Here is a 115,343-nt window from a genome sequence, read left to right as displayed (position 1 = left end):
GTGCAGAGCCTCGATGGGTGCGCCGGCCAGGGTGGGCAGCAGTTCCTGCAGGGCGCCGAACGGGGTGGAGACAAGGATCTGCGGGCGGGAAGCTGCTGCGCCGAGCACCTCGTAGCTGCGGGCAACAGCAGCCTGAATCTCGGCGAGCGGCACATCCTGATCGGCTACCAGCGCCGGCTCATCCAACTGAACCCAGCTGGCACCGGCGGCGCCGAGGCGGCTCAGCAGTTCAACATAGACCGGCAGCACGTCTTCCAGACGGGACAGCGGGTTGAAGTCTGCCGGAGCCTCATCGCTGGCCTTGCTCAACAGCAAGAACGTAACCGGGCCAACCAGGTACGGACGGGTTTCAAAACCGTTGGCCAGAGCGTACTCGAACTGTTCCACCACGCGGGTTGAGGTGAGCGAGAAGGTCGTCTCCGGGCCGATCTCCGGCACCAGGTAGTGGTAGTTGGTGTCGAACCACTTGGTCATTTCCAGTGGCTGCTGCTCAACCGTGCCACGGGCCAGGGTGAAGTAGGCGTTGATGTCCAGCTGACCATTGGCGTTGCGCAGTTCACCAAAGCGGGCCGGGACGGCGCCGATGTGGGTGATGGCGTCCAGGACCTGATCATAGTAAGAGAAGGTGCCGGGAATGGCGCCAGCTTCGCTCAGGCCCAGCTCGGCCAGGCGGCGGGCGGTGCCCAACTGAATTTCCTTGGCCGCCGTATCCAGCTCGGTGGCGTCAATCTTTCCCGCCCAGAAGCCCTCGATGGCCTTCTTGAGTTCGCGGCGGCGGCCAATGCGAGGGTAGCCCAGCAGGGAGGCGGCGGGGAATGCAGAGGTGTTTGACATGGGAGTTTCCTTAGATTTTTAAGACAAATATTTCAAAGAATAAAGAGCAATGGTGTGGTGGCCAGGCGAAGCGGCTAGGCCCGCACTAGGCGGGATGCGCCGGCTCGGGAGCCTACGTGGGGGCGTCCAGGCCGGGGCAGCTGGAGCTTGTCCAGAACTTCAAGAGCTGCTGCGTGCTCGTTGAACGTGTAGAGGTGAATGCCGGGTGCGCCAGCGTCCAGGGCTGCTCTGGCCAAATCCACTGTGGCCTTGACCCCAACCTTCCGGCTCTGCGCGGCGTCATCGGCGCGACCCAGATCATCCAGGAGCTGCGCACTTGGCTCAACCCCTGTCAGGTCTCCTAAACGCTTCACACGCCGCAGGCTGGTGAACGGCATGACCCCGGGAATGAGGGAATGCTGACTCCAGCGCGGCGGGCCCGGGTTACCAGGTTCTTGTATTGGTCCGCGTGGAAGAACACCTGGGTGATGGCGAAGTCAGCACCTGAGCGTTGCTTGGCCAGCAGCACTTCCACGTCGTGTTCAATGGACGGCGACTCCGGGTGTCGCGCCGGATAGGCTGCCACGCCGATGGCCACCTTCCCGGCACACAGCATCGCCGAGCGGCGCTGTTCCACGCGGCGGATCAGTTCAATCAGGTCCTGGGCGTAGTTCAGTGAACCGGCTTTACGTTCGGCCGGAGCATTCTGGGGCAAGTCCCCCCGTAGCGCCAAGATGCCACGGACGCCATGGTCCAACAGCTCCGTGACGATCTCCGCCAGTTCATCTGCCGTGTTCCCAACGCACGTCAAGTGCGCCAGTGGCAAAAGGGAGGTCTCCCTCAGGAGCCGGTGGAGCAGTTCAACTGCTGTGTCACGGTTACTACCATTGGCGCCGTAGGTGACGGAAACATAGTCCGGATTGGTGGTTTCCAATGCGCGAATGGTGTCCCATAACGTGGACTCGGCGATATCAGTCTTGGGCGGGAAAAGTTCATAAGAGAGGGCAATCGGCGCACTGTGCGATGCTTGCGCCGATGCCTGTATCAGGCTCGGTGGAGACATTTGCTGGGGTCCTTGAGGATGGGTTGGCCGTTGCCACCGCAGGCTTCTAGAACACCTACAGGGAGCAACAGTCACATTTTCGAAGAAAACATACGGAGGCAAGCGCTAGACTGCGCAAAATGGCGCATTCAGTGGCTTGATCCGCGAGCAAATGTCAGGCCCACATGGGGGCACCCACACCCTCGATTGATCCGAAGGTCGCTGACACACGTTGAGGAGCTAACGTGTGTCCACTATAGGCAGCCCCGTTCTCCCCATGCAAGCTGGCAATCGAATTACTACGAGACTTTACGGAATATTTCGCCAATCCCGTTCGGTCAACGGTAGCTTTGGGGCCAGCAAATCGAATTAGTGCACCATTGAACGCCGTTGATGGTTCCCTTAATTATGCCGTCACCACGGTTTTGCGTGCGGTTCGGGATCCTGTTCCAAAAACTCATCCACCTTCTCGCCCTTGTTACGTTCGGCCTGCGCCTTCTGGCCGGACTCCTTCAACTTCTCCATTTTGCTCGCGGGCGGCGGTGCCGGCTGCACGGACTTGCCATCGCCGTCTTTGCCTCCCTCTCCGCCGGGCTGAGCAGCAGACTGCTTATCCTGAAGCCGCTTCGCCGCATCACGGAGAGCATCACCTTCCCCGTCTTCATTGTTGGGACTGCTGGGAGCAAAGCAATCCCGCGGTGCCTGCGCCACTGTTTCGCTGCCTTGGGCAAAAAATTCCATGGCCGACGCCGTGTCCCCGGCTTTTTCCTTCGCCTCACCAAGCTTCTCCAGGGTGAGCACCAAGTTCACCCGCACCTTGCAGGACTCCTGCGCCGGTACCAGTTCCAAGGCTTTGGCAAATTCCTCTTTAGCCGCAGCAAAGTCTCCGCGCAGCACGTACCCATCCCCCACAGCAAAGTGGGATTTGTAGCGTTCCACCATATTCAGCACGCCCATGGACTGTCCGGCGCGGACCGTTCCGTCTGCATTGCCGGCCTCGTAGGCATGTGCTGCCTGCCCAGCGGCCAGAGGCAGGCTGAGCAGTTTCAGTGCCACCACTGCGGTGACCAGGACCGCTGGGGCGGCCATGAGTAACAGCTTGCGCCGTCTGTGCCGGGCAGCAGCTTGCAGGGAAGGGGCACCGGGCGTGGCAGTGGTGTCGGATCCGATGGGTGAGGTTTTTGCGGACGGACTCTTATCCAACGTTTGATCCAACGCTTGAGGGTTCATCATGAGCGCTCCTTACCCGGGTTTCGCATCTGCCGGTAGGCACGGTTGAGTGAAACAAGTTCCCAGGCTGCTACCCCAAAGGCGGCCAAAGCAAAGATCCAGTACAGCTCCGTGCGCCCAGCACCGGGGCGTGAGTCCATTCCCTCGGGTGCGGAGGCGGTTGCCTTCGGGCTCGCTTTCCCCAATGCCGCGGAAATGTTCCCTGGCTGGTCTCGGTGGACGTAGGGCACATGCAACTGCTCGGCTATGCCGGCCAGTGCCTTCTCGTCAATGCGTGAAATGGCGGGTTGGTAGTTTTTTGACTTGTCCAAGATGTAACCACCGGGGGAACCGCTGCTGAAGCTGAATTCGCGCATTTTTGCCCCCGCTTCGGTCCCGTAACCGAGCACGGCACCGCCGTCAATCAGCTCCACATTTTCTTTAAATGGCTCCGGGGCAGAATCCGCTGTCTGTTCGCCGTCGCCCAAATAAAACACCAAGCGCGGCCGTTCGGGGTGAGCCTTGGCTGCTGCGGCCAGCCTCTGGGCCAGGAGTTGGTTGGCCACGCTGATACTGCTCCCTTGGGAGATGTACACGGCCTTGGGCGTGAGGACTTGGGTCATCGTGTCCAGTGCCGTGGCATCGGTGGTCAGGGGCATGGTTACCTGCGCGGTGGAGTCGAAGGTGAGCAGTGAGAACCGGGCCCCGGCCAGTTCGGTGGCGAGAGCCCGGATATCTTCCTTCATGCCGTCCAACCGCGGTGATTTTCCGTTGTAATCCTCGGCGGCAACACTGGGTGTTACGTCAACCACAAAGTACACATTGAGTTCGGTGTTCGCCACGGGTGCGCTGGCGCCCACCAGCCCCGGACGTGCACCGGCAATCAGCACGAGCACCACCAAAGCACTATAACGCCAGCGTGCTGGCGTGGCACCCTTGGCCAGTAAGAAGGTGGCTCCGGCCACCAGCAGCACAGCCAGGATTATGAAGAGCCAGATCGGCAAGATCGGAAGGAGAGTCATCGCCGCAGCCTCCAGCCCGCGGTGAGCAAAACCAGCAAGGACACCAGGGCCACCCCCAGTGGCCAGCCAGGATTATCCAACAAGGTGCGCTGGGGAGCTCCCTTGAGGAGTGCCGCTTCTGTGGCCTGTACTTTTTGCACAATGGCAGGAACCGCTGACTCAGACTTCAGGGCATAGTAGGCACCGCCAGTCACCGAGGCAGTCTTTTTAAGACCATCCGCGGCTTTGCCAAACAGCGTGTCGGCCCCGTAGTCATTAGGGTTCAAGGCGTAGATCCGAATGTCCGCCTTCTGGGCCAAGGAAGTGGCTTCAGACAAGCTAAAGAGTGGCTTTCCGGCTAACAGGTTGTCGGTAGCCAGGACCACCGATCTGGACCGTTTCGAGTCGGCGACGGCGGGGAAGCCGTTGATACAACTGGCCAGTCCGTCACCAATAAGCGAGGACCCTGGTGCCTCGTAGGTGCCAGCAAAGTACTCAAAGGAGGCGGAATCCACACTCAGCGCCTTCTGGGCGATCTTGAGCTCTTCGGCCACAAAATCATAATCGTCCGTGAGCGGGAACACCGTGACAGCGGTTGAATCAAAAATGGTCAGGCCAATCCGTTCGCCCTTGAATTTTTCCACCAGCTTGGCAAACACACTCACAATCGCTTCGTCGGTGTCCAGCATTGAACCGGAGACGTCCAGGCACAAAATAATGTCCCGGTTGAGCTGTTCGGGAATGCTGGTGCGTTCGGTGACGGGGCGTGCCGCTGCCACTAGGAGCGACACCGCCAGTACGGCTACGGCGGCCACGGCTGTGGTGAGCCACTTCCTGCGCCGTTTCACGGCGCGCTGGTATGACGGAAGGGCTGTGAGCCGCTCGGCATGGGCCACCGGAAGATGGTTACTGGTGGCTGTACGACGACGCCACAAGACCACCACAACAGCGGCGAGAGCAGCAAGTCCCAGGGCCAGGAGCCACCAATATTTCAGCGCCATTCGGACACCACATTCTTAGCGGTCTGCGCCGAGTCCGCCACGGGCGAGTTTCCGCCGGCCCGGGAAAACTCGCCCGGGTAAAACAGTTCCACGGCGTCACCGGCCAATGGCAGCCGGTGTTCGCGCAGCTGGGCCAGGGTCATGCGTTGGGTCTTGAGCCCTGTCATCTCGTGCACAAAGGTGCGCACGGCCAGGCTCAGTTCAAGGTGGGCCGAACGCACATCCAAGGCTCCGGCGTCGTGCCGGTTTTGAATGTCCACAATCAGGGCCCCGTACTTTTCCTTGACGGCAGAAGGATTCCGGGGCGCTACAAAATCCGGTACCCCCGTGCTGCTGGCAGGCTTCGTGGCAACCCAGATCCAGGCCACAGCACCGGCGCACAGAATGAGCAGCAGCACCCCGAGCAGCGGCCACCACAGCGAGTAGCCAAGTGGCGCATAAAATTCTCCTTCAGCGTGCACGACGGTGCCTTTCCAGCAGCGCAAAGACCTGCTTCATAACGTCCTCCGTTGCGCCAATGCGGGCCTGCGCAATGCCATTGGACTTGAGCAGTTCGGCCAGGCCGTAGGCGCGTTCCGCCGTTGCTTGCGCATAGTGGCGGGCAAGTTCCGGTTCGCTGGCCAGAAGCAACAGCACCTGCTCCATCCCCTGCACATCTGTGCCCACGCCGTCCGCGTTATGGACCGCATCAGGGCCAGCCAGAACGGCGTCGGCAATTTCCACCCAGAGGATTTCATGCTGAGCTTTTAGACGCCGCAGGATCTTGGCTAGGCGCTCATCAGAGGCGATCTCATCAGCGATGACCACCATGAGGGTGCGGGTCTTGATGTGGGAGGCGGCGTATTCCAGCCGTGCGCACAGGTCGCTGGACCCGCGCTCCAGCGAGGCGGCATCCATGTTCCGCAACACGTTCTCCACATGACTTTCAGTACCTTTGGCCGGCAGGGATGAGGTGGTCGCGCCGTGGCCATGAACCAGCGCCACGGAGTCACCGTGCCTGGTAGCCAGCAGACCCATGACACCCATGACCATGACGGCAATGTTCTTTTTGATATCACCGCCGCGGGATGTAGCAGCCATATTTCGGCCGGTATCTGCCACGAAGAGAACCTGCTGCCTGCGGGTGGCCACGTAACGCTTGATCAGCGGCGTCCCCACACGGGCTGTGGCTTTCCAATCGATGTCACGAATCTCATCGCCGGGCACGTACTCGCGCAGGTCATCGAAATCCAGACTGCGGCCACGGAAAATGGAGGCGTATTCGCCGTCGAGCACGCCGCGGGCCCGGCGGTGGGCAAAGATATACATTTTGGCTTTGACGCCCGTTAACAGTGTTGTCACAGCAGCTTACGGCGTTTGAACGGAGTCAACGATGGCGGCAATCACCTTTTCGACGCCAACGTTTTCCGCCACTGCTTCAAAGCCCATGATGATCCGGTGCCGCAACACTCGATCTGCCAGAGCCTTGATGTCTTCCGGGATGACATGGTCGCGGCCCTGCAGCAACGCCAGAGCCCTGGCCGCCTGGGTGAACGCAATGCTGGCACGGGGGCTGGCCCCAAATTCAATGAGCTTGGCCAACGCCGGATCAATGTATTGTGCAGCGTGCCGGGTCACGTAGACCAGGCCAACAATGTAGTTAATCAGGGCCGGGTCCAGATAAACTTTTTTGACGCTCTCCTGCAGGGCCCGAATGTCCGCCAGGTCAGCGACCGGCGCTGGTGTTGCGCCCGCCAGGAACACGCCGGAATCAATGCGCCGGATCACTTCGGCTTCCTCAACGGGGCTGGGATAGTCCAGCACATCCTTGAGCATGAACCTGTCCATCTGGGCTTCCGGAAGCTGGTAGGTTCCTTCTTGCTCAATGGGATTCTGGGTGGCCATGACCATGAACGGCTGCGGCAAGTGGTGGACGTGGCCACCGATGGTCGTCTGACGCTCCTGCATGGCCTCAAGCATGGCCGACTGCGTTTTGGCACTGGATCTGTTAATTTCATCTAGGAGAACGATGTTGGCATGCACCGGGCCCAACTGCGTGACAAAGGTTCCCTGTGCGGCGTCGTAGATTTGAGTGCCCACAATGTCACTTGGCAGCAAATCGGGGGTGCACTGGATCCTATGAAACAGGGCGCTTACTGATTCCGCCAAGGTCTGCGCGGCAGTGGTCTTGGCCAGGCCCGGCACGGATTCAAGCAACACGTGCCCACCGGTCATGAGCGAGATCAGCAGGGTCTCGCGCAGGCGTTGCTGCCCCACTACCTTGTGCTCAAAGCTTCGAGAAATATTGCCGATGACCTGCTGCGCTTGCGCTAGCTCGGCCTGATCAAGGGACGAGCTCACGCTAGTTGAAATCACGATGGTGGAACCTTTCATCAGACACGGATCAAGGGCAGATCATACAGACCAGTTCATACCTTCTAGGGTCCAGCCGCAATGGGGAGAACTTCCCATACACCCCTGTCCACGCATGATTGCACGGACTACAGTAAGGTTCATGAGCCAGTTACCAGCTGTTTATGAGGCGTATCTGCAGGGCAAGGACGAGAACTTTATTGCCACCGTCCTACCGGTATTGCAGCAATCAGTTGCCGAGAAAGACCATGGGGTGCGGATCGTGCTGAATCCGCATGTGCTGCAAGCCCACACAGATCCTGCCATCCCCTTTGGCGAGATCGTCGAGGGCCCGGACTAATCTTGGCTGGGCCGCAGTAGGCTGCTCAGCTGCCCCAAAGCGTTTCCCGCCCGGAGGTTGGGCCGGTCGCTGCTTAGCCTTTGGAGTCCAACAACAGCTGGGCTGCCCTGGGGCTGAAGGTCTTTTCCATGACCAAGCAGGCCGCCCCAAAGGCTTCCTCCCCCGAGTTCACAATGGTGCCTGCAACGTCCACAGAATGAACGCTGTCCGTGACGCTGAGGTGAGTCAAGAGCGCTGGCATCTGGGCCAGATACGTGGGTGCCAGGGCCGGCCAGAAGGGCCCGCCGAAAACCACCCGTTCCACATCCAACAAGTTGGTCAAGACTGAAACGGCACCAGCCAAGCGGCGCGCGGACTGCGCCAACACGTCCTTGGCAGCAGAATTACCTTCGGCAGCGGCTGCCACCAGGGCGGCCACGTCATCGGGCAACGACGGCGTTTGCCCCTCGGCGATTCCCGGCAGGGCTCCGGCCGCACGGGCCTGAGCAACCAGCGTTTCGGGCATACACGTGACCTTGACACAGCCGCGGCGTCCGCAATCGCACGGCGGCCCGTCCGGATCGGTAATGATGTGCCCGATCTCGCCCACGTTGCCTGAGGCGCCGCGGACCACTTCGTCATTGAGCACCAAGCCTGCTCCGATGCCTGTTCCAATGTAGACAAAGATGAAGTCGGTAGCGCTGGCGTCGGCCCCGGCCCACAGCTCGGCGACGGCCGCGGCCGTGACGTCTTTGTCCATGACGACGGGAAGTTTGGTGGTCTCCTGCAGGATATCGCGCAGGGGTACCCGGTGCCACCCGGTCATATGGGGCGGGTCAACAACGGTTCCACTGCTGGCATCCACGGGGCCAGGCGTGGCAACGCCTACGCCGGCAATCCTTTGCTCGGGAATGCCCGAGTCTGCAATGATTTGGCGGATGCGCCGTCCCATGGCGGCTACGGCTTCCGCTGGCGGACTGCTGAGATCGGTGGATTCATCCACGGAAACCAGAACGGAGCCCACGGCGTCCAACAAGGCATAGCTGGTCAGTGCAGGGTCAATGTGGAGGCCAATCGCGTACATGCCTTTGGGATTCAGGCGCAAAATGGTGCGTGGCTTGCCGGGACCGGAGGTCTCCTTGCCAGCTTCCATGATCAGTTCTGAATCCAGCAGGCGGCGGCAAATGTTGGACACGGTCTGAGCGGCCAAACCGGCCGAGGCTGCCAATTCAACACGGCTCAGGCCTTCTTCGGACCGTCTGATGGAATCCAAGATCACTGCCTGGTTGAAATCGCCCATTTTGGGGAGGTTTGTACCGCGGCGGCGCTGCGGCACAACCAACTCAGGAACACCCAACTTGTTTCTCCTTGAAAAATCATGCGCTGGTGGCTACCAGCTGTTTGGGCAATGCCGTCCCCCACCATTCCCAGCTGCCAGATTACCCCGGCGCAAGCATGTACAGGTGCACGCCACGACGGGCTGTAGAACTTCTGTTTAGGCGCTTGCTGACTCAAGTCTTGATGGATACCGTGACAGTGAACTTGCTATTGCGTCCGGCCACGCGCGTTTCCCCCACTGTTTTTGCCAATGCACCCTTGTAGTCCAGGTGCCTGTTGTACACGCACCACAGCTCTCCCCCGGGCGCCAGGACGCGGGATGCCGCAGCGAATAGCTTGTGGGCAATGCCCGCATGAACGGTGGCACCAACGTGGAACGGCGGGTTGAGAACTATCAGATCGGCCGATCCTGCGGCGAATCCTGCCAGCGCGTCATCGCGCACGGCTTGAATCCGATCCGCCAAGCCGTTGGCCAGCGCGGTGGCTTTCGTGGAGGCAACAGCGGCGGCCGATTGGTCCGTGGCGATGACCGTCAATTCCGGCCGGGCCTGCGCCAGCGCCGCGGAGATGGTGCCGTTGCCTGATCCCAGGTCAATGGCCACGGCCGCGTCCTGACGCATCTCCGGCAGGAATTCGAGCAGGAAGCGGGTGCCAACATCAATCTTTGTGCCGCCAAACGTTGCCCCGTGGGAGCACAGCCAGAGCCGCGCATCGGCGTGGAATTCCCGTTTCGGGAAGCTCGACGCCGTGCCCTCCTGCACCGGACCGGTCACCGTGAGCGGGCGGGACTTTCGCCAGGCTCGGCCGGGGACCACCGAAGAGAAGTGTGCCGCCAATACGGTGTTCATGGCCAAGGTCATGTGTTTGATGCGACCGCCGGCAAAAACCTGCACGTCCGCAGCAGCATGGGCGCTAATGAGCTGCGCTATCTCAGAAAGTTCCTCGAGGCTGCGTGGCAGCTGCCACAGCACCACCTGGGCATTGGCGAACAGTTCCGGCCCCAGGGCCATGGATGTGTATTGCCCGGAAAGACCGGCCCGTTCTGCGTTGCCCGCCAAGGCACGCTCGCCAGAGAGCCCATCTTGATGGACACGCAAAGACGTGAGCCCGTGGATCGAAGCGGTGGCAAGGGTCAGCGCGCCGTACCGGTCCCCCACAATGGCGACGTGTCCGCCGTCGGATATTGCCAGGGCACTGGCCGCCTCCCTCAGGATCAACTCATCGGTGGGGTCGTGGGCAAAGAGGTTCGCCGCCTCAATGTCGGGAAACCTCCGCAACTGCCCAAAATCAAAGGCAAGGCTGTTACTACTGCCACTACCTGCCGTGACAGTACTGACTGGCTGGCCTGAGTCGACTCGGGTGCCTGGGTTAGCGCTATTTTCCTCCACCGGTCAACTCTACCGTGCCGTGTTTTGGCGATCTGGCGAAACGTTCCCCCACACCTCAGCGTGCCTGAAATCACAGCAGCGCAGAAGCGTTCGGGATGGCAGCGGAGTCAAACGTCTGGGCGGAGTGTGGGGAGAACTGCTCGCGGAATTCCTCGGCACGTTCGTCTTGATTTGTTTTGGTGACGGGGTAGTCGCTATGGCCGTCGTGGCATTTCCGGGCAGTAGCCGTGCTGCCACTGACACAACGATTTTCATGGCCGCCGGGGACTGGCTGCTGATCACGTGGGGGTTGGGCCTTGGCTGTGGTGCTGGGTGTCCATGTTGCTGGCGGTGTCAGCGGCGCTTACTTGAACCCGGCTGTGACCTTAGCGTTTGCGGTCCGGCGCAAGTTCGCGTGGAACATGATTGATGTGCGCAATATGGAGGTCAAGAATAATCTGGGCCCCTCATGATTGGCTGCGCCAGAACCTGGCCCAGCCGACGAGGGAGACTACTGAAGATCTAGTGCTTTGACGTACAGCCACTGTTTGCCGACTTTGGCGAAGCTGCTGGTTTCCGTGAAAGAATCACGCAGCTTCCGGTTGGCAGCCGAGCGGTAGTGCGCGCGGAAGGTGACCACGCCATCGCTATCAAAGGGGCCGCCGCGTTGCGTGCCGAGGATTTCCAGCAGGTACCACTGCTGATCGGGATCCAGCTCCAGCGACTCCGGGCGTTCATCCGAGTGCCAGGTGCGCAGGAGATAGTCCGCATCGTTCAGGGCGAAGGCACTAAAGCGCGAACGCATCAACGCTTCAGCCGTGGGCGGGTAGCCGGGCTGCCCGCCAACAGTAACCGTGAGGTATTTAGCGCAGCAGCTCTCGAACAGCTCACCGCTGTGACAGGGGCATCTCATGGCATCGGCTCAAAGTTGCAGGGGGCGGGAATGAGAGGAGATTCTGGCGTGGACACGCCATCATTGTGCCACTGCGGGCACGATCTTGGTGAATTTGTGCCCGCTGAGTGCGCAGCCCAGATCCCAATCCTGGCCGTCCGGTAGTGCGGCTGCCCGGCAGCGCGGCCATCCGGCCGTCCTTGGATTTCTTGGGCGTGCAAAAAGTCCGGCCACCTACGAAGTAGATGGCCGGACTTTGTTTTGGTGGAGCTGAGGGGACTCGAACCCCTGACCCCCTGCATGCCATGCAGGTGCGCTACCAGCTGCGCCACAGCCCCAAAACTTTTCGATATTCAGTTATAACGCACCGTTTAGTGTTTCCACTTCTCGGTGTGTTTGGTGGAGCTGAGGGGACTCGAACCCCTGACCCCCTGCATGCCATGCAGGTGCGCTACCAGCTGCGCCACAGCCCCAAACACTTTGTTGCCTTGTTGCTTTTTCCCTGACCTGTCGGTCTTGGCTGAAGCAACCTGTCTATCTTAGAGCACGTTTTGGCGTAGTGCCAAATCGGCGATTGTCTTGGACGTTAGTCCTCCACCGGTTCGGCTAGATCTTCGGGTGTTTGATAGGGCTGCGGAAGCGTTCCGACATTGTGTTCAAGCAATCGCCAGCGCCCCACCGCCGTCCCTGCATCAGCAGGATCAGCAGTTTCAACCACTGACCAATGGCAGTTGGAGAGACCGGACAGCGTGCGCCACAATGGCTCGGGCAGACCCAGGATCTTAGCCAGGGCCACCCGGGTAGCCCCGCCGTGTGTGGCCACGACCAAAGTGCCGCCGTCGGGCAATTCCGCCACACTGTCCAAAACGGCGTCCACCATCCGCTGTGCCACTTCAACGCGGGTCTCTCCCCCACCGGCCCGGACACCTGGCTCATCACGCTGCCAGAGCTTAATTTGTTCGGGATAGCTGGAGATGATCTCCTCGAAGGTCTTACCCTCCCACTCCCCGCCAAAGGTTTCCCGCAGGCGCGGATCCGCCACGACCGGTGCGCCGGTTAACGAAGCTAATTCCTGTGCAGTGGAGTAGGCGCGGGACAGATCCGAGGAAATGATCCGCACAGCGTGTTCTGCATTGCTGGCAGGACCCAATTTACCGGCGAGTAGGGCCGCTGCTCGGCTCGCCTGAGAGGCGCCAACGTCATCCAGGGGAATGTCGCTTTGTCCTTGGAAGCGTCCGGCAGCATTCCACGATGTACGGCCGTGGCGCCAAAAAATCACCCGCCGGCGTGGACCGGCGGGCTGCAGGACTGAACGCCCAGGTGAGTGGTTAACCATCAAGTGATAATGTCCCATCCAGAGCCCCACACGGGGCAATTCAGAGTGCTGATTCTGGTCTTCTCATTACTCTGCGGCAGGGGCAACCGACGGGTCGGCCGCATCAAGCTGCAGGTCGATGACGGGGCATTCCCCGTAGAGCCGCTCCAGGGCGTAGAAGACACGGTCCTCTTCGTGCTGCACGTGGATAACGATGTCGGCATAGTCGAGCAGGACCCAACGGCCACCTGACCGTCCTTCGCGGCGAACCGGACGCAGACCAAAGTTGTGCAATTCGTCTTCGATACCGTCAACGATGGCGTTAACCTGACGCTCGGTGGGAGCGGAGGCGATGAAGAAGATATCGGTGATGGCCAGACGCTCACTGACGTCGATGGCTGTCACATCCTGAGCCAGTTTGTCCGATGCTGCCCGCGCCGCAGCGCGTGCCAGGTCAATGGACTGTTGTGTTGCTGTCACTGGTGTTCCTTTGATTGTTGTAAAAAACTAGTTAAGAATGTTGGTCAAGACCATGATGGCTCCAGCCACGAAAGCCGCGCCGCCAAGAATGATGCTGCCCCACTGAATGAAGAGATTGCGCTGCGTGCGGCCCAACCCAGCAGTCATGGCATCCAGCGGTTCCAGCCCGTGGGCGTAATCCGCGGGCATGGGCGGCATTTGTGAGCGTTGCACCGGCGCCGTATCAGCGGCTGCCTTTATCGGCTGCGCACTGGGACGTGCCGCGGATACCGGTGACGGAACAGCCACAGAGGCACCGTGATCCACGGCTGCCATGGCCTCGGCACGCTTCAGCGTGCTGCTTCGGCCACCCGTCAAGGGACGGTTTCCCGGACCTGGTCTGTGCGCTGCACGTGCTGCCAAAGCTGCATCGAACCGTTCGGCACTGACGTTGGGAACACTCGTTCCAGATGCTCCACGATGTGGTGCACCCTGCCCAGAACCCGCCGGACGCTCCGGCGTTGCGGCAGGATTTCTCTTATCAGGAACCGGGCCCGTTGGCCGTGCCGGTACCTGGCGCGGGGTGCTGCGCGTCACGATCGGCACATGGGTAGTGGAGGGCGGACGCATTACTGGCCGGTCAATCCCCGGAACATCAATGAATTCCAGGGGCGTGACCATGGCCAGATTGTTGGTTGCCGTGGGATCCGCCGCGGGTCGACGGTTCTTGGCGTTCTCCTGTGCCAGCCGTTCACGGGCTTGGGCACGCTGGGCCAAAATGGCTGTCCGCTCAGCCTCTGCCTTTTCTGCAGCGAGAAGTTGCAGGTCTTGGGTGCTTGGGGCCACAGGAGGGCCAGCCGAGTTTGGGTAATAGTCGCCGCCAGGCACAAGACCGGGCAGGGGCGGGACATGAGCACTGGGCTCAGCTGCGTGCTGCCCCTCCGTGTTCGAGGTGTCCGCGCCTGGCGCCTGTGCGGCATCCGCGACTGCTTCCAGAGTGGGTGCTTCAGACACAGTCAACGCGGCAACTTCTGGAGCTACAGAAGACACCGATCCACTGCCCGGCTTCGTCGTCGGGGGGCTGGGCACGTTAACTGCTGCAGGGGTAACCGTCTGGGCCGCAGCATCATCATCACGATGATTCTCGCCTTGCCCGGTGGCGGAACGGACGGGAGCGACAAACTTGCCATTGGCAGCGGCCCGGCGGCCTCCCCTGGTTCGCGGCGCAGGCACGGGCGCCGGTACCGCAACGGTGACCGAAGCGCCATCAACTGCGGCATCGTCCGTAGGCCTGACAACTCCGGGGCGGGGCTGTGTGGGCGGCTTCGTTGGCGGGGAACTGGTGACCGTAGCTGCTGTTGCCCTGACGGACACCACGGGGTTCAGAGCGGTGATGGGGGCACGCTCGGCGTCGAGCTGAGCCTGACGCAGCGCCTTTCGTGACGGCAACGGATCCTGGGCCGGCGAATCAGCGAGCTCCTTGAAGGCCCGCAACGCGGCCCTGTCACGTGCTCTGATCTGGGATTCGCGTTCACGCGGCAGTGCTGCATCGGAGGCCGGAGGCGTCTTGACGGGCAACTCAGGTGCAGGCGCCTCGGATACGGGCACCCCAGGTGCAGGCGCCTCAGGTGCGGCAGGGGTAGGCGAAACAGGCGCAACGCCGGCAGGCGCCGCAGATTTCTCCGGGGCGCCAGTTGTCTTTGCCGACTTCTCGCGCATTTGCCTGCGGCTGAGAATCGGCTCTGTTTCCTTGCTCATCACTTACTCATTCGGTTCTCTTTGGTCACCGGCAGCATGCCTGCACTGGCATCTGCGCCGGGTTGCACGTACAGCCCATACTTGGCAATATATTGCACCACGCCGTCTGGAACTAGATACCAAACGGGGTTTTGCTCTGCCACGCGTTTGCGGCAGTCGGTGGAAGAGATCGCCATCGCGGGCACTTCCAGCAAACTTACATCGGTTCGGCCCCTGTCATCGAGCACATGCCCGGGACGGGTGACACCCACAAAATGGGCTAGATCCCACAGCTCATCATTGTCTTTCCATGACATGATCTGGGCCATGGCATCGGCACCTGTAATGAAGAAGAGGTCCGCGTCGGGACGTGCTTTGTGCAAATCCCGCAGCGTATCAATGGTGTAGGTGAGACCCGGACGGTCAATGTCCACCCTGCTGACGGTGAACCGCGGATTCGCTGCCGTGGCAATCACTGTCATCAAGTAACGGTGTTCAGCGGCACTGACCTGGTCCTTGGCTTTTTGCCAAGGCTGGCCGGTGGGCACAAAAACTACTTCATCAAGTTCAAAAACGCTTGCAACTTCACTTGCTGCAACAAGGTGTCCATGGTGGATCGGATCGAACGTGCCACCCATGACTCCAACCCGGAGACGGTCCCGGGTACCTTCAACCGAAGATACCCGGAGAGTTTCCTCAGTGATTGGAGGACGCCGAGTCGTGGCCGTGCAGGTGCTTGTTGGTGTGCTGGCGGTGCGGATCTTCCGTCTCCGGAACGGCCGCGTGACGGTTACCCAAGTTCATGAACGACACCGTCACAAACATCAGCAACAACAGGCCAGCAAGCATGACGCCGCCAACCACAAACGGCGGCGCAATCAACGGCGCGAGTTCGTGTTCTTCTGCGGCGGCCAGTACGACGCCGGCAAGCTGGGTCAGCATTATTTCTCCCCTTGGGTACGCGGCCGGGCGGTTTTTTCTCCGCACCTAGCCAATTGTTGCTTGTATTTCTTCTAATGGTACGTGCAATCGGCTCACCGTGGCGCACCATCAACGCCGTGTGCGCCACACTGAGCCACTTTTCTAGGGTCCAAGTGGTTGGACCCACATTTTTGGCTAGTTAGCCCCGAACTTGGCCTTCGCCTTGCACGATCCACTTGGTGGTAGTCAGTTCCGAGAGCCCCATGGGCCCGCGGGCATGAAGTTTCTGAGTGGAAATACCTACTTCAGCACCGAGTCCGAGTTCTCCGCCGTCGGTAAATCGGGTGCTGGCATTGACAATGACGGCTGCGGAATCAACCTCAGCAATAAACTTCTCAGCATTGGCGAGATCGTTGGTCAAAATGGCTTCGGTGTGTCCGGTGGTCCATGTACGGATGTGCTTGATGGCCTCATCCATGGAATCGACCATTTTTACGGCCAAGTCCAGGTCCATGTATTCGGTGGCCCAGTCCTCGTCGGTGGCAGCCTCCGCCGTGATTCCTGCGGGCAGCACCGCCTGTACACGCGGGTCAACGTGCAGCCGGACCCCGGCCTTCACCAGCGCCGAAAGTACCGGCGAAAGGACTTTGCTGTCCTTGTGCACCAGCAGCGTTTCAACAGCGTTGCAGACGCTGGGACGCTGAGTCTTGGCGTTGAGCAAAATGTCCACGCTCATCTCTTCCTTCGCACTGGCGTCGATGAAGATGTGCACATTACCCTCCCCCGTTTCAATGACGGGGACGGATGAATTGTTGACGACTGTTTGGATGAGATCGCGGCCGCCACGGGGAATGAGCACGTCCACGGCACCGCGAGCCTTCATGATCAAGTTGGCACCCTCGCGGCCGAACTGATCCACGGACTGAACGGCGTCCGAGGGCAGGCCGACAGAATCGAGGGCATCCCGCAGGATGCTCAGAAGCGCCTTGTTGGTGTTTGCCGCGGCAGTGCCTCCGCGCAGAATAACGGCGTTGCCGCTCTTGAGCGCAAGTCCGGCGATGTCTACCGTGACGTTGGGACGTGCCTCATAGATGGCGGCCACAACCCCCATAGGCACGTTGATCTGGCGCATGCGCAAACCGTTGGGAAGTGTCTGCCCCCGCACCACGTTGCCGACGGGATCGGGCAAGGTTGCCAGGTTTTCCAGCGCATCGGCCAGACCCTGCATCCGCGGTTTGGTCAAGGTCAGCCGATCGAGCATGGGGACCGAGGTGCCGTTTACCCGGCCTGCGGCCACGTCCTTGGCGTTAGCTGCCAAAATGATTTCCTGGTTCGCCACCAATGCCTTGGCAATGGCACGCAGCCCCTTGTCTTTCCAGGCACGGTTCGCTCCAGCCATGCGGCGGGCGGCCCTGCGGGCGCGGTCGGTGATCGCCTTAACTTCAGAGGCGACATTAACTTCAACAATCTGCTCGGTCATGACCCAAGTCTAAGGTACCGGCGCTCACCGCGCTGTGATGGGGGCCGCAGCCAGCCTAGGCGTTGAGCAAGACCAGATCGTCTACATGGACCACAACACGCTCAAACTCGCGACCCAATTCTTTGGCTAACGCCTTGGTTGAGCGTCCCAGCATTTGCGGCAGGTCCGAATGCCGGTAGTTCACCAGACCGTGGGCAAAAACATTGCCTTCGGAGTCGCTGATTTCTACCGCATCTCCGGCGTCGAAATCACCTGTAACGGCCGTGATGCCGGCTGGCAGGAGCGATTTGTTCCGCTCCCCCACAGCACGGACGGCGCCGTCGTCCAAGACCAAACGGCCACGAATGTCAGCCAAGTGAGCCAGCCAGAGCATGCGGACGGGGCGCTTGTTGCCGTTAATGCCGAACCACGTTCCCACGTCCTCCCCCGCCAAGGCTTGCGCTGCTTGGTCAGTGGAGGTGACAAGTGCCGGGATTCCGGTTTCGGCTGCGATCATGGCCGCCTGGACCTTGGTGGCCATGCCGCCGGTGCCGATCCCTGCCTTGCCGGCACTGCCTATGACAATGCCTTCGAGGTCTTCGGCGGAATCCACCTGACTGATGCGGGTGGCCCCTTCCGAAGGAGGTCCGTCATAAAGGGAGTCGACGTCGGAGAGCAGCACCAAGGCGTCGGCCTTGATCAGGTGGGCCACCAGGGCAGCCAGCCTGTCGTTATCGCCAAAACGGATCTCATGCGTGGCAACCGTGTCATTTTCATTAACAATCGGCACCACGCCCAAGTGCAGCAGACGCTCCAAGGCCCGGTGGGCGTTGACATACTGATGCCGCCGAGAAAGGTCTTCAGCCGTCAGGAGGACCTGTGAGGCTGTCACACCATGCGATGCGAAGGCCCGGTTGTAGTGCGCCATCAACAGGCCCTGCCCCACGCTGGCAGCAGCCTGTTGAGTGGCCAGGTCCTTGGGCCGCTTGGACAGTCCCAGAGGCAACAAACCTGCAGAAATGGCACCCGAGGAAACCAGAATGATCTCGGACCCGGCCAGCTGGCGCTGTGCAAGCACAGCCGCCAGCTTCGTCAGCGCCTCTTCGTCGATCCCGCCAGCAACAGATGTCAATGACGAGGAACCGACCTTGACAACAATGCGTGCCGCTGTCGCGATCGAACTGCGAGAAGTGAGTGAGCTCACCTGATCCTGCCCCGTGCTTCCCATTAGTTCTGTGCTGCACCTGTGTCGTCGGACTCACCCTCAGCTGCCAGTTCGGCTGCAATGCTGTGCGCCTCACTGGTGGTCCGGTTATCGCTAAGCTCGGTCCAGATGCCGGCCTTGCGCTCAGTTTCCAGCTCGGCGCGGGCCGCAGCCTTGGCGTCGCGACGCTCCTGCTGTTCCTGACGCTTTTGTGAACGTGTGGGGCGATCGCCCAAGTCGAGCAGACGGAGGTCGGTGCCTCGCGGAGCGGCCAAGTGCTCGGCTCCACCCATCATGGTGGGCTCCCAGTCGAAGACCATACCGTTGTCGCCACCGATGACCACGGTGTCCCCGGGTGTGGCACCGATCCTGAAGAGTTCCTTCTCGACGCCGGCCTTCGCCAGCCGGTCTGCCAGGTAGCCAATGGCTTCCTCGTTCTGGAAATCGGTCTGCTCAACCCAACGCTCAGGCTTTTCACCGCGAACGCGGAACAACGGAGACAGGTTGCGCTCTTCGCGGTGAATGGTGAAGGATGATTCGTTGACTGCACGGGGCCGCAGAACCACGGGGGTGACCTTAGCGGGGGCATCGGAAAGGGCCTTGCGTGCTGCCATGACAATTTCCGCCATCGCGAAGCCAAGTTGCTTCAGGCCCTCATGGCTTGCCGCGGAGACTTCGAAGACACGGTAGCCGCGGGCTTCCAAGTCCGCCTTGACGAATCCGGCCATGTCGCGGCCGTCCGGTGAATCTACCTTGTTCAGTGCGATCAGACGGGGTCGCGCGTTCAGGGGTACCACGTCACCGTCGGTTCCCGCGAAGCTCATGTCGACGTCGTACTGGTCGAGTTCGCGCTCAATGATGGCGAGGTCGGTGATGGGATCGCGGTCGGCCTCGAGTGCTGCGCAGTCAAGGACGTGCACAATTGCGGCGCAACGCTCCACGTGGCGCAGGAAGTTGTGGCCCAGGCCCTTGCCTTCGCTGGCACCCTCAATCAGGCCCGGAACGTCGGCCATGGTGAAGCGGACGTCGCCGGCCTGGACAACACCCAAGTTGGGGATCAGGGTGGTGAAGGGGTAGTCGGCAATCTTGGGCCGCGCAGCAGACATAGAAGCGATGAGGCTGGACTTGCCGGCAGACGGGAATCCAACCAAGGCAATGTCCGCAATGGACTTCAGCTCAAGGACAATGTCGGCCTCTGTGCCTGCAATACCCAACAGGGCGAAGCCCGGGGCTTTGCGCTTCAGTGAGGACAGGGCATTGTTACCGAGCCCGCCCTGACCACCGGCGGCAGCGATGTACTCTGTGCCGATGCCCACGAGGTCGGCAAGGACATTGCCGTCCCGGTCTTTGATGACCGTGCCGTCGGGAACTTCAAGGATCAGCGAATTTCCGTCCTTGCCGTCGCGCCAGTCACCCATGCCGGGCTGGCCGTTGCCGCCGCGACGGTGGGGTGCATGGTGGAAGTCAAGCAAAGTGGTGGTCTGGTCGCTGACACGGAAGGTGACACTACCGCCATCGCCGCCCTTGCCGCCGTCGGGCCCGCCCAACGGTTTGAATTTTTCGCTGTGAACTGAGACGCAGCCGTGGCCGCCAGTCCCGCCGGATACGTGCAAAACAACCCGGTCAACAAAGCTGGCCACTGAAATCTCCTTGAATAGAACTTGCTACTGCGGACTAATTCTAGTCCGCTACTTAGCGGGCGCACCATTTCCGGTCGGCGCCGCTGATCAATAAAAAATACTGGTGTTAAAAGCCAGTGGAGCGAGCCATGCGGCCCGCTCCACTGACAAAAGCTTTGGTATTAGACCGTAGCTGCAACGATGTTTACAACACGACGTCCACGACGTGTGCCGAACTCAACTGCGCCTGCGTCCAATGCGAACAGCGTGTCGTCCTTGCCACGGCCGACGCTAACGCCGGGGTGGAAGTGAGTGCCGCGCTGGCGAACGATGATTTCGCCAGCCTTGACAACCTGACCGCCGAAGCGCTTTACGCCCAGGTACTGAGCGTTGGAGTCACGACCGTTGCGAGTGGAACTCGCACCCTTTTTATGTGCCATTTGAAAATGCCTGCCTTTTTACTAAAAGTATCTAAGTGGATCGAACCGTCAGCGCTTATTAAGCGATTGAGGTGATCTTGACCTTGGACAGTTCCTGACGGTGACCCTGACGCTTCTTGTAGCCGGTCTTGTTCTTGAACTTCTGGATGACGATCTTCGGTCCACGAAGATCCTCCAACTTCTCAGCCGTAACCTTCACATTAGCCAGGTCCTTCGCGGCTGTGGTGAGCTTGTCACCATCAACCAAGAGCAAAGCGGGCAGCTCAAGCGTGCTGCCAACTCCACCGGGGACGCGGTTCATGGTCACGTGGTCTCCTACGGAAACCTTTTCTTGACGGCCGCCTGCGCGGACAATCGCGTACACCACTGGGGAACTCACTTCTCTCGACGTTTATTACAAAGTTTTTATGCCGGCTTGGATCATGATTGATCCTCACCAACCGCATGCGCCGCAGTTCAAGAATGAACAAGTACGGGGTGCATACTATGTGCCTCAACGCCGTGGACCTCAATGGAGTTCTACCATGGAGTGGTTGCCCTAGGTGTTGGCGTAAGCACCGAAGATCAAGAATACGCTAATTCTGGCTCCGGGGGCAAATGAGACTGATTCCTTGGTCCGTGCACACCTTGGGGCGAAACTTTCATTTCAACCCTTGGCTACTGCGTTCCGTGGAATCGTACTAAGTTACTTTAGCGCGACTCTGGCGGGAAACGTGCATTTGAGGTCAAAACTCGCCAGTTTTTTACAGAAGTGGCAGGTGGTGTTAATCACCAAGGGCTCCAATCGGCTCTGGCGCATGGGTATGCGGGGCTGCAAAGAAGTCCAACTCGTACTGTGCAGAATGGGCAAAGGCAGCTTTCATGCCGGCCCGATCCCGCGCAGAACCGCGCCGGGCCGCGCCGTCCATGATGCGCACAGCGGTTCGTGTGGCTTGCGCGAAATCGTCACCGGCATAGCTTTGCAGCCACGCGCCGTAGGGGTGCTCGTGAGAGTTCTCGCTGGAAAAGGCAACATAGTCGGCATGCAGCACGCGACCCACTTCCGCATAAAGCCAGTAGCAAGGCAGTACGGCGGCCACCACTTCTGCGTAGCTTCCAGAAAAAGCCACCCCCTGCAGGTGATCCACATAGTGTTTGGTGACGGGCCCTGGCGCCGAAGCGCTCTGGGCCGTCCCGGCAGTGGCTGCTTGTGCCGTCCCGGAAGTGGCTGCTTGTGCCGTCCCGGAGGGGGCCACGGAGTAGCTGCTGAGCCAGTCGCGGTGCAGCGAGGCCTCCACTTCAAGGCAGTTTTGCGCCCCGCCGGCCCAGAACTTTTGCTCCGCCTCGGTGGGAGCCAGGGCACTGGCTCTGGCCAGAACCCTTGAATAAGTAACCAGATACAGCGCATCCTGAGCCAGATAGTACGCAAAGTGGTGCCGGGACAGCGTGCCTGCAGCAAGTTCCTTGATGAAATCGAGTTCCATGATGGCCGCACGCTGCTCGGCGCAATCGGCCCAGAGCTCCGCACTGAAGCTGTCCATTCGCGGCGCGGCACTGGCCCACAGCTCATTCAAATGGTTAACGGGTCCCGGTCCGCCGCCAATGCTTAGTTCCTGTGACGTTTCCAAGGCCTGGACAAGCCAGTCTTTTGCATGCCGGACACTCATACCCCAATCGCCGCACCGAGCCTGCAACGCCGCCACCGCTGCGGAGAACGAACATCCCGTCCCGTGCGTGTTGGGCGTGTCAATCCGCCGAGCATGGAATTCTTCCACAGTGCCATCGAGCGTTATCAGGGCATCCGGACAGTCGGGGCCCGGCAGATGCCCGCCCTTGACGAGTACCCGAACGTGGTGCGCAGCCGCCAGCTCCTTGCCCTGCGCCAGGGCTTCCGCCCAGCTGGTGGCCACTGGTTTGCCCAGCAGCACGCCGAGCTCGGGAAGGTTTGGTGTGACCAGATGCACCCGCTTGAGCAGCCCCACCATGGCGGTGCGTGCCGCAGGATCCATGAGCTGATCCCCGCTGGTGGCCACCATCACAGGATCAAGCACGACGACGGGAGGCTGGGTTCGGCCCAGCCACTCCCCTACCGCTGTCATCACCGCAGCGGTGCCCAGCATGCCGATCTTCACGGCGTCAATGGTGATGTCCTCCGACAGTGCATCCAGCTGTGCACGAAGAAACTCCACCGGCGGCACGTGAATGTCTTGGACGCCGCGCGTATTTTGGGCCGTCAGTGCGGTGACGGCTGCCATGGCATAACCACCGTGGGCTGAGATGGCCTTGATGTCAGCTTGGATTCCGGCCCCTCCGGACGGGTCGGAGCCGGCAATGCTCAACACTCGCGGATGTTTGACCGGCAGCGGCTGCTGGTCCGTTGCCTCGCTGGGAGCTGGGTAATCAAGTGAAAGAGCAGGTAAAGCGGCTGGTGGCGGAGCAGGTGAAAAAATTGCAGTGGTGTTCATCAGGACATCCCTTCGCCGGTGCTAACCGGGCAGGTTCAACGGGTATTGTCTCAGCCGGCCCTAATGGCCTGGCACCCCGTGTCGCACTCCACACTAACCGGAAAGGTACTGCCCCAAGAAAACATGTCACGTCACCAGCGTAGGAAACCGGCTCATGAAGCCAGGAAACAAAACTGGCCCGCAGCTGTGATGCGAACAATACGCTTAGGAGCGTCTAGTTCGCATCACTGCTGCGGGCCAGTAGGGGCCTGAGTTCTTAGAGCTCGGAGGCCGGTACCCCTACACCCAAGATGATGGGCTCGGCGTTCTTCTTGACGGCGGCTGCCGGTGCTGCAGCTGCGCTCACGGTGCTGCTGTGCGTCACAGAACCCTGGCCGGCTGCCGGGGTTTCAATGGTCTCCACGCTCATGTCAGCTCCACCCTGTGCACTGCGGGCGCTGCGGTTGCGGCGGCCTCGGCGGGCGCGTGAACGGTTGCCTCCGGGCTCACTACCCTCGTGGTCCGGCTCGTGACCGGGCGCGGCCAGCTGATCCAGCGCCTGCGTCAGATCAGCCAATGCGGCTGCCTGATCGGCATTGTTCGGCTGGGCGAAACCACTGCTTTCGCTGCGGTGCCCTCGGGGCAGCTCAATGGCCTCCCCACCAAAGGTGAGGGTGGCGGCGTCGGAGGTTTCCTGCTGATCGACACGCTGCGAGGCACCCTCGCCAACAGCCTGCTCCTGCACCTTGACGTGTTCATGGTGCGTGGCGGCAGCAGCTGCGGCAATGTTGGCCAGGGCGGTGCGGGCTTCGTGGGCCTTTTGTGCCTTGGCAGCGTCGGAGAGCTCCTCGTGACCGGAAGCAGGAACAGCTAACGGAGCAACGACTGATTCCTGCGCCGTCTCACTCGATTCGCCCTGCTGGCCGCGGTTGCGGTTGCGCTTGCGTTCGCTGCGAGTTGACCGGTTGGCTGAACGCTCGGGTTCGCGCTGCTCCACCTTCGGTGCGTGAGTGTGAGCTGCAGCTGCTTCCACGGCTGGGGAATGCGTGCGGCGGTGCTCTACGGGAATCTCATGCGTGACCATGCCGCGGCCAGCACAGGACGGGCACAGCTCGCCAAAGACTTCCAACAGACCGGTACCCATGCGCTTACGCGTCATCTGGACCAGACCCAGGCTGGTCACCTCGGCCACCTGGTGCTTGGTCCGGTCACGGCCCAAGCACTCGACCAGGCGACGCAAGACGAGATCACGGTTGGATTCCAACACCATGTCGATGAAGTCAATGACGATGATGCCACCAATGTCGCGCAGGCGCAGCTGACGAACCACCTCTTCAGCAGCTTCCAGGTTGTTCTTGGTGACGGTCTCTTCCAGGTTGCCACCGGATCCGGTGAACTTGCCCGTGTTGACGTCAACCACTGTCATGGCTTCGGTACGGTCAATGACCAATGAGCCACCCGAGGGCAGGAAGACCTTGCGTTCCAAGGCCTTGTTGATCTGCTCATCAATGCGGTGAGCGGCAAAGATATCCTCGGACTTGCTCCACTTTTCCAAACGGTCCAGCAGATCCGGGGCCACGTAGGTCACGTAGGCCTCGATGGTGTCCCAAGCGTCCTCACCGGAGACGACCAGCTTGGAGAAGTCCTCGTTGAAGACGTCACGGACCACCTTGATGGTCAGATCAGGTTCGCCATAAAGCATTTCCGGGGCGAGGGTCTTGTGTGAGGTGGCGCGCTCGTTGATTCCGGCCCACTGTGCACGCAGACGGTTAATATCGTTCGTGAGCTCTTCCTCGCTGGCACCCTCGGCAGCCGTGCGCACAATGACGCCAGCATTTTCGGGCAGGTGGTCCTTCAACACGCGCTTGAGGCGGTTCCGCTCCACATCGGGAAGTTTGCGGGAGATCCCTGTCATGGAACCGCCGGGTACGAATACCAGGTAGCGTCCGGGCAGTGAGATCTGGCTTGTCAGGCGGGCACCCTTGTGACCAACTGGGTCTTTGGAGACCTGCACTAGAACCGAATCGCCCGACTTCAGCGCGTTCTCAATGCGGCGCGGCTGACCCTTGAGATCAGCGGCGTCCCAGTCCACTTCACCGGCGTACAAGACGGCGTTGCGGCCGCGGCCAATGTCAACGAACGCGGCTTCCATGCTGGGCAGCACGTTCTGAACCTTGCCCAGGTACACGTTGCCAATCAGCGAATCCTGCTGCGTCTTGGAGACGAAGTGCTCGGCCAGGATGCCATCTTCCAAGACACCAATCTGGATCCTGTCATCAGCCTGACGAACCACCATGACACGGTCCACGGATTCGCGGCGGGCCAAGAACTCGGCTTCGGTGATGACTGTACGACGGCGGCCGGAGTCACGCGAGTCGCGGCGACGCTGCTTCTTTGCTTCCAGTCTGGTGGAGCCGCGCAGGCTCGTCACACGGTTGGAAGCGCTGGCGCCGGTCTCGGCAGGAATGCGAGGTGCGCGGACGCGGGTGACGGTGTTGGGCGGATCCTCATCGCTGCCACCTGTCAGTTCCAGATCTGCATCACCACGGCGGCGACGACGGCGGCGACGCGAGGTCACGCCGTCGTCGGCACCATCGTTGTCATCGTCAGGGGCATCCGTTTCGTCAGAACTTTCGACGGCGTCAGCGTCATTGCTGCGAGGGCGGCGGTTACGGTTCCGGGAGCGGCCGCGCTGCTCAGAATCGGCACTCTGCTCAGCTTCGCCGTCAGCGCCATTTTGAGCGGAGCTGGCTGTAGCGGCCGGTACGGCCAGGCTCATGTCCGGAGCCAGGAACAGTGCCGAGATGCCGGTGTCAGGGGCCTTGAACAGGGACTCAGTCACGGGCGCATCCGCATTGCTCGAGGCGCTGGGAGCCTGCTGATCAGCGGATGCTACGTCAGCGACGGGAGTCTGCTCTGTTGTTTCTGCGGGTGCTACGGTTTCCGCTGCTGCTGTGGGTGCTGTGGATGCTTCGGGTTCCGACATGGCGGGGCCGGCCGCCTTGGATGCGGTGCGGCGGCGGCCACGCGTGTTCTTGGGAGCGGTGACTGCAAGCTCTACGGCAGGAACATCAGCGTCATCGCCGGCCTCAGCGGCTACCGTGGTGACCGTGGTGACCGGAATCTGAGTCTGGGCAGCAGCAGTGGAGGCAGTGGCAGGGGCGCCAGCCTTCGCGGCGGCGCGGCGTGCCGTCGTCCTGGTCCGGCCAGCACGAGGAGCCGTGGCTTCCTCGACCGGGGCGGGAACTGATTCGACTACGGTGGCTGTTGCCTCAGGTGCCGTTGCCTCAGGTGCAGTCGCCGGAGCAGCCGCTGCGGCCGGTGCAGCATCGGCGGGCGCAACCTTGGTGACGGGAGCCTTTGCGGCCCGGCTGCGCCTGGCCGGAGCCTTCTTGGCGGGGGCGGTTTCCACTGCAGCTACTGGAGCATCAAGAGCCTCAGTAATGGCTCCTTCGCCCGCCAGGCTCAGTTCGCCCTGTCCGGAAACCTCTGCCGAAACAGGTGCCGTGACGGGGGCGCTGGCGCGGCGGCGGGTGGTCTTTTTGACGGGTGCCGTTGTTGGCATTGATGCGGCGGCGTCTGTTGCGGCAGGACTGGCGATGCCATCGAGCAGTGACGGGCCGGCGTTGTTGGCTTCTGACGCCGGTGAGCCAGCTGAGGTTGCGGTGTCAGCTGAGTCAGCAACTGCCTGAGTCTTCTTGGCACGGCTACGTCGAACAGGAGCTTTCTTGGCCGGAGCCGGAGCAGCTTCGGCAACCGGAGCGGCTCCCGCAGTCGAGGTGGCAGCCGCAGGTGAGTAGGCAGCTGGCGCTGCAACGGGAGCGGGCTGCGCGGCTGCGGTGGCGCCGGGGCTGGTCACAGCAGAGGTGGCCCGGCGGGACCGTGTGGCCCTGGCCTTCGCCGGGGCTGCCTGCGCAACATCTGTGTTATCTAGAGTGGGCTGTTCATTTTCCATTGTGGGCATTACCTTCGCGCCGACTTGGCACCCCCACATAGAGTGCCAGGTTCGGCCGATGTGCCAACACCCTCGGGCGTCGACGGAAGTCGTCTAATTACTTTTCAGGCCGCACCAACTTCCGGGTGCGCAAGCTCTGACAAGCCAACGGTTTGCGAGAAACGTGGCTGGTGGATGGCTGCACACGAGGCAGCTTCTGCTCCAGCAGCCCGTGAGCGTGCCATTGGACCGAGGGGCGCATGTGGATCGCCAACCAGCCGAACCCATTGTCTCATACGCGCTAGTCCACGCGGCGATTTCACGCAGGGCGCGCCAAGAATCGCACGCTACAATCAGGACACGATCAGGACAAAATCATGCCTCTCGGCAGGAATAGGACGCCATGCCCAGCACGAATGTTTCCACCAGTGATCCCGCCGATTTGGATAAACCTGCCATGGTGCGGGCTAAACAGTTTGGCTGGTTGCTGGTCATCACGGGAGCCATTGCGTGGATTGCCTCTTCACCCTCGTGATGGAACGGCTGCGTCTCTATGCAGACGCGAACGCTGTGATGAGTTGTGACTTCAACTCGTGGATCTCCTGCGGAGATGTCATGAAGACCCCAGAGGCCGCCATACTGGGCTTCCCCAATCCGTTCATTGGCATCTGTGCCTTTGCCGTCGTCATCACCATTGGCGTGGTGCTGCTGGCCGGAGCACGCATGAACCGCTGGTTCTGGATCTGCGTGCAGGTAGGCATCACAGCCGGCATGGCCTTGGTGTGCTGGTTCTGGTTTACAGCCTTGTACACGCTGGCCGTATTGTGCCCCTACTGCATGATTGTGTGGGCCATGATGATCCCGCTCTTTGTCCTCATTACTGTGCGCAACGTCAACCATGGAGTCATCCCCGCCCCACCGGCGCTGACCAAGTTCCTCAACAGCTGGGTCTGGGTGATCGTAGGCTTGCTCTACATTGCGGTGCTGGCCTCCATCTTCTTCCGCTTCATGTACGCCATCTTGGGCTAAAGCGGACAACGCAGCAACACCATAAAGTGCGACGGCGGGTGGTCACCTTGAAGGTGACCACCCGCCGTCGCATTTTTAAAGGCTGAGCCCACGCTCGCCAGGTTCCCGGGAAATCGCGCCAGCGGATTTCCTTGGGAGGGCGTGGGGACTAGGCGAACCAGATGCCAATCTCACGCTCTGCGGACTCTACGGAATCGGAGCCGTGGACCAGGTTCTGCTGAACCTTCAGGCCCCAGTCGCGGCCGAAGTCGCCACGAATGGTGCCCGGAGCGGCCGTGGTGGGGTCGGTGGTTCCGGCCAGCGCGCGGAAGCCTTCGATGACGCGGTGGCCCTCGAAGATCGCGGCAACAACCGGGCCGGAGAGCATGAACTCAACCAGCGGCTCGTAAAACGGCTTGCCCACGTGCTCTTCGTAGTGCGCCTCGAGCTGCTCACGGGTTGCTGTGACCTTCTTCAGCTCGGCCAGGGTGTAGCCCTTGGCTTCGATGCGGGCCAGGACGGCACCGGAGAGGTTGCGTGCCACGCCGTCGGGCTTCACAAGGACAAGAGTGCGCTCAATGCTCACGTATAACTCCAATAATTAGGTAAAAAGGACTATCAACAACAGTTTACTTGGACGGCTCGTCGGGAGCAGATTCCACCGGATTCGCTGCATCCCATTCGGCCTGCAACTTGGCCCGAACAACGTTCTCCCGGTCAATTTTGGCGCCGGCAAACAGGGCATACCACCAGGCAACCGCAAAGAGCACGCCCACCACAAACATGGACGGCTCCCAGAAGCCCCCGGCAATGAGTATCAGCTGCAGGATCCAGCCAACAGCCACGCCCCATGGCTTACGCACCACCCCGCAGGCAAGAATGAGCAACACCGCCAACACGGCGCCCGCAATGAGGTAGACCGGGTTCTTATCTTTCAAGCCGAACAGCGCAAGTCCCAAGAAGAGGGCCACGAACGCCTCGAGCATCAGAACCACCGAGGCGAACATCATCTTGGTGGAACGCAGCTTCTTGGGCGTATTAGGCCGCCACTCTCGCTGAGCCTTAGTCAGTTTTGCCACGTCAGGCGCCTTCCTTTTCGCCGGGGCGGCCCAACAGAATCCGAGCCTCGCCCACCAGCGTTATGGAGCCGGTGATCAGGACTCCACCGGCCAGGTCATTGTTGGCTTCGGCGCGCTCCACAGCCCACTCGATGGCGTCGTCGAGCTTCTCGGCAATGTGAATATCTTCCTCATCCCAGCCAAGGTCGACGGCGATTTCAGCCAGTTCCGCTGCCGGGATGGCCCGCGGGGACGTGGACTGGGTCAGGCACAGTTCCGCAGCTTCATCCCCGTACGATTCCTTGAGGGAATTGAGGATTTCCTCGGCATCCTTTTCGACCAGGACACCCAGAACCACCACGAGCTTGCTGAAGGCAAAAGACTCCTGCAGGGCGGCGGCGCTGGCGGCAATGCCTGCCGGGTTGTGCGCGGCATCGACCACAATTGTGGGCGAGGTGCGCATGACTTCCAGACGGCCGGGTGAGGTGACGGCGGCGAAGCCTTCCTGGACCAGTTCCCTGTTCAGCTCCTTCTCTCCCCCACCCAAGAATGCTTCCAGCGCGGCAAGTGCGACGGCGGCATTCTGGGCTTGGTGTTCACCGTGCAGCGGGAGCAAGATGCCCGGGTAACGCCCGGCCAGACCCTGCAGGTCCAGCATCTGCCCACCCACGGCGACGGTGCGTGCTTCCACGCCGAACTCCACGCCTTCGAAGCGGAAGTCGGCGTGCTTTTCGCGGGCCGCCTCCAAGATGACCTGGGCAGCATCCTGTGGCTGGGCGGCGCTGATGACGAACGCGCCCTCCTTGATGATGCCTGACTTCTCCTGCGCAATGAGTCCTGTGGTGTCACCGAGCAATTCGGTGTGGTCCAAGGAGATGGGGGTGATGACAGCTACCTGGCCATCGCCAACGTTGGTGGCATCGGTGATGCCGCCCAATCCAACTTCCATGACGGCTACATCGACCGGCTGATCGGCAAAGATGGCGAAGGCAAGGATGGTCAGGCACTCGAAGTACGTCAAACGGTTTTCGCCCGCGGCTTCGAGTTCGGCGTCGACAATGTCCAGGTAGGGGCGAATTTCGTCCCAGATCCGCACAAACGTCTCGTCGCTGACAGGGGCCCCGTCGACACTGATGCGTTCGGTGACCTTCGTCAGGTGCGGGCTGGTGTAGCGGCCCGTGCGCAGATCGTGAGCCAGCAGGCCACACTCGATCATGCGTGCAGTGGAGGTTTTCCCGTTGGTTCCAGTGATGTGGATGATGGGGAACGACTTGTTGGGGTCCCCCAGAATGTCCATGGCACGGTACAAGGGAGCCAGACGAGGTTCCATTTTGTTCTCCGGGGCACGGCCCAGGAGCTCGGCGTAGACACTCTCCACCGAGAATTCGTCGTGGTGAGCGCTCATTAAGACACTGTCCGTTCAACTGTGATGGTGGTTTCAACGTCACCGGGGATGAGTTCAAGCTTGAGTGTTAGGGTCTCGCCCTTGACCAGTTCGGCGTTGGCATGCAGGGCATCGATGATGTCTTGCGGGGCGCTGATGATGGTGCGGATCCGGTCGCTGACCTGCAGACCGGTGTCCTTGCGTGCCTGCTGGATGGCGCGGATCATATCGCGCGCCGTGCCCTCAGCCTCAAGCTCGGGGGTCAACTCGGTGTTGAGTACCACGAAGCCGCCACCGGGCAACATCGCAACGGCACTCGTACCGCCGTCGTGCCCGTCAGCCACAACAGTCTCCAGCGTGTACTCGGACTCTTCCAGCGCCAGGCCACCGGCAGTGACAACGCCGTCGTTGACGGACCAGTCGCCGGACTTGGAGCCCTTGATGGCGAGCTGAACGTTTTTGCCCAGGCGCGGGCCGGCGGCACGGGCGTTGACCACGAGCTTCTGGGAGATGCCAAATTCCTCCGGGGAAGCGTCGGCAGAGTCAACGAAGCGCACGGAGCGGATGTTGAGTTCCTCCGCAACAATGGCGGCGCCGTCGTTCAGGGCTGCGGCGTTGGGGGCCACCACAGTGAGTTCGGCCAAGGGCAGGCGGACGCGCAGCTTGGCGGCCTTGCGCAGGCTGGAACCGGTGGAGCAGACCTGCTGGATCTGATCCATCTGATCAACCAGAGCAGCATTCGCCAGGAAGAGATCGGCGTTGGGCCAGTCGGTCAGGTGCACGGAGCGCCCGCCGGTGAGACCGCGCCACACTTCCTCGGTGACCAGCGGCAGCAGTGACGCGGCCACGCGGCACACGGTTTCCAAGGCGGTGTAGAGCGCGTCGAAGGCGTCCACGTTCTCGTCAAAGAAGCGGCCGCGGCTACGGCGGACATACCAGTTGGTGAGCATGTCAAAGTAGCTGCGCAGGGAATCGCACGCACCGGAGACGTCGTACTCGTTGAGTTTGGTTTCCATCTCGCGCACCAGATCGCCGGTGTTGGCCATGAGGTACTGATCCATGGGGTCGGAGTACTCGTCGTAGCGCAGCTTGGCGTCGTACCCCTTACCTCCATTGGCGGTGTTCGCGTAGAGGGTGAAGAAGCTGTAAACGTTCCACAGGGGCAAGATGACCTGGCGGACACCCTCACGGATGCCCTGTTCGGTCACCACCAGGTTGCCACCGCGCAGGATGGGGCTGGCCATGAGGAACCAACGCATGGCGTCGGCGCCGTCGCGGTCAAGCACCTCGGAAACATCCGGGTAGTTGCGCAGAGACTTGGACATCTTCTGCCCGTCGGAGCCCAGGACGATGCCGTGGCTGATGACGTTCTTGAAGGCCGGACGGTCAAAGAGTGCTGTGGAGAGCACGTGCAGCATGTAGAACCAGCCACGGGTCTGACCGATGTACTCCACGATGAAGTCGGCCGGGTTGTGCGTGTTGAACCAGTCCTCATTCTCGAACGGGTAATGGACCTGGCCGTACGGCATAGAGCCGGAGTCAAACCAGACATCGAGGACGTCTTCCACGCGGCGCATGGTGGACTGGCCCGTGGGATCATCCGGGTTGGGGCGCGTCAGCTCGTCGATGAAGGGGCGGTGCAAATCAACCTCGCCCTCCTTGTTGACAGGCAGGCGTCCAAAATCGGCCTGCATCTCGGCGAGGGAGCCGTACACATCGGTGCGCGGGTATTCGGGGTCATCCGACTGCCATACCGGGATGGGGGAACCCCAGTAGCGGTTGCGGCTGATGGACCAGTCTCGGGCGTTGGCCAGCCACTTGCCGAACTGGCCGTCCTTGACGTTGCCGGGGATCCAGTTGATGTCCTGGTTCAGTTCCACCAGGCGATCCTTGAACGCGGTGACCTGAACGTACCAGGAAGACACGGCACGGTAGATCAGGGGTGTGCGGCAGCGCCAGCAATGCGGGTAGCTGTGCACGTAGCTGGCCTGGCGCACCAAGCGTCCGGCGTCCTTCACCACGCGGGTGATGGTCTTGTTGGCGTCAAAGACCTGCACGCCGGCGATGTCGTTGAGCGGGCCGCCGGCAAAGAGCGGGAGGAACTTGGCGCCCTCATCGACCGAGAGGACTACCGGGATGCCGTACTGCTCGCAAACCTTCTGATCTTCTTCACCGTAGGCCGGAGCCTGGTGAACAACACCCGTTCCGTCGGTGGTGGTGACGTAATCGGCCACCAGGAACTGCCAGGACTTGGCGGTGCCGTACTTCTCATCGTCGGCGAAGTAGTCCCACAGGGGCTCATACTTCAGGCCTTCAAGTTCGGCACCCGCGTACGTGGCGGTGACAGCGGTTGTTGCGGCAGCTCCGTCGTCGTACCCCAAATCCTTGGCGTAGGCACCCACCAGGTCAGCGGCGAGGAGGAACTTCTCCCCCGTTGCGGAGGATCCATTCGGCCCAACGGGCACCACAGCGTAGCTGACCTTGGGTCCCACGGCGAGGGCCTGGTTGGTGGGCAGGGTCCAGGGCGTGGTGGTCCAGGCAATCGCGGCGACGCCGGCCAAATCCTGCGAGATGGCCGATTCACCGGCAAGAATCGGGAAGGTGACCGTGACGGTCTGGTCCTGGCGGTCCTTGTAGACGTCGTCGTCCATGCGCAGCTCGTGGTTGGAGAGGGGGGTCTCATCCTTCCAGCAGTACGGCAGCACGCGGTAACCGTTGTAGGTCAGGCCCTTGGAGTGGAGCTGCTTGAACGCCCAGAGCACGGACTCCATGTACTCCACGTTAAGCGTCTTGTAGTCGTTGTCGAAGTCAACCCAGCGGGCCTGGCGCGTGACATATTCCTGCCATTCGCCGGCGTACTTCATGACGGAGGAGCGGCAGGCGTCGTTGAACTTGTCGATGCCCATGGCCTCAATCTGCGCCTTGTCCGTCATGCCCAGCTGCTTCATGGCTTCAAGCTCAGCGGGCAGTCCGTGTGTGTCCCAGCCGAAGCGGCGCTCAACGCGGCGGCCCAACTGCGTCTGGTAGCGGGCCACGAGGTCCTTGACGTAACCGGTGAGCAGGTGGCCGTAGTGCGGCAGGCCGTTGGCGAAGGGCGGGCCGTCATAGAAGACGAACTCGTTTGACCCGTCCTGGCCGGCGTCGCGTGCGTCAATGCTGGCCTGGAAGGTGCCATCTTCGTCCCAGTATTTCAGGACAAGTTCTTCCACCTTCGGGAAATTCACGGAGGAGGGGACGTGCTTGGATTCGGCATGGAGGCCGGCGGCGGCTGAGGCCTTCGGGAAGTGGGTCATCACATCATCCTGGTTGTGGGTGTTCAGGTTCAGGATGCAAGGACGGCTTGCGCCGCGGTACCACCTCGCTTGTCACCGTCCGGTTTTACCCTTTGTGCGACCGCTTGTTGACTGCTGTGACGGGCTTACCCGTCCGGTTCTACTGACCCTTGTTTATCGGGGCGTTCTTCCGGAAGCTCACCGGTGATGGCCGGGTCGATGCTTTGTCCATTATTCTACCGGATACTTGCGCGGGGCTGGCACTGCCAAATTCAGCCCTTCCCTTTCTCTCATCGATCCGTGAGAAATGGCTGTTTTGGGCACAGCTAAAGCGCCTTATCTCACGGATCGATTGCACGAAGGCCCTGTTCTAGCGGCGAATCACCTTGTGCGCTGCTGCTTGGGCTACCGGACGCATGACGATCTGGTCCAGGTTAATGTGATGGGGAAGCCCGACGGCGTACGCCACCACCTCAGCCACGTCCTCCGCAGTCAGTGGTTTGTCCACGCCCTGGTACACCGCATCTGCGGCTTCCTGGTTCCCGCCGAGCCGGTTGACGGTGAATTCATCGGTGCGGACCATTCCGGGGGCCACCTCGATGACGCGGATATTGTGCTCGGCTTCTTCCAATCGCAAGGCACCGGTCAGTGCGTGCTGGCCGAACTTGGCTGCGTTGTAGCCGGCACCGCCTTCATACGCTGTATGCCCGGCGGTGGAGGTCAGGTTCAGCACCGTGCCGAAGCCGTGTACACGCAGATCCGGAAGGAAGGCCTTGAGGACCTTCAAAGTGCCCAGCACATTGACTTGATACATCCAGTCCCAGTCGTCGTCTTTGCCGTTGGCCACACTATCCACACCGCGAGCGCCACCGGCAATGTTGATCAGGGTATCCAGGCCACCTGATGTTTTGAATGTTTCGGTAGCGAAGGCACGGAGGCGTTCGATGTCCTCACTCACGGTGACGTCTGCGGTGAAAGGGGTGGCACCAGTTTCCTGTGCCAGCTGGGCCAAGCGGTCCTCGCGGCGAGCCACAGCAATCACGTTCCAGCCGTTGCGCCGCAGTTGACGGACAGTGGCGGCACCGATTCCGGAGCTGGCGCCAGTGACAATTGCATTTTTGGAAGTGTTTTCAGCCATGCGTTTAATCTAGCGCGGTTGCGCGGAGACGTTCAACGGGACTGTGGCTATGACGTGACATTGAGGAAGCTGAGCAGCACGGTGGCCTGGTTTTGTTCGTGATCCTTGGCGCCATAGAGCAGCACCACCTGCTCATGACCTTTGATGACCTCACGCAGCTCCGTCGCTGCCGGGTTAGCGTGCAGCTCCGCTGTGTAGTCACGCTCAAAGGTCTCAAAGTGTTCAGCCACGTGGCCAAACGCGTTACGTACCTCTGCACTGGGGGCTACTTCCTTGAGCCAAAGGTCAATTTTGTCCTTTTTGATCCCGCGCGGCCACAGCCTATCCACGAGAACGCGGAACTCCCCCGGTTCCGGCTCCTCATAAACCCGCAATATCCGTACTGTGCCCATGTCCGCATCATAGCCCCGCCGTTGCGGCAGCGTCAGGGCCCGTGCAGCTGAGGGACTTTGTTTATACGCAGCTGCGCCCGTTTCAGCTTGCGCTAGAACAAGAGCGCCGCAACGTGGCCGGGCGTGGCGTGCGTACAAATAAAGTGGAGTTTGTTTATACGCAAGCTGCCCGGGCGTGGCGTACGTATAAGGATTAGTTTCCACTGCGTCAGGCGGAAATCAGTGCCCGGACGCGTTCAGCCGAAGCATCCGGCGCCAGAAAGTACTCACACTGCCACGCCTGCGTTCGCCGGGCCTGGGCGCTGGTGGTTTCCACGTCGGGCGGGTAGACACGCATGGCCCGCTTGCCGCCCTTCCCGGATACGGACAACACCCCGTGGTGGGCCAACACGGCAAGGGGGAACATAAACATGCCCAGCCCCGCACCAACCCCGGCCTGAACAACAAACAGCTCAACGCCGTCGGACATGTCAAAGGGCCGGATAGGACCTGCCACGGAACGCTGCCACAGCGTCACAAACTGGCCAACCTTGGTAGGCGTAGTTTTAGCAACACGGAACACCGCCCGCCGGCCGGCAAGGTAAAGCGTGTGGGCCTGATACTCACCGCTCTCCGGCTCGGGCACCGCATCCACAACCGGCAGCCCCCATTGTTCCCACATCTGACGCGAGGCATCCACGCAAAAATCTCCTGAATCTAGGTTCCGGGGTAACTCATGAAAGACTTGACCCATGGCTGAAATCATTCCGGGCACAGACACGCCCGCACCCACCTCAAGCAACGTTCCCGACAAGCCCGTTTTGGAGGGCCTCGAAGAGTCCCTGACCAAGCGCTGGCTGGAAGAGGGTACTTACAAGTTTAACCGTGAGACCACCCGTGAGCAGGTGTACTCCATTGACACTCCCCCGCCCACGGCGTCCGGATCCCTGCACGTGGGGCACATGTTCTCCTACACGCAGACCGATGTGCTGGCTCGATTCCAGCGTATGAACGGCAAGAATGTCTTCTACCCCATGGGTTGGGATGACAATGGTTTGCCCACCGAACGCCGCGTGCAGAACTTCTACGGTGTGCGTTGCGATCCGACGTACTCCTACATCGAGGGCTACCGTCCCCCGGCCGCTCCGGCCAAGAACCAGCGCGACTGGGATGTTATTTCCCGCAAGAACTTCATTGAGCTGTGTGAAGTGCTGGCCGTTGAGGACGAGAAGGTCTTCGAGCACCTCTTCCAGACCTTGGGCCTGTCCGTTGACTGGGCGCTCACGTACCGCACCATCGATGACCATTCACGAGCAGTCTCGCAGCGCGGCTTCCTGGAAAACCTGAACGCTGGCGACGCCTACATGGCTGAAGCCCCCACCCTGTGGGATGTCACCTTCCGCACAGCTGTTGCGCAGGCAGAGTTGGAAGACCGTGAAATGCCGGGCGCGTACTACCGCTACCCGTTCTTCGCCGAAGACGGCACCAAGATTTACATTGAGACCACTCGCCCGGAACTGCTCGCAGCATGCTCGGCTCTGGTCGCTAACCCGGACGATGAGCGCTACAAGCCGCTGTTCGGCAAGAAGGTCACCTCGCCGCTGTTCGGTGTTGAGGTTGAGGTCCGTCCGCACGCGCTGGCCAAGGCCGACAAGGGCTCCGGCATTGCCATGGTCTGCACCTTCGGTGACCTGACCGACGTCATCTGGTGGCGTGAATTGCAGCTGCCCACCCGCGCCATTGTGGGCCGTGACGGCCGTATCCTGGGTGAAACCCCCGAGTGGATCACCACCGAGGAAGGGCGCGCCAACTACGCAGCCATTGCAGGCAAGACCGTCTTCAGCGCCAAGGAAAGCGTCATTGCGATGCTGAGTGAGGCCGAGCTGATGGACGGCGAAGCCAAGAAAATCATGCACCCCGTGAACTTCTTCGAAAAGGGCGACAAGCCCTTGGAGATCGTCTCCTCCCGCCAGTGGTACATCCGCAACGGTGGCCGCGACGAGGAACGCCGCGAACGCCTGATCAACCGCGGCAAGGAAATTGAATTCCACCCTGCGTTCATGCGCTCACGCTACGACAACTGGATCTCCGGCTTGAACGGCGACTGGCTGGTTTCTCGCCAGCGCTTCTTCGGCGTGCCGGTTCCCGTCTGGTACCCGCTGGATGCCGACGCTAACCCGGATTACGATCACCCGATCCTGCCCACCACGGAAATGCTCCCAGTTGACCCCGCGGCAGATTCCGCCCCGGGCTACACCGAGGACCAGCGCAATGTAGCCGGCGGTTTCGTGGGCGACGCGGACGTGCTGGACACCTGGGCCACTTCCTCGCTGACACCGCAGATTGTTGGCGGCTGGGGTCAGGATGAGGACCTCTTCTCCAAGGTCTACCCCTTTGACCTGCGCCCCCAGGGCCACGACATCATCCGCACCTGGCTCTTCTCCTCCGCCGTGCGCGCCGACGCCCTGCAGGGCAGCGCGCCGTGGAAGCACGCCGCCATCTCCGGCTGGATCCTTGACCCGGACCGCAAGAAGATGTCCAAGTCCAAGGGCAACGTGGTGGTTCCCACCGACGTGCTCAACGACTTTGGCTCCGACGCGGTCCGCTACTGGGCAGCCTCCGCCAAGCTCGGCGCCGACACGGCGTACGAGATTGCGCAGATGAAGATTGGCCGCCGCTTGGCCATCAAGCTGCTGAACGCGTCCAAGTTCGTGCTGAACTTGGGCGCCACCGAGGCCAACGTGCTCACGGCAGACACCGCGGTGCTGACGAACCCGTTGGACCGCGGCCTGCTGGCCCAGCTCTCCGAGGTTGTCGCTGCGTCAACGGCTGCGTTTGAAAAGTACGATTACGCCCGTGCTTTGCAGATCACCGAGAGCTTCTTCTGGCACTTCACCGACGACTACGTTGAGCTCATCAAGGACCGCGCCTACGGTGCCTCCGGGGAGGAAGGCCAGGCTTCGGTGCTGGCTGCCCTGGCCACCACCCTTGATTCGCTGCTGCGCTTGTTCGCACCCTTCCTGCCGTTCGCCACGGAAGAAGTGTGGGGCTGGTGGCGCACGGGTTCGGTGCACCGCGCCCCGTGGCCCACCGCTGTTGGGGTGGACGACGGCGACACCACCTTGCTCTCGACCGTGGGCGACGCGTTGAGCGGCATCCGCAAGGCCAAGTCCGAGGCCAAGGTCAAGCAGCGCACTCAGGTACTCTCGGCGACGGTGACCGCAGCTCAGGTTCAGGCCACGCAGTTGAGCGCCGGTTTGGGTGACCTCAAGGCTGCTGCCAACGCTTTGGAACTCACGGTTGCCGTGGGCGACGGCGAACTGGCCGTGTCCGACGTCGTGCTGGCGCCGGCTGAGGAGCCTGCCCAGGCTTAGCCGCTAGTTGCCTGCAAGGCTGTGGCCGCCACCCGATCCGGGAGGCGGCCACAGTTGTTTCCAAAACAGCCCCGGATGTGAAGAAGCGTTCTCCAAAACAGCCCAGGATGTGATGGAGCGTTTGTTGGTGGGGCTCAACCGGCGGCAGTGGTGGTCTGTCGGCGAGCCACCTTCTTCAGGCCCTTCTTCGGTGGGACTCGAAGGAGCTCAGGCCAGCGAGGAGTCAGCGCATCACCTAGGGTGGTGCGCCGGATCTTGCGTCCAATGAGCGGCACCACCCACTCGGCCACCCACAAATAGTGTCCATGTCCGCGCTGCTTCCACGTGGGTTTGGGTGGGTGACTTTTCTCCTTGAGCACGATCCCATGAGAGACCTGAAGCACCTCCAGCACGTGGGCGGCCAAGTATTTGTGCCCACGTTTTGACATGTGCAACCGGTCCGAGCACCACATGCGCGGGTTGGCGTAGGCGTGCAACGCCGCGTAATCCACCACGATGGCCCCATATTTTGCCGCGATCGTCTTGATGCCGCAGTTGTACGCGTGGTTCTTGCGGCGCAGCGGTGCCAGCAGGGGCGAGACCTCCACGTCATATCCCGTGAACAGCAAAATAGTAGCCCCTGATTCAGCCAACCGCGACACCAGGAACTCATACTGATCAAGGATTGTGGTGATGGAGGTGCCCACATCCATGACATCGTTCCCGCCGGCATAGAGGGTGATCAGCGTTGGCTCCATGGCGAGGGCTGGTTCGATCTGTTCGGCGATAATGTGGCGTAGCCGTTTACTGCGGATGGCCAGATTGGCGTACTCCCAGCCGGGCGTGTCGCGGGCCAGCGCCTCGGCCACTCGATCCGCCCAGCCTCTGACACCGTTGGGCAAATGCCTGCTGGTATCGCCAACCCCTTCAGTAAAGGAGTCCCCCAGCGCTACATACCGGCCCGGAATTCTCCGTGTCACCGGCCGCTAAAACGCAGCCTGTGGACGGGGCGCATGTGCCGCAGCGGCCCGACCAACTCCGTGATACTCCCACCCGGCAGCACGCCACGCGGCTCCATCCAAAGCGTTGCGCCCATCCAGCATGATGGGGCGCTGCACCAGTAAGGCGGTCAGGGCTGGATCCAAGGCGAGAAATTCCGGCCAGGGCGTCAGAAGCAGAACCAATTCGGCGCCTTCCAACGCCGTCTGAAGCTCATTTTCGAAGGTCAGCTGCGGGTATTGCAGCCACGCCGTTTCGACTGCCTGAGGATCACTCACGCGCACCGTGGCGCCCTGCTGGGCCAGCTGGCAGGCCACATCCAGCGCCGGCGAATCCCGAATGTCATCGGTGTGCGGCTTGAATGAGGCACCTAGAACGGTGATGGCCCGTCCCTTGACGTCTCCCCCCAACAAGCGGGCGGCTGTCTCGGCCACGCGATACCGCGCGTCGGCATTCACACCATCAACGAGGGAAAACATCTCATCGAGCGACTCCACACCGTGGGCTTGCGCCTGGGCCCGGAATGATCGCAGATCCTTGGGCAGGCAGCCGCCGCCAAAACCTACCCCGGCTTGAAAATACTTGCCACCAATGCGGTCATCGTGGCCCAGAGCCTGCGCCAATTGCACGACGTCGGCCCCCGCCTGTTCGCAAAACTCACCCACCGCGTTGATGTAGGACAGTTTCAAAGCCAGGAACGCGTTGGCGGAAACCTTGATCAGTTCCGCTGTGGCGAAGTTGGTGATGATGCGCGGGGTGCCTCGTTCCAGCAGCGGGGCGTAGACGGCATCCAGTGCCGCAGCTCCCTTGGCTCCGGCGGTGCCGTCCTGGGCTCCATAGACGAGCCGGTCCGGGACCAGGGAATCCTGGACTGCCGTGCCCTGACGCAGGAACTCCGGGTTCCATGCCAGCACCGCACCCGTGCCAACGAGTAGCTGTTCGAGGCGGGCTGCGGTGCCTACCGGCACTGTCGATTTGCCCACCACCACCGCACCCGGATGCAGGTAGGGGCGCAGAGCCGTCACGGCCGACAGGAGAAAGCTCAAGTCGCTTTCATTGCCGGTCTTGGACTGTGGCGTGCCAACACAGAGGAAGTGGACCTCTGCCTCAGCCAGTAGTGCCGGGTCCGTGGTGAAGGTGAGGCGGCCGCCGTCGTGCCCTTCTTTCAAGAGCTCAACCAAGCCGGGCTCATGGAACGGTGCAACCCCGGCGGCCAACTGCTCAATTCTGGCGGCATCGGTATCCAGACCGATCACCTGATGGCCCATTGCGGCCAAGGTGGCTGCGTGAACGGTGCCCAAGTAGCCGGCTCCAATGACTGAAATCTTCATTTTGTTCCTCTCAGTTCGGCGGGCATGGCTGAACCCGCTGCAATGGCATGACGGTAATGTTCCATCAGTTGATCTCCCAAGACGGCCCAGCTGCGGCCTTGCACTTGATCGAAGGCGGCGGCAGCAAAGGCGGCCCGCTTGGCATCGTCGCCAATGAGGTCCACGGCATAGGCGCGCAGTTCGTGCAGTTTGCCCGGGGTGTAGAGCCAGCCCGTACGGGAGGAATCCACCAGGTCCACGGGCCCGCCGCGGCCTGTGGCCACCACCGGCACACCGGAGGCCATGGCCTCCTGAATGGTCTGGCAGAACGTCTCCAACTCACCCGGGTGGACAAACAAATCAAAGGAAGCCATGACAGCCGCCAAGTCCGCTCCCCCGAGGAAGCCGGTGAAATGTGCTTTCGGCAGGGCCGATTCAAGGGCTGCCCGTTGCGGTCCGTCGCCCACAATGACGAGTTTGGAATCTGGGATGTCCGCCAACACCGCCAAGTCCTGCACTTGCTTCTCCAGCGCCAGCCGTCCCACATAGCCAATGATCTTGGTGCCACCGGGTGCAACGTCTGCGCGGAATTGTGCACTGCGCTTACTGGGGTGAAACCTTTCGGTGTCCACACCACGGCGCCAGAGTTGCACTCGGGGGATGCCGTGGCCACGTAGTTTGTTCACCGAGTCGGAGGAGGGCGCCAGCGTTGTGGTTGCTGCTGAGTGGATGCGTTCCACCCGCAGCCACGCCCAGTTTTCTAGGTACGTCAGCCCATATTTGGCCGCATATCCTGGCACATCCGTTTGGTAGATGGCCACGGTGGGAATCCCCAGGGCTGCTGCGGCACGAACGGCACGCCAGCCAAGGACGAAGGGTGAGGCAAGGTGGACCACGTCCGGGTTGAACTCGGCAAGGAGCACCTTCACCCTCCGGACGCCACCCACGGCGATCCGGATGTTTCGGTATCCCGTGAGCGGAATGGCCGGTAGCCGCCGCACAGTTGCGCCTTCAACCACAGCAGGCGCGTCTTGTAATGTCGACGGCGCAATGACCAGAACATCGTCACCGCGGGCATCGAGGTATTGGAGGATTTTCAGGAGTGAATGGGTGACCCCGTTCATCTCCGGCAAGAATGACTCAGCTATGATGGCAATCTTCACGCTCTAACCGTGACGCTTTGAGGTTGCCACCATGGGCTGTTGCAGGAACATCACGGTGAAGACTAGATGAACGCCCTGTACGCGTGACTATTTGCGGACACACTTCCCGGCTGCGGGGGTAGTTGTTGCCATTTGCCCCCGGCGTACCAGCGGCGAATGGTAACAACTACCCCCGCATCTCATTTTGGGCAAAGGGGAAGCCCCATCGGCTGATTGCCGTCGGTGGGGCTTCGACTTTCATGCCGCGTGTGACGTTCGCGGTCTGGTGGATTCTAATGGTTTTCAGGACAGTCACCGCGTCACCGGTGCTAACGAACCTTTGCGAGCGTCCCGCCGAAACGGTGCTCAATGATCATATGGTTCAGTCACTAAATTTTTTAGTATCTACCAGCCCTTTCCTTGGCGGATTGGGTAAGAACAAGTATGCTCCTGCCCGCGGACGCAAACAAGGGCAGGTGGAAAAGTTTTTGTAAGAAACTTTTCCACCTGCCCTTGCTGACCAAACCGGGCGCTAAACCGGGCGCCAAACCGGGCCCCGGAGTAGGCGCCAAAAACTATTGCTGTTTAGCCGAACTGCGGGTCTTCCGTGCGGCTTCGCTTGATCTCGAAGAAGTACGGGAAGCTGGCCAGTGTCACCGTGGCGTCCCAGAGCTTGCCAGCCTCTTCACCGCGCGGGATGCGGGTGATGACGGGACCAAAGAAGGCCGTGCCATTGAACGCCACGATCGGTGTGCCCACGTCCTGGCCAACCTTGGCAATGCCTTCGCTGTGGCTGGCGCGCAAGGCGACATCATAGGCATCTGTGGTTGCTGCAGCTGCCAGCTCTGCCGGCAACCCTGTCTCAGCCAAAGCCTTGGCAATGACATCGGCCATGTCCTTGTTGCCGTTGTTGTGGATCTGCGTGCCCATGGCGTCATAGAGGGGCTTGATGAACTTCTCGCCGTGCTCTTGGACGGCTGCCATGATGACACGGACCGGGCCCCAAGCCTTGGCCATCATCTCCTTGTACTGCTGCGGAAGCTCCTGATTGTTCTCATTGAGCACCGAGAGGCTCATGACATGCCAGTTGACCGAGATGTTGCGTACCTGCTCCACTTCGCCGATCCACCGCGAGGTCACCCAAGCAAAGGGGCAGGTGGGGTCAAACCAAAAGTCGGCTGTTTCGGGTGCAGTCAAAGCGCTTTCAGACACGTCAAATCTCCTTGGTAGAGCACGGATTCCAACTACTAAGCGGGCCAAAGCCCATCATTAGCTCCAACGACGTCGGGATTAAAACTATTCCGGTGCCGGAAAACCAGCAGCCGCACCCGAAAAGAAAACCAGCAACGGCCAGGCTGTCCAGGTAAGATGCGAAAGCCTGCGTTACGCTGACTTGTTCCGACGCTTGGCCACTACCTCATGCGGGATCAAGGTGGGCTCGGCCTTCTTGCCTACTACCTCGGCCGTGATCACAACGGTGGCAATATCTTCACGGCTGGGCAGATCGAACATGACGGGCTGGAGTACTTCTTCCAGGATGGCGCGCAGGCCACGGGCACCGGTTCCCCGGTTCAGGGCCAGATCGGCAATGGCCGTCAGCGCCTCGTCATCGAACTCAAGGTCAACGCCGTCGAGCGTGAACATCTTTTGGTACTGCTTGACCAGCGCGTTCTTGGGCTCGGTGAGGATTTGGATCAGTGCCGTGCGGTCCAGCTGGGTTACGGTGGTGATGACGGGCAGACGCCCAATGAATTCCGGGATCAGCCCGAACTTCAGCAGGTCCTCCGGCATGACGTCGGCGTAGCTCGCCTCGGTCTGCTTCAAGGCACTGAGAGGGGCACCGAAGCCAATGCCCTTCTTGCCCGCACGGGAGCCAATGATTTCTTCCAGACCGGCAAACGCACCGGCCACAATGAAGAGCACATTGGTGGTGTCAATCTGGATGAATTCCTGATGCGGATGCTTGCGCCCACCTTGCGGCGGCACCGATGCCACTGTTCCTTCAAGGATCTTCAGCAGTGCCTGCTGCACGCCCTCGCCGGAGACGTCACGGGTGATGGAGGGATTCTCGGACTTGCGCGAGATCTTATCAATCTCGTCAATGTAAATGATGCCTTGCTCGGCCTTTTTGATGTCAAAGTCAGCTGCCTGGATGAGCTTGAGCAGGATGTTTTCCACGTCCTCGCCCACGTAGCCGGCCTCAGTCAAGGCGGTGGCATCGGCCACGGCGAACGGCACGTTCAGGCGGCGCGCCAGAGTCTGCGCCAAATACGTCTTTCCACACCCGGTGGGTCCCACGAGCAGGATGTTGGACTTGGCGATTTCTACTTCGTCGTGGACACCGCCGGAAATGGTGGTGCTCTTAACGGCGTGCCCGGACTGGATGCGCTTGTAATGGTTGTAGACGGCCACAGCCAGTGACCGCTTAGCGGGCTCCTGGCCAATGACGTATTCCTGCAGGAAGTCGAAAATTTCCCGGGGCTTGGGCAGTTCAAAGGCGTCCAGATCTGCCACTTCGGACAGTTCCTCGTCAATGATCTCGTTGCACAGTTCAATGCACTCGTCGCAAATGTAAACACCGGGTCCAGCAATGAGCTTGCGGACTTGTTTCTGGCTCTTTCCGCAGAAAGAACACTTCAGCAGATCAGTGCTTTCGCCCATCCTGGCCATTGACGTGTCCTTCCACGAATAGCCCACCGGCGGCGGTGCTATCCCTACTACATCGATCGTTCCTCAGCTGGTGCCGGAAACGTCCTTCACTTTACATTCAACTCTAAGCCACGGTTGTGACATTGGGTGGAATGCAAACGCCGGAACAAGGGATTTCTTCCCTTGTTCCGGCAGGTACAACACATCACTTAGCGAGTGATGGCCGCAGCCTTCATCTTGCGCGGTGCCAAGACCTCATCGATCAAGCCGTATTCCTTGGCCGCAGCAGCGGTGAGGATGTTGTCACGCTCAATGTCATTGCTGACCTGTTCCGGCGTGCGGCCGGAAAGGTCGGCCAGCGTGTTTTCCAGCCATTCGCGCATGCGCATGACCTCGTTGGCCTGAATTTCCAGGTCAGAGGCTTGGCCGCCCTGGCCACCGGAGAGTGCCGGCTGGTGGATCAGCACGCGAGCGTTCGGCAGGGCCAAACGCTTGCCGGGTGCACCGGCTGCCAAGAGCACAGCTGCTGCGGAAGCAGCCTGGCCCAGGCAGACGGTCTGGATCTCGGGGCGAATGAACTGCATGGTGTCGTAAATGGCCGTCATGGCCGTGAACGATCCGCCGGGAGAGTTGATGTACAAGGTGATGTCACGGTCGGTGTCGTCGGCTTCCAGCACGAGCAGCTGGGCCATGACGTCGTCGGCCGAGGCGTCATCAACCTGGACACCCAAGAAAATGATCCGGTCTTCGAAAAGCTTGGTGTACGGATCCTGGCGCTTGAAGCCGTACGGTGTGCGCTCCTCGAACTGCGGGAGCACGTAGCGGCTGGTGGGCAGGTTGCCGGCAGTTTTGCCAAACGCTGTGCTGCCAAAGTTGTAAGTCATGGTTTTACTCCTGAAATCTTTGTCTTCGGCTTTTACTTGGCGTGGGTTCCGCCGCCACCGGCAACGGATCCTGCGTGGCGGGAGATCTTGTCAAAGAAGCCGTATGCCAGGGCTTCCTCGGCCGTGAACCACTTGTCGCGGTCGTTGTCAGTGAGGATCTTCTCCACAGTCTGACCGGTCTGCTCGGCCGTCAGTTCGGCCATGACCTTCTTCATGTGCAGGATCAGCTCGGCCTGAATCTTAATGTCCGACGCCGTTCCACCAATTCCGCCGGAAGGCTGGTGCATGAGGATGCGTGCGTTGGGCGTCGCGTAGCGCTTACCCTTGGTGCCCGAGGAGAGCAGGAACTGCCCCATCGAGGCGGCCAGCCCGGTGGCGACGGTGACGACGTCGTTCGGGATGAACTCCATGGTGTCGTAGATAGCCATGCCGGCCGTGACCGATCCACCGGGTGAGTTGATGTAAAGGTAGATGTCCTTCTCAGGATCCTCAGCCGAGAGCAGCAGCAGCTGCGAGCAGATCAAGTTCGCGTTGTCATCGCGAACTTCCGATCCCAACCAAATGATGCGTTCTTTGAGCAGTCGGTTGTAGATGTACTGGTCAGAGCCGGACGGGTCCGCGCTAGCCATCGTGGGGGTGTTGTGCTGTGCCATGGTGGGTTTACCTCTCCTTCGTGCGGCTAGTTGAGCAAGTCCAACGTAGCCATCACTAATGTTCACTACTTGGACAGTAGCCCTTTTTCGGCCGGGATTATCCACCTTTGGCGCACTGTTCGCTGTCGGCGCACGATCACCGCAGCCGCCCCGCGAACGGGAATAAAACGGCCCTGTGGCAACGCTGAACCCCGGAAACAAAAAACCGCTGCCGGCTCCTTAGTAAGGAACCGGCAGCGGCTTTTTCGAACGTGTTTCCCTGAGGCGGGAAGGACCTTAGATGCGAGCTTCGCCCGGATCAGAAACTGCTGTGGCCTCGATGACCTCGTCCTCGGAAGCAACTTCTTCTTCCTCAGCAGCAACGGACACGAAGTCTGTCAGGTCCACGGCGGCACCCTCAGAATCGGTCACGGTGGCCTTGGCCAGAACAGCGGCAAGAGCCTTGCGGCGGCGAACTTCGCCAACGATCATGTTGACCTGACCGGAGGAGTCCAGCATCTGAGCGAACTGGTTCGGTTCCATGCCGTACTGGCTGGCGGAGGAAACGATGTAGTCGATCAGTTCAGCCTGGCTGACGCTGACTTCTTCCTTCTCAGCGATGGCATCGAGGATGATCTCGTTGCGGAACGCCTTCTCGGTGTTTTCCTTGACCTCGGCGCGGTGCTCTTCGGTGTCGTGCTCTTCGGGGCCGTGTGAGTTCTCCGGCTTGAAGTGCTGCTCGAGCTGATCGGCGATGACGGAATCCGGAACCGGAACCTCAACGAGGGCAACGAGCTTCTCAAGAACCTTGTCGCGAGCTTCAACGCCCTGCTCAACGGTCTTGGACTCGGCAGCCTGCTTGGCCAAGTCTTCCTTCAGTTCGGCAATGGTGTCGAACTCGGAAGCCAGCTGAGCGAAGTCGTCGTTTGCCTCGGGCAGTTCGCGAACCTTCACGGAGGTTACCTTGAGGTTAACCTGTGCTTCTTCACCAGCGTGCTCGCCACCGGCAAGCTTGGTGGTGAAGATGGCTTCTTCGCCAGCAGAGAGGCCGGTTGCGGCTTCATCCAGGCCGTCAAGCATGTTGCCGGCACCGATCTGGTAGGAAAGGTCAGATGCTGAGTCAACCTCGACGTCGTCGATCTTGGCAGCGATGTTGATGGTGAGGAAGTCACCATCAACGGCCGGACGATCTTCAGCCTTCAGTGTGCCGAAGCGACCGCGCAGCTCATCCAGTGCCTTGTCGGTGTCTTCATCGGAAGCCTCAACAGCAGCAACCTCAACCTCGATGCCTTCGTAGTTCGGCAGTTCGATTTCGGGGCGGATGTCCAGCTCGACGTGGAACTTGACGACACCGTCGGTGCCGGTCGGGTCCGGAACTTCGGTGATTTCAACCTCGGGACGGCTCAACGGAACCAGCTTGTTCTCGACAACTGCTTCCTGGTACCAGCCGTTGAGGCCGGAGTTGATAGCCGTTTCCAGAACGTAGCCACGGCCAACGCGCTGATCGATCAGCGTGTTGGGGACCTTGCCCTTACGGAAGCCGGGTACCTGGACCTGCGTACCAATGGTCTTGTAAGCCTCGGTGATGCTGGGCTTCAATTCCTCAAAGGAAACCTCAACATCGAGCTTTACACGAGTGGGTGTGAGGGTTTCGACAGCGCTCTTCACAGCGTGGTACTCCTGATGGTCTGTTGATGGATTATTAGGCCCAGCACATGGGCAGTCACTGACCAAACGTGATCCGGATAATGCTGAAGTCGGGGCGACAGGACTCGAACCTGCGGTCTCCTGCTCCCAAAGCAGGCGCGCTAGCCACTACGCTACGCCCCGTAGTGCCCGCAACAGTCTACGGGCAAAAGTTCCCAGATGCACAATCGGCCCACGTCACCCGAGGAATCCGCGGTACTTTGACGTTTTCGCGCACGTTAGAACTATGGCGAAAACGTCAAAGTACCGCGGAACGCAAAAGTTCCCCGGCCAAGTGACCGGGGAACTTGCAATTTGGAGGGGGCGACGGGAATCGAACCCGCGTCATCAGTTTGGAAAACTGAGGCTTTACCATTAAGCTACGCCCCCAGTTATGGGGATCATTGTGGGCTTTCGCCGGAACAACTCCGTAACACTATCAACCACTTTGCCGGTCCTGCAAATCGAGCTCCCCTAAGCCCAAAAATGCCGCAGATTCCAAGTATTGCCGCTGCTCTACTGGCGGTAATAGCCGGTCCCCTGCGGCAGCAACGGCGGCATGCTTCATGGGTGGACGGCTAGCGTCCTTGGCAGCCCGGACACCAGTACAGCTTTCTGCCGCCGAGCTCTTTCATGGCAATCTCGGTGCCGCAATGCCTGCAGGGCCTTCCTTCGCGTTTGTACACGTAGTGAGCATCATCCACCGGCACGTCCTTGTTAGTGGCTGAGGCCATGGCTGAGTTGGCGGCTACAACGCTAGACGCAGCGAAGCCGGACACAGTGCGTTCACGCAGCCCGTGACCCACCTCCAACCCCACACCAGTGGGACGATCACAGAGCTCAGTGGTGATGATGCGGCCATCGCGGACACCATCGGCCATAATGCGCCCAATGTCGCCCCACAGCGCCTGCGCCTCATCGGCCTGCAAGCTCTTGCCTGGCATCAGGGGATCAAGCCCTAGCCGGAACAGCACCTCGGCCCGGTAAACGTTGCCCACCCCAGCCAGCACTTCCTGCTTCATCAACTGCAAGGCAATGGACGTGGAACTCTTACGGATCCGGCGCGCAAACTCCTGCGCGTCACCTGGCACATTGTTCAGTGGATCGGGTCCCAGCCTGCGCCGAACCGCCTCCGATTCGGCTGGGGTAATAACCTCGCAGGCCGTGGGTCCGCGAAGATCAGCCCAACCGTGATCCGAGACAAGACGCACGCGCACGGCGCCCTTGGGTACTGGCGGCCCGTGGTAGTCCCCACGTCCTCCCCCGGCTCGCAAGTTCGCCGCGGGGCCCTCGGACGCGTGGGCCCACCCACGTCCTCCCCCGGCTCGCAAGTTCGCCGCGGGGCCCTCGGACGCGTGGGCCCACCCACGATCCCCAACAATTTCCCGTTCACCAATGCGCCGCGGTGCGCCAATGCTGGAGGCTCCGGTGAATGTTGAGTCCCCACCAAAGTCCCACGCTCCGTACAGGCCAAGGTGCACCCGCATCACCAGGTCGTGAGTGAAGTACAGGAACATTTGTTTGCCGTGCGCCTCGGCCCGTTCCAACACCTGGCCATCAAGGAGCAACGCTCCAGCAGCAAACTTTCCCTGCGGACTGGAGACTGCCAGCGCGGCACCGGCAAAGACGTCGCTGAACTGCCGCGCCAGGCGGTGGACCGAATGCCCCTCAGGCATTGTATTCACGCCCGGAAGCCGCCCCTGACACCGAGCGTCCTGGGGCCAAAACCGTGTATCTACTCACAACGGACACCACTGTTTACTCGTTGTTAGTTACTCGACGACGTCGCCGGTGGTCTCATACGTGGCGATCTTGCCGATGCGGCGCACGTGGCGTTCGGCGTCGCTGAAGGGCTCAGCCAGGAACGCTTCGATGATTTCCGTGGCCTCTTCAACGCTGTGCTGGCGACCACCGACGGCCACCACATTGGCGTCGTTGTGCTCGCGGGCCAGCTGTGCGGTGGACAGGTTCCAGGCCAGTGCTGCGCGCACGCCCTTGACCTTGTTGGCCGCGATTTGCTCGCCGTTGCCTGAGCCGCCCAATACGATCCCCAGCGCGTCCACCCCGGCGGCCTGGTCTGCCACAACGGCGAGTGCTGCGTTGATGCAGAAGGAGGGGTAGTCATCCTCGGCGTCGTAGGCCTGCGGGCCGTGGTCAATCATCTCGTAGCCCTTGGCGGACAGTGCTGTGATGAGGTGGGCGCTGAGCTCCATGCCGGCGTGGTCGGTTGCGATGTGAACGCGCATGAGAATTCCTTAGGTTCGAGGTGATTGTGCTGCGTCTAGCCTACCTACCAGCGCACCATGCTCCTGCCGAGGCGCCGCCCTGCCCCGAATCATTAACGCTGCTGCGGCGTTTTCCCGGCCCGACGGTTGAGGATCTCCGAGAGCTCATCAGCCACGTCGAGGTTGGGCGCACCCACCACAACCTTCCCGCCGTCGTTCGCTCGAAGTACGACGGCGGCACCTGAGCGAGTCAAATAGGTGGCGGATCCGCTGTGCTTGCGCAGGCCCCAGCCACCGTAGTCACCCGCCACAATGTCTAAGGACACCGCCGCATCAAGACCTTCACACGGTGCCACCAGTACGGGAATGAAACCCAGGATCTTCACGATCAGCCGCTCCCGATCAACCTGCACGGTGGCGCACAGCATGGCGATGGCCAGCAGAGCCGCCACCACCAGGGCGAGCAGGATCCACGGCGAGATCAGTGCCAGAAACGCTCCCGGCATGATGGCGGCCAGCAGAATCATGATGACGACGGAGCTGCGCGGATGCAGGAAATAGTGGAGCTGGTCTTTAGCGGCCTGCGGGTCCGCTTCTGCGCTGAGCAGCGCGGCGAAGGCGCCGTCGTCGGCGGACGTCCACTGTTCATCAGGTTTGAACGTCAACGCTAGAACCACACCCATGGCCAGAGCCAGGCCGCAGCCCATCAGCAGCACGTAGTTATCCACCCGCTCCGGAGTCAATTGGCCGCGGGCTCCCTGTCCCAGCAGTGCTGCAACAAAAAGGGTGAAGACCGATAATTGCAGCGCCACGGCCAACCCCAACACGATCCGGCGCAGCATGCGCGGCAAGGTGGTGCGTGCCCCTTGGCTGCCCAGACCTACGCCCACAAGAATTATGCTTGCCACGCCGACTCCCAGAAAGACAGACACCGGCACGGGGTTTCCACCTAAGGGCAGCACCACACCTGCCGGGAGTTTGGCGGCCAACATGAGCCCGCCCAAGATGAGCCCCACGGCCAGTAATCCCGGGAACACTAGGGAAAAGCGCAGCGCCTGAACGTCAAGGTGCCGCTCGCTGGAGGATTTGTCTCTGCTATCGCGTGCCATACGACTAGTTTTTCACTTTCCGGCTCTGGGCATAACCATTCACCAAGGCAGCGGCCTCGCCGGCGCTCTGGGCATCAGGCATGGAGATGACGAATTTTTGGTGGAAACCGCACTCCATGACCAGGGCCGGGCCGCTGCTCATGATGAAGGCAACGCTGCCGCCGTTCATTCGGTAGCCCCAGCCGCCGTAGTCCATGGCCTTGATGTCATCCACGGACGCGCCACGGACTTCCTTCCATTCCAGCGGCATGAGCTTGAAGAATCCTGACGCCAGAACCTTAACGCCGTCCGGGCCGATGACGGCCGTGCCCTGACAGAACACCCACGTAATGGCGCCGATCACCACGCCCAGAAGCGCCAACACCGGAAAAATAAAGTAAGTACTCACAGCAACGGTCGCGCCAAGGCCCACGCTCAATACCCAGGCCCACTTGCCCATGGAGACGCTAATCCTCATGGTTTCACCCTGCGCGGCCCGTTCCGCTCCGTCAAGGGCGAGAGCGGATCCTTCCTCCGTTGCCGATGCATTAACTGCCAGCACCTCGGCGTCCGGTGTCCGGTCCAACTCACCGGGAGTGTAGAGCCACATCACGAGGACTCCAAGGATCAGGGCCAGCGCCAAACCAGCAGCCATGACCGGCCCGGAAACCTCGGCCTGCGTGGTGTCCATGAGATCAATTTGGCCAGCCACAACGGCCACCATCAGTGTGGCTAGACCAACGCCGAAGCCAACGCCTACGCCAGCACCAATGCGGGCAATGAGGAGGTTCTGGCCGCGAGAAACCACTGCAAGCACAGCAATGACGCCACCAACACCCACGGCGGTCAGTACCGTGGTGACCGCGATACCCCACAACGACGTCCAGCCATCCACCTCATTCTTGGAGTTCCAGTGGATGGCAAGTTCCGGCGGGAGTCTGGACGCCACGGTGAACATCCAGAGAGATCCGAGGACGCTCAAGAGCAACAACCCCACTATCAGCCCCAGCAACCACCGCCGATTGTAGGCTTTTTCGGCGTCAATGCTGCGCACTTGCTTCCCCACGTAAACTCCATCGTCAAGCTAGATTCCTCGGCCCCGACTCGCGGTCCGTTTGTCATCAACCCTGCCCCACAGCGCACCGGCAGGACAACTTCGCCAGCTGCGGCACAGTGGGGGCGTAACGTGGAAGAATCATCGTAAATCCATCACCGCCCACTGCACACAGCAGTGAACGGGATGGTTATCCCGGAAATTTCCACGAGAACCTGAACGGACGGCATCACCTTGCCTGGTATGAATCTCACTCGCGCCGAAGCTATTGAGCGCACAGCCACCTTGAGCGTCTCAAGCTATGACGTAACCCTTGACCTGACCACCTCCGAATCTACCTTCGCCTCCACCACAACGGTGCGGTTCAGCGCGAAGGAGGGTTCGTCGTCGTTCATTGATGCGGTGACCAAAACCGTGCACCAAGTGACCCTGAACGGGGTTGAGCTGGACCCCGCAGAGGTGTCCGACGGCGTCCGCATCCAGCTGCCTAAGCTCGCCGCCGAGAATGAACTGACCGTCAAAGCCGATGCGCTGTTCATGAACACCGGCGAAGGCCTGCACCGCTTTGTGGACCCCGTGGACGGGGAGGTGTACCTCTATAGCCAGTTTGAGGTGCCGGATTCCCGCCGCATGTTTGCCGTGTTTGAGCAGCCGGACCAGAAGGCGGAATTCACGTTCCACATCACGGCACCGTCGCACTGGGACGTTATCTCCAACTCCCCCACCCCTGTCCCGGTAGCTGCTGGCGAAGTTGACGGCGTCAAGAGGTCCGTCTGGCACTTTGAGCCGACGTTGAAGATGTCCAGCTACATCACCGCGTTGATTGCCGGACCGTATGAGTGCGTACGCGGCGAACTCACCAGCTCCAACGGGCGGATCGTTCCGTTGGGCGTGTTCGCACGAAAGTCACTCATGGAATTCCTGGACGCCGAGAACGTCTTTGAACTGACCCGCCAAGGCTTTGAATTCTTCGAGAAGCAGTTCGGCGTGCCGTACCCGTTCCCCAAGTACGATCAGCTGTTCGTGCCCGAATTCAACGCCGGAGCCATGGAAAACGCTGGCGCCGTAACGTTCTTGGAAAGCTACGTGTTCCGCTCCAAGGTCACCGATGCCATGGTGGAACGCCGCGCCATCACCATCTTGCACGAGCTCGCGCACATGTGGTTCGGCGACCTCGTCACCATGCGCTGGTGGAATGACCTATGGCTCAACGAGTCCTTCGCCGAGTTCATGTCCACCCTGGCCGCCGCGGAAAACACGCAGTATGTGGATGCGTGGACCACGTTCTCCTCGCTGGAAAAGAGCTGGGCGTACCGTCAGGATCAGCTCTCTTCCACGCACCCTATTAAGGCCGAGATCAACGATCTCGAGGACGTGCTGGTCAATTTTGACGGCATCACCTATGCCAAGGGCGCCTCGGTATTGCGCCAGCTCGTGGCCTGGGTGGGCCAGGAAGAGTTCATGGCCGGCGTCCGCGCCTACTTCGCCAAGCACGCCTGGTCCAACACCGAGCTGCCAGATCTGATGGTGGAGCTCGAGGCTGCCAGCGGCCGCGACCTCTCCTCGTGGACCGAAAAGTGGCTCGAAACCGCTGGCGTCAATACCTTCAAGCCCGCTCTTGAAGTGAGCGACGACGGCGTGATCACCTCGTTCTCGATCGCCCAGTCCGCTGTGGCACAGCACCCAACGTTGCGACCGCACCGTGCCGCCATCGGCTTCTACGATCTGGCTACCTCCGGGGCCGATTCCGGCAAGCTGGTCCGTACCCACCGAGTTGAGTTGGATATTGACGGTCCCACCACGGACGTTCCGGAACTGGTTGGCATGAAGCGCCCAGCGCTGATCCTGCTCAACGACGATGATCTGGCGTACGCGAAGATCCGCCTCGATGAGGTTTCTCTCGCCACTGCCAAGGCTCATTTGCAGGACTTCCGTGACTCCCTGCCCCGGACGCTGGTCTCCGCGTCGGCCTGGGATGCCGCACGCGACGGCGAAACCCCTGCCCGTGACTACGTGGAATTTGTGCTGGCTACGATTGGTTCCGAGACCGATTCAACTGTCATCATGGTGCTGCTGCGTCAGCTTGCCACGGCGCTTCATTACTACGTGGCCCCCGCACACCAGAAGGCAACCGCTATTGCCGCGGCCGATTCCGTGTGGGAGCTGGCCCAGAATGCTGCGGCCGGCTCAGATGCGCAGCTGCAGTTTGTGAAGGCCTTTGCCGGCCACGCACAATCGGCGGCTCAACTCGATGTTGTGCAGGCATTGCTGGATGGAGAGCAGCAGCTGGATGAGCTGGCGTTGGATACCGACATGCGGTGGGAATTCTTGATCTCGCTGGCCGCAGGTGGCCGTGCCGATGCCTCCGTTATTGAGGCCGCCTTGGCTCTGGACAACACGCAAAATGGTCAGCTTGCGGCAGCGACTGCCCACGCAGCCATCCCCACAGCCGAGGGGAAGGCTGCGACCTGGGAGTCCGTCGTTGTCCGGGGTGAAGGAGCTAACGCTCTGCAGCGCGCGGCGATCGATGGCTTCACGAAGGTGTGGGACACCTCCCTGCTTGAGCCTTATGTGGCTAAGTACTTCGCGGCTATCCAGGAACTGTGGGAATCCAAGTCATACGAGACGGCATCGTCCATGATCACCGGACTGTACCCGTCGCAGCTGGTATCGCAAACAACACTGGACGCCACGGATGCTTTCCTTGACGCGTTGAGCCCGGATGTTCCGGCCCTGCGCCGCTTACTGACGGAAAGCCGGGACACAGTGGTGCGCGCGCTACGGGCCCAGGCCGCCGACGTCTAAGAGCCTTTTCGGGTGTGCCCCAGCTGTAAAAAGCTGCGGGCGCACCCGTTTTTGCATGCAGCTATTCCAGTCGGCACACAGGCGCCGGCCATGAAAAAGCACGTCCCGGCAAGTCTATGCCCGCCCGGTTCTGCGGCGTATCTTCAGGGCATGGGAATACATAATTTTAAGGGATTTGTTGCCCGCACAGGCGCAGTTGCGCTCCTGTCCATCGGGATGATTGCAGGCTTCGCCGGAGCACCGGCCACGGCCCAGACACACACCGCCTCAACCACTATCAGTTACTCCGTGATGGGCGATTCTTATTCGGCAGGATCCGGCGGAGGCGACGAATTTGGCGGCTGCGGCCAGAGCGTCAACGGCTATGGCACGTGGGTTGCCGCCTCGCTGGGCACCCAATTCAGCAATTTGGCGTGTGCCGGCTTCACCACGGAGCAGGTCCGGACCTTGGAAGTCCCGCTGCTCGCGCCCAACACCACACTCATCACGCTGACGGCAGGTGGCAACGACATTGGCTGGACCGCCGCCATAGCGGCCTGCCTTGCACCGACCTCGACCGAGGCCGTCTGCAAATCAGCCGTGGCCAACTCGGTGAGCCTCATGAAAAATCTACCCAAGTCCGTCACCTCCATGCTCAAAGCCATCAAGGCCAAGGCCCCCGGAGCAAGGGTGCTGTATCTGGGCTATCCGCGGCTCTTTGAACCGCAGAACATGGCCGCTTTGGGTTACACACCCACTCAAATCAGTGGTACTAAAACACTCAATGCAGCAGCTGACTTACTCAACGGCGTATTAGCGCTCAGCGCGCTCTCGAACAGGACAGCATTTGTTCCGGTGGCTTATCTATTCCGCGGCCATGGCGTTCCTTCGTCCTCACCGTGGCTGACCTATCCAGGAGGGCCAAACCCCTTCGCGTTCCATCCCAATGCCGACGGGTACCGGTACGGATACGCTGCGGCGCTCCGCCCGTTCCTCTAAACGCCACTCCACCGCTCCCCATAACTCGCAAACTCGTTTGGGCCCCTAGCGCTACCGCTACGCTTCTCCCCCATAACTCGCAAGCTCGTTTGGGGCCCCTAGCGCTACGCTTAGCCTCATGGGACTGAATCAGCATCATTACGAGATCAACATCAATTGGACCGGGAACCGGGGAACCGGGACATCCGCTTACAATGCTTACGGCCGCGACCACACCGTCACGGCCGTTGGCGTGCCCGTGCTGCTTGGCTCAGCCGATAAGACCTTTCACGGCGACCGGGACCGCTGGAACCCGGAACAGTTGCTCCTGACAGCTCTGGCGCAGTGCCACATGCTGTCCTACCTGCACGTGGCACTCAAACATGGCGTGGTGGTCACCAAGTATGAAGACTGCGCCAACGGCACCCTCATTCTGAACCCCGATGGCAGCGGACAATTCGAATCGGCCACACTGCACCCAAAGGTCTACGTGGCAGACCCTGCCACCACAGACCTGGCACTTTCCCTGCACGCCGAAGCGGCGTCACAGTGCTTCATCGCGCGCAGCGTGAACTTTCCTGTGCATCACGAACCGGGGCTGCTGACCGCCACGCAGGACTAAAAGCATGCCGTGCCCGCGTTAGGGTTGGTCATAGGCCCCCTTTCCAACCCCGAACGGATGCAAGGTAGATCACGAGTGCAAGCTGCAAATTTCCTTGGTGAAGCCAACAACACCTTCCTCAACCATCTAGCCTTGGCTGGCATCACCATCGCCATTGGCGTGGCGGTATGGCTGGTGCTGCACTATTTGATCCGGATCGTCGTTAAACGCGCCAGGGCGGACCGGGCACCGTTGGAGCACCGAACCTTGCGCTGGGCGGCCCCCATGCTGCGCAACCTCGACCCCGTAGTCCGGGCGTTGGAAAATGAGCGACGCGTGCAGCGAGCCCGCACCATCGGCACCCTTCTGAACTCGGTCCTGACCATTGTGGTTGCCGTGGTGACGAGCTTCTACGTGCTGATAGCCTTCGAGATCGATATTGCGCCTCTGCTGGCCAGTGTTGGTGTGGTGGGTATTGCGATTGGTTTCGGTTGCCAGCAGCTCATCCGCGACTTCCTGGCTGGGATCTTCATCGCCATCGAAGATCAATACGGCATTGGCGACGTCATCCAAACCAGTGAAGTCATCGGCACGGTTGAGTATGTGAGCCTGCGTATCACCCGGGTCCTAGGTGAAGATGGCACGCTCTGGTACTTGCGCAACGGCGAGATTTTGCGCCTGGGCAACCGTTCCAAGGGCAGCTACACCGCCCCCGCAATTGACACGGACGACGGCGTGTCCCCGGCCCCCGCTGCAGACGCGGCAGGCGCAGCATCGGCGCAAGGAGCGGGTCCGGCGTCGAACCTCAATAGCGCTCCGAACCTCAGGGGCGCAGCGAGCGCCAGCAACGCCAACGAGTCCACCGAATGAGCACCCAGAAAGATCTGAACAAACCATGAGTTCCGAGTACACCCCCACCTCACCCTTCGCCAACGGACCGGCTGCCAACGATGCGGCCGAAAAGACGGCTACGGAGGGGACAGCCATCCCGTCACGCTTTGGCGAGCCACTGGCCACCTTGCTGCCCATTCCCACCACCGTGGGCCGTCCACTGCCATCCACCTCGGTCCCCGCAGCGGATGAGCCGGTGGATTATTCGGATACTTTCTACGGGCAGGTGGGCGGTCACGAGACGTTCAAGAAGATCATTCATGTCTTCTACCAGGGCATCGCCGCCGATCCGTTGCTGCGCGCCATGTACCACGAGGAAGATCTGGGCCCGGCCGAGCACCGCATGCTGATGTTCATCGAACAGTATTGGGGCGGACCGCGCACATACTTGGAGGAACGCGGCCACCCGCGCCTGCGCATGCGCCACGTGCCGTTCGCTGTCACGCCCGAGGCGCGCGACCGCTGGCTCGCCGCCATGCGCAAGGGTGTGGATGCCGGTGAGCTGTCCCCCATGCATGAGGCCACTTTGTGGGATTACATGGAGCGCGCAGCTCATTCATTGGTCAACGCCCCGTCAGATCCGACTCAGGCACTGTAGTTGGCGGGCACTGTAGTTAGCAGGCGCTGTAGATAGCGGGCGCTGCAGTTGGCGGGCGTTGCTGATAGCGGGCGCTGCAGTTGGCGGGCGTTGCTGATAGCGGGCGCCCCTACCAGCGCCGCAACTTCAGGACTCCCTATAGCAGCGACGCCGGCTTGACCAAGATGTGCCCGCGGTTGGTGCTGATCCGCAGCCAGCGGTGGGAGCTGTAAATGGTGCCGCTTTCGCCCGGCGCCACGAAGCCCAGTGCGTAAGCTGCGAAGGCCGCACCTCCGGGAATCTCGCCCGGAACCCCGTCCATGGGGCGCCCCCAGACGGAGGCCCGGACGTTGTTCACCAGCAGGGCCCCCGGGTTGACGGGGATAATCTGCCCGATTTCCTGAACGCCAGACTTCGCCACGGCGATCAGCTCGTCGGCAGAAATGGTTCCAATTTCTTCCCACGCGCTGCGCGGAGCGCTGATGCCCGTCCAGGATTCCTGAACCGTCATGGGTGGAACTGGAAGCTTGGCATCCCCTTCGTCCATGCGGGCGAGGCGGTCGGCCACGGCTGATAGTGACACTGTCACATCAATGTCCGACGGCGTTCCCAGAGCCATGGTGCGAAGCCCCAAAATGGTGGGGGTCCCCTCCCCCAAAAGTTTGCCGCGCATGACGCAGACATACGCTGCGAGAACGTGACCGGCCCCCTGAAGGCGGATGGCGCCGTCGTCCGCGTTGCGGGCACGCGTCACAAAGGTGCGTAGGTCAGCAACCGTACCGGCGTCGGCAAGATCAAATTCCTGGGTGTGTAGAGCGGTGGACATCAGCGGTTTCCTTCTGCGGTTTTGATCACGGGGCGGGCGGGGCTGCGCTTGAACGGCACGGGATCCCCGCGCCATGCTTCCAAGGCGCTGCGCTGTTCCTGGGTGAGCCGGATGGGGCGGCCGGTGCTGCGCGAGACCAGAACCATGGATGTTGCCGCTTGGGCGTAAATGATGGAGGTGTCGGCTTCTGAGACGGAGTAGCCGAAATCGAAGCTGGAGCCGCCGACGTTGGTGACCCAGATGTTCACGTAGACGGGCTCGGTGCGGAAGCTGATGGGGGCTAAGTATTCGATCTCGTTGCGCCCCACGAGGATGAACAGCTCGGTGCCGATCAAGTCCTGAAAGGTGCCACCGCCTGGCAATTCGGCATACGTCAATTGGACCCGGGCGTCCTCCAGATACTGCAAATACACCACATTGTTGACGTGGTTGTAGGAATCAATGTCGCCGAAGCGGATTTGCTGAGAGTGTTGGAAACCGGGTGCCATGCCTTCATCATGTCAAAGCCGCAGGGGTGCCACCAATTGACGTTCCCCACATCACAGAGATTCAGGGGCCTGCTGAGTGGATTCATACGGGATTGCCCATTTGTCGCGGCATCCCCTTGACACATAGAGTCACGGTTATGAATGTGACACCATCAGCAACAAATCCCATGGAAACGCTCCTGCGCATGTTGGATCTTTCCGATGCCGGCGGGGCCCAGACCGATGAAGATGTCTTCGTGGGGCTCGGCGATGCCAGTGCACCACGGCCCAGGCTCTTTGGCGGGCAGGTCTTGGCGCAGTCCATCATGGCGGCGGCACGCACTGTGGGCGAGGACCAACTGGTGCACTCCATGCACGGATATTTCCTGCGCCCCGGCGATGCCGCATCCCCGCTGACGTTCGGCGTACAACGCCTGCGCGACGGTCGCTCCTTCGCTGCCCGCCGCACGCACGCCTACCAGAGCGGTGTGCCGATTCTGTCCCTGATCGCATCCTTCCAGCGTCCCGACACCGGCATGGAGCACCAGGAACCCATGCCTAGTGGCATTGTGGCACCTGAGACACTTCCGACGTCGGCCGAACTGTTGGGCGGAATCGACCACCCCGTGGCCCGCGCCTGGGCCTACGAACGCCCGTTCGACATCCGCCACATCGGCCACAACATCTACTTCGATGTCAAGGGCGAGCACGTTGCCCATACTGCTGTGTGGTTGAAGACGTTGGGCCCCATGCCGGCGGACCAAAATCTGCACCGCGCGGCCCTGGCTTATGCCAGCGATTACACTCTGCTGGAGCCGTCCCTGCGCCGCCACGGGATCAATTGGGCCACGCCGGGCATCAGCGTTGCCAGCCTGGACCATGCCATGTGGTGGCACCGTCCGGTGCAGGTGGACGACTGGCTGCTGTACGTTGCCGAGTCCCCCAGCGCGTCGGAGGCACGGGGGCTGAACCTGGGCCGCTTCTACACGCGCGACGGCGTGCTGGTCGCCTCCGTTGCCCAAGAAGGCATGATCAGGATTCCTGAAGGAACACCACACGACTGACGCTTTACAGGCATAAAAATAGCCGGCCCCTTTTAGGGCCGGCTATTTTTATGTGTATTCACAGCCTCGCGGCGCTCCAAGTAGATACTCACGCTTGGGCCCACGCTTGCCAGGTTCCTGAGAAATCGCGTCAGCGATTTCTCAGGCCGGCAAGTGGGGCCTAGTCGCGCGTTAGGCGGCGGTGAGTGACGCGGTGAGGGCGTGCCGCTTCGGCACCCAAGCGCTCAACCTTGTTTTCCTCGTAGGAATCGAAGTTACCCTCGAACCAGTGCCAGTTGGCCGGGTTCTCGTTGGTGCCTTCGTAGGCGAGGATGTGGGTAGCAATTCGGTCCAGGAACCAGCGATCGTGCGATACCACGACGGCGCAGCCGGGGAATTCCAGCAGCGCGTTTTCAAGGCTGCTGAGGGTTTCCACGTCGAGGTCGTTAGTGGGCTCATCCAAAAGCAACAGGTTTCCACCCTGCTTGAGGGTCAGCGCCAGGTTCAAGCGGTTGCGCTCACCACCGGAGAGCACACCTGCCTTCTTCTGCTGGTCCGGGCCCTTGAAACCGAACGCGGCAACATAGGCACGGGAAGGCATTTCTACCTGGCCGACCTGGATGAAGTCCAAACCGTCGGAAACAACTTCCCACAGCGTCTTATCCGGATCGATTCCGCCACGGCTCTGGTCCGCGTAGGAGATCTTGACCGAATCGCCCACCTTGAGGTTTCCGCCGTCGAGCTCTTCCAGACCAACAATGGTCTTGAACAGCGTTGACTTACCAACACCGTTCGGGCCGATGACGCCAACAATGCCGTTGCGGGGAAGCGTGAAGGAGAGTCCGTCGATCAGGATGCGATCGCCGAAGCCCTTCTTCAAGTTTTCCGCTTCGAGCACGATGCCACCCAGGCGCGGGCCCGGCGGAATCTGGATTTCTTCGAAGTCGAGCTTGCGGGTGCGGTCTGCCTCGGCAGCCATTTCCTCGTAGCGAGCCAGACGAGCCTTGGACTTGGTCTGGCGGCCCTTGGCGTTGGAGCGTACCCACTCGAGTTCTTCGGTGAGGCGCTTGGCCTGCTTGGCGTCCTTCTTGCCCTGAACTTCAAGGCGGGCGCGCTTCTTCTCCAGGTAAGTGGAGTAGTTGCCTTCGTAGGGGTACAGGTGACCGCGGTCAACTTCAGCGATCCATTCCGCCACGTGGTCCAGGAAGTACCTATCGTGGGTCACGGCTAGAACGGCGCCGGCGTAGCTCTTGAGGTGCTGTTCCAACCAGTTCACGGACTCGGCGTCCAAGTGGTTAGTAGGCTCATCGAGGAGCAACAGGTCAGGCTTCTGCAGCAGGAGCTTGCACAAAGCAACGCGACGGCGCTCACCACCGGAGAGGAGGGTGACGTCGGAGTCTCCCGGCGGGCACTGCAATGCGTCCATCGCCTGCTCGAGCTGGGAATCAATATCCCATGCGTCGGCAGTATCGATGGCTTCCTGCAGTTTTCCCATCTCTTCAAGGAGTGTGTCAAAGTCAGCGTCAGGGCTGGCCATTTCCTCGGAGATTTCGTTGTAACGCTGGATCTTGGAGTAGATCTCGCCAACGCCTTCCTGGACGTTGCCCAGAACGGTCTTCTCCTCGTTCAACGGCGGCTCCTGGAGCAAAATGCCCACAGTGTAGCCGGGGCTCAAGCGAGCATCACCGTTAGAAGGGGTGTCCAGACCAGCCATGATTTTCAGGATGGTGGACTTACCGGCACCGTTAGGACCCACGACGCCAATTTTGGCACCCGGGTAGAAAGACATACTTACGTTGTCAAGAATGAGTTTTTCTCCAACAGCCTTGCGGGCATTGGACATCGTATAAATAAATTCCGCCATACCCCCAAGGTTAGTGGGTGCGGGCATATAACTCACATTCGCTACGACGGAAGTGAGCAACGCGGCATAATACGGTCACTCCACAGAGCGGTTGTTAGTGAGTATCTCCAACAAAGCACAGCCCCGAAGCGAGAACAGGAAGGGTGGTGACAGCAACACTTCCGTCCCGAACCTGCCCAATGACGCACTCTTTACCAACTAAGGTTGCCGACTCAACCGCGTCAACAGCAAGACCTGTGGGTGTGATGTCGATGGACAACTCCACCTTTTCCTTGACGGCGCCAGCTTCAAGCATTGCTGCCATCATTTGTTCGCGGTTGGGCGACTTGGTGGCGGAAGCCAGTTTCTGCAGCGAAGCAGTCATCTTGCCTGACATTTCCTCGGCGGCAGAGACCGGTTCAGCGGGCTTTGCTGTGGGTACTTTTCCATCAACTTTGGCTGGAGCCTTAGCGGTGGCGGCCGGAGCTGGATCTGGGGCTGGCGACTCGCTGGACAACAGTGAGCAACCGCTCAAGGCCATGGATGCAGCCAATAGAACCGACACGCCAACGGCCCTGACTCCTAGTCGGCGCTGAGCAGGCTGGCGGCGGGAAGTCATCTTTTCCAAAGTCACCCCGCCATTGTGCCATGTCCGCCTGACACTCTCGCCCTCCCGGCTAGTAGGGCGCTGCGTCTACCAGGATCTCCCCCGTGTCTTCGTTAGCGTGTTCACCCTCCTGGAGCCCTTGGGCAGCGCTGCGCTCGTCGTCCCCGCCGTCGTCAGTTTGGTCGCCGTCTCCGTTGTCACCGCCGTCAGTTGTATCAGCATCTTCAGGATCCTGATTGGGGAATTCCCCTTCGTCGATGTCCGGGGGCACCGATCCGCCAGCGTGTTCCGCACCGCTGGCACCGTTATTTTGACTGTTCGACGGCGTGCGGTGGTACGTGACGTTGCCAAAGTTGAGGTCAAGGCCGATGCTGTCCGCCTCGATGTCCACACCGTTTCCGGGCGTCCCGTCCTTGCGAAGGTAAGAAGTCACCTTGAGCTTGCCCGTGACCACGATCCGGTTCCCCTTGTGAATGCTGATCATGGCGTTGGTGGCCAGCGCCCTGAAGGCACTGACCTGAAACCAGTTGGTCTTTCCGTCAACCCACTGGTTGGTGATGGGATCCTGCTGACGGGTGTTTGAACCCATTCGGAATTTTGCGATCACGAGACCGCTGTCCGTGGTGCTCATGGTGATGTCCGAGCTAACAAATCCCCGGAGGCTGATGTAGTTTGCCATTTCACTACCTTTCGATGGGCCGCGGGTACGGCGATGTTTCCTTGGGCTCTAGCCAACGCCGATCGAAGGATGTACACCAGTGGGAAACCCCCAAATGTGGACTTATCCGGCCTTGCCACGCCTGTGGAGGAAGAGATCAGCGAATAAACCTGATAATTTAGATGCGGCCCTTGGTTGGGCCAACGCCTCGGTAGCTCAGCGGATAGAGCAGGAGCCTTCTAATCTCTTGGTCGTGGGTTCAATTCCCGCCCGGGGCACCAAAAACAGCCTCTGACCTGCGGTTATATTCCGCGGGTCAGAGGCGTCTAAGGCCAAAAACGGCCCAAGTCACGTTTTACTCACGTTTTTGAACGAAAACTTGGTCACGTTTTTGGCTTGTTCTGGGACGCAAATAGGTTCAATTTCTGGTCACGTTTATGAACGAATGCCGAGCCATTTTCATCGCAGGAACCAGCAGCATGGGCATCCGCGCCACCTCTTGGTGCCGTTGTGCCAGCCACCGAATTCCCTTGACCACGGAGTCAGTGATCGCACGGAGGCCGCCCCTACCCACCAAGATGGCGTCTAATTAGATTGCGTCGAATTGACAAGCCACATCATGCGACGATAGAAACTTCTTGGATGCTCGACCGTTCCCATATTCGCACCGTCAAACGGGCCGTGGACTCATCTAAATCCGTCCGTTTGGTACGGGCGCTAACCAGTTCGAAACATACAGTCCGAGACCGCCGGGTGGCTTCAATTCCGTGAAGGTAGTCGGCGCGTTCGGACTCAGTCTGCTCGGTGCCACGGTCTCAATACTCCCAAAGATGGCGATGAACTTCACGGCTCCATAAGTGGCACGTCCTGCATCTGAGCTCTAAACAAGCACCAATAACAAACTGTTGCAATTGATCTCAAAGGAACACCGATGTAGTACGTCGGGCTACCAACCGAGGATCACCAGCCGCGCAAACCCTCCATCGTCGTTTCTGGTAGCCAGTCGCTCGGTTAGGGGTCACGTACTTCGCTGCTGGGATCTGATGGAACTGACTACGACGAAAAATTCGAAAATCTTGATGAGATCACATTCCGCCAACGAACTTGCGTTCCTCTTGCCACCTGTCAGCTCACCAACGAGCCCACCAAGAAATCTTTGATCCAAATGATAATGGTCACTTTGAACGAGACGACAGTTCCCGTTACCGCGCCGGAAGAGACGTTTCGGACCGATCTCGAGGCAACTGGTGCCTCGGGGAACATAGTAACTATGTCAGCGGCACCTGGTACCTTGGAGTGTCAGATACTAAGGAGTGCGTGTGTTTCCAATCATTGATCTCTTCGCAGGGCCGGGAGGCCTCAACGAAGGATTCTCAAGTGTCAAGAATGATGACGGCGACTATGCCTTCAAGACACTTGCATCATTAGAGATGGACAGTTTTGCGTGTCAAACTCTTCGGCTACGTGCTACGTACCGAGAGCTAGTGCGAACGGGCAGCGATCTTGAGCCGTACTTTGCCTACATAAGTGGTGAGAAGACTTGGCCTGAAACGCTCCGCGGTGACTTCAAAACGGCTTACACGGCGGCTAAGCAGCATGTGTATCGCGTAGAGCTCGGCGAGGAGAATCGTCCTGAAGTTGATCGCCATATCGCGCTTAAACTTGGACCGGAGAGTCAACGAGGCCATTGGGCCCTCATAGGCGGCCCGCCGTGCCAGGCGTATTCGCTGGCCGGCCGTTCTCGCAGGACAGGCGACGAAACTTTTGCCTCAGACCATAAACATTTCCTCTACCGCGAGTATCTCCATATCCTAAGCAAGTTCAGGCCAACCATATTCGTGATGGAAAACGTCAAAGGACTACTTTCGTCGAAGAATGGCGACAAGAGCATGTTCCAAACGATCCTTGCCGACCTCACACGTCTTTCAAGTGGCGCTCGCTATGAAATCCGTTCACTCGTTGTAGATGCGGATCCAGACGAACTTGAGCCGTCTGACTTCATCATCCGGTCGGAAGAATACGGCGTTCCCCAGAAGCGCCATCGCGTGATCCTTCTGGGTATTCGAAGTGATGTTGCCCATATGATCCCGAGGCAAGTGCTCACCAAGGCAGATGGAGCTGTCACAGTGCGAGCCGCCCTGCGAGGAATGCCAAGACTCCGAGCCGAAACTTCCAACCGCAAACCGAAAATTGATCAGGACTGGAAAGCAGTCCAAGCGAAAGCATTGCAGGATGTCCGGGCGGTAGAGGTGACTGCGAAACCGGACTCAGCGAAAAATGGATCGATCGCTGTAGCAGCTTATGAGGCTTGGGTCCGAGAAAGTGAGCTGGCATTGCCTGTGCAAAACAATCCGCGGGCTCATATGGTTTCAGACCTTGCCCGATACCGCGTCATGGCAGAGCTAGCAGATCGCATTGGCAAGAGCCCGAAATACACTGATTTGCCGCAATCACTTCATCCCGAACATCGAAACATCGGGAAAGCGGGCACACCATTCACCGACCGATTTAGAGTGCAAGTATGGGACTCCCCTGCCACGACGGTCGTTTCGCACATCTCAAAAGACGGACATTACTACATCCATCCGGACCCCAGCCAGGCGCGCAGTTTCACTGTGCGTGAAGCGGCGCGCCTGCAGTCCTTCCCCGACAACTACTTCTTCGAGGGACCAAGGACTCAACAATTCCATCAAGTAGGAAATGCAGTCCCTCCCCTATTGTCAAAGCAGATCGGTGAACTCGTGGCAGGGATGCTGCAAAAACTCAAGGACTAAACGTCTGAAATCCCCTAGCATTCGCCGCAGCCGCAAGATTCAAAAGCCTTGCCGATTGACGTTCAGTTGGGAAACCAGACTTTCTCCCTGTAACCATGTCAAGAATGCTCATATCCGTGGGGCTGCCGACGCCATTTCCGATCGAAAAGTCACGCAACTCCAGCCAATGTTCTAGAGGTACTTCAAAGACCCTCTTCTGCTGATTGATTCCATCGTCAATCTTTTGCGTGTCCTTAGCTGTTTTTCGGGCCTGTGCGATGCTGGCCGGGTCCGCGAGGGCAGCGACGAATGTATCAGGAAGACGCATTGGCATTGCCTGTATGAGATTCCAGAAATCCGCTTTCTTAGCCCATTCCGTTACGTTCGTGGTGGGTCTGTGTTCGCTTGTGAGGGCCACTTGGACGGATTCGCCTATGTCTAAAGCTACATTGATCACATGTTCAGGCACGGACTGGTTTTGCCAAATCGAGGCGAAATCCATTAGCCGACCTCGGCCATGACCTTCAATGAGACTAGCCATCTTGGATATCGTATAGGCAACGATGTTGGCCAAGTAGGCCTGCTTATACCAGGGAGCCTTCCTTATAGCGCCGTGAATTGAAGTGAAGAGGATCGCCTTGGCAACCGATTCTTTGAAGTAAATCTCATTGAATGCGGAATCGTCTTTATCCCAAGCCTGTTGGACTGTGGCCGCAAATGCCACAAAGTTCTTCTGCGCTCCCCCGCTGACGACATGAGGCCGCTGGTCCCATGACATAAGGTATTTTGCCAAGGCCGGCTTATCAAACTTCTGACTCTTGGGATAGAGCCTATCGAATCGAGAAGCTTCCGCCTGCGACACCTTACTCTTCTCGTTTTCGTATTGCCCGCGAGTTCTTTCGTAATACCACTTTGTATTGAAGGTCGCCCCCGATGTGGCGGGCGCCAAGACTCGTCGAGACAGCTCTTCAATGCGGACATGATATGGGCTGTTCGAAAAGAAGTCGGCCGCGCTCACAGCATTTTGGCTGTTGGCAAATCTTGAGATGCTCGGAACAAGGTCACTCGCTACGGCCGCTTCAACCACCACAAGCTTCATGGGAACGAATACGTTCTCCAGGACATCTTTGCCTTTAGCTTCCTTGTCGACGAAGAACAACGAGGCCGTCGTCTGTCCGCCATTGACGATCTGCAAGTCCTCTATCGAGAGTATTGTTGAATTATCCTCGTCCATGACGACAGAAGTCGCGGTCGCGGTCACACCATTGTTAAACGCCATGAAGTTTTGGGGTGATGAGTAGATTGTCTCCCGAATACCCTTGTTCACCTTGCCGCGGTTCGTGAGATAAGAACGGACGTTACTCTCAAGAAGCCGGCTGCCGTACTTGCCGTACAGGCCCGCCAACACAGTCCCAGGTACAGAGGCAAGATACGTGGCAAATTCCGGAGCGGATTCAACTTTTAATGCCGCGAGACCGTCGGAACGCCACTCTCGGAGGTCGATCTGAAGCGCCTCTCGCCCGCTCTGGGACTCGTGCAACTGGTGCAGCCTGTTTATATCCCAAAGCTGATAATCAACGGGGATTTCGTTCAAGCTTTCGCTAGGTAGCTCGCGTAGACGGTTACTTAACTGTCCGTCGGTTAGTAAATAGAGGCGATACCTAGTGACATTCTTGCCGCGATTACGTAGGTCATAGGCAAGTTGGTATGCAGGAGCGCTCTCCTCCCTCCCTTCAAGAAAGGTCCCGTCGACAGACTCCATTAGATAATGCTGTAGGGCTTTGAGTGCAGCTCTAGCTTCAGTCCCTGAAATAACTTGAATCTCGGGGGAACCGACGTGGAGTGTAACGATCAATGCCACACTGTTGTCGGCGTTGTCCAAGTCGTAGCCGTTCACTTTCAACTTTCGCCGCCGTATACCAGTTCCCTCAAAGTCCAGTACGTCTGCATCATCGAACTCACCGGCTTCAGTCAAAAGTCCGGTAGCATGACGTGCAAAGGCGGTTGCGGTGAACTCACCATCGGCGTCGGCCAGCGATCCGACGGATGCGAGTAAATTTTCGTGATAGTTCTCAAGGTCCATTTTTAGACGCCTCCGTAGCTTTTCATTAGACTCAGAGCAGATTCTTCATCTATCTTAAAATCATCTATTGATGTCAAATCAATTCGATACTTCACACCTGACAATCCAACTGCGATGTCTCTTGAGGTAATGCGGGGAAAGCTGCCAGAAACATCAAAGTAGGTGTAGCTCTGGGCTTTGAAATAATCCTCCGAATATGCTTCGTCATTGGGATTGAAACCTATTTGTTCCAATGCACTATCGAACACCTCAAGATCTCCGCCGTCTTGAGCCAATGACTCTCTCGCCCATGACGCATATTCAGGAAGAGTTCTAAATCCGGGGAGTTCCTTGGAGCTTCCTGCAATTTCCACGCAAACGAGGGTGATGTTGTCGCCTTCGAGCTGGTACTCAGAGGCAATCTGCAGGGCGTGTGTTGTCGAATATCGGCTTTTTACTTCATAGTGAGCGTCGACGAACTGAAAGTCTTGGTCAGAACCATAGGGCCCCTGCCAGCCTTCGACGACCGCAGTGGGACCAACTCGGCGTCCTAGGACATTAAAGGCGAAATCCAATTCCGCGAACAGCCCTCTCCGCTCCTGCATACTGAGAATATGCTTCTTTGAAGCCTGAAATAGTTGCCTCCATTCCATGAAGCACTCCATGGCGGTTGAGATACCTGCGGCCTCAGTCTTGGATTTTGCTACTTTCGATTGCACATGACCACAGAGTTGTACAAATACATCGCTAAACTTCGAATCATTAAGTGTCAACAGCAGAATCCAAGTGCCGTCGTGCTCTCTCTCCGCCCGGACGATAGTCACCGCTTCCGAAAGCTGGGGTAGCCCTGGTGGACGTCGGGTGATCAGACCAAAACTTAGACGACCAACCTCATCCGCGCCATATACTAGGCGGATCGAAGAATTGGGGTCCAGTTCCCGGAGACTCACCAAGCCCTCACGGACTTCATCTTGCCAACGTTCTGGGGTCCATCCCGAAGCTGTCACAGCAGATCCTCATAGTCGGCCATCCAGTATTTTTGCGCCACGCGGTTGAGCACGTACTTGACGCGCCCATTCTTGCTGCCGTATTCAGAGTCCGACGTGGGCAGCGCAATCTTCAGCGCGATGAGCGCAGTGTTGGGATCCGTGGCAACATCATCAAGTTCATTTTTCGCGGCGAAAGACTCTGGCGCGACGCCAGTTTCACTTTCAACAACAATGCCATCCTCATGGCTGGGTGTGACTGCGTAGATCATGAGCTGAGGTTGTGGGAGGTTGCGGTAGAAAGCCCTTTCTGGCACGAGAGTGGCCGGTTCAGTGTCCGACGGATCCACGGGCCTACTGGCTATGTACTCGCCATAGGAGGCAATGGCCGCGGCTTCGACATCTTTATCAAGAACCATACGTAAGTCATCGCTACCCGCCAATCGGGTCTTCTTTCCGCTGACCCACAGAGAAGATCCGGTGAGAGTACCATCTTTAGCCTTGAGACTCCGGAGTAACAGGTTTCGAGAAACTTTGAACACTGGCCTGCCCGGAACGAGTTCCATCAATTCAGGAAGGTCCGTTCCCTCTCGCTTTTTGGGCCCGTTCATTACTGTCACGTCCCAAGTCTGAAAGTGTTCCCCTTGGCTGGCTCTGATCATTCGTTCTAGGCCACTACCGGTGAAGAAAATATCATCTTCAGCGGCTTTGTACCCCTGCAACAAGTCCGCTACAAGTTCTTTCGGGACTCCCCTGAACCTGGTGTAGCCCCTCCGAGTCGACTGGGCGTCCGGGGAACATCCAGCCTCGATGGCAGCCTTTATCAGAGTTTGGGTGTGCCTGAAATTATCAGCTTGGACAGTGGGATTGGCCGACAGCTTTCGAGTTTCAAGATTGCGGCCCAACAAGTTCACTTCCTTTTCGAACTGAACCGTGTCCTTCATCTTGTTCCTCGCCGTTATCAGCAGAGATTCTGGATGTTGTTGAACAGCTAGGCCAAAATCTCGAGGCGTCATGTTATTTCGGCGCATGTGGGCCAGATCGTCGCGAAGCTCTTGAATTGCCGCTCCCACAAATCTGTAGTCGGCTGCAGTCTTCTCACTTATCCAGAGACGGCAGAGATCCTGGAAGCCATCCCGGTATCCAAACCACCTCGCCATCTGCATCATCGTGTCGGCGGCACCTACGCTTCGATGGAAGTAACTTACAACAAGACCGTCAAGGGTGAGTCCCCGACTCAACAGGTCACCACCAACGGCAATTTGTCGGGGCGGTACTTCCTCTTGGTAATCTTCGTCTTCCGCCTTCCCATCACCGCTAGTTTCTGCCTTATCGACACTGGAGTTATAGACTTTAACTCGAACATCGGCGACAGACTTATGAAGTTGGGCAAGGACTTTCTCCCACGGAAGTGACTTTGAATCAAATTGTTTTTCGTAAGTTACTTTCAATTTATCAAGAAGTGTATTTTCACTTCCCGCGGCGTACGTGAGAGCGTGAAGTTCGATCGCAGTTTTGTACTTGTCTAATTCGCTGGTCAGTAGCTCACCAACTGCATCTTGAACATTTGTAAATCTAGAGACATTCACGAGCATTGAACGTCTAATCGGAGATTTGACCCGCTTGTCTAAAATGACGTTCACGAGAAGGAATGCCCTAACGGCCTCTAAAAGGCTCTCCGGCAGTGCATTGATTTTCAGATTTTTGGTATGCTTTACAGGAATCCACGCCTGCGCATCAGTGAGAATTTGCACAGCCTTGGGTCGCTCATCATCATCTGATCCAAACATCGCGCGAATACCAACGTAATTATTCGGAGCTTCGAGAGGATAAATGTAGTCCTCAGGGAAGAGATCATCGACCACGTCTCCTATAACATCACCGTCTTTGTCCACAATACCTGTCGCCTCATAGTCAATGAAGATATTTGCGAAAGGTGTAGCCGTGATCGCCACATAAGATGATCGGTTAAAACGAGATAAGATATTACGAATCGCACCATTGATTGCGGTGGGATCCTCTGCGCCCCTGGTGTTTACCGAGGCGTAGTCAGATTCATCATCCAAGAGGAGAATCGGCAGGTCGATTTTTCCTTGATTTCCGGCCTTGCCTCGGGCCCAGCCATTGACAGCCTCAAGGACATGTTTATTCTTCTTCAATACAAACACAAGAGGTCCGGAAGAGCTGGATGGAAGCGGAACATCAACATTGTTCTTGGTTGCCTGCAGGTAGTCCATGAGCACAGTCGTTAGGCTCGTAGCGTTGGCTACTTCCTGATCTATCTTGCCGACACCGATGTGCACGTCCTTGGAAAGTACAGCACTTTTCGGCACTCCGACGCGGCGAGTGTCGCGCCCGATAAACCCCTCATCTACTCGCTCATGGGTCTGCCGGCGCAGATACTCAGTGTTCCCAGAGAGAATAATTACGAGTCGGTAGCCAGCATCAGCAGCCTTGTTAATCAATCCCAAATAGTTTTGTGTTTTACCTGACTGAACATCCCCGATAATAAGTCCACGGCGATTCCACGGACCAGGCTTTTGGGGATTGCCGGCCAAATCGAGGACGTCATCGGTGAAAGTATCAAGCCTCTCTAATACCCGTCCTGAGCGGCCTTGCTTAGAAAGCATTTTTCGATAGGCTCGCCATCTACGCCAATTGATCTCCGATTTGACCTCTTTCAACCAAGGTTCGTGATCTTTCTTTGTAACACCTCCAGACCCTGGCCCTAGGATATCTGCACTGACAGCCGCAATCACGTATCTCACAAGTTGATCTAGCTCGTCTTCGGTGGCACCCGTCCGCAAAATCGACGTTAGGCTTTCAAACGCCGTCCGAACGTCGGCTTCTTGAAGACCCAAACGAGACTCTCCTGTCTCTGGGTCTTGGAGCATTCCAAAAACGGCGCCTTCCAAAACAGACAACGGTACTGTTACATTTGGAATTGTCATGAGCCATCAACCGTAATTTCTAGGATTTCGCGAGCACGAATATTTTTATTAAAAGGTTCAGAATTGAGCATCGAATCAACAAAGACATGGGGGCTAAGACTGTTCTTTAGGGAAGCCCACAATGATGACGCCAAAACATGGAGTTCGGCGTCGTCTATCCCCGCAGGCGTATGGATCGCGTCTTGGCCGAGTCTGTTGTAGACGTCATCAACAGGGAAAGACTGTTCCAGTAGGCTGATTAGTGTCCCCAGCATGGCTGATTCTTCGGAGACCATGCTCTCACCGAGTGCGAGGACCGCCGGATGGTTCCGGTTAATCTCATAACGGAAAGACGTCCTGTCATCGATTACATCCCAGAGGTGGTTCACCGGACCCTTTGACGTCGGTCGACCTCTGTATTCGTGAACCCGTCGGCTTGGGCCCACGATATTGTCGGCGACCTGACGAAGTCGGTTTCTAATTGCAGGCGGGGGCACGGCTTGCGCCTTTTTGATATCCAACGACCACAAATGGTCGAGGGTATTGGGAATGTCCACTCGTACCCGTGCCAATTTACCGAGCTCTTGCTTAGGGCGATGCGGAACCAAGTCCCCCAAATGACCAATCGTTTTTCACGATAGATGTAGAACCCTTGACTATCTCTGAGGGATCCATCGACGCGTGCCCTTTGCCTGTCAGCGCTGCTGAGCTTATTTAGGTGCGGAAGAGTGAAGGGCCGGAGCTCGATCACTTCACCTTCGATGTGGATCTTCTCAAGTGGACCGGGTTGAGTTGCCCGATGAGATTGGAGCAATGGGTCTGCCCCCTCAATGGGCCGATAATTTATGGCAATCACGAACTTCCTGCCGTGTTCGCCTGCAAGGTATCTATGGAAAACGAGGCTCAGGTGCTTTCGGACTCGAATCATACTCTCGTCTAGACCAGTACCCAGGTCCCCAGCTGTCGCTTGGAGCTGATCCAATTTTCGCCAGAGAACAAGAGTGCCGGTGGCCTTCTTGTCGAGTTCGGCAAACTCAGGAAGGCTCCGACATTCGTCCTGCGTCAGCTGAAGTAAACTCCATGTACCCTTCTCGATCAAGTAGTCCAGATCCCAGCGATACCCATGGACAAGACCGTCATGCTTTGACACGACGGTCAGATCACGGCATTGCGAAATGGAAGCCGTCTTCAGGCCGAGCCCGAATCTTCCAAGGTCATGAGATTCTCTGTCAGACCGAGAACTCTTGCCGGCCAGCCGCATGGCATTTTGAGCCTGCACTGCTGACATTCCGCCACCATCGTCGATGATAGCAACGTAGCTAGTTCCGTCGCCCGAGAACAGAAGATCAACTCGGGAGGCTCCAGCAGTGACTGAGTTGTCAATTAGATCAGCTATCGCCGTCTCAAGGGTGTATCCAACGGCTCTCATCGACTCCATAAGGTGTGGATCAGGCACCATCGTTATAGGTTCAGCCAATTTTCCCCAATTCAATCTAGCGAGCTCTTCTAGTGTTGATACAACAATAGCTACAGGCACCGACATTACTTCTCGTTAACGACCTAGAAGCTACCACAACAGCTTTATAAGTCTGCTCAGATGCCCCAGGAGAAGTCATTGGCAACCATTTTGAAGGAAACATTCGAAGACAACTCTGCCCTTTCCTCACGGCCTTCCATGGCATGAACCATCAGAACCTCCCCTTCACCGCCTCAGAGTGAATGGTCGATCCGGTCCCTTCCCTGCGAGTGGCGGAGTTCCGCAGACTAGACCTTCTCGAGGATCCGGCAACTTTCACCCGCGGCCTCGCCCTCCCTGTGGTTGACGATGCCGGTCATGTTGTAAACGCCCAAAAACACTATGAGTAAGCATGAACACAAAGAGGCTGCAGAAACGGCCGCTATGCCAATGGCACCCAACGGTCAGTCCACCTTGGCACCCCCACTCGTGGACCCATATGAGCACCTGCCAAACCACGTTGTGCCTTCTGGTATCCCATCATCGCTGGGCGGGTCCTTCACGCAACCAGGGCGCTGCGCGCCGGTCCCTCCTGCAAAAATTCTTCCTCGGCGCTCCTGCGTCGCTTATTTCCTCGAAACAATTTATGCCCCGTGCCCGGTTCCCCAAGTTGCATTCCGGCCCCTAATACCCAGCGGTGATTCCTTTTACCAGAAGGCACCAACAGAGCAGGCGGCCGCGAACAACTAGCCACCGTTCACACAGGAGGAGCAAGACAATGGAACCGATCAGAATCAGCAGCCCGGCCGACGTCATCAGCTACATGGGCCACAGCCTCGGCTACTGGCCACAGGAAAGCCTCGTCTGCGTCGCACTCGACGGCAAGGCACTCGGCCCCACCCTCCGGGTGAACCTGCCCGGCACCGAAGACGTCGGCGATAGCTACGCTGAACGCGTCGCCCACGCCGTCGGCATCGACCGCGACGCCACCGCCGTCCTCGTCGCCTTGTTCACCCACAAGCCCTGGAACAAGGGAAACGCCAAGCCCTTCGCTGCCATGATCCAAGGACTCAAGAACAGGCTCTTGGCTGCAGGGCTGCTCGTCCATGATGTGTGGATCGTTGGCCCCGAGTCCTTCGCCCAGTACGACGGAGCCAACCCCACGACGTACGGCAAGGGAACCCCGCTGTCAGCCATCGAGTCCAGCACAGTCAATGCCGAACTCGTCTACCAAGGCAGCGCCGTCGCACACAGCGACACACCGGCCATTCCCGAGTTGTTCGCCGCCGTTGATCACGACGCCGTCGAGTCCGCACTTCGGGACATCGCCACAAACCCCGACCAGAACCTTCATGCGGCCTACCGGCTCTGGACGGATCTCATCGACAACGAAGCGGAACCCACTCACGATCAGCTGGTCGAAGTCCTCGCCGCGCTGCAGTACGTCGGATTCAGGGACCAGATCCTCGCCGATATACCCGGCATCAATGAACCCATGGCCACCACACTCTTCGGCACCACAGCAGAAGCGCCGCAATGGGACCGCATCGACAACTCTGAGAAGCTTCTGCGGAAGCTGCTCACCATCGCCGCCCCAACTCATGCTGCTCCCCCGTTGACGCTACTCGGGCACATCTGCTGGTGGAAGGGCAGAGGAACAGCTGCTGCGAACTACATGCACGTCGCCCTGACGTTCGACCCCGACTACCACCTGGCCAGACTGCTGGACCAGATGCTTGGCGCCGGCATCGTCTCAGGCTGGGCACAACACAAGAACACCGCATACCGGAACAACCACTAACAAACCCACACAAGCCGTCCCGGATGAAACAGAGAGTGAGGTGAAGGCCATGAATATCACCGTCTACAGCAAGCCAAGCTGCCAGCAATGCAAGTTCACCTGCCTGTCCCTGGACCATGCCGGCATCCCTTACCAAGTTGTCGATCTCACCACGAACGCCGCTGCCCTCGAGTACGTTCAGGACCTTGGATATTCTCAAGCCCCGATCGTCGTGGTCAACGAGCACGACCACTGGTCAGGATTCAACCCCACCAAAATCGAACGGCTCAGGCTCGCCATCCAATAACCATCACCAAACAGGAGAACCAGTGTCGCATGAAAAGCTCATGCGACACTCTGCCGAATATTACTGAAAGTAGTGCACTGCACCTATCCAATTAGCTTCAGGCGTGGTGTCATCCATTTCGCGCCGCTAACGAAAGTTCTGTGAGGTCGGTGGCGTTTGTCGCTTGGAGGGACATGCCACGCGGACCAGTGCGGCGAGTCGTTCCCTCAATCAAGAGCAACCGGGTATTGAAAAGAATCGGCGGATCGACGTCTTTCTGGGCGTCGGCGAAGAAGGTCGCGTCGATGCAGCCTGTGCCGTCATCGACGCTGATGAACACGACGCGTTTGCCTCCATGCATGGGCGGGGTTTGTGTGGCGACTCTGACGCCCGCGACTCGCACGAAGGTTCCGTTGCGCAGGCTGAGGAGATCTTTGGCTTTAGTGACTCCGAGCTCGTCCAAGAGAGGTTGGTGGGATTCCATGAGGTGGTAGGACACGTCTAGGGAAAGGATGTCCAGCTCGGCCCGGGTGACATCTGTGGGAGTCATGTCCGGCTCATGAGTGACCATGGTGGCGGCATCGATGGCAGGCAAGGGTAGCGCGAGTTGGCCGGGGATCACGTGCGCACGTTTGCTGTGACGGGTCGCTTCGTTCCACGCCACCAAGTCTCGCCGGCTCCGGTGATTAGTTCCGGTGTAGAGAGAGTCGAGTGCTCCGACTAGGGCGAGGCTCTCAATCGTGGATACCCGCAGACGGGCGCGTTGCTTGAGATCAGCCAAGGAATCAAAGGGACGCTGGTTGAGGATGCGTTCGACTTCCTTGGCTTGAATGCCTTTCACATCCGACAAGGACATGCGGATCCCCAAGCCCCCATCACCTGCAGGTTCAACGACGTACTCATCCGTGGAAGCGTTGACGTCCAATGGGAGGATCGGGATGCCGAGCCGGCGAGCTTCGGCGATAAGAAGGCGCTTGGGGTACATGCCGGGGTCATGAGTCCACAGGCCGGCCAAGAATTGGATCGGGTAGTGAGTTTTGAGCCATGCTGACTCGTAGGTGGGGACGGCAAAGGCAGCCCCGTGGGCGCGGCAGAATCCGAACGAGCCAAATCCCTTCACAACACCCCACACCCGCTCAACCGCCTCGAGGGTGTAGCCCCGTTGAATGGACTGATCACGAAAGTATGTCTCGACAGCTGGCAGTTTGTCGTCGTTGCTGAGGTGACGGCGCAGGACGTCGGCATAGGCAAGCCCGCAGCCAGTGAATATATCCAGGATTCGCATGAGTTGCTCATGGAAGACCACGATCCCGTAAGTGCTGCGCAGCACGGGTTCCAAGTCTGGGTGGAGTTGGGCGACAGTTTCCCAGCCGCCGCGCCTGTTCAAAAACGGTTTGACCATGTCAGCTTGCATGGGACCGGGGCGGAAAAGGGAAATGTCGGTGATGAGATCGTCAAAGACGGTCGGTTGAAGTTTGCCAATGAGTTCGCGCTGCCCGGGTGATTCAATCTGAAAACACCCCAGTGTCTGGGTGGAGCGGATGAGCTCAAAGGTCGGCTCATCATCCAGCGGTACGGCTTCTAGATCGATTCTCTTTCCTGTGGTGCGGCGGATTTCAGTGATGGCGTAGGCCATCGCGGACTGCATCCTCACTCCGAGCACGTCTAGCTTGATTAGCCCCATAGGGTCCATGTCGTGCTTGTCGTACTGGGACATGGGCAGCCCCGTCCCTGAGGGCTGGACCGGAGTACGATCCAATAGCGTCGCGGAACTGAGAATAACCCCGCAGGGGTGCATAGAGATATGGCGTGGGAGCCGGTCCAAGCGCTCCGTAATATCGACCAGAAGATCCAGCTGCCGGTTACCCTCGATCCGGTCAGCTAGGTCACGCAGTTCTGGCTTTTCATCCAACGCTTCCCGAAATTCACTGGCCGAGAACCTCCACAATCCTTTGGCGATCCCGTCAATATCCTCTGGCGCCATACCCAGGGCCATGCCAGCATCTCGGGCAGCACCCCGGGCCCGATAGCCGGATTGCATCGACATCAAGGTCACCCGCTCCGGACCAAAGCGCTCGAAAATCCGGTGGTAGATCTCATGCCTCCGCGCTGACTCAACATCAATATCAACATCCGGCAGGGTCTGTCGTTCGGTGCTGAGGAAGCGTTCAAACAACAGATCGTGCCGGATCGGGTCGACTTGAGAGATGCCTAGGGCGTAGTTGACTAGCGAACCGGCCCCGGAGCCGCGTGCGGCCGAGCGAATGCCCATCTCCCGGATCAATCGAGTCACCTCAGCCACCGTCAAAAAATAGGAGGAGAAACCCAGATCGGCGATGGTCGCCATCTCGGCCTTAAGCCGGTCCTGCATCACCCCGAAGGAGGCGGAGCTGCTCCCTGAATACCTGCTAGTCACACCCGCTGTCGCGCGTTCCCACAACTCGGCTAAGGGATCGCCTGTAATGCCGATGATGGATGCCTCCGGCATGACAGGAATTCCCCAGCCTGTATCGACGACCGGATCGATCCGGCACTGATCCGCCAAGTCTTCGGTGTTCGCGAGGAGCGTTCTAGCAGCGCCATCCCCGAACTGACCTAGGGCCGTAATTTCCGAGGCCAATGCCTTCATAGTGGTCACGGGTTTGAGCCAACCTTGAGCAGTTGGCTGGACTCCGGTCTCATCCAAACAGGCCAGTGCACGGGCCGCGTCAAGGACGTCTGCTGTAATGGCACCATCGGGCTCGGCATACCTGACCATATTGGTCATCACGGGCATGAGTCCGGTTTGGGTTGCGAGGCGGAGCATGCGAATGGCGTGAGTATGACTCAGCGGCTGCCCTGGCTCGGAAAGATGCGAAGCCACCTCAATACGCACGGCCGCAGTCGGAAGTACCCTCAGCCACGCACGGAGCAAGGGCAGTCCGTCTCGGCGCGATGCGACCCTGCGACCAACATCTGAAAGTGGGCCGAGCAGCACGGTCCCAACCGTCCCGGCATCGGTCAGAAGATGCTTGGCAATCTGATCAAGACTCACCCCCACCGTTGTGTGAGTGTGAGCAACGGACACCAAGCGGCACAGTGCCGTGTAGCCCGCTCCTTCGTTGTGTCCGTGGGCCAGAATGACAACGCGGCCGGTGACCGCGCCGTCGTGTCCTAGGGTTGCAAGTTCCACACCAAGAACCGCGTCAATGCCCGCGCGCTGACAGGCAGCAATGTGCTTGGGAACGCCGTAGAGGCCATCACGATCGGTGATCGCCAAGGCGTCGGCACCACCATCCCTAGCCGCGGCGGCCAGAGTGTCTGGCCAATCCACCCCGTAGTGGGCGGAGAAGGCGGAGGCAACATGCAAGTGAATGAACATTTTTGCCTAGCCAAGAATCCTTGACAGCCGCCAGTGAGAGTCCTCATGGGTAAGCTCAAATACTCGTTCGGCAGAACGACCACGGCCCGCAGCAGTTACTCTCCACATCTCTGTCTCTAAGACCTGAGCGCCAATACCTTTCTGGATGCGGTTCTGCTCCGTCCACCAAGGACGACGGGTAAAAAACCGTAGCGGCAACTCTGTCCTCCGATAGTGCCGCGCCCGCCACTCAAACTCCAACGGGCTTCCCGCAGCAGTCGTCCGGACACTCACACGCTCATCAACAACCATCGAACACACCTCTAATAACAAATTCACTAATAGAATACGTCTTCGACGATAGAGTGTGCCACTGACATCTTCAGATGAAGACCCCAAACGAGCCAGAAAAGCGACTACACCACCACACCTCCCACCTACATTGACCCTTCACACAATCACCGCCAGTTGCCAAACCAGCGCTCGCCCCCGACAGCCAATTCATCCCGCATCCACCATGAAATTGCCGTAACCAAAAAGCCCTTCACACTGTTGGCACCGACGGTGGCGGCCGTCACAGCACGCGTGACGGCAATGTGACGTTTAGTCATGGAGAAATGGAGTCCTTGAGCCATGGAGATGTATGACTACGCACACTTGCCCCGAATGCAATATCTCGTTCACACCCGCCAGCCCTCGGCAGCTCTTCTGCCGACCGGAGTGTGCCCACCGTCAACGGCAACGAAAATACCGGCAGAGCTTCCAAGATGAACAACTACGGACGACTGGCCGAGCGGACCAGTCCATTACCAACAACCAGGAGGCGATGGCTGCACTCACAGCACTTTATGAGGCGACCATCCGAAAGCTACGTCGTACGAACAAGCGCAAGCTCGCCACCGTGACACGGTCATTTGAAGACAAACTGGCCACCGCCTACAAACAGCTCAACGAAAGCGCACAGACACTTTCCCGGGCCCAGTCGAAGGCCGATGACCTCAAGCGCCTGGCGCAGCGCCTGCATGACGAGAACGAGCAGCGTGAGGTCCATGAACGGCAGGCCATGAAGGACATGCAACACCTCGCCGCCAAGGTCCTAACATTGCACTCCGACGCGAACACGCGACTAGATCCGTCGACGGCGTCGATCTTTGCACGCCGCGGCTGGAACACAGAAACGGGCAGGTCATGACCGTCTCCATAGCCCGCCTCTCCACCGAAGCCGGCGTCTCCTATCTGCTGAAGACAACCAGCCATGCCGACGTCGAAACCCGGGACCTCACCGGCTACTACACCGCCGCCAGCAACCCGCTCGGGCAATGGCTCGGCGCAGGACTTGCCGGTATCGGCATGAATCCACACGACACAGTCACCGACGCTGCCGCGAAGGCCCTCTTTGAACGAGGCGCGCACCCCTCCACGCGAGCATCCTTGGGCCGGACACCCAACCAGTCCTCCACCGTCACCGGTGCCAACGGCCAGCCTGTGCGCCGGGCTGCGGTGGCCGGCTTTGACCTGACCTTCAGCGTACCCAAATCCGTCTCCGTGCTCTGGGCCCTCGGCGATGACGGATATAAGGACAAGGTCATGGCGGCCCACCACGCGGCCCTGGAAGCCACCCTGGCCTGGCTGGAGAGCTCCGCCATCCACACCCGCGCCGGACACGGCGGCGTCGCACATGTCGGCGTCCATGGCTCCATCGCGGCCGCCTTCGACCACTGGGAGTCCCGCTCTGGAGATCCCCAGCTGCACACCCACGTCGTCATCGCCAACAGGGCCCAACGCGTCAGCGATGGCGCTTGGACCACCCTTGATTCACGCACACTCTACAAAGTCACCGTTGCCGCCAGCCAACACTACAACGGGCTCCTCTATGACCAACTCGGCCGAGATCTAGGAACCCAGGCCGAAGTCCGCACACCTACCAGCACCATCCACAATTACAGTTTCGAACTCTCCGGCGTCGACGATGAACTCATCCGCGAGTTCTCCAGCAGGTCCCGGCTGATCGACATTGAAGCGGCCCGGCTCGTCAATGACTGGTCCGATACCCACGGACGGGAACCCAGCAACGCCGTCAAACTCAAACTGCGGCAACAGGCAACACTGTCCACCCGCACCGCCAAGAATCACGACGTCGTCCCCCTGAACACACGCACTCGGCAGTGGCGTGAAAGGGCTCAGGCCAAGGGATTCGATCCCGAGACCGTGCTGGCGGCCACCATCAACCGCTCACACACCCGCCCCCTCACATTCACCGACGCCGACGCGGCCTGGATCACTAGCACTGCCGGGTTGGTCAAGGACCTTGTCGCCAGGCGCCGGGCTACCTGGAACAGGTGGAATCTCATCGCCGAGGCAGAACGGGTGTGTCAGGAGATCCGCTGCGCCACTGCAGCCGACCGGATCCGCCTAATGGATGCCATCGCCGCTTCCGCCGAGACCCAGTCTGTTGCTCTAAACGAGTTTCGCTACTCCATCCCCACCACAGCACCCGACCTTGCGTTCAATGGCCACAGTGTATTTGATCTGGCCAGCGCCCACCTCTTCACCGATGTCTCCACACTGACGAACGAGGAAGCCATCATGAACGCCCACACGAACGACGCCGGCCCTCACCTCGAGCACACGTCCGTCAAGGACGCTCTCGAACAGTTCCGCAGCACCCGTGGCGACACACTGCAGGTCGAGCAATCCAGGACTGCCGAGGCCGTCCTGGCCAGCGGAAGGCGACTGGACGCCGTCGTCGGCCCCGCCGGGACCGGCAAGACCACCACGATGAGCGCCGTCAAAACCCTGTGGGAAGACTGCTTCGGTGCCGGGACCGTGGTGGGGCTTGCCCCTGCTGCGGCCTCGGCCGACGTCCTGGGACAGGAGCTCGGACTGGCCACGGACAACGTGAGCAAATGGCTCTACGAATCCACCGGCCCGGGCGCAGCCATACGAGCAGGACAGTATGCAGATACAGCAGAAAGGTACCAAACGGCCTGTCAATACCCGCGGCATGATGGACAGGCCCGGAAAGTCTTAGAGCGCCTTGCGCAGCGGATGAGCGCCCTCACAGCGACCCAGACAAAGTGGCAGTTCCGGCCCAATCAGCTGGTCATCATCGACGAAGCTTCCATGGTCTCCACCTACCAGCTCGCCGCACTTCTGGATCAGGCCACAGGTGCCGGAGCCAAGATCCTGCTTGTCGGCGACCCGGCACAACTGGACTCCATCGACGCCGGCGGAATCCTTGGATGGCTTGACCGGGCCGGCTGCGCCCAACGACTCAGCACGGTCTGGCGCTTCACCAATGTTTGGGAACGCACTGCCTCCCTGAAACTTCGCACAGGCGACTTTGACGTCATTCCCGAGTACACCGCCTACGGGCGCATCAGCAGCGGCACGTACGACGCCATGGTGGATGACGCCTACAACCGCTGGGACGCCGACATCCGCACCGGGAAGACCTCGATCCTAATCGCCCCTGACAACGACACCGTCGCCATGCTCAACGAACGCGCCCAAGCGGACCGCGTCGGCACCGGCACGGTCGATGCAGAAGCCACTGTGGACCTCAGCGACGGCCTCCACGCCGGACGCGGCGACACCATCTTGGCACGGCGGAACGACCGTCACCTCCTCGATGACACCGGTAACTTTATCCGCAATGGAACCCTCATCATCATCAGTGGCACGCCCAATCCGGACGGCTCCATCGCCGGGATCCGCCAGGACAACGGGGCACGAATCATCATGGGCGCTGATTATCTCGCCGAGTCCGTGGAACTTGGCTACGCCACCACCGCCCACCGATCCCAGGGAATCACCGTGGACACCGGCCACACCCTCGTCAGTGAAGGCAGGCTCACCCGGGAACTCTTCTACGTCTCCATGACACGCGGCAAGGCTGGCAACCATGCCTACATCAGCGAGCCAGACCCCGCGACCACCACGGCGTGGACCCGTCCTCACTGCCGGACTGGCGGCAAATCCTCAGCACCATACTCTCCATCGAAGGCGCCGAACACACTGCCCACGAGGTCCGCGATGAACAACGCAACCAGGCCAACTCCCTGTCCCGCTTGCTCGCCGAGTATGACTACCTGGCCCAGATAGCCGCGTCCGACGACGTCACGCGCCTCATCAGCGCCCACTCCCCCGGCCTTGTGGCAGAGATGCAAGCGTCCCCATCCTGGGGCGCCTTGGTCGCATCCTGGCGGCGCACCGCCGTCACAGACCGTTTCCTAGCCGAGCAAACTTTGGTCGGCGGGCTGGAGCCGGCAGCCGGCGTCCGCGACGTTGCCGCTATCGTGCACTCCCTCCTGCAAGTCCTCCAGCGGCGGCTACCCGCCGCATCCTCACTGACCATGGCGCCGGTGTCAGTTCTAACGGACAGGGAAGACCTCCGTGATCTGCTCGACGACGTTCAGCATCGGATCGCCAAACGGCTGTCCGCGGTGGCTGTCCACGCCCTCGCAAACGAAGAACCCTGGATGGACCGACTGCGGGCACAAACCGGTCTGCAAGCCAACGATGAAACGTGGAAGTCCTTGGTGCGTGACGTCGCCGGCTACCGCGACCGATGGGACATCGACAACTCTGGACTGCCGCTTGGAGCACCGCCCAGCGCCACGGACTGGGACCACTCCGATCAGCGAGCCCGGCTCGAGGTCCGCATCGCCGCCACAAGGAGCGGCAACCAGTCGGCAATACAGACACCCACACCCGTGGTCAGCATCCATTCACCATCGCCTATTGTCGGTCCCTCGCTGTAAAATTAGTACATAGGCAGAGGTCGAGTCATGCGAACGAATCCGATGGTCAAACCCCAGAACACATCCGGCTGGGCGATCACACTCACCGTGATCAGCTGCGCCTGCCTCGCCATCGCCATTCGCCTGTTCTTGACACAGCCATCAGCCTCGCCAGCAGGCCTAGCTATCATGGTTGTCGCCATCGTCTTGGCCGGCGGCGCGGCAGCCATTTGGTTCGTAAAGTTGCGCCGAACGAAGGCATGGATCACCAATGCCGTCCAGCAATGGGAACACTTCTCCAGCGTCAAGAGCCTGCTGGGTGTTGCCACCGAAGTTACGGTGCTGGACATCCTTTCCATAGATCCGCTTGGCGCATGGGCCATCATCCGCTGGGATAAATTCGGACACGTACAACGGGCCTGGGTTGAGGCTCTCCCGGATGAAATCTGGCGTGATTCCGTGCTCTTAATTTCGCCTGATCCTGCCCAGATTCAAGTGCATGGACCGTGGCCAGAGATCTACTACCTCCGGGCAGCCGACTACCACGCATATGCGCCCGCCGCAGCGTTCCCATACTTCAGGGGTCCCAAATATCAATCGCTTGCCCGGGTCCACCCATCCAAGTCATAGTACAGAGCCTCTGCATAGGGTGATGCGGCCCGCCGAGCTGGTCACGACGGCTGCCGACTTAGCCTCGTCAACGTACAACCGCTTCATTTCCGCACGCCTGGCCGATGTGAAGAGCAAGTCTTGGTAGAGTCAATCCGTGATCGCCTAGCATCACCATTCCAGAATTTAGTTTTGCCTTGCAATGGATGCACTCTGACACATTCTTCTTGACGAGACACAAATGGTCGCCACTCTACCGGCGAAATCCATGGAGCGCGCGCTCCCACAGCTCCCCAGTTTTTACCTGCTTGGCGGCCCGCTTCGGAGTGCGTTCACTGCGTCTTACACTCGGCGCGTCGATATCCAAAATTGCCGGGCGTTCGAAGCCCTCTTGATATGGTTGATCGTCAAAGGGGGACATTATTTCACCGCGGAAATCGATTACGACGCCACAGCTTAAAGTGCTGCTAATGCGATCTGGACAACATTGCGCATTTGACGGATGCACGTCAAAGCTATTCGAAGAAGCTGACCACCCACAGGATCAGGACACAGTGGTCTCTGAGATAGCCCACATCCTTGCTGCCAGCCCAGGTGGCGCACGATATGACTCATCCCAGAGCGATGTCGAACGTGCCGACATTTCGAACCTGATCGTGCTTTGTGACAGGCATCATAAAGTGGTGGATACTCAGCGAGCCAAATACACCGCCGAGGCTCTCCGGTCGATGAAGGTCGATCATGAAGCGACGGTCAGTCGGGGGCAACTATATGCCATGAATGCTGTCGGATTCGCGGAATTGGAAGCGGTTTGCTCTTCCCTTCGACTCGCACCACGCGTCGTTTCAACGGGCATTGAAACGCTTGTCTTGCCGCCTGGAATCACCGAAAAAATGGTGGCCAACGACTTGGGTGACGCATCAGAAGCGCTGATCAAGATGGGAATCTCGAAGACGACCGCGGTAGAGGCGTTCATTAGCTTCAGCGAACGTGGAGTCCCGGGGTTCTCAGCCCGCCTTCAACAGTGGTTCAAAGCAAAATACGCCGAAGGGATACTGGCCTCCTTGAGCGGAGACGATTTGTTCTCCTTCGTGTGCTCGGCCGCCCTCGACAACGCCGGCGTGAACAGAAATGAACTGCTCGAGGCCGCGGCAATCGCCGTAGTAGTGCACCTCTTTGAAATCTGCGAAATCTTCGAGGCTGCTCGTGCTGCTTCCTGACAAGTTCATCGCGCCAGCCGAATCTCTCGTAGGCGCAGGACTGCATTTGTGGCAAACCATGCCCAGTGCTATGACGATCGGAGAGGCATGGTTTCTCTTTCGGAATCAAATAGACGAAAAAGCAAGTTTCTTTCACTTCGTCTTGGTTCTCGACGTCCTTTTCATGCTTTCTCTCATCGATTCCGACGAGAACATTCTGATCCGGAGGGATTCCAATGCTGATCCAGCTATCGGCGAATAAAGACGTTTTCGTCCCCATTGATTTTGAATCTGGCCTAAACGTCATCCTTGCCGACCGAACCGAGGAAGCCTCAAAAACCGATAGTCGAAACGCGCGCGGAAAATCCAGCCTCCTCAGCGCCATCAACTATTGCCTGGGAGGAAACTTCCCAAGTGAATTTGGAGCTCTGGCCGAAGATAACTGGGAATTCCGGCTCACTTTGATGCTTGATGGAGCGACCATCGCAGTGTCAAGAAACTGTGCATCACCTAGAAATCGTGTCAACATCCATCACCTTTCAGGAGAAGTCCCAGCTTGGCTCTCACTCTTGGAAGAAGGAGGACTACGAATTGAGACCTGGAAGCAGGTCCTTGGATGGAAGCTGTTTGGTCTCCCAGACGAAGCCGACGATGACGGAGCCCGTCTCTCCTCGCGCACTCTATTGACCTACTTGGTCCGGAGAACCGCACCTGACGATCCGACCAAAATCATGGCGCAGCAGCCCGCCCGGTCGTCACGGGTTCATACGGCCTACTTATTGGGCCTAGATTGGCAAGTTACAAATCAACTCGCAGACCTCAAAGATGAGCAACAGGTCTACAAAGCCATCGACACGGCCGCCTCGTCAAAGTTTCTCTCATCCACAGTTGGCAATGAAGCCGATCTTTTGATCGAACGCCAGGAAGCAATCCTTGCCCGCGACCGGGTAGCACAGGAAGCCCGCGATTTCGTTCTGCTCGATGACCCTGACGATCTCATCACACAGGCCGATCAGTTGACAGTTGAGGTGAATAGTCTCCGAAATGAGGCCTTCATGATTCGACAAATGGTCACCCTGCACGAGTCCTCTCTGGATGAATCCACCCAGTCGGCAGCCGATGAGACGCTGACAATGCTGCGTGCGGAAATGACTAGCGCGTTCAAGGCGGAAGCTCTAGCCCGCTTAGACGAAGTGGAAGCGTTCCACAATCGCATCTACGAGAACCGCGTCGGCTACCTGGGCAAAGAGCTGACAGATCTTCGCGGGCGTCTTGCCGACTACGAACGCCAGTTAGGTGTAAGCCTTGGTCGCCGAACAAACATCCTCAGTCAAATTAGCGCCGGCGGAGTCCTGGATGAACTGTTCGCGCTTCAAAGATCACACGTCGAGCTCGAAGCTCACGTACGCGATCTAGACCTACAAATTGATGCTCTGCGGCGCTGGGATAGAGCAAGGGAAGAGTTGAATGTCACGAAAGGCGAACTTCGTGTACAGGCGTCGGAAAGCCTCAACGAGCGTCAGCCCGAAGTTGACAGATTCGCAAGCCGGTTCGATTCTCTAATTCGGTCCCTGTATGGCCGAGGAGGAGCTCTTACCGTGAAAGTAGACGAAGACGGCTACAAAGTGACATTGAAAGTACCTGCATCAGCCAGCACTGGCGTCAGCAAGATGAAGCTCTTCAGCTACGACCTAACTCTCCTGGCGGAATCGGAACCAAGAGTCCATCCCAAATTCCTCATCCACGATTCCGTCGTTTTTGATGGTGTCGACACCGTGCAGACGCAGACAGCTCTAGAAACAGTCGAAAGCCTCGTCACGGCACCTGAGAACTCCAATTTTCAGTACATTGTCATGTTGAATAGCAACGAGGTGCCAGAGGCTCTCTCAGACTCCGATTGGTTCCTGAATGGCATCCGGCGTCGCATCCTCGAGACCGAGGTGGGTGGCGCGTTTGGTGTCATCTTCTGATCTGATTTGCTTTGAAGCGATCAAGTTGTTTTGCGTATCCCGCTCTCATCTCCTATCTCTAGGGAGTGCGACGCCGACCGACTGAGCACGGGCCGGATGATTTAATGTGCCCAATTTTCGAGGAGTTGTGCGTGATTGTCCATGGCCTGCGAATCCCGTGGCAATGTATTGCAACTTTCAGAATGATCTGGTGACAGCGAGGTAAAAAGCTCGTCTCGAAATCACATTTGGAGTCCTCGGGCCGCCTCTCTTGCCACTGAGGGCGCTGATAACGGCTGGGCAGGTGCGGTTCCCCAACCGCTGGCCACCTCCGGCGCCGTTTGGTCCGGCCCGTGGGCCGCGACGGATGCCCCCAAATTTGCCTTGGGCGTCCGTTCGTAGGAGGTTGTCCCAAACCGGAGGTCCGGGCCGATGACTTCGGCGATGATGCGGCGTGCTTCGTGCTGGGCACCGTCCTTCTCGAATGACCTGAATTCGAGGTCGCCGGTCACGGTGACGGGGTCCCCCTTCCTCATTGAACGGGCAACATTCACAGCCAATGCCCGGAACGCGGAGACGTTGTGGAACACGGGGACGCCGTCGCGCCAAGTTCCGTCGGCTGCCTGAAAGCGCTGGTTGACGGCGACGCGCATCTTCACGTGCGGGATGCCGGACTCCATGTAGAAGATTTCCGGATCGGCGACGAGGTTGCCGTTGATGCTGACGGGGATTCTGGTGCCCATTTTATTTCCCTACCTTCTATGGTCCCGGCCAGCGTGTCCAGCCGGGATGCTTGCTTGGCTTAGAACGCGTCTATCTTCGGCGCAGTACCGTTTGATTGGTGGCCACTCACAGGCCCGGTGAGGTCAACACGGTCCCATGCAACGGCCACGCCGGCCGTTGCAGGTTTGCCGCCCAGGTTGCGGGGCTGCGTGACTTCCAGGATGGACCGGCATGCCGAGGTCACTCGGGCAAGGGTGGAGCGGGCGATCTCAATCCTGCTGGCAGGCTCTATCCCGGTCGGTGAACCCAACAGGCTGGAGTGTTCAACACCCACTACTTGGTCGGCCCATCCGGCGAGATAGCTGCCTGATTGGGCGCTGCGATCGATGCCGTGGGCGCGCAACACCATGTAGGCGACGGATTCAGCTTCGACTTCTGCAAGGCCGCGATGGTCCAGTACGCTGCCGTAAAGTTTCCCGAGTTTGTCGTCAGGTCCGTGGAGGCAGGTGTGGCCGAGTTCGTGAGCCAGCACGGCGACGCGTTCTTCTTGGCCCAGCCAGGCGCCGATCTGGATCTTGCGGCCGGCGAAGTCCGTGTATCCGCTTGAGAGGCCGTATTGGCTCATTGATCGCTCAACATCAAATCCTTGTTTCTGCACGAAATTAACCAGCGATGACCACAACCCCATGGGAGAGGAGCCAACGTCCACCATGGGACGCGGAATGTAGATGGGTTGCCCCTCCGTTTGGGACACGTCGAACACTGCTTGGGCCCGCCATCCAACAATCTTTCGGAGATCCGTTTCCTTGGTGCAGCCGCTGGTCTGATCGGCAATGGCCGGTGTTGGCTTGGCCTCAGTCTCCGTTGTTGCATCTATGTTTTTCCCTGCTGTGCGTGGTGCGAGGACCCACAGTGCGTGCTCTCCTTTGAGTACGTTGCGGCCGTGGCGTTCCCACTCTCGGAACCCTGCCACCAGCAATGGTTGCTGTTGTCCGCGTTCTTCCATTTGAGCCATGAGCAGGGCAATGTTGCCGCCGGAGTAGCGCCACAGGGTCGCTGAGGTGTCCAGGAGCATGTGCCAGCGTCCGGGTGTGGAAATGGCATTCTCCAGCAAGGTTTCCAGTTGTTGGGTCAGCCCGGCCAGCCGATCCTCATTACTCGGACGTGGGCCGGCTGGGCGTCGGCCCGCTTCCTCCTTGCTGTCCGGGTGGTTGCTGCTTGCAGGGGCCACGGCGGCCGCCTCCCTTACTTCTAAAAATTTGTCCCCGTGTTTGCGGTGATACTTATCCATGGTGCGAACTGCCCCCAACCACATGACTAGCGTCGCCTGAATTTTCAGACACTATTTGGTGCGACTCCGCCGTCCAAGCCAGGAACTCCGGACCTCCAGTGGGAAGCAATCGAGGGCTCACCTCACGGTGAACTTGCAGCCCCACGCAGCCGATGGTTCTGGTCTCAATCCTCAGGCGTTCAATGGCCAGGGGTAGCCGTTCGTGGAATCCGAGCGGCCCGAAGCCAGGATCGGTTGGCGTGTAGGACGATAGTTCAGCTTTTTGCAGGGCGTATAGTTCTGCGACGAGTTCCGAGTGACGCCACCAACAGTCCGGAACGACCGAGCTCGTCAGCCGGTACGTGGCCACGAACCAGGACACCCACCCGCTCAATGCCGTCCACGCTTTGGGTGCGCTCACTCGATCAAGCTCCCGCCACCGATAGGTCGGCGCTTCCAGACCGTCGGGTGGCCTTTGGAGGATCTCGCCTGTGGAGAGGTCTCCGAAGAGCCTGTCGGCAGCTTCGTCGTCATCAAAGGGATTCATCACGTGCCTCCTGCTCGACTGTTTGTTGGTGGATGTGGCCTTGGGCGAGGGCGTCTTCGGCCTCAAGCTTCGAGCGGCCCAGGGCGGCTGCGTCGCGGCGTTGGTGCCAACCGCGCAGGTCCAGCAGGATGGGGCGGGTGCGTCTCCCCATCATCAGGGCAGTACCGGCGGGCAGACGTCGAATTTCATGGAGTGCAATGACGGGCAGGTCCCGGATCTGCTCCCCTTCCTGCCTTCCTTGGGATGACCAGGAGTGGGTCCTGTAGGTGTGGCGGCGCTCCCCTAGCAGGGAGGCCAAGTCGCGCAGGTCTCTCTCGTCGGAGCCGCCGCCGAAGATGACTTTGATGATGGCTGATTCCCAAATGGTGGAGGCTTCCTCGATCGACCAGCCAGAGCGGGCTTGGGAGAGGGATTGGAGGACGACCAGGGTGGAGATCCCGATGCCGCCACCGTCTGAGAGCACAATGGGCAGTCCTGGCCAGGGCGAGAGGTTCGCGATTTCATCCAGGATCAGGGACAGAGGTGGATCTAACCTTCCACCCGGTGCGGTGAAGGCCATGTCTCTGGCCGCGGCATCAATGTCATCAATCAACGCTGACAGGTAAGGACCTGCCGCTGCTGCCCCGGACTTAGTGCCGATCAGGTATAGGGTTCCACGGTCGCGGATGAAGGTTTGGGGATCAAATTCGTCCTCCGGGTTCACCGGGTCCAAGGCGGCGAGGACTCGGGGTGAGGAGAGGGGTGCGACGGCGGCGGAGACGCCGATCCAGGAGTTGGAGGTGTTGCGGGGGTCGTCTTCGAGGATGCCCATCAGGTCTGAATGCCAGCCCAAAGCTGCCCGTGGCCCGTTCAGGACATCCAGTGCCTCGGTAGCCAGTGTGGGGTTTGATGACCAACGTCGGAACGCCTGGATGCCTTCGCCGGAGAGGGCGGCGGCGTGCAGCAGGCATTGCAGGACGATTTGTGCCCGCTTCTGCCAGGCCGCGTTTTCGCCGCTCATTTTCGAATCCGCCGAAATGACCAGTGCACGGCGTACTGCCACGTCAGGGTCCTCGCATCCTCGTACTGGGGACCAGCGCAGTGTGGAGGTCAGTCCGGACATGCCTTGCGGGTCAAAGACTGTCACGGGGCGCCCGTCGGTGGCGCGGGCTTTCATGGTGACAGCAAGGTTGTCGGCGCGAGTGGAGGTCGTCACGACCGCTCCTGGTGCGTCCAAGATGGCGTTGATGACAACGAAGAGTCCTTTGCCGGAGCGTGGGGCGCCTTGGATGACCATGGATTCCTCGGTCGAGACATGAATCTTGGTACCGCGTGAGGTGCCCAGGGTCCAGGACACGTCAGATAATTGTGGGTGCTTGAGACCTGGGCGGGTGATCTTGCCCCGTTTCAGGGCCGCCCGCCTCCCGTACTCGCGCACTACTTCGGTCCTCTGGGCCATGCCGTCCCTGCCGAGGATGTCTTGGCGCAGCCACGCCCCCGACTGGCGCCAGCTCCGCCACAGGAAGAACGCGAACAGTACCGCCACCAGCAGCAGAACCAGCACCGGGCCAAGAAGCACCCAGACCGCGCCCGTACCAATCGTGCATCCTGGCGGTGGTTGGCCGATCGCTGCAAAGTTCCCGGTAAACAATCCGACGGCAGCCACCGGGCTTGGTGGTCCGTTCAGCCCCTGCCCGCATTTCCATTGCGAGGCCACGTTCCCGGCCGCCACCGTCAGAGCACTGAACCCAACAAACCCTGCCGCGCAGAGAAGGCCAGTGGTAATGAGCGGTGTGGAGTCCGCGTGCACGATACTCATGGCATCATCCTGTGATCAGTACTAAAGACCGTGAGTTCATCGCTGGTGACCTGGTTGGCGACGATGAAGGAACGGTTGCCGACTTTCCATAGCCCGACGCCCTTGGGCAGTTCCTCTACTTGGCCGCATTCGGCTTCGGTGAGTCCGAGTGCGTCCTTGGTCAGGCGCATGGAGTCATGCTTTTGCCGGTAAATGATCCGAGTGTCGGCCTCGGTGAGCAGGCCGAGGGCTTTTTGGCGGTGGCCGCTGGTGCTGTCGCCAATCTCGTTCAGGTCCGCGACCTTGTGCATGATCAACAGGTTCGCGATGCCGTAGGTACGGGCGAGCCGCCACTGTTCACTCATTTTGACCAGCATGTAGGGATCGGCCAGCATGCGCCAGCCCTCGTCGTAGACCACGATGCGCTTGCCGCCGTCGGGGTTGGTGATTGCCGCTTCCAGCCACGTAGCGCCACAGGCGGCGGCCAATGAAAGCGCCTGTTCTGAGGCCCCGATCAGGGCTGAGGTGTCCATGACCATCATGGGTGCGTCGGCGTCGAAGGAGACTGTGGATGGGGCGTCAAACATGCCCTCCAGGTCCCCGGAGACGGTGCGTCGCAGGGAATGGGCGACGGCCCGCCCACCATCGGGTCCGACGAGTTCTCGGGTTTCCTTCGATGGGTTGAGTAGGTATTCCAAGACCATGGGCAGGGTGGGGGTCTCGTTGGCGGCGACCGCTTCGGTCAACGCCATGTCTAGGGCGGTGTGTTCGACCGGATGCATCGGAACGCCTTGGCGCATGAGGGAGACGAGGGCGACGAGCAGCTGACGGCGTCGTTGCCGGACCACCGCCTGCCACTGGGCGTTGGACAGGTCTCGGGAGCGGGGACCGGCGTCCAGGGGGTTGACCCTAGTGGGCCGGCCAGGGCCCACGGATATGACTTTGCCGCCAACAGCGTTGGCTACCGACACCCACTCCCCCTTGGGATCGGAGGCGACGGCGGCTTTGCGGCCCAGTGTGATGGAGCGGGCTACGAGGGATTTAGCGCACATGGATTTCCCCGTTCCTACCGTGCCGATGATCACGATGGAGGGGCCGCTGATGACGCCTTTGTCGTAGAGGACCCAGGGATCGTAGGAGAAGGCGCCGGAGCCGAATACGTCGCTGCCAATGTAGGTGCCTTCGTGGCCGAGGCCGGATTCGGTGATGAAGGGGTATGCGGCTGCGAAGGTCATGGTAGAGGCCCGGTGAGGGGCCGGGTGCAGGCGGTGCGGGCCCTTGAACGAATGTGGACCGAACGGCTGTAGGCGCGTGGTGTCGGGTCCTTCCTCGTCGCCGGTCAACAGTCCCATCTTCTTCCAGAAGGGCTCCTGCCGACCGGCGACGACTTGGCCCTGCAGCGCTCGGCGTTGCCGCTTGGCGTTGCGGGACTCATGGCTTGGAATGAAGGTGACAGCTTGTTGGGTGGATTTCATTTCAGTCCCCTTCCTAGGGGTAGTCCCCCGGCGATGAAGGCCGGCCATTGCTCACCGACGAGCAGTCGCAGGTCGACGAAGGCGCTGGCGGCCGCTGATTCGAGTTCTTGGCGGTGGCTGGAGAGTTCTTCCAGCGATGTCCCGGTGATGGTGACGTACGCTGCCGGGCGGACGTCCCCGTGCCCAGCGACGATTTCTTCTTCGCGCTGGTGGACTTCTTCTTCTTCGGCGCGTTGTTCACGGGTGCTGGGGCGGTCAAATTTGCTGTTGATCCGCTGCCTGGTTTCATGGGCTTCTTGGGCGGAGCGGATGTCCTTGAGGGCCTGGTCGGTGGGGATGGCCTTGATGACTTGGGTGACGGTGTGCCGGAAGCCGCCGACGTAGACCAGCGGGTGAAGGAAGCCTGGGAAGACTTTTTGGCGGGGCCATTCCGCGATCCAAAAGGTTTGGTGGAAGCCACTGTCGGTGCGGATGTAGGACCAGTGTTCTTCCAAGGCCGTGGGGCCGCTTTGGCTGGGGTCCACGCCCTTGAAGTCTCCGGTGCGTTGGGAGATACGCATGACAGATTCGGGATCGAACGCTCCCCGGAGGACCGCGGAGAAGCTCCTGTCTCCCAGCCATTCCTCCACGATGACACCGTGGGTTTTGAGCCCGGTACGCAGGGCATTGATTTCTGAGCGCAGGGTGCTCTCCAGCCCGAGGGGCCCTCCTCCGGCGTCATGGATCCGGCGCCTTGCCTTGCTGGTGTTCAGCACCAGTGTCAGCAGAATATCGTGGCTTGATGCTGTCCCCGCGGCAGCGATGAGGTCCCTATAGGAGCTATCACCCCAGCCCGTAGCCGGAGTTTCCCTGCCGCGAGAGGTGACTTGTTGGTCGTAATAGTCTTGGAGGGCTGTGGCCGGAAACTGGACGGTGTGGTCTTGGATGGCGATTCTAGCCACGACGGGCCGTTTGGCCAGTGCTGCTTGCACCCGGGACCAACCCTGGACGGCGTACGCCTTATCGTCATCATCCAGCAAGGCAAAAGCTCCGGCCCGGCAGCGCAAGACTGCGAAGGCCTCATGGGCCTGAGCGTCGACCAGAAAGCACTCGCCGAAGACGGTGCGGTGGATGGCTAGGGACGCGAGTCCGCCAGGAAGAACTAGGGTACCGACCGGGACCGGGTCCATGGTGGGCAGGAAATAGGTGGTTTGCCCGGTCACCTTTCGCACCAGAAATCGGGCCCCTGTCAGCGCCCAGAGAGGATACGGGGTTCGCGCATATTGCAGGACACCGAAGAACAACAAGAAGAGCCAGACCGGGCTGGAGCCCAGAAATCCTGCTGGCCCACCGATAGCCGAAGACAACCCTGCGATCAGGACCCCTCCGGCGGCGATGGCCAGTTGGTACCACTGCAATCCTAGGATGACGCCGCGGCGTTCGTGACGGGGAAAACTCACCGGTTGCAAGGCGTTGGTGTCCTCAGTCATGATGTCCTCCAGTGTGGGGCGGTCTTATGGGTGGATTATTCGGTCGAGTTGCCGGTGGCCGCGGCTTGGGGCCCGATGACGGGCTAGGACGTGGAGTCCTTGGACTCGACGGGCTTACTCCCGGGTGCGGCGCACCCGGATTGGCTGGCTTCGGTGGAGCAGGAGTGTTCTTCCCCGCAGGGGTGGGGATCCCCGTCGGCGGCGACTGGGGCGCCCGGGGCTGTCCAGATTTCTGCTGTCTCCCCGGCGTGGGAGTGGGCGATGCTTGGCCCGAACCCGGAGCCGTAGGTAAGTGTGAAGTCTGAGCGTCGGCAGCAGCAGGTCGCGCGGCCGGAGCCTGCGGAGTCGCTGGCCGAGGAGTCGGAGTCCGCGGCGTAGGAGGCCGCTCGGTCGGCGCTTGTGGCGTAGCTGGCCGTGGCGTGGCTGCTGCCCCGGGGCCCTGTTGAATCTTGGGCTTCTCAGGGGAGGATGCTGCCCGGGAATCGGCTGACTTCTTCACCGGAAGCGTGTCGGGTTTCTCGCTTGATGGCACCACTTTCGGGCTTTTCATGCTGCCGGAGGTGAGCATGTGGTGGCCACGGAGCTGTTGCCCCAGCTGCCGCCCGGCAAAGTTTGCCCCTTTATGGGCGAGCTGGCCTCCACCAGCAGTTTGAGCCGCTGCCGCCAACTCACCACCGGCAAAGCCAACAAGTTTCAAAGCCATCAGCGGTGCCGCACAGGCAAGTGTCATGCCCACAGCACCGGCAGCCAGACCAGCAAAAGACGTAGAGTTTGCGTACAGCTTGACGGCCACAGCCAGAACAGTCGCCGCCAGCGGTTTCGCCAGCAGCAAGGCAACGACAATCTCACACCACCTCCCCGCCCACGACTTAGTCTTCTCCCATGGCATTAACATCAGGGCAACCGGGGCAACTGCCGCAAGCACAACCAAAGCAAAGGAACGGAAGATCATCGAACACATCAAGATGAACGCCAGCACCCACACTATGAGCGTTGCTAAGACCGTGATGACGATGGTGCCGGTCACTTGATCCCCTGTCACGGCCTGCCCACCGATCGGGCTCACAACCCACGTCTGTCCCGAACCGGCCGGGCCATGTTGAAAGCCAAAGAGGCGCATGAAAACCACGTACGGGTCAGACCCCATCGTGGCCAACAACGCTGACGAGGCGCTGTCGCTGACATGAGTCAGGACCTGCATCAAATACACAGCACCGCCTACGACCGGAACTGCAACAAAGCCGCCGATCAGGGCCCGCCAGATCCGGCGTGGTTGTTGCGAGATGAGTCCAGAGAGCATTTGCAGGATCATGACGGCCACCAACGGCGTCATCATGACCACGACCCACCAACTCGTCAGTCCCTGGACGGCTGTCCACTGGGAATCGTCCACATCGGAGACACCGAACGCCCCGGAGATGAAGGACCACAGCCAAGAGGCGATGCTCTCCAAGATCCCGGCAAAGAAGCCGCTAATGCTCAAATTAACGGTGTCCTTGGCCGCGGACACAACCCCGCAGCCTAGGGGCCACCATCCCCCGAAGGTGCACTCCAGCGGTGGCATGACAACAGCTCAGAACCCGAGATGGAAGGCGGTTTGCGACCACAGGATGTAGCCGTTGATCCCGCCGAGGATCGCAGCGATGGGGCCGGTCCAGAGCAGGATCATCCCACCGCCAGAAGCCAGCCGGGATGATTGGCTGAGTTTGCCAGCCAACAGCATGGCGGCTCCAATGATCGCGACAATGGCGATGATAATGAAGGCCCCGACCAGGATTCCCCCACCGATTTGCTTGAGGGAGTCCAAAAAGGGAAAGTTGCTGTTGGGGACGATTCCCGGGTCCACGGGTGCGAAATTCATGACACTACTCCATCCGGATGTTCGAGGCAGACCGTTCGTTTGCTTCTCCACTTCCATGCACCACTGGCCGCCAAGCCGTATGACCTGCGTTCGCCATCGACCATTAGTCAGCTTGTCCCGGTCGGAGGAGGGTGAAGTATTGTGTGCCGGGATTCCAGCTGACGGGGTGGAGTAGCGTTCCGGCCGAGGGGTTCAAGGCGCTGTACATCATTCCTTCGCCCGCGTAAATACCGACATGACCCCAATGATTCGGCCCGTCCGGATCCTGCACCACCAAGTCCCCTGGCTGCGGCGTTACCGTGGGGCGCCCGGCCAGCCACTGTTCCGTTCTCGGCAACGCAATCCCTACCTGGGTGTAGATCCATTGCACGTAGCCGGAACAATCCCAGGCCTTGAACGCCGTACCACCCCAGACATAGCTACCACCCACACCCTCTTGGGCATAGTGGAGGATCGCTTGCCGCGTCGTACTCAGATTGGCAGGGACAGTCGGCGCGGAAGGGTCCTCCGAAGCGGCCGCCTGCAGGCAATTTTCCGGGACGCCCGTCCCGTCGACAGAGGCCATGACGGCCAGCGCCGCCGGCGCCCACCGTTCATAGAGTTCCGGGAACGCGGACACTTGGACAGTCTGGCCCGCCCTGCCCAGACTCATCGAGGTCCAACCATTGATGTCCAAGAGCCCGCCAGGGGAGCCATGGTTGGGCCCTCGAGGACCACCAAAGAACGCTTCGGCGTTGTAGGCAGGAGTCATCAATTCTTGGACGGTCCCCCATCCTGCGCTGGGGCGTTGTTGGGCTGATCCAAGGGAATCATGATCGTAACCGAGGCCATCATGGGGCATACTCATCGAAGCGGGGACGGCTGGATTGGCCAGCATCTTGAGCCCGGATTCTTGGAGAGCGACCATGAGTGCTATCTGAATCCCCTTCGTCGGAACACCCAAAGACTGGCCCACCGAGATGTAGCTACCAGCGACGGATTGCTGCTGAGAGTCAAGTGTCAGTGGTACGCCGTTGGGTCCTGGAACAGTCAGGCTCACCACCTCATTGCTCAGCGGCATTGCTGGTTGCAGGGGATTTCGCGTCACCGCCGACTCTTGGTTTGTCGAAGTGCAGGATGAGCTCGTGCCCGCGATCTGGGCCACGAGGATGCTGGTACCGCCGAGCAAGGCGGCCATCCCCACCGGGACCACCACAACAAGCACGGCTAGTGCCCGTTGGATCAGTCGCGCTTTCGCGATCGCGGCCAAAGCTGGCGCGGGCATCAGTAAACAATTCGGCTGGCAGAGGTGTAAAAGCCGGCCAATGCACACCGACGGGCTGGGGCCGTTACCGCCGGCGGGCAGTTCACCATCACACTGACAGGCACACGGTAAGCAGTTGCGTGGGGATCCGCTGTGGAACGGTCGGTGACGCTGAGCGTCATGGTGCAGACATGCAGCCCAATCCACGGGGCCGGGTGGTCCCGAAATTGCGCCAACGCCTTATCGCAACTCGTCTGGATGACCGTGGCCGTCCGGTACGCCCCATAGGCGGAGAGTTGAGCAAAAGCCGCCGAGTTGATGCCAGTCCCCTCGAACTCCTGCGTATACACAGTCAGCGGGTTCGAACCATCAGCAAGAACGAGCCACCAGCTGCGCACATGCGAATACACCTGTGTGTAGCTGGAGGTCCGAGAGTCCCAGGTATACAGCGCGCGGGCGGTGTCCTCGGCATACGCCGTGAAGTCTAGGGTCTGTGGCTCCCCTAGCGACACTGCAACGTCAACCGGTTCCGGGGTCACTCCGACAGCAGGACCCTGTGCTGCTGCCGTTTGGCTCTTCGGAGGTGGGGATGTCGGTACATTCGTGGCCCATTGGGATGTGCCTGCTCCTGGTACCAAGAACAAGGCGATGACCACGGCCGTCAGGGTTCCCAGTAGTGCTATCAAAAGCCACTGCCGCCTGGAACGGGGCAGGTAGCTTTTCCATGCTGATGGTCCACGCATTGGAGACCTCCTTTACCCATCCATGGAGCAAAGGAGGCAATTGCGCATGACTTGGCTAGGGCAGATCTGCGGCCGCGGCCACGTCAGTCCACGACGTCATTCGCATGCAAACACCACCGGAGGGAACTGCCGCTAACCGGACGAGATTGCTCGGTAGGCGGAGGCCTGTGCGCGGATATGTCCTTGGCCAGGGCACTACTGGGGCATGGCCTGAGCATCTTGTGACATCCGGATAACTCTCAGAGCTGCCATATACAACGCCCTGGTCCGTCCTGTCTGGACGGCGACATACCGGGGCGTGACGTTGGCCTTGGCCGCTACGACAGGGAGGGCGGCAATGCGGTCCGGTCCGCTCAGCCGAGGCGCAACGATCGTTGCCGCGATGGCTCGGTGCAACTCGGTCGGCAAGCAATTCGATGCGCTCACGGCCAAAACATCAGTCTTAGCTTCGTCGGAATCCACAACGGCCAAGGCGTTCCTCACCGTGATGGCCATTTGCCGCACGAACTTCAAGTCCCCGCGCGCCCTGCGATAAGCCGGGCTGTCAGCACGGTCACAACGATTGCTCGCTATGCCGTTGCTATCGTCGTAGCCATCCAAAAGAAGGAACATGGCTGAGCCCCAAGCTTCTTCGCCAGCGCACATCCGTGTCAGCTTCAGGACATTGATCGCCCAATCTCGATCGGCAACACCGGCAGGTTCCGCCACTGACTCCTGTGGCCGATCGAAGGCTGGGTGGTCCTCGGATTCCTCCGTGAAAAGGGGAACCGTATAGTGGGCGGCAAGCTTGGCAATGTGCGCACTGCAAACGTTTTTGGCGATGCCCTGGACCCAGGCTCCGAATCTGATACCGGGCAGCGGTTGGTACTGTCCCCGCGACACTCCAGACCACACGGCGATGCGGATGTCCTGAAGTACGTCTTCCATCTCATTGGAGCATCCGGCCCGGGCCAGACGTGAGCGAACAAACACGGAGATATCGCCCACTGCCGTCATAACATCCTCGTCCAGGATGACACAGTGGTTGGCTACCAAATCCGGCTTGAAATCCGCCGGAAGCTGGTCCGTGCGGCGGGACGTTCGAGCTGATGCATAAGTGACCATCGTCGTCTTCGTTCAAGAAAAACTGCACACTATGGGGTCAGCCCCTATGCTGCCGGTATGAAGCGGCGGCGTTGCGGCCCGGATGGGTTCCAGCACAGGTGCCAGAATCCGACAGTTGATATTAAACAATTGATATTAACTAGTGTCAGCACACGATTTGCTCATGTCAACGGGGTCTATGGAAAGCTGTGGATAAGTGGGGCAGAATAGGAACATGCCTAAGATCACGCACCCGGTAGATTTGGCTTGGACCAACGATGTGGAAGCCTACGTTGAGACTTTCGGCAATCGTGGGCGCAACGAAATCATTCGGTATCTCGAGGAACATGGGCCAGTACCGCGTGGCGATATTGTGGACGCCGTCAGTGCCGGGGAGGCGAGCGTTGCCCAGCACCTAATCGCGCTCGAGAAGACCGGTGCCATCATCGTGGACATCGTCCAAGGTCGCCGCCACGGCAGGTCCCCCCGTTATTCCGTAGACTACGACCGAATCACGGTACTACTGGAGGCTCATCAGGACTATCTACATCATCGCCAACAGCCCCAACCCCAGGAGGCAAAGGAAGATCGTCACTGAGATATTCGACGATGTCTTCTAGCGTCTCAGGTGAAACATCCCCCAACGTTTGATCCACGAATGACTTCACCTTGGCCTCCCGAAATGAATGGACAGATTCAAGCTGATCCCAAGCTTCTTCGGAAATTTCTATGTCCTCGACGGTGATCAGATAATCTGGGCTGACCTTGAAATAGTCAGCCAAAGCCGTCAGCAACGGCCTGTCAGAGATCAGCCTCCCGTTACCATCCTTCATGTAGGACCACCGCGCCCTAGACAATTTCACCCCACGGACAGTCATCGCCGCACTAATGTCCGGAAAGGTCGCTGGCTTGTCTCCCTCTGCGTCGGCGATGTCCAGCAAGAGATGTAGCTTTCGAGCCAGTTCACCCTGAGGCGTACGCCTCACCTCATCCGCTCTACCGGGCTTTTCTTGGTCCGCCATGTGTCTCCAATCCAAATCCTGTGACTGTCTCAAGTATTGTCCGGCCGGTCACGCCGTTCAAGGAGTCGTTGGCCTTGAGAGTTCGCAACTGGCCGCCTGCACGTCAGCAACTCGAAAACGTTCCTGCGGATGGAGTCGCTTCTTCGACTATTCATCCATGTCGTTTTCTCCGCCTGCCGCACGATCCCCTGATATTCGGGCGATGACCCCATGGGACGCCCAAGTTTAAGACAAGTGCTTTCACTGCCGGAATGACGGCGCCACTTGGAGCGGGGATTTCATCGCCCACACGGGCTACGGCGGATTCTATCCACCCTGACCGGCGGTAGGCGAGTCGACCGCCGTCCTTCACCTGATCTGCCAACGCAAGTCATGTAGTTTCAGTGTCTTTGCGCCATGGAAGGGGGAAGATCAATATTGAATAGGAGAATCCGATGACTGAGCAGTCAAACCACGAGCCATCAACCCTTGGTTTCGTCGATGAGTGGATGACGCCGAAAGAGATCTGCCGTGAGTTGCAGATACCCGAGCAGACCTTCTACCAGTGGCGCGTCAAGCACGCGGGCCCGAAGGCTCACAGGATCGGGCGCCACCTTCGCATCAGCCGCACAGATTTCAACGCGTGGCTCGCCACAACAGAAGACCCCGTTGTCTAGAGCAAAAACACCGCTCGGGACTTGGGGGAAGATTACCCGTCGGAAGCTGGGACCGACCACTTGGCGGGCCCGGGCAACCATGCGCGGATACGACGGGAAGCCCCGCATGTACCAAATGACCGGGCCAACCGGGGCGCAAGCCGAAGCTGGCCTCCTGGCCAAGCTCAATGCCATGCTGCCTCCTACCGACGATGTCATCAGTCCAGACATGGTCATGAGTGAACTTGCCAAGTTCTGGTGGTTGGAATTCGAAGACCTTAAACGGGCCGCCAATACACGCCGCCGCTACAGGGAAATCATCGATACCTACATCTTGCCCGGCGTCGGCAACCTGACTATTCGAGAAGCGAACGTCTCCACCTTGGACAAGTTCCTCAAGGGTGTGCGCACCAAGCACGGCAACGCAACAGCCAAAATGTCCAAAACGCTGCTTACCGGCATGTTGTCCTTGGCAACACGCCATGGCGCAGCCGCTGCCAACCCTCTCCGGGAAGTCGCCCGAATCCCCACCAGCACTAAAGAAGTCCGGGCACTGACTATTGACGAAGTAGCCAAACTTCGACACGACGTCTATGCCTGGCAGCAGCCAACAGGCAGACAGAACGGTTTGCACGAAAAAGATATCCTCGACGTCGTGGATATGATGCTAGCCACCGGTGCCAGGATCGGCGAAGCGCTTGCCATTCGGTGGTCCGACGTCGACCTTGCGGCCGAGAAGCCAACGGTTACCGTTCGCGGCACCGTCATCGACGTTCGGGGCAAGAACGGACTTAGAATCCAGGACCACCCCAAGAGCGCCAACTCGCGGCAACGCTACTTCCTGCCGCTCTTTGCTGTGGAGATGCTGCGCCGGCGCCAGGCTGATCCTGTCCGCCAGAATGACCTTGACTTGGTGTTTCCTTCCACCACCTTGACCATTCGTGACCCCAATGGGTTTCGCAAGCAGTGGCGCGAAGCCCGGAAGGCCGTCGGCTTCGAATGGGTCACCCCACACACTTTCCGAAAGTCCGTCGGAACCATCCTGGCGAACACCCAAGGCATGGCCGCTGCGACTGCGCAGTTGGGCCACTCGAGCGAACAGATCACAAGCAAGCACTACGTCCAAAAGACGCACGAGGCACCAGACAACACTGAGGTGCTGCAAGTATTCGGCGAGAAGCCCAAATAGCCTAAAGTCAAGATTGCCTTCAGCTACCCGTAACTCTCGAATCCCAAAGATATAGAACCGCTGCCGAGACACATTGGTTCCGGGGCCCGATCCAAGCCCAACACCCGCCCCCGCTGATCAACTTGTTACCAACGCCGGTGTCCCTGAGGCGTTTGGACCTCTGGTGGCAGCCCTCTGACCGGTCCGCGAATGTGGAGCGGTCGTTAGCTTCCCCAATTACCTTCAATGGGTGGCCCAAAAACCACTTTCGAAAAACTACAGTACAGACCCGTATCCAGGGCGTCAGCGTAAACATTTGTTACGTCAACATCTCCGAGGAGTTCGAATCTGACAACGGGCGATCCAAAGTTGTGGAATGTCGTTATATCATCGTCGTCCAGAGTTTCTGTGCTAATGCCAGGCTGTACAACCCGCGTTTCCAAAGCTCGCGATCCCCCGCCCATCTCCACCCCAGTAGATCGGACACCAGCAATCTTCAAAATATCTATTGGATGAAGCTCCAATGGAATTCCGATTCTGTTGTCAATCGTGATTACACCACGATAAGTATCCAGGACTCCGCCGGAATACACCGGTGTGACCGAAGTCAGAGTCATAGTGACGCCCCGATCTAGTGGGCACACCAACTTTGGTTCAATCGGCAACACAGCAAGTTGAGATGGTGGAGCAGGGGCTTCGATAGCTTGATTGGGGGCCAGTTGCTCCGGCGTGAATCGCGGGGCAGCTTCAATAGACTCCACGGGCGACGGTCGCACTAGAGTCGAGGGTTCCGGTCGAACTAGAGTCGAGGGTTCCGGAATAACTTGAGTCTGCCTCGGCGAAGGAATCTCCGGCGAACGGCTCGGAATCACAAAACTTGTTGCCATTGCAGGCGTACCAATCGCACCGTTAGCTTTCAGATTCGCGGAAAGATAACCTCCGGCGAAAAGAATCCCGGCTACCGAAACACACGCGAAACCAACCACGGCGAACCGTCTCAGCCTGATGTTCTTTCTTTCATCCACGAGCCAATCCTACGGCGTCACCTCACAAATTCTAGACTCACAGTCCCGTATCGGGGGCATCCTGCATGGTTTTTGACACTACCGCCCGGTGCCCTCTTGCAGCAACCTCATTTGTTCTCAGTTTGATGCCTCAAAACGATCGCTCTACAACCCGGCAGTACGCCATTGACGAAGCTGCGCACAGACAGATTGATCAATTCTCCGTCCACTCACCCACCGGATGAAATGGGCAGCCATGGCAGAGCTATTTTCGAAAAGGAAAGGAGGGTAACAGCCGCCCTTGGGCTTAGCTACCCAAACATTAAGTGCAAAAAGTCTCTGCACGGTTGGTGGTCCGTCGCTAGCAGGCAACGAGTCCGGCTCCGAAATTTACGGGTTCAAGTCCTCCGCGAACAAAATGCCGTGACTTATGGTGAAGCCATCCAAGTACCCACCCGGCAGTGAATTCTAGGGTGAGGACTGGTCAGAGGAACGCGCGGGCCGAGGTTACTGCTAATCTCTGAACATGGGCAATTACGGGCGTGTTATAGGCGGGCACTACTTGAACGCGACCGTGTCGCCGGCTCCTATTGGGAGCGAGCTCGTCGTGCAGTCTGGTCTCAAATGGAGGAAGCTGAACGAAAAGCACGTCAGCGCCTGGGAAGAGATCGTTGCTGAGTCGAAAAGCGGCACTGTAAGCGCGGTAGGTCAAGCGGTTGCTGGAGCCGTACTTCCGCGCTTCATGAGTAAGGCCGCCTCCGCTGCGGTCGGCGCAACGCTTGACACGACTATGCGGCCACCGCATACGGTCCGCATTGACTGGGCTGACGGGAAGCAATCACTCGTCAAGTTGCCCGACAAGCTCTACACTCACCTCGCACTAATGCTGAAGAGTCGGCAAATTGCGCCTGTGGAATCGACGCCGCAAGAGATCGATGCATCGCCTGCACTTGTTGCCCCAATTGGCCTTGGAGAGCAAGCGCTCACGCACTTGTCGGGATTCTTCAAAGACCGGCTACCTGTGCCAGCCACGGCCCTCGAATCGGCACAGGCGATCCAACCCGATGTAGCAGAGCAAATTACTAAGCTCGCTGCACTCCGAGATGCTGGAATACTCAGCGAAGACGAATTCTCAGATAAGAAGTCCGAACTGCTGGCGCGCCTCTGAGCCACAGGTCCGTCCCCGGTCACAGCACGATACTCATGCCTCTGTGGCTACAAAGAATCATGGGCTCTGAGTCAAATCACCATTCATTCGTACGCGCGAACATCGCATGAGGCTGTCTGCCCAAGGTTTGATATTGAAATCTTACTTATCGGACCTGTAGCAACGAAAGCGATCGCGTATTAACCTGCGCAGCACTTTTCCACCCGTTCGCAGTTTGGCTCACGAAAAGGTCCAACTTCTGACCCACCAAAACGGCAACACCGAAGCAAGCTGCCCCTGAATTCTTGATATTCACGCGCATCTCCTCCACCCCAAAATGCACCAAACCGCACGTTTTACGGCCGACACCGAGAGTCCCGTCGGTCGGACCGAACTCGTGCACTGAACAACGCGAACTGGTGGCGCACGACGACCTTCCATCCACAACCAGTGACATGCCGTCCACCATGCCGATGAACCTGCAAACGCCCTAATCACGGATTCGAACGAGCTCAACTGGCAAGAAACTAGCCCGTCGCACCCCGAACGAGCCGGCGCGTCAGCTCACGTAATTCTGCAATCATGCCTTGGACCAACGGCCCAGCGAACGAATACGGCCTGCCCATTCCAACCTGCCCTTCTTCCGCTCAGCCATACAGCCAACTCATCCCCTAAGGGGAACCTCCGGCGGATCCCACCTCCACGAACGTCAACGAAACCTCCGCGTTGTCATCAGCGCCCCAAACCGGGCCCTGGTTTTTGGCTCCTCGCCATTTCGGAGCACTCTTAGATAGCTCGTTGCCGTGCGCGGGGAGTGCGGACTGTGAGTTCCTGGTTGTTCTGTGTTGGTCATTTTTCGGTTGTTTAGAAAGTGCTGTTGGTTTCCGTTAGGCGCCAGATGGGCCATGTTTGAAACGTTTGGCTAGACGAGTGTCGAGTTGATTCAAGAAGAAATCTCTCTCTTCATCATCTTGGAGCAGGATGGCGCAAGCAAGTTCTGTTTCTCTGGCTCGTTCGTCAACTTCTCGAGCAGCTTGGTGTTTGAGTGTTCGAATGGATTCTTTGTCGAGTGAGGACAGGTCTCCCGTGCGTGCGGCGATTTGCCAACCGTTGATCAGATAGTGGGGTTGCTCTCCGTAATTGGATTGGAGCCAGGAGTTGAGTTCGGCTGCGGCGGTGAGAAATTCTCCTTTTCTGCGGGGAACCTCGTCGGCAGCGCGAAGGAGCCTTAGAACCGTGTCGTTGGCTCGATCATCTGTTCCTGCATGGCTTGAGACCTTTTGGTATGCGGCGACCAAATTCTCTAGGTGCAGGTTCAGTGTGAATGGAAGGTACTTGTATTCGAACACGTCGTAGACAGTGACGATGGCGGGGGCATCGTGCGTGTCCGTCGATCGAGAAACGATGTGTCCTGGCATGTTTGGATCGAATGTCCCGTACAAGCGCCAGGTATTGGTGGGTGGATCATTGAGCACGATGAATTGGAGATTCCACTCTCCGATAGGTTGGGAGATTCTTCCTACGTGTTGGTGTTCCGAGGAGAGTGTTTCACCGTGGAGCAACACGCCCTCAAGGGCCAGCAGCTGCTTGCCCCGGTACTCTTCAAGAGAATCGAGGTCCACGAGTCTGGTGTCTACGCCTAGGCGTTCACATAGGTTGGCGATGGTTTCTAGGAAGTGCAAGTGGTCACGAAGATCACCGGTTTCGTCACTGGGAGTTACGAGCATTGTGTGAAGGTTGCCATTGATCTTGAGAGACTGGTCATCTAGGAGTGTGAAGTAGAAGCCGAGGTCGTGGAGGCGCTCTTCGAGTGTGGGACGCATGGACACAGTGATGTTGCCTGGGGATTTGAGCGTCGGTCCTTCCACAGACATGGTCATCGTTATTCCTTTGGAGAGGGTGAGCTCAACCGTGGAGACGTCCACCTTCCTCAGGTGCGGATTCGTGTACTCAAAATCTCCGGCTTCAACGTGCACGTTGGTGTATCTTCCGTAGTAGTCCTCCGGAATGATCTTTAGTTCGTGGTCAGCGAAAACTCTGGAGCCGTCGGCGAATTCGTAGGAGACGGAGTAGTTGACCTTATCTCGCGTTAAGGTCAGGGGAGCTGAAAGGTCAAGCGCCTTGTCAGAATGCAAGGTGATACTTACCGGCTCTTGGAGCAAATTGAAGTCAATTCGAACCCGAGGGTCCTCTGATTGTGTGTTTGCCGCAAATCGAATGATTCTCTCGATTTCTGAGGGGCCTTGAGGGAATGGTTCGAGGTGGATGCTGACTCCTCCACTGGGCGGAATCTTCTTAAGTAGACTCTCGATTTTGAACGGCGTGAGTAGTGCGTACATCAACTTGGTTTGAAGTGTCTTTTTGTTGACGTATACAACGAAGTAGAGAACACCGCGCAGTTCTAAGAATCCTCGAAGGTCGTTCGACTTAACGGTGAATGACTTCGGCGGATTCTTCCCGGCCTTATGTCCTCGGGCCTTCACCTGGACATTTACGCGGTGCTGGAAGTTCGCGTTGGAGATCTTTGTAGCATCTGCGTAGACGTCAATGTGTCCGTCGGTCAGGGGTGTGCGGTCATTTGCCAAAACGTAGGCTCTGAGCCGATGGCACCTGAGAATTCTTTCATTGACGGCGGTCACGCCTTGCAGCTCCATATCCATACCATCAATTGTGGACTATGGATATGACATAGCGTGGGCCACGATGGCGGCGCCGCAGAAAGGGGAAACAAATCGTACGCTACGGGCAAGTTGAACTGGGTGGTCACTGGACTCAAGACTCTGGACACGCTCTGGTGACTGCAGGCTGAGTTCGTTGAATCCTAGGGCTCTTGGACACCGGAGCGCCGCGCTCCAAGGCGGATTCTCGATATAATTGATGAAAGGTCATGTATCCCGCAGGATGCGATGATCCTCTACATCTCGAGGTTCGCGCTCCTCAAAATCGACAAAACGACACGGTGGCCTTGCATCTACTAAATCGCCGTGTCCAGAGCCCTGGGACTAGAACTTGCCAATGGAAGCTACCCAGAGCCTGTCCGTATCGGGAACCTTGAGTGGGACACATCGTTGTACCTGTCGGCGTATGCAGCATCGCGTTGTGAATGATGGAATCATGGGTGAATGCGCGAGGGGAAACTGAAGAACAGAACAGCCTATGCGCCGGCAACAAGTATTTAGAGGACACGACTGGTATAGGGCCGGGCCGGTGGGTATAGAGACTAGGAACCACGCATTTGGGAATGAAGAATCATGGCCTGAGTGGTCAGCTGTAAGGCAGGCGGTACGACGACACAGGCCCTCCGAGCTTTTGCCTGCGCTAGCCACAGGGGACTGCCCCGGCTTTGCTTGACTCCTGACTTGTGAGGATACGTTCCTTGCAGCAAGGATATTGATATGCCTAAGCCTTTTCCCGCCGAGTTCCGCCGCGATGTTGTTTCCGTGGCTCGCAAGCATGAAGCACCGATCGCTCAGATCGCTAGGGATTTCGGGATCTCCGAGGCCACTCTGCATAACTGGCTCAAGAAAGCCGATATCGAGGACGGCACCCGCCGGGTGTAAGCGCTGTTGAGGCGGCCGAGCTGCGGGATGTGAAGAAACGCATCCGGCTGCTGGAGCAGGAGAATGAGATCCTGCGTCGGGCCGCAGCGTTCTTCGCCCGGGAGCTGCCCCCAAAATGACGTTCCCGCTGGTCCTTGATCTTGCCGCGGACGGAGTCCCCGTCGCGGTGGCCTGCCGGGTGCTCGGCTTCTCCAAGCAAGCCTTCTACGCATGGAAGGCGGCTCCGGTGACGGACCGGGATTGGGCTGATGCGCATCTGATCAACGCCGCGCTAGATGTCCATCGCGACGACCCGGCGTTCGGGTACCGGTTCATTGCTGACGAGTTGAAGGACCAGGGACTGGCTGCGGGTGAGAACCGGGTCCAGCGCCTGTGCAGCAGCCAGCGAATCTGGTCCGTGTTCGCCAAGAAACGCGGCCTGACGCGCAAAGCGGGCCCGCCCGTCCATGACGACCTGGTCAAGCGGGACTTCACCGCAACGGCACCCAACCGGCTGTGGTTGACGGACATCACCGAGCACCGCACCGATGAGGGCAAGCTGTACCTGTGCGCAATCAAGGACGTGCATTCGAATCGAATTGTCGGCTACTCGATTGATTCACGCATGAAGGCGTCTCTGGCCGTTGCAGCTCTGCGCAACGCGGTGTCGCTAAGGTCGCCACAGGGGGCGGTGGTGCATTCGGATCGTGGCTCTCAATTTCGTTCCAACGCCTTCGTCCGGACCCTGAAGAGCAACGGGCTGACTGGGTCGATGGGGCGGGTGGGTGCGTGTGCTGACAATGCCGCCATGGAGTCATTTTTTGCGCTGCTGCAGAAGAACGTTCTGGACCGGCAGCGCTGGTCCACGCGGCAGGAACTGCGGCTGGCAATCGTGACCTGGATCGAGAAAACCTACCACCGGAAACGCCGACAACGACGACTTGGCCGGCTAACACCGATCGAGTTTGAGACAATGAATACCGGCCTCGAAGCCGCCTAGAAACACTAAACCCGAGAGTCAATGAAACCCGGGGCAGTCCCCAGAGTCGTACAGGCTTGGTGTGAAAGCATTCCATCCACTCAAAAATCAATATAGCCAGTGGGCGTTTGCTGGCCTGGCGCGAGAATCTATGCAGTACGGAACCGAGCTTAGAAGCAACAAGGTATCGCCTAAAGCAATGGCACGGATGCTTTACCTGTATGGTGTCGCGGATTCAATTGAAGGAGTTCCACAAGAAGAAAAGTACTTAATGATCGGGTCATATCAGTACGAACAGTACAAATTTCAAATACCAATGTTCAGTGAAATCGCGCGAACGTATCTCCTGTTTTGTGACCCGGACCTTCAAGTTGATCCGCTTCTAGCGCCACAGCGGGACTGGACTGAAATTTTTGGCATGTCTCTTGAAGACCGGTTGCAGGCTGTCGCCTTGATTGAAGCGATTATGCTGGCGGTTGGTGGAAGACTTATAAAAGACGATCTAAGCATCCTGAAAGATGATCCGGCCTATTCAGAGGTTCGCATAGCGAAGCTTATGCAAACCCTCGAAGATCTAACAACGACGGTGGAAAGCTCGCGTGAGATGGCGAGTCAAGTTCCCGGACTTCCGGAACACCTCAAAAGGTTCGCCCTTAATCCGCTTACGCGCTATCCGATAGTAGACATCGGAGAAGGCATCCTGGTTGCGCCGCAGCCTTTTTACCTCATGCACACGCTAAGTATTGGGAATCTGTACTATCGCGGTTTTAAGGCGTGGAAGAACTTCTCCTCTGAACTGGGATACAGGGTAGAAGCCTATGTCGGGAAGCAACTTGAATACGCCCAATTCGAACAGGTCTTATCAGAGATTGACTACGGTACGAAGTCGCCAAAACTATCGGTCGATTGGTTCGCTATCTTCGATGACACGGTTCTTTTGATTGAATGCAAGGGCGCCAAAATATCTCAACCAGCCCTTTCGGGCGACCCAGACAAGACGTACAAACTATTGGAAAAATCCATTGATAAGGCGCGGGGACAGCTCAAAAATTCAAGCGAGTTGATCCTCGGTGAACACGAGAAATTCCGAGCGATTCCGAAGCATTTGAAGCAGCTCGGTCTTATTGTCACTACCGAGCCAATCCATTGCGCAAACGACAGCATGTTCACTGGGAATCTCCAGAATCCGGGCATTCCTTGCTTGGCGATTAGTCTCGGTGAGCTTGAAAGATTAACCGCGTTGGGGGCCGAAAAAATGATCCAAGTGATTTCGAAGGTGATCGACGGTCCTACATGGAGTGTCCATAACGCTATTAATGAGCACCTACCTGAAGACGGAACGCAAACTAACCAAATACTCGCCGACGCTTACGACAAGTTCTACCCTGATTTGCCGTAGATAGGAACGATCAATGGCCCTTGGGTCTAGCACAATAACGGTCCTCTGTGACGGCAGAGTGCGCCGGTCAGCATGATTAGCGTGCAGACTACTGCCACGAGGACATCCAAAAGTGGTGAACGAGACGTGAAGTCTTTCACGAGGTTAAACGTCATGGTTGCAAGTACACCGGTGAAAGCGAAGGTTACTCCGGCTTTGGCGTCTGAGTGGCGGATCCACTCATTCACCAAGGAGAGAGCTTTCCATGCATAATCTGGGTTTGGTTCAGCAGATGCAAGGGTGTCCAAGACATCAGCTCCGCCTGCTGGCTGGCGACGTAAAAAAAGACATAGGGGTCATGCCGCCAGCCTAGTCGAGCCCACCGACATTACTTCGGCGCACCTGCCAGTAAGCCTGCCGGCACACGACTCACCGAAACGAGGACTACGTCGTCAGTGCTCGTGGTGTTCCACGCGGGAACGGCTAACCGGTACATTCCATGCAATTTGATCCCCATTAGTGTGAATTTCCGTACGGATCATTCTCGACCCCGGGGCGAGAGGCGCAGCTCGGCCGGTAGCCCGGCTGGGGATTCGCGGGCGCTCAGTCCGGCTTGTTCGCCTCGTATGTCTCCCAGTCGCCGTAGCCGGTGTCTCGAAGCCACTGCGCCGTCGCAGGCCCGCCGCGGGCCATATAGAGGCTGGGGTTGTACTTGCCGGTGACGGGGTAATGCGGCATGGGGTCTTCGTAATCGTATGAGCGACGAACTCCGGGGCTCTTCAACTCCACCGTGCGGGCCAAAGCATCTCTTTGAGCCAGCGCCCTCTCGCGGGCCACACGGGTCTCCCGGAAGACCGTGAATAGCGGTACGAGAAGTGTCAGAAACAGCATGACGTTAAAGGCGACCATCCACGGCAGGGCACTGCCACCGCCATCCGTGCTGTTCCCGATGGCGATACCGATAGCCACGAGCAGGAAAGCCGTCAGGACGCCCCCCGTGATGTAGAGCACCCGAGTCGCGGGAAGCTCCGACCACGGCGGCTTATTGGCAACAACGGTGAGCCGCTTGTACTCCGCCCAGGGTTCCTCGGACATGTGGTGCCGCAGATTGTAGTCCAGCTCGTACTTGGTCACGTCGCACTGCCTTCCGGTTGATTCGGCCAGCGTAGCACTCGACTTCCACGTCCTATCCCGACGGCTAGGCTCCGCCTGCTGCGACGCAGTGTGCTGCCGGTGGGCATCCCCATACGAAACGGTCAGACCCGGTCGGGTGGCGCAAGCATTACACCTCTGTGCGTGTGCGATGCACCCCGCATCTCTCTGGCTACAGACCGCGCAGATAGGCCCCGACATCGAAGCTCTCAAATGAGAGGTAAATGCCTCGCGACGGATGGCGCGAATGTCCCTTAGTTGTGAGCCCACCGATCGATATCCAATCGCAGGCAGAGGCGTCCGTGATTCTCACGATTTGACGTCATGCTTTCAATCTGCGGGAGAGAAATCATTGGAAATCCGCGGTTTTTCAGAGCCTGATGGCTTGCAGCCGTCGCTGCCAACTATTGACCCTCCGTTCGTCCTACTCACAGCACTGATGACCATCCGTTCGCCAAGAACTTCCCTCGAGACTGCAACGACCCCGGCGCGGCACATTCGATCATCGGGCTCACGTAATTCGGACTTATTGCTGCGATCCACCCGCCCACGGCCGGCTACGGCAGGTCCATTCCCACGCGATAGTCTTCCGACCGGCCAAACTCCCCACAGTCCCGTAAGAGGAACTTTGGGTTCTTGCGGTGACTTCAACACTTAGTGAATGAGTGTTTCTATGGCGAAGTATTCGATACCTCCCCGGCCGGATGGCGGTGTCAAGCCGTCTTAGCAACATCTTCGTTGAGTAGCTTGGTGAATACTTCTCGTGGTGTGAGGAATCCCAAGTCGGCCCGGGGGCGGTCGTTGAGTTCGTCCGCGATGGAGTCTAGATAGGGCTGGTGGCTGGTTAGCTCGATGTCCTTGGACAGGCACTCCCTGATCAGCCCGTTCGTGTTCTCATTCGACGGTCGCTCCCACGATGAATGCGGGTGGGCGAAGTGCACCGGCAAGTCAGTGGCCACGGTAAGATGGGCGTGACGGGCCATCTCGGTGCCTTGGTCCCACGTCAGGGATCCGCGCATCAAGGCCGGCAGGTCATTGACCCGGATGATGAGGATATCGGCGAGTACGTCGGCCTTCTTTCCCTCGGGCAGTCCCAGCATGATCAGGAACCTGCTGTGTCTCTCCACCAGAGTCGCGATGGCGCTCTTGCCGCCCTTTCCGGCCACGAGATCCCCTTCCCACGCACCTGGAACACGGCGATCAGCTGCTCCCTCGGGACGGTCCTCGATGCTAACCATGCCGATGATCCTCCCGCCGGTACGTTCACCCAACGGCGTCACCTATTTACGCTTCGTACGCTTGGACAGCAGCAGAATCCTCGGCTTCGCCGACTCGCCCTTGGGCAGGGCGTAGATCCACAGAAAGAAACGCCTCCTGGGACACGGTGCGACTTTCGGCGTCGGGTGATTTCGTCATGGTCTCAACGCTGACGTCTGTGGCTTCCAAACGCAAACGACCCGTGATCTGCCGCGGAGTCCTGGACCTGGCCAGATCCGCCTTCACCCGCGCTACAAGGACCGGATCCGTTTCGTTCTTCCTAGCCTGCGGCCGGCTACGCCGACGCGCAGCAGCACAGTCAGCAGTCACCGGCCGGTAGCCGCGCGTCTTCGTCGAATTCCTGTGGCGTTCGCGCAAAATAATGGTGTGGTCCCGGCCAAAATCCGCACCGATCTGCCGATGCGTCTTGCCAGCCAAGATGCCGACGGCGATGTCCGCCCGATCCGAAAACGACAATCGCCTACGATCCACCAGCAACTCCTCCATACAACCAACTTGTTGCTTCGAGGGTATGACACCACCGTCTTTGTGCGTCCGGATGGATCCAATGCGCGGAAATGTTGCGGACAAATCAGCTGGCTTTTATGCCAAAGCCTGTCCATGCATGAGACTGGACGTGTTTTGCTTATATATGGGGGAAGAAGGTCATTTTAATGCTAAAGATGTCGAACCTGAAACAGTGGCCGGCCATGAGGGCGTGGTTGGCCTTGGTGTGGAATTCGGTGGTTCAGACGCTCAAGGTTCCGCAATGGGGCATGCTGCTGACCATCGTACTGATGGGTTTGACCACTGGTAGCGGGGCCGGCTTCCTGGTGTATTTCATGGGCATTATATTTGCAGCGCTCTTATCCTATGCCGCGCTAGTTGCTCTGGGTTATGAAGGGGGTAATCCGCTGAAATTTTTGAACCCCTTCAGCCATGTTCCGATTATGCAGTCACTTATGGGTGGAGCGATCGCTGTCGTCGCCGTTGCGGTGTTTCTTGGTGCCGCAAATCTGGAGAAATGTGCGAACTGGTTGTTGATGCATTTGCCGCAGTGGTTGGCCCCCAAAACTGATTTGTCCCTGGCGGTCGTATTCCTGTCCTGCCTCATATTCATGGTCATCGCCGGTGGTGCCTTCCTTCTCGACAGGAGAACCTTGCAACGCCTGAACGCCGACGCCAAGGCAACCATGAATCGAGAACACTGGCGTCAGGAGAAAATAACCAAACAGGAGATGAAAGAATTCAGGGCGCAGGTGCAGATAGCTCAGGAGCACCACGATTACTGGATCGAAGCGCTGTTAACGTTGGCCCTCGCAGCCGTTGCCGTTGTTCCTGGGGCCCTTGGTTGGCCGTGGCTCTGGGGTGTGGCACTGAGCATTGTGCTGCCCATGTTTGTGCTTTCCGTGCGCTTCCGCATGAAAAACCAAGTGGCCAGTTCCACCGGCAACTCCATACGGGTTACGGGCTAGAGCCTGTCCGATGGGCAAGGGTGGAACGCTGGGTCCATGGTTTGTCCGTACCGGCGAAACCTTGGGCCAGACGGTGAGCACCATGCAATGGAGCGTGCTGCTACTGGTGGTCCTTCTGGGGATGATGTCAAACAGCGATGTTGTGCGGCTCATGATTTTGCTGGGAATGCTGACAGCGGTCGAGTTGAGCGGGTTGGGGCTTGCCGTCCTCGGCTATGACATGGACCGGCCGTGGAGGTTCCTGTTTGCTTCCAATAAAGCTTTCCTGACTGCACTACGCCCTAGCCGTGGTGTTTCTGGCGCTGGCAATCGGGGTGCTCCAGCTGGCCGCCATATCAGGTCACGCCGCGGCATGGCTGCTGGAGAGGGGCTAGGGGCACTGGCCCCGAAGCCTGATGCATCGCTGGCGGCTGTGTTCCTCGTCTGCGCCGCATATACGGTGATTGTCGGCATTGTCTTTTTGTTGCGCCGCGGTCGTTCTAACGGTTGGGCGATGTTCCCTTGGCACTGATGGGCCGCCAGGAAAGGCGGCTGAGAAGGTGGGCGCAGAAGTCTACGCATAGCACAGGGGCGCTCCAAGCGGCACGGGGCAAACGGGACTACTGGAGCGAAGCGGCGATGATGTTGGGCTTGGCCAGCATCTCAGTCGTTCCTGGAGCCCTTTGATGGTCCTGGCTGTGGGGCGTGGCGCTGAGCATGGTGCTTCCGATGTTTGTTCTGTCGGTGCGGTTCCGGATGAAAAGCCCGGCAGGGCAGCCCCAATAGTCTTCCTGCAGGCGGCTCAGCGGTCCTCGAAGATCATGAAGTAGAGCCCGCCACGGCAGTCCAGCAAACTCGAGCCAAACTATCCCCAGATCAAACGACTTCCATTGAAGCAAGACGACCAACCCTCCACCACCAATGACATGCCATCAGTCATGCCGATAAACCT

96 protein-coding genes, 5 tRNA genes, 3 pseudogenes and 1 riboswitch (1 of these 105 running past the window's edge) are annotated in these 115,343 nt (G+C 59.3%); of the genes and pseudogenes, 30 read left to right on the top strand and 74 right to left on the bottom strand.

Features of this window, described 5'->3' with window-relative positions; all coding sequences use genetic code 11:
• The 8 genes and pseudogenes from metE to AS189_RS10090 form a co-directional block, all read right to left on the bottom strand.
• Positions 1–834, bottom strand: partial view of a 5-methyltetrahydropteroyltriglutamate--homocysteine S-methyltransferase gene (gene metE / locus AS189_RS10125; protein ID WP_062288277.1) — the 5' portion only. 1,494 nt of this gene lie to the left of the window's left edge; the window shows 834 of its 2,328 coding nt (coding positions 1–834); its start codon is at positions 832–834; its stop codon lies off the left edge, out of view.
• Positions 835–908: 74 nt separating this feature from the next.
• Positions 909–1,876: pseudogene (locus tag AS189_RS10120) on the bottom strand (methylenetetrahydrofolate reductase).
• A 393-nt stretch (positions 1,877–2,269) separates the two neighbouring features.
• Positions 2,270–3,088, bottom strand: a complete 819-nt coding sequence (locus tag AS189_RS10115; protein WP_062288274.1) for a hypothetical protein — start codon at positions 3,086–3,088, stop codon at positions 2,270–2,272.
• Entirely contained in the window at positions 3,085–4,086 is a 1,002-nt protein-coding gene (locus AS189_RS10110) for a vWA domain-containing protein (RefSeq protein WP_062288271.1), read from the bottom strand. The genes AS189_RS10115 and AS189_RS10110 overlap by 4 nt, the downstream gene beginning before the upstream one ends.
• Positions 4,083–5,066 (bottom strand): vWA domain-containing protein, encoded by a 984-nt coding sequence (locus AS189_RS10105; protein WP_062288268.1) that lies wholly within the window; start codon positions 5,064–5,066, stop codon positions 4,083–4,085. The genes AS189_RS10110 and AS189_RS10105 overlap by 4 nt, the downstream gene beginning before the upstream one ends.
• Positions 5,057–5,527 carry a hypothetical protein gene (locus AS189_RS10100; protein WP_062288265.1) on the bottom strand — a complete coding sequence of 157 codons (471 nt, stop codon included), beginning with the start codon at positions 5,525–5,527 and terminating at the stop codon, positions 5,057–5,059. The genes AS189_RS10105 and AS189_RS10100 overlap by 10 nt, the downstream gene beginning before the upstream one ends.
• Positions 5,517–6,374: a DUF58 domain-containing protein gene (locus AS189_RS10095; RefSeq protein ID WP_082634520.1), complete on the bottom strand. Its 858-nt coding sequence runs from the start codon at positions 6,372–6,374 to the stop codon at positions 5,517–5,519. The genes AS189_RS10100 and AS189_RS10095 overlap by 11 nt, the downstream gene beginning before the upstream one ends.
• 39 nt (positions 6,375–6,413) lie before the next feature.
• Positions 6,414–7,421 (bottom strand): AAA family ATPase, encoded by a 1,008-nt coding sequence (locus tag AS189_RS10090; protein ID WP_062293380.1) that lies wholly within the window; start codon positions 7,419–7,421, stop codon positions 6,414–6,416.
• 139 nt (positions 7,422–7,560) lie between these two features.
• On the opposite strand from AS189_RS10090, the gene AS189_RS10085 reads away from it, so the two are divergent.
• Positions 7,561–7,758, top strand: coding sequence for a hypothetical protein (locus AS189_RS10085; protein ID WP_062288258.1), 198 nt, complete (start codon positions 7,561–7,563; stop codon positions 7,756–7,758).
• Between the two features lie 73 nt (positions 7,759–7,831).
• Here AS189_RS10085 and AS189_RS10080 read toward each other — a convergent pair whose 3' ends face one another.
• Positions 7,832–9,037: an ROK family transcriptional regulator gene (locus tag AS189_RS10080; RefSeq protein ID WP_062293374.1), complete on the bottom strand. Its 1,206-nt coding sequence runs from the start codon at positions 9,035–9,037 to the stop codon at positions 7,832–7,834.
• Between the two features lie 211 nt (positions 9,038–9,248).
• A complete protein-coding gene (locus AS189_RS10075) occupies positions 9,249–10,463 on the bottom strand; it encodes a methyltransferase (RefSeq protein WP_082634212.1) in 1,215 nt (404 codons plus the stop codon).
• Between the two features lie 296 nt (positions 10,464–10,759).
• Between AS189_RS10075 and AS189_RS20485 the strand changes: the two genes are divergently transcribed.
• Entirely contained in the window at positions 10,760–10,915 is a 156-nt protein-coding gene (locus tag AS189_RS20485) for an aquaporin (RefSeq protein ID WP_202814082.1), read from the top strand.
• A gap of 38 nt (positions 10,916–10,953) precedes the next feature.
• Here AS189_RS20485 and AS189_RS10070 read toward each other — a convergent pair whose 3' ends face one another.
• The 15 genes from AS189_RS10070 to AS189_RS10000 form a co-directional block, all read right to left on the bottom strand.
• A complete protein-coding gene (locus AS189_RS10070) occupies positions 10,954–11,355 on the bottom strand; it encodes a YchJ family protein (protein WP_062288253.1) in 402 nt (133 codons plus the stop codon).
• A gap of 241 nt (positions 11,356–11,596) precedes the next feature.
• A tRNA-Ala gene (locus AS189_RS10065) sits at positions 11,597–11,672 on the bottom strand.
• Positions 11,673–11,731: 59 nt separating this feature from the next.
• A tRNA-Ala gene (locus AS189_RS10060) sits at positions 11,732–11,807 on the bottom strand.
• A 113-nt stretch (positions 11,808–11,920) separates the two neighbouring features.
• Positions 11,921–12,670: a histidine phosphatase family protein gene (locus AS189_RS10055; RefSeq protein ID WP_062293371.1), complete on the bottom strand. Its 750-nt coding sequence runs from the start codon at positions 12,668–12,670 to the stop codon at positions 11,921–11,923.
• A gap of 66 nt (positions 12,671–12,736) precedes the next feature.
• On the bottom strand, positions 12,737–13,129 hold the full coding sequence (gene rsfS / locus AS189_RS10050) for a ribosome silencing factor (RefSeq protein ID WP_062288250.1): 393 nt from the start codon (positions 13,127–13,129) through the stop codon (positions 12,737–12,739).
• Between the two features lie 27 nt (positions 13,130–13,156).
• Complete coding sequence (locus tag AS189_RS10045; protein ID WP_062288247.1) at positions 13,157–14,866, bottom strand: hypothetical protein; 1,710 nt, start codon at positions 14,864–14,866, stop codon at positions 13,157–13,159.
• A complete protein-coding gene (nadD, locus tag AS189_RS10040) occupies positions 14,866–15,549 on the bottom strand; it encodes a nicotinate-nucleotide adenylyltransferase (RefSeq protein WP_272946752.1) in 684 nt (227 codons plus the stop codon). Before nadD ends, AS189_RS10045 begins: the two co-directional genes overlap by 1 nt.
• Positions 15,542–15,787, bottom strand: a complete 246-nt coding sequence (locus AS189_RS10035; protein ID WP_104111223.1) for a hypothetical protein — start codon at positions 15,785–15,787, stop codon at positions 15,542–15,544. Before AS189_RS10035 ends, nadD begins: the two co-directional genes overlap by 8 nt.
• A gap of 178 nt (positions 15,788–15,965) precedes the next feature.
• The gene (locus AS189_RS10030) at positions 15,966–17,246 is read right to left on the bottom strand and encodes a glutamate-5-semialdehyde dehydrogenase (protein ID WP_062288241.1); all 1,281 of its coding nucleotides are present in this window, start codon (positions 17,244–17,246) and stop codon (positions 15,966–15,968) included.
• A gap of 55 nt (positions 17,247–17,301) precedes the next feature.
• Positions 17,302–18,429, bottom strand: coding sequence for a glutamate 5-kinase (gene proB / locus AS189_RS10025; protein WP_237759812.1), 1,128 nt, complete (start codon positions 18,427–18,429; stop codon positions 17,302–17,304).
• Between the two features lie 23 nt (positions 18,430–18,452).
• Positions 18,453–20,069: a GTPase ObgE gene (gene obgE / locus AS189_RS10020; protein ID WP_062288234.1), complete on the bottom strand. Its 1,617-nt coding sequence runs from the start codon at positions 20,067–20,069 to the stop codon at positions 18,453–18,455.
• A 161-nt stretch (positions 20,070–20,230) separates the two neighbouring features.
• Positions 20,231–20,488: a 50S ribosomal protein L27 gene (rpmA, locus tag AS189_RS10015; protein ID WP_044573643.1), complete on the bottom strand. Its 258-nt coding sequence runs from the start codon at positions 20,486–20,488 to the stop codon at positions 20,231–20,233.
• Between the two features lie 58 nt (positions 20,489–20,546).
• Positions 20,547–20,855, bottom strand: coding sequence for a 50S ribosomal protein L21 (gene rplU / locus AS189_RS10010; RefSeq protein WP_044573640.1), 309 nt, complete (start codon positions 20,853–20,855; stop codon positions 20,547–20,549).
• Between the two features lie 397 nt (positions 20,856–21,252).
• Entirely contained in the window at positions 21,253–22,932 is a 1,680-nt protein-coding gene (gene thiD, locus AS189_RS10005; protein WP_062288231.1) for a bifunctional hydroxymethylpyrimidine kinase/phosphomethylpyrimidine kinase, read from the bottom strand.
• Positions 22,923–23,021, bottom strand: a riboswitch (TPP riboswitch). Its footprint overlaps the gene before it by 10 nt.
• 167 nt (positions 23,022–23,188) lie before the next feature.
• Positions 23,189–26,866, bottom strand: a complete 3,678-nt coding sequence (locus AS189_RS10000; protein WP_202814081.1) for an Rne/Rng family ribonuclease — start codon at positions 26,864–26,866, stop codon at positions 23,189–23,191.
• Positions 26,867–27,248: 382 nt separating this feature from the next.
• On the opposite strand from AS189_RS10000, the gene AS189_RS21000 reads away from it, so the two are divergent.
• Positions 27,249–27,380 (top strand): hypothetical protein, encoded by a 132-nt coding sequence (locus tag AS189_RS21000; RefSeq protein WP_272946720.1) that lies wholly within the window; start codon positions 27,249–27,251, stop codon positions 27,378–27,380.
• A complete protein-coding gene (locus AS189_RS09995) occupies positions 27,380–27,874 on the top strand; it encodes a vitamin K epoxide reductase family protein (RefSeq protein ID WP_129587236.1) in 495 nt (164 codons plus the stop codon). The genes AS189_RS21000 and AS189_RS09995 overlap by 1 nt, the downstream gene beginning before the upstream one ends.
• A 148-nt stretch (positions 27,875–28,022) precedes the next feature.
• On the opposite strand, the gene ndk is transcribed toward AS189_RS09995, so the two are convergent.
• The 7 genes from ndk to AS189_RS09960 all read right to left on the bottom strand — a co-directional run bounded on the left by ndk (position 28,023) and on the right by AS189_RS09960 (position 35,776).
• Positions 28,023–28,439 carry a nucleoside-diphosphate kinase gene (gene ndk, locus AS189_RS09990; protein WP_062288228.1) on the bottom strand — a complete coding sequence of 139 codons (417 nt, stop codon included), beginning with the start codon at positions 28,437–28,439 and terminating at the stop codon, positions 28,023–28,025.
• A gap of 43 nt (positions 28,440–28,482) precedes the next feature.
• Positions 28,483–28,932, bottom strand: coding sequence for a DUF4233 domain-containing protein (locus AS189_RS09985; RefSeq protein WP_062288225.1), 450 nt, complete (start codon positions 28,930–28,932; stop codon positions 28,483–28,485).
• A gap of 1 nt (position 28,933) precedes the next feature.
• A complete protein-coding gene (locus AS189_RS09980) occupies positions 28,934–30,316 on the bottom strand; it encodes a bifunctional folylpolyglutamate synthase/dihydrofolate synthase (protein ID WP_062288222.1) in 1,383 nt (460 codons plus the stop codon).
• A complete protein-coding gene (gene ileS, locus AS189_RS09975; protein WP_062288219.1) occupies positions 30,316–33,588 on the bottom strand; it encodes an isoleucine--tRNA ligase in 3,273 nt (1,090 codons plus the stop codon). Before ileS ends, AS189_RS09980 begins: the two co-directional genes overlap by 1 nt.
• Before the next feature lie 349 nt (positions 33,589–33,937).
• The gene (locus tag AS189_RS09970) at positions 33,938–34,705 is read right to left on the bottom strand and encodes an SDR family oxidoreductase (RefSeq protein WP_062288216.1); all 768 of its coding nucleotides are present in this window, start codon (positions 34,703–34,705) and stop codon (positions 33,938–33,940) included.
• A 47-nt stretch (positions 34,706–34,752) separates the two neighbouring features.
• Positions 34,753–35,097 (bottom strand): DUF488 domain-containing protein, encoded by a 345-nt coding sequence (locus AS189_RS09965; RefSeq protein WP_062288214.1) that lies wholly within the window; start codon positions 35,095–35,097, stop codon positions 34,753–34,755.
• A 208-nt stretch (positions 35,098–35,305) separates the two neighbouring features.
• Complete coding sequence (locus AS189_RS09960; RefSeq protein WP_202814080.1) at positions 35,306–35,776, bottom strand: MepB family protein; 471 nt, start codon at positions 35,774–35,776, stop codon at positions 35,306–35,308.
• Between the two features lie 52 nt (positions 35,777–35,828).
• Here AS189_RS09960 and valS point away from each other — a divergent pair, with 52 nt between their 5' ends.
• Positions 35,829–38,450 carry a valine--tRNA ligase gene (gene valS / locus AS189_RS09955; RefSeq protein ID WP_062288211.1) on the top strand — a complete coding sequence of 874 codons (2,622 nt, stop codon included), beginning with the start codon at positions 35,829–35,831 and terminating at the stop codon, positions 38,448–38,450.
• Positions 38,451–38,584: 134 nt separating this feature from the next.
• Here valS and AS189_RS09950 read toward each other — a convergent pair whose 3' ends face one another.
• The 14 genes from AS189_RS09950 to AS189_RS09885 form a co-directional block, all read right to left on the bottom strand.
• Positions 38,585–39,409 carry an SGNH/GDSL hydrolase family protein gene (locus tag AS189_RS09950; RefSeq protein ID WP_062288209.1) on the bottom strand — a complete coding sequence of 275 codons (825 nt, stop codon included), beginning with the start codon at positions 39,407–39,409 and terminating at the stop codon, positions 38,585–38,587.
• A 6-nt stretch (positions 39,410–39,415) separates the two neighbouring features.
• On the bottom strand, positions 39,416–40,759 hold the full coding sequence (locus AS189_RS09945; protein WP_062288207.1) for a UDP-glucose dehydrogenase family protein: 1,344 nt from the start codon (positions 40,757–40,759) through the stop codon (positions 39,416–39,418).
• The gene (locus tag AS189_RS09940) at positions 40,756–41,901 is read right to left on the bottom strand and encodes a glycosyltransferase family 4 protein (protein ID WP_062288204.1); all 1,146 of its coding nucleotides are present in this window, start codon (positions 41,899–41,901) and stop codon (positions 40,756–40,758) included. The genes AS189_RS09945 and AS189_RS09940 overlap by 4 nt, the downstream gene beginning before the upstream one ends.
• A 564-nt stretch (positions 41,902–42,465) precedes the next feature.
• Positions 42,466–43,092: a DsbA family protein gene (locus tag AS189_RS09935; protein ID WP_062288201.1), complete on the bottom strand. Its 627-nt coding sequence runs from the start codon at positions 43,090–43,092 to the stop codon at positions 42,466–42,468.
• A gap of 171 nt (positions 43,093–43,263) precedes the next feature.
• Positions 43,264–44,550, bottom strand: a complete 1,287-nt coding sequence (gene clpX, locus AS189_RS09930; protein WP_062288199.1) for an ATP-dependent Clp protease ATP-binding subunit ClpX — start codon at positions 44,548–44,550, stop codon at positions 43,264–43,266.
• A gap of 188 nt (positions 44,551–44,738) precedes the next feature.
• Positions 44,739–45,413 (bottom strand): ATP-dependent Clp protease proteolytic subunit, encoded by a 675-nt coding sequence (locus AS189_RS09925; protein ID WP_062288196.1) that lies wholly within the window; start codon positions 45,411–45,413, stop codon positions 44,739–44,741.
• A 32-nt stretch (positions 45,414–45,445) separates the two neighbouring features.
• Positions 45,446–46,066, bottom strand: a complete 621-nt coding sequence (locus tag AS189_RS09920; protein ID WP_082634210.1) for an ATP-dependent Clp protease proteolytic subunit — start codon at positions 46,064–46,066, stop codon at positions 45,446–45,448.
• A gap of 276 nt (positions 46,067–46,342) precedes the next feature.
• Positions 46,343–47,713, bottom strand: a complete 1,371-nt coding sequence (tig, locus tag AS189_RS09915; protein WP_062288193.1) for a trigger factor — start codon at positions 47,711–47,713, stop codon at positions 46,343–46,345.
• Positions 47,714–47,802: 89 nt separating this feature from the next.
• A tRNA-Pro gene (locus tag AS189_RS09910) sits at positions 47,803–47,875 on the bottom strand.
• 172 nt (positions 47,876–48,047) lie between these two features.
• Positions 48,048–48,121, bottom strand: a tRNA-Gly gene (locus AS189_RS09905).
• Positions 48,122–48,309: 188 nt separating this feature from the next.
• On the bottom strand, positions 48,310–49,407 hold the full coding sequence (locus AS189_RS09900; protein ID WP_062288191.1) for an Fpg/Nei family DNA glycosylase: 1,098 nt from the start codon (positions 49,405–49,407) through the stop codon (positions 48,310–48,312).
• Positions 49,408–49,503: 96 nt separating this feature from the next.
• Positions 49,504–49,977 carry a ribose-5-phosphate isomerase gene (locus AS189_RS09895; RefSeq protein WP_062288188.1) on the bottom strand — a complete coding sequence of 158 codons (474 nt, stop codon included), beginning with the start codon at positions 49,975–49,977 and terminating at the stop codon, positions 49,504–49,506.
• Positions 49,978–50,069: 92 nt separating this feature from the next.
• On the bottom strand, positions 50,070–51,065 hold the full coding sequence (locus AS189_RS09890) for a hypothetical protein (RefSeq protein WP_062288185.1): 996 nt from the start codon (positions 51,063–51,065) through the stop codon (positions 50,070–50,072).
• 4 nt (positions 51,066–51,069) lie between these two features.
• Entirely contained in the window at positions 51,070–52,110 is a 1,041-nt protein-coding gene (locus tag AS189_RS09885; protein ID WP_062288182.1) for a DUF1648 domain-containing protein, read from the bottom strand.
• A 231-nt stretch (positions 52,111–52,341) separates the two neighbouring features.
• On the opposite strand from AS189_RS09885, the gene pepN reads away from it, so the two are divergent.
• From pepN to AS189_RS09860, 5 genes are all read left to right on the top strand, one after another.
• Positions 52,342–54,903, top strand: coding sequence for an aminopeptidase N (pepN, locus tag AS189_RS09880; protein ID WP_062288179.1), 2,562 nt, complete (start codon positions 52,342–52,344; stop codon positions 54,901–54,903).
• 150 nt (positions 54,904–55,053) lie between these two features.
• Positions 55,054–55,881 carry an SGNH/GDSL hydrolase family protein gene (locus AS189_RS09875; protein ID WP_160320820.1) on the top strand — a complete coding sequence of 276 codons (828 nt, stop codon included), beginning with the start codon at positions 55,054–55,056 and terminating at the stop codon, positions 55,879–55,881.
• Positions 55,882–55,999: 118 nt separating this feature from the next.
• Positions 56,000–56,482 carry an OsmC family protein gene (locus AS189_RS09870; protein ID WP_062288173.1) on the top strand — a complete coding sequence of 161 codons (483 nt, stop codon included), beginning with the start codon at positions 56,000–56,002 and terminating at the stop codon, positions 56,480–56,482.
• Positions 56,483–56,557: 75 nt separating this feature from the next.
• Positions 56,558–57,331, top strand: a complete 774-nt coding sequence (locus AS189_RS09865) for a mechanosensitive ion channel family protein (protein ID WP_237759811.1) — start codon at positions 56,558–56,560, stop codon at positions 57,329–57,331.
• A 169-nt stretch (positions 57,332–57,500) separates the two neighbouring features.
• A complete protein-coding gene (locus AS189_RS09860; RefSeq protein WP_062293354.1) occupies positions 57,501–57,950 on the top strand; it encodes a globin in 450 nt (149 codons plus the stop codon).
• A 136-nt stretch (positions 57,951–58,086) separates the two neighbouring features.
• Here AS189_RS09860 and AS189_RS09855 read toward each other — a convergent pair whose 3' ends face one another.
• Positions 58,087–58,755 (bottom strand): hypothetical protein, encoded by a 669-nt coding sequence (locus tag AS189_RS09855; protein ID WP_062288170.1) that lies wholly within the window; start codon positions 58,753–58,755, stop codon positions 58,087–58,089.
• Positions 58,755–59,243, bottom strand: a complete 489-nt coding sequence (locus AS189_RS09850) for an acyl-CoA thioesterase (protein ID WP_062288167.1) — start codon at positions 59,241–59,243, stop codon at positions 58,755–58,757. The genes AS189_RS09855 and AS189_RS09850 overlap by 1 nt, the downstream gene beginning before the upstream one ends.
• A 137-nt stretch (positions 59,244–59,380) precedes the next feature.
• On the opposite strand from AS189_RS09850, the gene AS189_RS09845 reads away from it, so the two are divergent.
• Positions 59,381–60,286 (top strand): acyl-CoA thioesterase, encoded by a 906-nt coding sequence (locus AS189_RS09845; protein WP_062288164.1) that lies wholly within the window; start codon positions 59,381–59,383, stop codon positions 60,284–60,286.
• Between the two features lie 160 nt (positions 60,287–60,446).
• On the opposite strand, the gene ettA is transcribed toward AS189_RS09845, so the two are convergent.
• The 3 genes from ettA to AS189_RS09830 all read right to left on the bottom strand — a co-directional run bounded on the left by ettA (position 60,447) and on the right by AS189_RS09830 (position 63,394).
• On the bottom strand, positions 60,447–62,129 hold the full coding sequence (gene ettA, locus AS189_RS09840) for an energy-dependent translational throttle protein EttA (RefSeq protein WP_062288161.1): 1,683 nt from the start codon (positions 62,127–62,129) through the stop codon (positions 60,447–60,449).
• A gap of 94 nt (positions 62,130–62,223) precedes the next feature.
• Positions 62,224–62,742 carry a DUF6993 domain-containing protein gene (locus AS189_RS20730; RefSeq protein WP_237759810.1) on the bottom strand — a complete coding sequence of 173 codons (519 nt, stop codon included), beginning with the start codon at positions 62,740–62,742 and terminating at the stop codon, positions 62,224–62,226.
• 43 nt (positions 62,743–62,785) lie between these two features.
• Positions 62,786–63,394: a single-stranded DNA-binding protein gene (locus AS189_RS09830; RefSeq protein WP_062288158.1), complete on the bottom strand. Its 609-nt coding sequence runs from the start codon at positions 63,392–63,394 to the stop codon at positions 62,786–62,788.
• 184 nt (positions 63,395–63,578) lie between these two features.
• Between AS189_RS09830 and AS189_RS09825 the strand changes: the two genes are divergently transcribed.
• Positions 63,579–63,654 (top strand) — tRNA-Arg (locus AS189_RS09825).
• 1,038 nt (positions 63,655–64,692) lie between these two features.
• Positions 64,693–66,147, top strand: a complete 1,455-nt coding sequence (locus AS189_RS09820) for a DNA cytosine methyltransferase (protein ID WP_237759809.1) — start codon at positions 64,693–64,695, stop codon at positions 66,145–66,147.
• Here the strand turns inward: AS189_RS09820 and AS189_RS09815 are convergent.
• The 5 genes from AS189_RS09815 to AS189_RS09795 form a co-directional block, all read right to left on the bottom strand.
• Entirely contained in the window at positions 66,137–68,209 is a 2,073-nt protein-coding gene (locus AS189_RS09815; RefSeq protein ID WP_062288154.1) for an AIPR family protein, read from the bottom strand. The two genes, AS189_RS09820 and AS189_RS09815, sit on opposite strands and share 11 nt — an antisense overlap.
• Before the next feature lie 2 nt (positions 68,210–68,211).
• Positions 68,212–69,195: a PD-(D/E)XK motif protein gene (locus AS189_RS09810; protein ID WP_082634207.1), complete on the bottom strand. Its 984-nt coding sequence runs from the start codon at positions 69,193–69,195 to the stop codon at positions 68,212–68,214.
• Complete coding sequence (locus AS189_RS09805; protein WP_082634206.1) at positions 69,192–72,125, bottom strand: Z1 domain-containing protein; 2,934 nt, start codon at positions 72,123–72,125, stop codon at positions 69,192–69,194. Before AS189_RS09805 ends, AS189_RS09810 begins: the two co-directional genes overlap by 4 nt.
• Positions 72,122–72,400 (bottom strand): hypothetical protein, encoded by a 279-nt coding sequence (locus AS189_RS09800; protein WP_129587235.1) that lies wholly within the window; start codon positions 72,398–72,400, stop codon positions 72,122–72,124. The genes AS189_RS09805 and AS189_RS09800 overlap by 4 nt, the downstream gene beginning before the upstream one ends.
• 89 nt (positions 72,401–72,489) lie before the next feature.
• Positions 72,490–73,647 carry an ATP-binding protein gene (locus AS189_RS09795; RefSeq protein ID WP_082634205.1) on the bottom strand — a complete coding sequence of 386 codons (1,158 nt, stop codon included), beginning with the start codon at positions 73,645–73,647 and terminating at the stop codon, positions 72,490–72,492.
• A 691-nt stretch (positions 73,648–74,338) separates the two neighbouring features.
• Between AS189_RS09795 and AS189_RS09790 the strand changes: the two genes are divergently transcribed.
• Both AS189_RS09790 and AS189_RS09785 read left to right on the top strand, forming a co-directional pair.
• Positions 74,339–75,361 carry a DUF4192 domain-containing protein gene (locus tag AS189_RS09790; RefSeq protein WP_062288141.1) on the top strand — a complete coding sequence of 341 codons (1,023 nt, stop codon included), beginning with the start codon at positions 74,339–74,341 and terminating at the stop codon, positions 75,359–75,361.
• A gap of 49 nt (positions 75,362–75,410) precedes the next feature.
• On the top strand, positions 75,411–75,647 hold the full coding sequence (locus AS189_RS09785; protein ID WP_062293349.1) for a glutaredoxin domain-containing protein: 237 nt from the start codon (positions 75,411–75,413) through the stop codon (positions 75,645–75,647).
• A gap of 109 nt (positions 75,648–75,756) precedes the next feature.
• On the opposite strand, the gene AS189_RS09780 is transcribed toward AS189_RS09785, so the two are convergent.
• From AS189_RS09780 to AS189_RS20245, 3 genes are all read right to left on the bottom strand, one after another.
• Positions 75,757–78,987 (bottom strand): DNA polymerase III subunit alpha, encoded by a 3,231-nt coding sequence (locus tag AS189_RS09780; protein ID WP_062288138.1) that lies wholly within the window; start codon positions 78,985–78,987, stop codon positions 75,757–75,759.
• Positions 78,988–78,993: 6 nt separating this feature from the next.
• Positions 78,994–79,278 (bottom strand): DUF6504 family protein, encoded by a 285-nt coding sequence (locus AS189_RS21240; RefSeq protein WP_424580381.1) that lies wholly within the window; start codon positions 79,276–79,278, stop codon positions 78,994–78,996.
• A gap of 146 nt (positions 79,279–79,424) precedes the next feature.
• Positions 79,425–79,577: a hypothetical protein gene (locus AS189_RS20245; RefSeq protein WP_160320819.1), complete on the bottom strand. Its 153-nt coding sequence runs from the start codon at positions 79,575–79,577 to the stop codon at positions 79,425–79,427.
• 215 nt (positions 79,578–79,792) lie between these two features.
• On the opposite strand from AS189_RS20245, the gene AS189_RS09775 reads away from it, so the two are divergent.
• The 7 genes from AS189_RS09775 to AS189_RS09740 all read left to right on the top strand — a co-directional run bounded on the left by AS189_RS09775 (position 79,793) and on the right by AS189_RS09740 (position 87,486).
• A complete protein-coding gene (locus AS189_RS09775) occupies positions 79,793–80,158 on the top strand; it encodes a hypothetical protein (protein ID WP_062288135.1) in 366 nt (121 codons plus the stop codon).
• The gene (gene mobF, locus AS189_RS09770) at positions 80,155–83,070 is read left to right on the top strand and encodes a MobF family relaxase (RefSeq protein WP_062288132.1); all 2,916 of its coding nucleotides are present in this window, start codon (positions 80,155–80,157) and stop codon (positions 83,068–83,070) included. The genes AS189_RS09775 and mobF overlap by 4 nt, the downstream gene beginning before the upstream one ends.
• On the top strand, positions 83,037–83,729 hold the full coding sequence (locus AS189_RS20240; protein WP_062288129.1) for a hypothetical protein: 693 nt from the start codon (positions 83,037–83,039) through the stop codon (positions 83,727–83,729). Before mobF ends, AS189_RS20240 begins: the two co-directional genes overlap by 34 nt.
• Positions 83,730–83,756: 27 nt before the next feature.
• Positions 83,757–84,338 carry a hypothetical protein gene (locus AS189_RS09760; protein WP_129587234.1) on the top strand — a complete coding sequence of 194 codons (582 nt, stop codon included), beginning with the start codon at positions 83,757–83,759 and terminating at the stop codon, positions 84,336–84,338.
• Between the two features lie 533 nt (positions 84,339–84,871).
• Positions 84,872–85,537: an ABC-three component system protein gene (locus tag AS189_RS09750; RefSeq protein WP_129587233.1), complete on the top strand. Its 666-nt coding sequence runs from the start codon at positions 84,872–84,874 to the stop codon at positions 85,535–85,537.
• Positions 85,524–85,778, top strand: coding sequence for an ABC-three component system middle component 6 (locus AS189_RS20235; RefSeq protein WP_062288118.1), 255 nt, complete (start codon positions 85,524–85,526; stop codon positions 85,776–85,778). Before AS189_RS09750 ends, AS189_RS20235 begins: the two co-directional genes overlap by 14 nt.
• Positions 85,753–87,486: a DUF2326 domain-containing protein gene (locus AS189_RS09740; protein ID WP_062288105.1), complete on the top strand. Its 1,734-nt coding sequence runs from the start codon at positions 85,753–85,755 to the stop codon at positions 87,484–87,486. The genes AS189_RS20235 and AS189_RS09740 overlap by 26 nt, the downstream gene beginning before the upstream one ends.
• A 221-nt stretch (positions 87,487–87,707) precedes the next feature.
• Here the strand turns inward: AS189_RS09740 and AS189_RS09735 are convergent, their stop codons facing one another.
• The 11 genes from AS189_RS09735 to AS189_RS09685 form a co-directional block, all read right to left on the bottom strand.
• Positions 87,708–88,208 carry a single-stranded DNA-binding protein gene (locus AS189_RS09735; RefSeq protein WP_062288102.1) on the bottom strand — a complete coding sequence of 167 codons (501 nt, stop codon included), beginning with the start codon at positions 88,206–88,208 and terminating at the stop codon, positions 87,708–87,710.
• A 59-nt stretch (positions 88,209–88,267) separates the two neighbouring features.
• Positions 88,268–89,419: an ArdC-like ssDNA-binding domain-containing protein gene (locus tag AS189_RS09730; RefSeq protein WP_062288099.1), complete on the bottom strand. Its 1,152-nt coding sequence runs from the start codon at positions 89,417–89,419 to the stop codon at positions 88,268–88,270.
• 52 nt (positions 89,420–89,471) lie between these two features.
• Positions 89,472–90,005: a hypothetical protein gene (locus tag AS189_RS09725; RefSeq protein ID WP_062288096.1), complete on the bottom strand. Its 534-nt coding sequence runs from the start codon at positions 90,003–90,005 to the stop codon at positions 89,472–89,474.
• Positions 89,992–91,803 (bottom strand): type IV secretory system conjugative DNA transfer family protein, encoded by a 1,812-nt coding sequence (locus AS189_RS09720; RefSeq protein WP_062288093.1) that lies wholly within the window; start codon positions 91,801–91,803, stop codon positions 89,992–89,994. Before AS189_RS09720 ends, AS189_RS09725 begins: the two co-directional genes overlap by 14 nt.
• Positions 91,800–93,257 (bottom strand): hypothetical protein, encoded by a 1,458-nt coding sequence (locus tag AS189_RS09715; protein ID WP_062288090.1) that lies wholly within the window; start codon positions 93,255–93,257, stop codon positions 91,800–91,802. Before AS189_RS09715 ends, AS189_RS09720 begins: the two co-directional genes overlap by 4 nt.
• Positions 93,254–94,726 carry an SCO6880 family protein gene (locus tag AS189_RS09710; protein WP_062288087.1) on the bottom strand — a complete coding sequence of 491 codons (1,473 nt, stop codon included), beginning with the start codon at positions 94,724–94,726 and terminating at the stop codon, positions 93,254–93,256. Before AS189_RS09710 ends, AS189_RS09715 begins: the two co-directional genes overlap by 4 nt.
• On the bottom strand, positions 94,719–96,290 hold the full coding sequence (locus AS189_RS09705) for a type IV secretion system protein (RefSeq protein WP_129587232.1): 1,572 nt from the start codon (positions 96,288–96,290) through the stop codon (positions 94,719–94,721). The genes AS189_RS09710 and AS189_RS09705 overlap by 8 nt, the downstream gene beginning before the upstream one ends.
• A gap of 9 nt (positions 96,291–96,299) precedes the next feature.
• Positions 96,300–96,587: a hypothetical protein gene (locus AS189_RS09700; protein WP_062288082.1), complete on the bottom strand. Its 288-nt coding sequence runs from the start codon at positions 96,585–96,587 to the stop codon at positions 96,300–96,302.
• A gap of 103 nt (positions 96,588–96,690) precedes the next feature.
• Positions 96,691–97,851: a C40 family peptidase gene (locus AS189_RS20725; RefSeq protein WP_062288080.1), complete on the bottom strand. Its 1,161-nt coding sequence runs from the start codon at positions 97,849–97,851 to the stop codon at positions 96,691–96,693.
• Positions 97,851–98,573 (bottom strand): hypothetical protein, encoded by a 723-nt coding sequence (locus AS189_RS09690; protein ID WP_062288077.1) that lies wholly within the window; start codon positions 98,571–98,573, stop codon positions 97,851–97,853. The genes AS189_RS20725 and AS189_RS09690 overlap by 1 nt, the downstream gene beginning before the upstream one ends.
• A gap of 195 nt (positions 98,574–98,768) precedes the next feature.
• Complete coding sequence (locus AS189_RS09685; RefSeq protein ID WP_062288074.1) at positions 98,769–99,677, bottom strand: sigma factor; 909 nt, start codon at positions 99,675–99,677, stop codon at positions 98,769–98,771.
• Between the two features lie 214 nt (positions 99,678–99,891).
• Between AS189_RS09685 and AS189_RS19900 the strand changes: the two genes are divergently transcribed.
• The 3 genes from AS189_RS19900 to AS189_RS09670 all read left to right on the top strand — a co-directional run bounded on the left by AS189_RS19900 (position 99,892) and on the right by AS189_RS09670 (position 102,502).
• Positions 99,892–100,254, top strand: a complete 363-nt coding sequence (locus AS189_RS19900; RefSeq protein ID WP_129587231.1) for an ArsR/SmtB family transcription factor — start codon at positions 99,892–99,894, stop codon at positions 100,252–100,254.
• A gap of 858 nt (positions 100,255–101,112) precedes the next feature.
• Positions 101,113–101,334, top strand: coding sequence for a helix-turn-helix domain-containing protein (locus AS189_RS09675; protein ID WP_062288068.1), 222 nt, complete (start codon positions 101,113–101,115; stop codon positions 101,332–101,334).
• Positions 101,335–101,440: 106 nt separating this feature from the next.
• Positions 101,441–102,502: a tyrosine-type recombinase/integrase gene (locus AS189_RS09670; RefSeq protein ID WP_160320818.1), complete on the top strand. Its 1,062-nt coding sequence runs from the start codon at positions 101,441–101,443 to the stop codon at positions 102,500–102,502.
• 203 nt (positions 102,503–102,705) lie between these two features.
• Here the strand turns inward: AS189_RS09670 and AS189_RS20230 are convergent, their stop codons facing one another.
• Complete coding sequence (locus AS189_RS20230; protein ID WP_160320817.1) at positions 102,706–103,506, bottom strand: hypothetical protein; 801 nt, start codon at positions 103,504–103,506, stop codon at positions 102,706–102,708.
• A 505-nt stretch (positions 103,507–104,011) separates the two neighbouring features.
• On the opposite strand from AS189_RS20230, the gene AS189_RS09665 reads away from it, so the two are divergent.
• The gene (locus AS189_RS09665; RefSeq protein WP_062288062.1) at positions 104,012–104,653 is read left to right on the top strand and encodes an SHOCT domain-containing protein; all 642 of its coding nucleotides are present in this window, start codon (positions 104,012–104,014) and stop codon (positions 104,651–104,653) included.
• An 866-nt stretch (positions 104,654–105,519) separates the two neighbouring features.
• On the opposite strand, the gene AS189_RS09655 is transcribed toward AS189_RS09665, so the two are convergent.
• On the bottom strand, positions 105,520–107,292 hold the full coding sequence (locus AS189_RS09655) for a hypothetical protein (RefSeq protein WP_062288056.1): 1,773 nt from the start codon (positions 107,290–107,292) through the stop codon (positions 105,520–105,522).
• Positions 107,293–108,027: 735 nt separating this feature from the next.
• Here AS189_RS09655 and AS189_RS09645 point away from each other — a divergent pair.
• Both AS189_RS09645 and AS189_RS09640 read left to right on the top strand, forming a co-directional pair.
• Positions 108,028–109,171, top strand: a pseudogene (locus AS189_RS09645) (IS3 family transposase).
• A gap of 61 nt (positions 109,172–109,232) precedes the next feature.
• Positions 109,233–110,549 (top strand): hypothetical protein, encoded by a 1,317-nt coding sequence (locus tag AS189_RS09640; RefSeq protein ID WP_129587230.1) that lies wholly within the window; start codon positions 109,233–109,235, stop codon positions 110,547–110,549.
• Between the two features lie 582 nt (positions 110,550–111,131).
• Here the strand turns inward: AS189_RS09640 and AS189_RS09635 are convergent.
• The gene (locus AS189_RS09635; protein WP_062288051.1) at positions 111,132–111,662 is read right to left on the bottom strand and encodes a hypothetical protein; all 531 of its coding nucleotides are present in this window, start codon (positions 111,660–111,662) and stop codon (positions 111,132–111,134) included.
• Between the two features lie 731 nt (positions 111,663–112,393).
• A pseudogene (locus AS189_RS21235) lies at positions 112,394–113,444 on the bottom strand (IS30 family transposase).
• A 269-nt stretch (positions 113,445–113,713) separates the two neighbouring features.
• On the opposite strand from AS189_RS21235, the gene AS189_RS09625 reads away from it, so the two are divergent.
• Positions 113,714–114,412, top strand: a complete 699-nt coding sequence (locus AS189_RS09625; protein ID WP_160320816.1) for a hypothetical protein — start codon at positions 113,714–113,716, stop codon at positions 114,410–114,412.
• Positions 114,413–114,422: 10 nt separating this feature from the next.
• Positions 114,423–114,923, top strand: coding sequence for a hypothetical protein (locus tag AS189_RS09620; protein ID WP_062288044.1), 501 nt, complete (start codon positions 114,423–114,425; stop codon positions 114,921–114,923).
• Positions 114,924–115,343 lie beyond the last annotated feature (420 nt).

It is taken from the genome of Arthrobacter alpinus (genome assembly GCF_001445575.1).
GTDB classification, from domain to species: domain Bacteria; phylum Actinomycetota; class Actinomycetes; order Actinomycetales; family Micrococcaceae; genus Specibacter; species Specibacter alpinus_C.
The sequence above is the reverse complement of the archived record's forward strand: the minus strand, read 5'-3'. Positions and strand labels throughout refer to the sequence as shown.

Bases quoted from the DNA above. Each gene is read 5' to 3' on its own strand.
- AS189_RS09970 (WP_062288216.1), bottom strand. From the start codon at position 34,705: ATGGCTGAAAACACTTCCAAAAATGCAATTGTCACTGGCGCCAGCTCC.
- AS189_RS10045 (WP_062288247.1), bottom strand. From the start codon at position 14,866: ATGAGCAAGGAAACAGAGCCGATTCTCAGCCGCAGGCAAATGCGCGAG.
- AS189_RS09925 (WP_062288196.1), bottom strand. From the start codon at position 45,413: ATGACTTACAACTTTGGCAGCACAGCGTTTGGCAAAACTGCCGGCAAC.
- AS189_RS09775 (WP_062288135.1), top strand. From the start codon at position 79,793: ATGGCTGCACTCACAGCACTTTATGAGGCGACCATCCGAAAGCTACGT.
- AS189_RS09805 (WP_082634206.1), bottom strand. From the start codon at position 72,125: ATGACAATTCCAAATGTAACAGTACCGTTGTCTGTTTTGGAAGGCGCC.
- AS189_RS10095 (WP_082634520.1), bottom strand. From the start codon at position 6,374: ATGTATATCTTTGCCCACCGCCGGGCCCGCGGCGTGCTCGACGGCGAA.
- AS189_RS10035 (WP_104111223.1), bottom strand. From the start codon at position 15,787: ATGCTGACCCAGCTTGCCGGCGTCGTACTGGCCGCCGCAGAAGAACAC.
- AS189_RS09965 (WP_062288214.1), bottom strand. From the start codon at position 35,097: ATGGGCACAGTACGGATATTGCGGGTTTATGAGGAGCCGGAACCGGGG.
- AS189_RS09685 (WP_062288074.1), bottom strand. From the start codon at position 99,677: ATGGTCACTTATGCATCAGCTCGAACGTCCCGCCGCACGGACCAGCTT.
- AS189_RS09855 (WP_062288170.1), bottom strand. From the start codon at position 58,755: ATGTCCACCGCTCTACACACCCAGGAATTTGATCTTGCCGACGCCGGT.
- AS189_RS21240 (WP_424580381.1), bottom strand. From the start codon at position 79,278: ATGGTTGTTGATGAGCGTGTGAGTGTCCGGACGACTGCTGCGGGAAGC.
- AS189_RS09705 (WP_129587232.1), bottom strand. From the start codon at position 96,290: ATGCCACCGCTGGAGTGCACCTTCGGGGGATGGTGGCCCCTAGGCTGC.
- AS189_RS09675 (WP_062288068.1), top strand. From the start codon at position 101,113: ATGACTGAGCAGTCAAACCACGAGCCATCAACCCTTGGTTTCGTCGAT.
- AS189_RS20245 (WP_160320819.1), bottom strand. From the start codon at position 79,577: ATGACTAAACGTCACATTGCCGTCACGCGTGCTGTGACGGCCGCCACC.
- AS189_RS09875 (WP_160320820.1), top strand. From the start codon at position 55,054: ATGGGAATACATAATTTTAAGGGATTTGTTGCCCGCACAGGCGCAGTT.
- AS189_RS09735 (WP_062288102.1), bottom strand. From the start codon at position 88,208: ATGGGCACCAGAATCCCCGTCAGCATCAACGGCAACCTCGTCGCCGAT.
- AS189_RS09720 (WP_062288093.1), bottom strand. From the start codon at position 91,803: ATGAGTATCGTGCACGCGGACTCCACACCGCTCATTACCACTGGCCTT.
- clpX (WP_062288199.1), bottom strand. From the start codon at position 44,550: ATGGCCAGGATGGGCGAAAGCACTGATCTGCTGAAGTGTTCTTTCTGC.
- mobF (WP_062288132.1), top strand. From the start codon at position 80,155: ATGACCGTCTCCATAGCCCGCCTCTCCACCGAAGCCGGCGTCTCCTAT.
- AS189_RS09800 (WP_129587235.1), bottom strand. From the start codon at position 72,400: ATGGTCTCCGAAGAATCAGCCATGCTGGGGACACTAATCAGCCTACTG.
- AS189_RS10030 (WP_062288241.1), bottom strand. From the start codon at position 17,246: ATGACCGAGCAGATTGTTGAAGTTAATGTCGCCTCTGAAGTTAAGGCG.
- AS189_RS09945 (WP_062288207.1), bottom strand. From the start codon at position 40,759: ATGAAGATTTCAGTCATTGGAGCCGGCTACTTGGGCACCGTTCACGCA.
- AS189_RS09785 (WP_062293349.1), top strand. From the start codon at position 75,411: ATGAATATCACCGTCTACAGCAAGCCAAGCTGCCAGCAATGCAAGTTC.
- AS189_RS09815 (WP_062288154.1), bottom strand. From the start codon at position 68,209: ATGGACCTTGAGAACTATCACGAAAATTTACTCGCATCCGTCGGATCG.
- AS189_RS09780 (WP_062288138.1), bottom strand. From the start codon at position 78,987: ATGTTCATTCACTTGCATGTTGCCTCCGCCTTCTCCGCCCACTACGGG.
- AS189_RS09690 (WP_062288077.1), bottom strand. From the start codon at position 98,573: ATGCGTGGACCATCAGCATGGAAAAGCTACCTGCCCCGTTCCAGGCGG.
- thiD (WP_062288231.1), bottom strand. From the start codon at position 22,932: ATGAACACCACTGCAATTTTTTCACCTGCTCCGCCACCAGCCGCTTTA.
- AS189_RS10085 (WP_062288258.1), top strand. From the start codon at position 7,561: ATGAGCCAGTTACCAGCTGTTTATGAGGCGTATCTGCAGGGCAAGGAC.
- AS189_RS10070 (WP_062288253.1), bottom strand. From the start codon at position 11,355: ATGAGATGCCCCTGTCACAGCGGTGAGCTGTTCGAGAGCTGCTGCGCT.
- AS189_RS09710 (WP_062288087.1), bottom strand. From the start codon at position 94,726: ATGACTGAGGACACCAACGCCTTGCAACCGGTGAGTTTTCCCCGTCAC.
- AS189_RS09700 (WP_062288082.1), bottom strand. From the start codon at position 96,587: ATGAATTTCGCACCCGTGGACCCGGGAATCGTCCCCAACAGCAACTTT.
- AS189_RS10000 (WP_202814081.1), bottom strand. From the start codon at position 26,866: ATGGAAAATGAACAGCCCACTCTAGATAACACAGATGTTGCGCAGGCA.
- AS189_RS09920 (WP_082634210.1), bottom strand. From the start codon at position 46,066: ATGGCACAGCACAACACCCCCACGATGGCTAGCGCGGACCCGTCCGGC.
- AS189_RS09980 (WP_062288222.1), bottom strand. From the start codon at position 30,316: ATGAGCGCTCACCACGACGAATTCTCGGTGGAGAGTGTCTACGCCGAG.
- AS189_RS09795 (WP_082634205.1), bottom strand. From the start codon at position 73,647: ATGTCGGTGCCTGTAGCTATTGTTGTATCAACACTAGAAGAGCTCGCT.
- AS189_RS20725 (WP_062288080.1), bottom strand. From the start codon at position 97,851: ATGCCCGCGCCAGCTTTGGCCGCGATCGCGAAAGCGCGACTGATCCAA.
- AS189_RS09665 (WP_062288062.1), top strand. From the start codon at position 104,012: ATGGGCAATTACGGGCGTGTTATAGGCGGGCACTACTTGAACGCGACC.
- AS189_RS09725 (WP_062288096.1), bottom strand. From the start codon at position 90,005: ATGAATCCCTTTGATGACGACGAAGCTGCCGACAGGCTCTTCGGAGAC.
- AS189_RS09715 (WP_062288090.1), bottom strand. From the start codon at position 93,257: ATGAAATCCACCCAACAAGCTGTCACCTTCATTCCAAGCCATGAGTCC.
- AS189_RS09740 (WP_062288105.1), top strand. From the start codon at position 85,753: ATGCTGATCCAGCTATCGGCGAATAAAGACGTTTTCGTCCCCATTGAT.
- AS189_RS19900 (WP_129587231.1), top strand. From the start codon at position 99,892: ATGCCTAAGATCACGCACCCGGTAGATTTGGCTTGGACCAACGATGTG.
- AS189_RS10055 (WP_062293371.1), bottom strand. From the start codon at position 12,670: ATGGTTAACCACTCACCTGGGCGTTCAGTCCTGCAGCCCGCCGGTCCA.
- AS189_RS10110 (WP_062288271.1), bottom strand. From the start codon at position 4,086: ATGACTCTCCTTCCGATCTTGCCGATCTGGCTCTTCATAATCCTGGCT.
- AS189_RS09845 (WP_062288164.1), top strand. From the start codon at position 59,381: ATGAATGTGACACCATCAGCAACAAATCCCATGGAAACGCTCCTGCGC.
- AS189_RS09900 (WP_062288191.1), bottom strand. From the start codon at position 49,407: ATGCCTGAGGGGCATTCGGTCCACCGCCTGGCGCGGCAGTTCAGCGAC.
- AS189_RS10115 (WP_062288274.1), bottom strand. From the start codon at position 3,088: ATGATGAACCCTCAAGCGTTGGATCAAACGTTGGATAAGAGTCCGTCC.
- AS189_RS10105 (WP_062288268.1), bottom strand. From the start codon at position 5,066: ATGGCGCTGAAATATTGGTGGCTCCTGGCCCTGGGACTTGCTGCTCTC.
- AS189_RS09890 (WP_062288185.1), bottom strand. From the start codon at position 51,065: ATGGCACGCGATAGCAGAGACAAATCCTCCAGCGAGCGGCACCTTGAC.
- AS189_RS09995 (WP_129587236.1), top strand. From the start codon at position 27,380: ATGGAACGGCTGCGTCTCTATGCAGACGCGAACGCTGTGATGAGTTGT.
- valS (WP_062288211.1), top strand. From the start codon at position 35,829: ATGGCTGAAATCATTCCGGGCACAGACACGCCCGCACCCACCTCAAGC.
- AS189_RS09850 (WP_062288167.1), bottom strand. From the start codon at position 59,243: ATGGCACCCGGTTTCCAACACTCTCAGCAAATCCGCTTCGGCGACATT.
- AS189_RS09620 (WP_062288044.1), top strand. From the start codon at position 114,423: ATGGGCAAGGGTGGAACGCTGGGTCCATGGTTTGTCCGTACCGGCGAA.
- AS189_RS09870 (WP_062288173.1), top strand. From the start codon at position 56,000: ATGGGACTGAATCAGCATCATTACGAGATCAACATCAATTGGACCGGG.
- ettA (WP_062288161.1), bottom strand. From the start codon at position 62,129: ATGGCGGAATTTATTTATACGATGTCCAATGCCCGCAAGGCTGTTGGA.
- AS189_RS09830 (WP_062288158.1), bottom strand. From the start codon at position 63,394: ATGGCAAACTACATCAGCCTCCGGGGATTTGTTAGCTCGGACATCACC.
- AS189_RS10080 (WP_062293374.1), bottom strand. From the start codon at position 9,037: ATGGGCGATTTCAACCAGGCAGTGATCTTGGATTCCATCAGACGGTCC.
- pepN (WP_062288179.1), top strand. From the start codon at position 52,342: ATGAATCTCACTCGCGCCGAAGCTATTGAGCGCACAGCCACCTTGAGC.
- AS189_RS09625 (WP_160320816.1), top strand. From the start codon at position 113,714: ATGCTGCTGACCATCGTACTGATGGGTTTGACCACTGGTAGCGGGGCC.
- AS189_RS09655 (WP_062288056.1), bottom strand. From the start codon at position 107,292: ATGGATATGGAGCTGCAAGGCGTGACCGCCGTCAATGAAAGAATTCTC.
- AS189_RS21000 (WP_272946720.1), top strand. From the start codon at position 27,249: ATGCCCAGCACGAATGTTTCCACCAGTGATCCCGCCGATTTGGATAAA.
- rpmA (WP_044573643.1), bottom strand. From the start codon at position 20,488: ATGGCACATAAAAAGGGTGCGAGTTCCACTCGCAACGGTCGTGACTCC.
- AS189_RS09895 (WP_062288188.1), bottom strand. From the start codon at position 49,977: ATGCGCGTTCACATCGCAACCGACCACGCCGGCATGGAGCTCAGCGCC.
- AS189_RS09760 (WP_129587234.1), top strand. From the start codon at position 83,757: ATGCGAACGAATCCGATGGTCAAACCCCAGAACACATCCGGCTGGGCG.
- AS189_RS09670 (WP_160320818.1), top strand. From the start codon at position 101,441: ATGTACCAAATGACCGGGCCAACCGGGGCGCAAGCCGAAGCTGGCCTC.
- AS189_RS09790 (WP_062288141.1), top strand. From the start codon at position 74,339: ATGGAACCGATCAGAATCAGCAGCCCGGCCGACGTCATCAGCTACATG.
- ileS (WP_062288219.1), bottom strand. From the start codon at position 33,588: ATGACCCACTTCCCGAAGGCCTCAGCCGCCGCCGGCCTCCATGCCGAA.